At 60.8% G+C, this 115,343-nt stretch carries 90 protein-coding genes; 56 read left to right on the top strand and 34 right to left on the bottom strand.

Annotated elements, in window-relative coordinates:
- The first annotated feature begins 62 nt into the window (after positions 1 to 62).
- Together IE093_RS09035 and IE093_RS09030 are read left to right on the top strand one after the other, a co-directional pair.
- Positions 63 to 785 (top strand): ComF family protein, encoded by a 723-nt coding sequence (locus tag IE093_RS09035; RefSeq protein WP_189468341.1) that lies wholly within the window; start codon positions 63 to 65, stop codon positions 783 to 785.
- A gap of 46 nt (positions 786 to 831) precedes the next feature.
- Positions 832 to 1,818 (top strand): serine/threonine protein kinase, encoded by a 987-nt coding sequence (locus IE093_RS09030; protein WP_189468340.1) that lies wholly within the window; start codon positions 832 to 834, stop codon positions 1,816 to 1,818.
- A gap of 4 nt (positions 1,819 to 1,822) precedes the next feature.
- Here IE093_RS09030 and IE093_RS09025 read toward each other — a convergent pair whose 3' ends face one another.
- The gene (locus tag IE093_RS09025) at positions 1,823 to 2,392 is read right to left on the bottom strand and encodes a hypothetical protein (RefSeq protein ID WP_189468338.1); all 570 of its coding nucleotides are present in this window, start codon (positions 2,390 to 2,392) and stop codon (positions 1,823 to 1,825) included.
- A 291-nt stretch (positions 2,393 to 2,683) separates the two neighbouring features.
- Here IE093_RS09025 and folE point away from each other — a divergent pair, with 291 nt between their 5' ends.
- The 5 genes from folE to IE093_RS09000 all read left to right on the top strand — a co-directional run bounded on the left by folE (position 2,684) and on the right by IE093_RS09000 (position 7,455).
- Positions 2,684 to 3,238 carry a GTP cyclohydrolase I FolE gene (gene folE, locus IE093_RS09020; RefSeq protein WP_189468336.1) on the top strand — a complete coding sequence of 185 codons (555 nt, stop codon included), beginning with the start codon at positions 2,684 to 2,686 and terminating at the stop codon, positions 3,236 to 3,238.
- A 26-nt stretch (positions 3,239 to 3,264) separates the two neighbouring features.
- Positions 3,265 to 3,666, top strand: coding sequence for a dihydroneopterin triphosphate 2'-epimerase (gene folX / locus IE093_RS09015; protein ID WP_189468335.1), 402 nt, complete (start codon positions 3,265 to 3,267; stop codon positions 3,664 to 3,666).
- A 79-nt stretch (positions 3,667 to 3,745) separates the two neighbouring features.
- On the top strand, positions 3,746 to 3,916 hold the full coding sequence (locus IE093_RS09010) for a hypothetical protein (RefSeq protein ID WP_189468333.1): 171 nt from the start codon (positions 3,746 to 3,748) through the stop codon (positions 3,914 to 3,916).
- Between the two features lie 38 nt (positions 3,917 to 3,954).
- Complete coding sequence (locus IE093_RS09005) at positions 3,955 to 5,412, top strand: NAD-dependent succinate-semialdehyde dehydrogenase (RefSeq protein WP_189468331.1); 1,458 nt, start codon at positions 3,955 to 3,957, stop codon at positions 5,410 to 5,412.
- A 150-nt stretch (positions 5,413 to 5,562) separates the two neighbouring features.
- Entirely contained in the window at positions 5,563 to 7,455 is a 1,893-nt protein-coding gene (locus IE093_RS09000; protein ID WP_189468329.1) for an ABC transporter ATP-binding protein, read from the top strand.
- A 153-nt stretch (positions 7,456 to 7,608) separates the two neighbouring features.
- On the opposite strand, the gene purH is transcribed toward IE093_RS09000, so the two are convergent.
- From purH to dsbD, 7 genes are all read right to left on the bottom strand, one after another.
- Complete coding sequence (purH, locus tag IE093_RS08995; protein WP_189468327.1) at positions 7,609 to 9,201, bottom strand: bifunctional phosphoribosylaminoimidazolecarboxamide formyltransferase/IMP cyclohydrolase; 1,593 nt, start codon at positions 9,199 to 9,201, stop codon at positions 7,609 to 7,611.
- A 96-nt stretch (positions 9,202 to 9,297) separates the two neighbouring features.
- Complete coding sequence (gene fis / locus IE093_RS08990) at positions 9,298 to 9,633, bottom strand: DNA-binding transcriptional regulator Fis (protein WP_422730969.1); 336 nt, start codon at positions 9,631 to 9,633, stop codon at positions 9,298 to 9,300.
- Positions 9,630 to 10,682: a tRNA dihydrouridine synthase DusB gene (dusB, locus tag IE093_RS08985; RefSeq protein WP_189468325.1), complete on the bottom strand. Its 1,053-nt coding sequence runs from the start codon at positions 10,680 to 10,682 to the stop codon at positions 9,630 to 9,632. Before dusB ends, fis begins: the two co-directional genes overlap by 4 nt.
- 102 nt (positions 10,683 to 10,784) lie before the next feature.
- Positions 10,785 to 11,699: a 50S ribosomal protein L11 methyltransferase gene (gene prmA / locus IE093_RS08980; RefSeq protein ID WP_189468323.1), complete on the bottom strand. Its 915-nt coding sequence runs from the start codon at positions 11,697 to 11,699 to the stop codon at positions 10,785 to 10,787.
- 71 nt (positions 11,700 to 11,770) lie between these two features.
- Positions 11,771 to 13,111 (bottom strand): acetyl-CoA carboxylase biotin carboxylase subunit, encoded by a 1,341-nt coding sequence (gene accC, locus IE093_RS08975; RefSeq protein ID WP_189468452.1) that lies wholly within the window; start codon positions 13,109 to 13,111, stop codon positions 11,771 to 11,773.
- 48 nt (positions 13,112 to 13,159) lie between these two features.
- Positions 13,160 to 13,627, bottom strand: a complete 468-nt coding sequence (accB, locus tag IE093_RS08970) for an acetyl-CoA carboxylase biotin carboxyl carrier protein (RefSeq protein WP_189468321.1) — start codon at positions 13,625 to 13,627, stop codon at positions 13,160 to 13,162.
- Between the two features lie 208 nt (positions 13,628 to 13,835).
- On the bottom strand, positions 13,836 to 15,731 hold the full coding sequence (gene dsbD / locus IE093_RS08965; protein ID WP_268247393.1) for a protein-disulfide reductase DsbD: 1,896 nt from the start codon (positions 15,729 to 15,731) through the stop codon (positions 13,836 to 13,838).
- A 163-nt stretch (positions 15,732 to 15,894) separates the two neighbouring features.
- Between dsbD and IE093_RS08960 the strand changes: the two genes are divergently transcribed.
- Positions 15,895 to 17,196: a DUF2333 family protein gene (locus IE093_RS08960; RefSeq protein WP_189468317.1), complete on the top strand. Its 1,302-nt coding sequence runs from the start codon at positions 15,895 to 15,897 to the stop codon at positions 17,194 to 17,196.
- 71 nt (positions 17,197 to 17,267) lie between these two features.
- Here IE093_RS08960 and ppa read toward each other — a convergent pair whose 3' ends face one another.
- Positions 17,268 to 17,798, bottom strand: coding sequence for an inorganic diphosphatase (gene ppa, locus IE093_RS08955; RefSeq protein WP_189468315.1), 531 nt, complete (start codon positions 17,796 to 17,798; stop codon positions 17,268 to 17,270).
- Between the two features lie 262 nt (positions 17,799 to 18,060).
- Here ppa and IE093_RS08950 point away from each other — a divergent pair, with 262 nt between their 5' ends.
- Positions 18,061 to 19,707, top strand: a complete 1,647-nt coding sequence (locus IE093_RS08950) for a protein kinase domain-containing protein (protein WP_422730972.1) — start codon at positions 18,061 to 18,063, stop codon at positions 19,705 to 19,707.
- Between the two features lie 462 nt (positions 19,708 to 20,169).
- Here IE093_RS08950 and IE093_RS08945 read toward each other — a convergent pair whose 3' ends face one another.
- Positions 20,170 to 21,429, bottom strand: coding sequence for a 6-phosphofructokinase (locus IE093_RS08945; RefSeq protein ID WP_189468312.1), 1,260 nt, complete (start codon positions 21,427 to 21,429; stop codon positions 20,170 to 20,172).
- A gap of 240 nt (positions 21,430 to 21,669) precedes the next feature.
- Between IE093_RS08945 and mpl the strand changes: the two genes are divergently transcribed.
- Genes mpl through IE093_RS08930 form a run of 3 tightly spaced genes read left to right on the top strand, consistent with a single transcriptional unit; the run spans position 21,670 to position 24,294 of the window.
- Complete coding sequence (gene mpl / locus IE093_RS08940) at positions 21,670 to 23,055, top strand: UDP-N-acetylmuramate:L-alanyl-gamma-D-glutamyl-meso-diaminopimelate ligase (RefSeq protein ID WP_189468310.1); 1,386 nt, start codon at positions 21,670 to 21,672, stop codon at positions 23,053 to 23,055.
- Positions 23,042 to 23,674, top strand: a complete 633-nt coding sequence (locus tag IE093_RS08935; protein ID WP_189468308.1) for a flavin prenyltransferase UbiX — start codon at positions 23,042 to 23,044, stop codon at positions 23,672 to 23,674. Before mpl ends, IE093_RS08935 begins: the two co-directional genes overlap by 14 nt.
- Positions 23,671 to 24,294: a LysE family translocator gene (locus IE093_RS08930; protein WP_189468306.1), complete on the top strand. Its 624-nt coding sequence runs from the start codon at positions 23,671 to 23,673 to the stop codon at positions 24,292 to 24,294. Before IE093_RS08935 ends, IE093_RS08930 begins: the two co-directional genes overlap by 4 nt.
- A gap of 142 nt (positions 24,295 to 24,436) precedes the next feature.
- Here the strand turns inward: IE093_RS08930 and IE093_RS08925 are convergent, their stop codons facing one another.
- The 3 genes from IE093_RS08925 to IE093_RS08915 are packed head-to-tail and all read right to left on the bottom strand — an operon-like array spanning position 24,437 to position 27,646.
- A complete protein-coding gene (locus IE093_RS08925) occupies positions 24,437 to 25,843 on the bottom strand; it encodes a bifunctional DedA family/phosphatase PAP2 family protein (RefSeq protein ID WP_189468304.1) in 1,407 nt (468 codons plus the stop codon).
- On the bottom strand, positions 25,840 to 26,781 hold the full coding sequence (locus tag IE093_RS08920) for a GGDEF domain-containing protein (RefSeq protein WP_189468302.1): 942 nt from the start codon (positions 26,779 to 26,781) through the stop codon (positions 25,840 to 25,842). Before IE093_RS08920 ends, IE093_RS08925 begins: the two co-directional genes overlap by 4 nt.
- Positions 26,774 to 27,646: a hypothetical protein gene (locus IE093_RS08915; protein WP_189468300.1), complete on the bottom strand. Its 873-nt coding sequence runs from the start codon at positions 27,644 to 27,646 to the stop codon at positions 26,774 to 26,776. The genes IE093_RS08920 and IE093_RS08915 overlap by 8 nt, the downstream gene beginning before the upstream one ends.
- A gap of 80 nt (positions 27,647 to 27,726) precedes the next feature.
- Here IE093_RS08915 and IE093_RS08910 point away from each other — a divergent pair, with 80 nt between their 5' ends.
- The 11 genes from IE093_RS08910 to lipB all read left to right on the top strand — a co-directional run bounded on the left by IE093_RS08910 (position 27,727) and on the right by lipB (position 38,139).
- Positions 27,727 to 29,043, top strand: a complete 1,317-nt coding sequence (locus tag IE093_RS08910; RefSeq protein ID WP_189468298.1) for a glutamate-5-semialdehyde dehydrogenase — start codon at positions 27,727 to 27,729, stop codon at positions 29,041 to 29,043.
- Complete coding sequence (nadD, locus tag IE093_RS08905; protein WP_189468296.1) at positions 29,030 to 29,704, top strand: nicotinate-nucleotide adenylyltransferase; 675 nt, start codon at positions 29,030 to 29,032, stop codon at positions 29,702 to 29,704. Before IE093_RS08910 ends, nadD begins: the two co-directional genes overlap by 14 nt.
- Positions 29,705 to 29,804: 100 nt before the next feature.
- The gene (rsfS, locus tag IE093_RS08900; protein ID WP_189468294.1) at positions 29,805 to 30,170 is read left to right on the top strand and encodes a ribosome silencing factor; all 366 of its coding nucleotides are present in this window, start codon (positions 29,805 to 29,807) and stop codon (positions 30,168 to 30,170) included.
- Positions 30,167 to 30,634 (top strand): 23S rRNA (pseudouridine(1915)-N(3))-methyltransferase RlmH, encoded by a 468-nt coding sequence (gene rlmH, locus IE093_RS08895; protein ID WP_189468293.1) that lies wholly within the window; start codon positions 30,167 to 30,169, stop codon positions 30,632 to 30,634. Before rsfS ends, rlmH begins: the two co-directional genes overlap by 4 nt.
- Before the next feature lie 49 nt (positions 30,635 to 30,683).
- Complete coding sequence (mrdA, locus tag IE093_RS08890) at positions 30,684 to 32,570, top strand: penicillin-binding protein 2 (RefSeq protein WP_189468291.1); 1,887 nt, start codon at positions 30,684 to 30,686, stop codon at positions 32,568 to 32,570.
- Positions 32,571 to 32,572: 2 nt separating this feature from the next.
- Positions 32,573 to 33,733 carry a rod shape-determining protein RodA gene (gene rodA, locus IE093_RS08885; protein ID WP_189468289.1) on the top strand — a complete coding sequence of 387 codons (1,161 nt, stop codon included), beginning with the start codon at positions 32,573 to 32,575 and terminating at the stop codon, positions 33,731 to 33,733.
- Positions 33,734 to 33,769: 36 nt separating this feature from the next.
- Positions 33,770 to 34,801, top strand: a complete 1,032-nt coding sequence (mltB, locus tag IE093_RS08880; protein ID WP_189468288.1) for a lytic murein transglycosylase B — start codon at positions 33,770 to 33,772, stop codon at positions 34,799 to 34,801.
- Entirely contained in the window at positions 34,798 to 35,793 is a 996-nt protein-coding gene (locus IE093_RS08875; RefSeq protein WP_189468286.1) for a septal ring lytic transglycosylase RlpA family protein, read from the top strand. The genes mltB and IE093_RS08875 overlap by 4 nt, the downstream gene beginning before the upstream one ends.
- Before the next feature lie 64 nt (positions 35,794 to 35,857).
- Complete coding sequence (locus IE093_RS08870; RefSeq protein ID WP_189468283.1) at positions 35,858 to 37,051, top strand: D-alanyl-D-alanine carboxypeptidase family protein; 1,194 nt, start codon at positions 35,858 to 35,860, stop codon at positions 37,049 to 37,051.
- A gap of 119 nt (positions 37,052 to 37,170) precedes the next feature.
- The gene (locus IE093_RS08865) at positions 37,171 to 37,434 is read left to right on the top strand and encodes an HP0495 family protein (protein ID WP_189468281.1); all 264 of its coding nucleotides are present in this window, start codon (positions 37,171 to 37,173) and stop codon (positions 37,432 to 37,434) included.
- A complete protein-coding gene (gene lipB, locus IE093_RS08860; protein ID WP_189468279.1) occupies positions 37,435 to 38,139 on the top strand; it encodes a lipoyl(octanoyl) transferase LipB in 705 nt (234 codons plus the stop codon). It begins immediately after the preceding gene.
- Positions 38,140 to 38,151: 12 nt separating this feature from the next.
- On the opposite strand, the gene lipA is transcribed toward lipB, so the two are convergent.
- Together lipA and IE093_RS08850 are read right to left on the bottom strand one after the other, a co-directional pair.
- Positions 38,152 to 39,204: a lipoyl synthase gene (lipA, locus tag IE093_RS08855; protein ID WP_189468277.1), complete on the bottom strand. Its 1,053-nt coding sequence runs from the start codon at positions 39,202 to 39,204 to the stop codon at positions 38,152 to 38,154.
- Positions 39,205 to 39,291: 87 nt separating this feature from the next.
- Entirely contained in the window at positions 39,292 to 40,287 is a 996-nt protein-coding gene (locus IE093_RS08850; RefSeq protein WP_189468275.1) for a LysR family transcriptional regulator, read from the bottom strand.
- A gap of 79 nt (positions 40,288 to 40,366) precedes the next feature.
- Between IE093_RS08850 and IE093_RS08845 the strand changes: the two genes are divergently transcribed.
- The 3 genes from IE093_RS08845 to IE093_RS08835 all read left to right on the top strand — a co-directional run bounded on the left by IE093_RS08845 (position 40,367) and on the right by IE093_RS08835 (position 45,902).
- A complete protein-coding gene (locus IE093_RS08845; RefSeq protein WP_189468274.1) occupies positions 40,367 to 41,782 on the top strand; it encodes an acetyl-CoA carboxylase biotin carboxylase subunit in 1,416 nt (471 codons plus the stop codon).
- A gap of 13 nt (positions 41,783 to 41,795) precedes the next feature.
- On the top strand, positions 41,796 to 43,604 hold the full coding sequence (gene oadA / locus IE093_RS08840; RefSeq protein WP_189468272.1) for a sodium-extruding oxaloacetate decarboxylase subunit alpha: 1,809 nt from the start codon (positions 41,796 to 41,798) through the stop codon (positions 43,602 to 43,604).
- A 72-nt stretch (positions 43,605 to 43,676) separates the two neighbouring features.
- Positions 43,677 to 45,902, top strand: coding sequence for a DUF3141 domain-containing protein (locus IE093_RS08835; protein WP_189468270.1), 2,226 nt, complete (start codon positions 43,677 to 43,679; stop codon positions 45,900 to 45,902).
- 290 nt (positions 45,903 to 46,192) lie between these two features.
- Here the strand turns inward: IE093_RS08835 and IE093_RS08830 are convergent, their stop codons facing one another.
- Together IE093_RS08830 and pyk are read right to left on the bottom strand one after the other, a co-directional pair.
- Positions 46,193 to 46,669: a methylglyoxal synthase gene (locus tag IE093_RS08830; protein ID WP_189468269.1), complete on the bottom strand. Its 477-nt coding sequence runs from the start codon at positions 46,667 to 46,669 to the stop codon at positions 46,193 to 46,195.
- Positions 46,670 to 46,673: 4 nt separating this feature from the next.
- Positions 46,674 to 48,131: a pyruvate kinase gene (pyk, locus tag IE093_RS08825; RefSeq protein ID WP_189468267.1), complete on the bottom strand. Its 1,458-nt coding sequence runs from the start codon at positions 48,129 to 48,131 to the stop codon at positions 46,674 to 46,676.
- Between the two features lie 378 nt (positions 48,132 to 48,509).
- Here pyk and topA point away from each other — a divergent pair, with 378 nt between their 5' ends.
- The 7 genes from topA (at position 48,510) to IE093_RS08790 (ending at position 55,827) form a co-directional block, all read left to right on the top strand.
- Positions 48,510 to 51,158: a type I DNA topoisomerase gene (topA, locus tag IE093_RS08820; protein ID WP_189468265.1), complete on the top strand. Its 2,649-nt coding sequence runs from the start codon at positions 48,510 to 48,512 to the stop codon at positions 51,156 to 51,158.
- Entirely contained in the window at positions 51,155 to 51,619 is a 465-nt protein-coding gene (locus IE093_RS08815; protein ID WP_189468263.1) for a DUF6586 family protein, read from the top strand. Before topA ends, IE093_RS08815 begins: the two co-directional genes overlap by 4 nt.
- Before the next feature lie 112 nt (positions 51,620 to 51,731).
- Complete coding sequence (locus IE093_RS08810) at positions 51,732 to 51,968, top strand: hypothetical protein (protein ID WP_189468261.1); 237 nt, start codon at positions 51,732 to 51,734, stop codon at positions 51,966 to 51,968.
- 324 nt (positions 51,969 to 52,292) lie between these two features.
- Positions 52,293 to 53,981 carry a putative bifunctional diguanylate cyclase/phosphodiesterase gene (locus IE093_RS08805; protein ID WP_189468260.1) on the top strand — a complete coding sequence of 563 codons (1,689 nt, stop codon included), beginning with the start codon at positions 52,293 to 52,295 and terminating at the stop codon, positions 53,979 to 53,981.
- 38 nt (positions 53,982 to 54,019) lie between these two features.
- Complete coding sequence (locus IE093_RS08800) at positions 54,020 to 54,607, top strand: DUF4202 domain-containing protein (protein ID WP_189468258.1); 588 nt, start codon at positions 54,020 to 54,022, stop codon at positions 54,605 to 54,607.
- A 245-nt stretch (positions 54,608 to 54,852) separates the two neighbouring features.
- Complete coding sequence (locus IE093_RS08795; RefSeq protein ID WP_229803424.1) at positions 54,853 to 55,380, top strand: L,D-transpeptidase family protein; 528 nt, start codon at positions 54,853 to 54,855, stop codon at positions 55,378 to 55,380.
- Between the two features lie 183 nt (positions 55,381 to 55,563).
- Positions 55,564 to 55,827: an Lpp/OprI family alanine-zipper lipoprotein gene (locus IE093_RS08790; protein ID WP_189468254.1), complete on the top strand. Its 264-nt coding sequence runs from the start codon at positions 55,564 to 55,566 to the stop codon at positions 55,825 to 55,827.
- A 112-nt stretch (positions 55,828 to 55,939) separates the two neighbouring features.
- Here IE093_RS08790 and IE093_RS08785 read toward each other — a convergent pair whose 3' ends face one another.
- Both IE093_RS08785 and mfd read right to left on the bottom strand, forming a co-directional pair.
- A complete protein-coding gene (locus IE093_RS08785) occupies positions 55,940 to 57,007 on the bottom strand; it encodes a L,D-transpeptidase family protein (RefSeq protein ID WP_189468252.1) in 1,068 nt (355 codons plus the stop codon).
- A 16-nt stretch (positions 57,008 to 57,023) separates the two neighbouring features.
- Positions 57,024 to 60,485 (bottom strand): transcription-repair coupling factor, encoded by a 3,462-nt coding sequence (mfd, locus tag IE093_RS08780; protein ID WP_189468250.1) that lies wholly within the window; start codon positions 60,483 to 60,485, stop codon positions 57,024 to 57,026.
- 219 nt (positions 60,486 to 60,704) lie between these two features.
- On the opposite strand from mfd, the gene IE093_RS08775 reads away from it, so the two are divergent.
- The 9 genes from IE093_RS08775 (at position 60,705) to sthA (ending at position 70,826) form a co-directional block, all read left to right on the top strand.
- Positions 60,705 to 62,168, top strand: a complete 1,464-nt coding sequence (locus IE093_RS08775) for a glyceraldehyde-3-phosphate dehydrogenase (RefSeq protein WP_189468248.1) — start codon at positions 60,705 to 60,707, stop codon at positions 62,166 to 62,168.
- A gap of 380 nt (positions 62,169 to 62,548) precedes the next feature.
- The gene (locus IE093_RS08770; protein ID WP_189468246.1) at positions 62,549 to 63,898 is read left to right on the top strand and encodes a Na(+)-translocating NADH-quinone reductase subunit A; all 1,350 of its coding nucleotides are present in this window, start codon (positions 62,549 to 62,551) and stop codon (positions 63,896 to 63,898) included.
- A complete protein-coding gene (locus tag IE093_RS08765; RefSeq protein ID WP_189468243.1) occupies positions 63,898 to 65,124 on the top strand; it encodes an NADH:ubiquinone reductase (Na(+)-transporting) subunit B in 1,227 nt (408 codons plus the stop codon). The genes IE093_RS08770 and IE093_RS08765 overlap by 1 nt, the downstream gene beginning before the upstream one ends.
- The gene (locus IE093_RS08760) at positions 65,124 to 65,945 is read left to right on the top strand and encodes a Na(+)-translocating NADH-quinone reductase subunit C (RefSeq protein ID WP_189468241.1); all 822 of its coding nucleotides are present in this window, start codon (positions 65,124 to 65,126) and stop codon (positions 65,943 to 65,945) included. The genes IE093_RS08765 and IE093_RS08760 overlap by 1 nt, the downstream gene beginning before the upstream one ends.
- A 2-nt stretch (positions 65,946 to 65,947) precedes the next feature.
- Positions 65,948 to 66,616: an NADH:ubiquinone reductase (Na(+)-transporting) subunit D gene (locus tag IE093_RS08755; protein WP_189468239.1), complete on the top strand. Its 669-nt coding sequence runs from the start codon at positions 65,948 to 65,950 to the stop codon at positions 66,614 to 66,616.
- A 3-nt stretch (positions 66,617 to 66,619) separates the two neighbouring features.
- Positions 66,620 to 67,237, top strand: a complete 618-nt coding sequence (gene nqrE, locus IE093_RS08750; protein ID WP_189468238.1) for an NADH:ubiquinone reductase (Na(+)-transporting) subunit E — start codon at positions 66,620 to 66,622, stop codon at positions 67,235 to 67,237.
- A gap of 23 nt (positions 67,238 to 67,260) precedes the next feature.
- Complete coding sequence (gene nqrF / locus IE093_RS08745) at positions 67,261 to 68,493, top strand: NADH:ubiquinone reductase (Na(+)-transporting) subunit F (RefSeq protein WP_189468237.1); 1,233 nt, start codon at positions 67,261 to 67,263, stop codon at positions 68,491 to 68,493.
- Between the two features lie 201 nt (positions 68,494 to 68,694).
- Entirely contained in the window at positions 68,695 to 68,955 is a 261-nt protein-coding gene (gene nqrM / locus IE093_RS08740) for a (Na+)-NQR maturation NqrM (protein ID WP_189468235.1), read from the top strand.
- Between the two features lie 479 nt (positions 68,956 to 69,434).
- Complete coding sequence (gene sthA / locus IE093_RS08735) at positions 69,435 to 70,826, top strand: Si-specific NAD(P)(+) transhydrogenase (protein ID WP_189468232.1); 1,392 nt, start codon at positions 69,435 to 69,437, stop codon at positions 70,824 to 70,826.
- A 222-nt stretch (positions 70,827 to 71,048) separates the two neighbouring features.
- Here the strand turns inward: sthA and IE093_RS08730 are convergent, their stop codons facing one another.
- Genes IE093_RS08730 through pilB form a run of 6 tightly spaced genes read right to left on the bottom strand, consistent with a single transcriptional unit; the run spans position 71,049 to position 76,811 of the window.
- Positions 71,049 to 71,912: a DNA replication terminus site-binding protein gene (locus IE093_RS08730; RefSeq protein WP_189468450.1), complete on the bottom strand. Its 864-nt coding sequence runs from the start codon at positions 71,910 to 71,912 to the stop codon at positions 71,049 to 71,051.
- Positions 71,913 to 71,925: 13 nt separating this feature from the next.
- Positions 71,926 to 72,156 carry a DNA gyrase inhibitor YacG gene (gene yacG / locus IE093_RS08725; RefSeq protein ID WP_189468230.1) on the bottom strand — a complete coding sequence of 77 codons (231 nt, stop codon included), beginning with the start codon at positions 72,154 to 72,156 and terminating at the stop codon, positions 71,926 to 71,928.
- Between the two features lie 42 nt (positions 72,157 to 72,198).
- Positions 72,199 to 72,816, bottom strand: a complete 618-nt coding sequence (gene coaE / locus IE093_RS08720; protein ID WP_189468228.1) for a dephospho-CoA kinase — start codon at positions 72,814 to 72,816, stop codon at positions 72,199 to 72,201.
- A gap of 1 nt (position 72,817) precedes the next feature.
- Positions 72,818 to 73,672: a prepilin peptidase gene (locus IE093_RS08715; RefSeq protein ID WP_308427195.1), complete on the bottom strand. Its 855-nt coding sequence runs from the start codon at positions 73,670 to 73,672 to the stop codon at positions 72,818 to 72,820.
- Between the two features lie 46 nt (positions 73,673 to 73,718).
- Positions 73,719 to 74,954: a type II secretion system F family protein gene (locus tag IE093_RS08710; RefSeq protein WP_189468226.1), complete on the bottom strand. Its 1,236-nt coding sequence runs from the start codon at positions 74,952 to 74,954 to the stop codon at positions 73,719 to 73,721.
- A 42-nt stretch (positions 74,955 to 74,996) separates the two neighbouring features.
- Positions 74,997 to 76,811 carry a type IV-A pilus assembly ATPase PilB gene (gene pilB / locus IE093_RS08705; RefSeq protein WP_189468225.1) on the bottom strand — a complete coding sequence of 605 codons (1,815 nt, stop codon included), beginning with the start codon at positions 76,809 to 76,811 and terminating at the stop codon, positions 74,997 to 74,999.
- Between the two features lie 667 nt (positions 76,812 to 77,478).
- Here pilB and IE093_RS22885 point away from each other — a divergent pair.
- Positions 77,479 to 77,817 carry a type IV pilin protein gene (locus tag IE093_RS22885; RefSeq protein ID WP_422730968.1) on the top strand — a complete coding sequence of 113 codons (339 nt, stop codon included), beginning with the start codon at positions 77,479 to 77,481 and terminating at the stop codon, positions 77,815 to 77,817.
- On the opposite strand, the gene IE093_RS08695 is transcribed toward IE093_RS22885, so the two are convergent.
- From IE093_RS08695 to IE093_RS08680, 4 genes are all read right to left on the bottom strand, one after another.
- Complete coding sequence (locus IE093_RS08695; RefSeq protein WP_189468221.1) at positions 77,809 to 79,653, bottom strand: PilX N-terminal domain-containing pilus assembly protein; 1,845 nt, start codon at positions 79,651 to 79,653, stop codon at positions 77,809 to 77,811. The two genes, IE093_RS22885 and IE093_RS08695, sit on opposite strands and share 9 nt — an antisense overlap.
- 44 nt (positions 79,654 to 79,697) lie before the next feature.
- The gene (locus IE093_RS08690; RefSeq protein WP_189468219.1) at positions 79,698 to 80,846 is read right to left on the bottom strand and encodes a GGDEF domain-containing protein; all 1,149 of its coding nucleotides are present in this window, start codon (positions 80,844 to 80,846) and stop codon (positions 79,698 to 79,700) included.
- Between the two features lie 8 nt (positions 80,847 to 80,854).
- A complete protein-coding gene (locus IE093_RS08685; protein WP_189468218.1) occupies positions 80,855 to 81,331 on the bottom strand; it encodes a molybdopterin-dependent oxidoreductase in 477 nt (158 codons plus the stop codon).
- 88 nt (positions 81,332 to 81,419) lie between these two features.
- On the bottom strand, positions 81,420 to 81,698 hold the full coding sequence (locus tag IE093_RS08680; RefSeq protein ID WP_189468216.1) for a hypothetical protein: 279 nt from the start codon (positions 81,696 to 81,698) through the stop codon (positions 81,420 to 81,422).
- Between the two features lie 383 nt (positions 81,699 to 82,081).
- On the opposite strand from IE093_RS08680, the gene IE093_RS08675 reads away from it, so the two are divergent.
- From IE093_RS08675 to IE093_RS08645, 7 genes are all read left to right on the top strand, one after another.
- Positions 82,082 to 83,920: a TolC family outer membrane protein gene (locus IE093_RS08675; RefSeq protein ID WP_189468213.1), complete on the top strand. Its 1,839-nt coding sequence runs from the start codon at positions 82,082 to 82,084 to the stop codon at positions 83,918 to 83,920.
- A gap of 77 nt (positions 83,921 to 83,997) precedes the next feature.
- Complete coding sequence (locus tag IE093_RS08670) at positions 83,998 to 86,157, top strand: type I secretion system permease/ATPase (RefSeq protein WP_422730971.1); 2,160 nt, start codon at positions 83,998 to 84,000, stop codon at positions 86,155 to 86,157.
- Positions 86,157 to 87,587, top strand: coding sequence for an HlyD family type I secretion periplasmic adaptor subunit (locus IE093_RS08665; RefSeq protein WP_189468212.1), 1,431 nt, complete (start codon positions 86,157 to 86,159; stop codon positions 87,585 to 87,587). Before IE093_RS08670 ends, IE093_RS08665 begins: the two co-directional genes overlap by 1 nt.
- Positions 87,587 to 88,207 (top strand): response regulator transcription factor, encoded by a 621-nt coding sequence (locus IE093_RS08660; protein WP_189468210.1) that lies wholly within the window; start codon positions 87,587 to 87,589, stop codon positions 88,205 to 88,207. Before IE093_RS08665 ends, IE093_RS08660 begins: the two co-directional genes overlap by 1 nt.
- Positions 88,208 to 88,323: 116 nt before the next feature.
- Positions 88,324 to 93,360: a retention module-containing protein gene (locus tag IE093_RS08655; protein ID WP_189468208.1), complete on the top strand. Its 5,037-nt coding sequence runs from the start codon at positions 88,324 to 88,326 to the stop codon at positions 93,358 to 93,360.
- Positions 93,361 to 93,472: 112 nt separating this feature from the next.
- Complete coding sequence (locus tag IE093_RS08650) at positions 93,473 to 93,811, top strand: tryptophan synthase subunit beta like protein (RefSeq protein ID WP_189468206.1); 339 nt, start codon at positions 93,473 to 93,475, stop codon at positions 93,809 to 93,811.
- Between the two features lie 157 nt (positions 93,812 to 93,968).
- Positions 93,969 to 97,661, top strand: a complete 3,693-nt coding sequence (locus IE093_RS08645) for a retention module-containing protein (protein WP_189468204.1) — start codon at positions 93,969 to 93,971, stop codon at positions 97,659 to 97,661.
- Between the two features lie 52 nt (positions 97,662 to 97,713).
- Here IE093_RS08645 and IE093_RS08640 read toward each other — a convergent pair whose 3' ends face one another.
- The 5 genes from IE093_RS08640 to IE093_RS08620 form a co-directional block, all read right to left on the bottom strand.
- The gene (locus IE093_RS08640; RefSeq protein ID WP_189468202.1) at positions 97,714 to 99,627 is read right to left on the bottom strand and encodes an EAL domain-containing protein; all 1,914 of its coding nucleotides are present in this window, start codon (positions 99,625 to 99,627) and stop codon (positions 97,714 to 97,716) included.
- 46 nt (positions 99,628 to 99,673) lie between these two features.
- Entirely contained in the window at positions 99,674 to 100,381 is a 708-nt protein-coding gene (locus tag IE093_RS08635; protein WP_189468200.1) for a transglutaminase-like cysteine peptidase, read from the bottom strand.
- Positions 100,382 to 100,663: 282 nt separating this feature from the next.
- Positions 100,664 to 101,839, bottom strand: a complete 1,176-nt coding sequence (locus tag IE093_RS08630; protein WP_189468198.1) for a cation diffusion facilitator family transporter — start codon at positions 101,837 to 101,839, stop codon at positions 100,664 to 100,666.
- Positions 101,840 to 101,981: 142 nt separating this feature from the next.
- Positions 101,982 to 103,166 carry a 1-acyl-sn-glycerol-3-phosphate acyltransferase gene (locus IE093_RS08625; protein ID WP_189468196.1) on the bottom strand — a complete coding sequence of 395 codons (1,185 nt, stop codon included), beginning with the start codon at positions 103,164 to 103,166 and terminating at the stop codon, positions 101,982 to 101,984.
- A 24-nt stretch (positions 103,167 to 103,190) separates the two neighbouring features.
- Positions 103,191 to 104,117, bottom strand: coding sequence for a recombination-associated protein RdgC (locus tag IE093_RS08620; RefSeq protein ID WP_189468194.1), 927 nt, complete (start codon positions 104,115 to 104,117; stop codon positions 103,191 to 103,193).
- Positions 104,118 to 104,335: 218 nt separating this feature from the next.
- Between IE093_RS08620 and gyrA the strand changes: the two genes are divergently transcribed.
- From gyrA to rpsA, 6 genes are all read left to right on the top strand, one after another.
- Entirely contained in the window at positions 104,336 to 107,011 is a 2,676-nt protein-coding gene (gene gyrA / locus IE093_RS08615; protein ID WP_189468192.1) for a DNA gyrase subunit A, read from the top strand.
- Positions 107,012 to 107,324: 313 nt separating this feature from the next.
- Positions 107,325 to 108,407, top strand: a complete 1,083-nt coding sequence (serC, locus tag IE093_RS08610; RefSeq protein ID WP_189468190.1) for a 3-phosphoserine/phosphohydroxythreonine transaminase — start codon at positions 107,325 to 107,327, stop codon at positions 108,405 to 108,407.
- Between the two features lie 539 nt (positions 108,408 to 108,946).
- Positions 108,947 to 110,038 (top strand): prephenate dehydratase, encoded by a 1,092-nt coding sequence (pheA, locus tag IE093_RS08605; RefSeq protein WP_189468189.1) that lies wholly within the window; start codon positions 108,947 to 108,949, stop codon positions 110,036 to 110,038.
- Positions 110,039 to 110,040: 2 nt separating this feature from the next.
- Entirely contained in the window at positions 110,041 to 112,320 is a 2,280-nt protein-coding gene (locus IE093_RS08600; protein WP_189468187.1) for a bifunctional prephenate dehydrogenase/3-phosphoshikimate 1-carboxyvinyltransferase, read from the top strand.
- Positions 112,317 to 113,012, top strand: a complete 696-nt coding sequence (gene cmk, locus IE093_RS08595) for a (d)CMP kinase (protein ID WP_189468185.1) — start codon at positions 112,317 to 112,319, stop codon at positions 113,010 to 113,012. Before IE093_RS08600 ends, cmk begins: the two co-directional genes overlap by 4 nt.
- Positions 113,013 to 113,198: 186 nt before the next feature.
- The gene (rpsA, locus tag IE093_RS08590; protein WP_189468183.1) at positions 113,199 to 114,875 is read left to right on the top strand and encodes a 30S ribosomal protein S1; all 1,677 of its coding nucleotides are present in this window, start codon (positions 113,199 to 113,201) and stop codon (positions 114,873 to 114,875) included.
- The last annotated feature ends 468 nt before the right edge of the window (positions 114,876 to 115,343 follow it).

The following is a 115,343-nucleotide window of genomic DNA, read 5'->3' as shown; positions in this document are numbered from 1 at the left end:
TACATGGGAAGATTCGGTTAACAGGGATGATAGAGACCAAGGCGCTGCTGTCAACCAGGCTTATGGATAAGGTTAACGAGTGGTTGCGTCATGCCTTGCCCGGGCATTGCGCCTTCTGCATGGGAGCGACGCAGCCGGGGAAGCCATGGTGCGAGCCTTGTGTGGTGGCCTTGCCTTGGAACCTGCCGGCTTGCCCGCAATGTGCTGAGCCGATGACGGCAAGCGATGGAAAGAAGGAGTGTCTGTGCGGAGCCTGTCTGAGTCGTCCGCCGAGTTTCGTGCGCGCGCGGGTGCCGCTGCGTTATGAGGATGAGATTGCTCTGTTGGTGCAGCGTTTCAAGTTTTCCGCTTCGCCGCGAGCCGGCAACCTGTTGGTGGCCTTGTTGGAGCAGGCGCTGCACCGTGAGTTGGGGCGACCGGGTGCCTGCAATGTGGCCTGGCCTGACGGGCTGGTCAGTGTGCCGCTGCACCCTCGAAGAGCGCGGCAGCGCGGCTTCGATCAAGCCGATTGGCTTGCCAGCCGCTTGGGCAAGCGGTTGGGCGTGTCATGCCATCGGGCGAGCCGGCATCGTATGACCCCCTCCCAGCGTGGGCTGACATCCCGCGAGCGCCGGGCCAATCTGCGCCAGGCTTTTAGCGTGCCGACAGCGTTACCCGCACGGGTAGCCCTCGTCGACGATGTGATGACCACTGGAGCGACGCTGGAGGCGCTGGGACAGGCCTGTCTGGCGGCAGGCGCGCAGGAAATCGAGGTTTGGGCGGTTGCGCGAACGCCTAAGCCATGAATTCTGTTAGGATGCCTTCAGATGTCGTCTTCAGCAGGGTGCCACCATGACCGCGAGTCCCCATCCGTTCGAGCGCCTGGACCCCAAGCGCATCGTCGATGCCGTCGAGTCGCTTGGCATGTGGTTGCCAGGCGAACCCTTCGCGCTCAACAGTTACGAGAACCGTGTATTTCTGGTCAGCGACGACGAGCGCCGCCGTTGGGTGGTCAAATTTTATCGCCCCGGCCGTTGGAGCGATGCCCAGATCCTGGAGGAGCATGATTTCCTGGCCGAGCTCGAAGCAGAGGGTGTGCCGGTAGGGGCCCCGTGGCGGAATGACAAGGGCGAGAGTCTGCATCATGCCGAGGGTTTCCGCTTTGCGCTGTTCACCCAGGTCGCCGGTCAGGCACCGGAGTTGGAAAACCCCACCCATCTATTTGCCTTGGGAGATGTGATCGGTCAGCTGCATGCGGTAGGCAAGCGGCGCCCTTTCGTTCATCGCAGGGCACTGGACCTGGATGACATGGTACGCGAGAGTCGCGAGCAGGTGTTGTCCGGCCCATGGATGAGTCGACGGCAGCGCCGGGCTTACGAGCGCATCAGTGGAGAGCTGCATGCGGTACTCAAGGAACATGCCTGGTCGTCGACGCGGACGATTCGAGTACACGGCGACTGCCATCTGGGCAATATTCTCGGCCGCGATGAGCACTTCAGTCTGGTGGACTTCGACGACTGCGTGATGGCGCCGGCGGTGCAGGATCTGTGGATGCTGCTGACCGCCCAGAGCGACCAGGAGGCCCATATGCAACTGGCTGAAATCGTCGAGGGCTATGAGCAGCATACCGAGTTCGATCGCCGGGAATTGGCGTGGATCGAACCGCTGCGCAGTCTACGGCTGATCCGCCACAGTGCCTGGCTGGCGGCTCGCTGGGAAGATCCGGCCTTCCCCCGGGCCTTTCCCTGGGTAGCCGAAGAGAGCTACTGGGACGCGCATATCCGCACCCTGGAGCAGCAGCGCCAGGCAATGGATGAGCGGTCGATCTGGCTAGCCTAGGTCGTCAATCGGCATCCGGGTCGGGGCGTTCGCCGGGAATCGGATTGGCGACGCCTTCACCTTGAGCCTGACGACGTTGCTCATTGATGCGGGCAGCAGGGTTGTCCTTGGGCTCCAACGCCAATTCGCGCCCCAGGCGCAATTGGAAGACGTGGGAGGGCCGCAGCTCGGCACGTTCGCAACCGTCGTCGACCTTGTCGATGCAGGCATCGACGGCGTAGCTGCCATCACTTTCCATACCCGCTGCCGAAAGCTCGCCACTGAAGATTTCGCTATCGGCGCCCTGAGTGTCGATGCAGGTCAGGGTCTTGGCCGAAATTCGTACACGTTCACCCTCGAGTCGGGCATCGGCCGTGATCAGGCAATGTGAGGGAAGTTGGTAGCGAGCATGCTCACTGGTCACGGGTTGCAGCAGCAAATCGGAAAGTGTGGGGGTTTCTTGGGTCAGGAGTGCGTCGTCGATCACGCGGACCTCGAAAGCCGCATCCTCAGGCAGGCGCAGGGTGTCGCTCATGGCGGTCATGGGCAGTGTCAGGCCGACCAGCAGCAGACTTGTCAGGTATCGTTTGATCATGGTCTGAACCCTCGACAATGAAACGGATCCGCGGGGGCGCCGAGCCGTCTTATCAGCACCGCAGGAAAACAGGGCGAGGAGTCTAGCACAGTGGCGGCAGTGACGCAGCGAGGCAGGATGTCGCGGCCGCGCCGGCGATTTATTCAGCGCTTCCCTTTTGCTCCTGCGCTGTGGCGGAGGTTGGGATAGAATTGACATTTGATGCTGGATATTATTGTACATGCCAACTTTATTTGCATAGGATTTGCAAAAATATTGCGCGTGTTGCAACACTGACCAATAGGCCTAACGATGACCGAAGAACTCGCCCATCATTATTATCAAATCATCAGCGGCTTGGGTGAAGATCCCGAGCGAGAGGGGCTGCGTGATACGCCCAAGCGGGCAGCCAAGGCAATGCAGTTCCTGACGCGTGGCTATTCCCAGTCACTGGAAACGCTGGTCAATGGCGCGGTATTCGAGTCCGAAACCGATGAGATGATCCTAGTCAAGGATATCGAGCTCTACTCGATGTGCGAGCATCACTTGCTGCCTTTCATCGGTAAGTGCCATATCGCCTATCTGCCCAATGGCAAGGTGTTGGGACTGTCGAAATTCGCACGTATCGTCGACATGTATGCTCGGCGCATGCAGATCCAGGAAAACCTAACGCGCCAGATCGCCGAGGCGGTGCTTCAGGTCACCGAAGCGCGGGGGGTGGCGGTGGTCATCGAAGCTCAGCACATGTGCATGATGATGCGCGGAGTGGAGAAGCAGAACTCAAGCATGACCAGTTCGGTCATGCTTGGCGCCTTCCGCGACAACCAGCCGACACGCCAGGAATTCCTCACCCTGGTCCGCGGGTGACCGTTTGCCATTCGAGGGAAAGTTAAATGCCGTTGTATGCGCTTGATGATCAGCATTTCGATCATGACCTGGCCACTATTCGGATCAAGAACCTGCGTCTTCGCACCTTCATTGGCATCAAGGACGAGGAGATCCAGAATCGCCAGGATGTGGTGATCAACGCGGTGATTCGCTATCGGGCCGCGCGCGCCGTACAGTTCAACCATATCGACCAGGCACTCAACTATCGCACCATCACCAAGCACCTGATCGCGCATGTGGAAGACAACCGCTTCCTGCTGCTCGAGCGCATGACCCGAGAAGTACTGGATATCATCATGTCCTACGAGCAGGTGCTGACGGCGCAAGTGGAAATCGACAAGCCGTATGCCCTGCGTTTCGCCGACTCGGTATCCATCACCTTGTCGGACTCCCGTGACGCTCTGTGAGCGATTGGGGTTGGTGCCACGCCGGGAATCGGCTTAGCATGAAAGAGCGAAGCCGATAGACGGGTGGAATATATCCGCCATGCTCGCCGTCATCGGCTTGCGCCACATTCGTCGCGATCCCGAACGGCGTCGGGGACGCATGTTCTGCTGGTCGGCGATCGCGTTGGCCTTGATCCTGGCCGTACTGGCCGCATGGATCGGCCCCTCTATCGCGGTATCGGCGGTGACAACGCCGTCGTTGCCATCCTGAGCGGCGCCCGGCGCCGTTATCCCGGGAAGGAGATTACCATGGATTCCCTACAAGACAGTCCGCTGTTCCGCCCTTTTGCCTACATCGATGGTAGTTGGGTGGCTGCAGACAGCGGCGAGCAGATCGACGTCGTCAACCCAGCCGATGGGGAAGTCATTGGTCGAGTACCACGTCTGGGCCGCGTCGAGACCGAGCGCGCCATCATCGCTGCCGAAGTGGCTTTTCCCGCTTGGCGGGCCCTGACCGCACTGGAGCGGGCCGATATTCTGATGAAATGGCATGACCTGATGCACGAGCATCAGCAGGAACTGGCCACCATCATGACCCTGGAGCAGGGCAAACCGCTCAAGGAAGCCGCCGGTGAGATCGCCTATGCCGCAAGCTTCCTGCGCTGGTTCGCCGAGCAGGGGCGGCGGGTCTATGGCGAGACGGTACCTTCGGCCAAAAGCAACCAGCGCATCCTGGTGACCAAGCATCCGGTGGGGGTGGTGGGCGCCATCACGCCATGGAACTTTCCCGCTGCCATGATCACCCGCAAGGCGGGTGCGGCGCTGGCCGCCGGATGCCCGATCGTGGTCAAGCCGGCCAGCCAGACCCCATTCTCGGCCACTGCGTTGGCGCTGTTGGCCGAGCGTGCTGGTGTACCGCGCGGGGTGTTCAACGTCATCCCTGGACGCGCCAGCGAGATCGCCTCAGCGCTGACCGAATCTCCAGTGGTGCGCAAGATCACCTTCACCGGTTCCACTGAAGTCGGCCGGCAGCTCATGGCCAACGCGTCGCAGCATGTCCAGAAGATCTCGCTCGAGCTGGGTGGCAACGCCCCCTTCATCGTCTTCGAGGATGCTGACCTCGATGCCGCGGTGGACGGCGCCATGGCCGCCAAGTTCCGCAATGGTGGTCAGACCTGCGTATGCACCAACCGTTTCCTGGTGCAGTCTAGCGTGGTCAATGCCTTCTGCGAGAAACTTGCCGTGGCCATGAACAGCGAGCTGCATGTCGGCGATGGTACCAAAGAGGGAATCAATATCGGACCCTTGATCGACGACAAGGCGGTAGCGAAAGTCAGCGAACATGTCCACGACGCCGTGAATCATGGCGCTGAGTTGCTGCTGGGAGGCCATCCGCACCCGCTGGGCGGCAACTTCTTCACTCCGACCCTCGTCAGTGGTGCCACTGCCGAAATGAAGGTAGCCAAGGAAGAGACGTTCGGTCCCCTGGCCGCGGTGTTCCCGTTCGAGGACGAGGAAGACGCCGTGGCCATGGCCAACGATACCGAATTTGGCCTGGCTGCCTACTTCTACTCGCGCGACTTGGCACGTGTCTGGCGAGTGTCCGAAGCCTTGGAATACGGCATGGTGGGCATCAATACCGGGCTGATTTCCAACCCCGCCGCGCCATTCGGTGGCGTCAAGGCCTCGGGCTTGGGACGTGAAGGTGGCCACCAGGGCCTGGAGGAGTTCGTCGAGACCAAGTACCTGTGCATCGACCTCGGCTGAGCCGGTGTGGCTGACCTTCCTGAGTGCCGACAGCGGGCAGCCCAGCGGACGGGCTGCCCGCTGTCGTTACGCATGGGAGAAGTGCTTGACCTCAAGTTGAGTTGAGGTATTAGTCTCTGAGCGGTTTTTGCGAAGGGAGTCGATGACGTCATGTTCCGTTTCTTCGAAACGCTGGTGCACCCTTATCCGCCAGGAGAGCCCAAGACGCCTCCTCGCGGGCTATTGGCCTTTCTCCTTCACTATTCGAGGCCGGTATTGCCTCTGCTGGGGGTGATGTCGCTATTGACCGCTTTGGTATCGGTCGCCGAGGTCGTGTTCTTCAGCTACATGGGCGACCTGGTCGATTGGCTGTCCAATGCCGAACGCGAGAGTTTTTTCGCCGAGCATGGGGCAAGTCTGGTCGGCATGGCGTTGTTGGTGGTGATCGGTTTGCCACTGTTGGTACTGATGCAGTCATTGCTGACCCATCAGAGCATCTTCGGCAACTACCCCATGATCGGGCGTTGGCTGGCGCATCGCCATATCCTGCGCCAGAGCATGGCGTTCTTTCAGGACGAATACGCGGGGCGCGTGTCGCAGAAGGTCATGCAGACGGCACTGGCCATCCGCGAAACGGTGATGAAACTCACCGACCTGTTCGTCTACGTCATCGTCTATTTCGTCGGCGCGATGTTCCTGGTCGGCCGTGCCGATCCCTGGTTGATGCTGCCGCTGGTGGTGTGGCTGGTGGGGTATATCGGCATCATGGTGGCGTTCGTGCCGCGTTTGCGGCAGGTGTCGATGGCCCAAGCCGATGCCAGGGCGCAAATGACCGGGCGCATCGTCGACAGTTATACCAATATCCAGACCATCAAGCTGTTCGCCGACTCTCATCGCGAGCAGGCCTATGCGCGTGACGCCATGGATGCGTTCATGCAGACGGTGCACCGTCAGATGCGCCTGGTGACCCTGATGACGGTGACCTTGACGATACTCAATTCGCTGTTGCTTGTCTCGGTGGGAGGCATGGCGATCATGGCCTGGTACTTCTCGTTCATCTCACTTGGTGTTATCGCCGTGGCGATTGCACTGGTGATGCGCATTCGCTTCATGTCGAACTGGATTCTGTGGGAAGTGGCTGGGCTGTTCGAGAACATTGGTACGGTGCAGGATGGCATCAACACGATTGCCCAAGACCCCGCAGTCCTCGACCGTCCCGGTGCCAAGGAACTAGTCGTTCCCCATGGCGAGATCCGCTTGGAGCACCTGTATTTCCATTACGGCAAGGTTCGTGACGACGAAAGCCGTCCCCGGGTCATTGAAGACCTCTCACTGACCATCCAGCCGGGTGAGAAAGTCGGTATCGTGGGACGTTCCGGAGCAGGGAAGTCAACCCTGGCCAACCTGCTATTGCGCTTTTACGACCTGGAGCAGGGGCGCATTCTGATCGATGGGCAGGACATTGCCGAGGTCACCCAAGAGTCCTTGCGACGCCAAATCGGTATGGTATCTCAGGACACCTCGCTGCTTCACCGCTCGATCCGCGACAACATCCGCTACGGCAGCCCGCATGCCAGCGATGCGGAAGTATTGGAAGCGGCGCGTCGTGCGCATGCCGATGTATTCCTCGATACCTTGAGCGATCCGCAGGGGCGGCGGGGGTTGGATGCGCATGTCGGCGAGCGTGGAGTCAAGCTTTCCGGTGGTCAACGGCAACGTATCGCCATCGCTCGGGTATTGCTCAAGAATGCGCCCATCCTGGTTCTTGACGAGGCCACCTCGGCACTGGACTCCGAAGTCGAAGCGGCGATCCAGGAGCAGCTTTATGCGCTGATGGAAGGCAAGACGGTACTCGCCATCGCCCACCGGCTATCGACCATCGCCATGCTCGACCGGCTGGTGGTCATGGATCAGGGGCGCATCGTCGAGACCGGCACCCATGAGCAACTGCTGAAGCAGGACGGCCTCTACGCTGCGCTTTGGAAACGCCAGTCCGGCGGCTTCCTCGGCGAAGACATCGACAGCGTCGCCGGCACCACGACAACCGTCACCAACGAAGCGTAGCCCCTTCAATGACGCAAAAAGAAAACCCCACACGTGAATTTCGCGTGGGGTTTTCCTTGTCTGTCAGAAGATTACTCTGCTCTTCGAGCTTCGAGCTTCGAGCTTCGAGCTTCGAGCTTCGAGCTTCGAGCTTCGAGCTTCGAGCTTCGAGCTTTAGTGCCTGAAATGGCGCATGCCAGTGAATACCATCGCGATACCTGCCTCGTTGGCGGCGTCGATCACCTCCTGGTCGCGCATCGAACCGCCGGGCTGGATCACCGCGGTGATGCCGGCCGCGGCGGCGGCGTCGATGCCATCGCGGAACGGAAAGAAGGCGTCGCTGGCCATCACCGACCCGGGCACGGCAAGGCCTTCGTCGGCGGCCTTGATGCCGGCGATCTTGGCTGAATAGACACGGCTCATCTGTCCGGCGCCCACGCCGATCGTCTGACCATGCTTGGCGTAGACGATGGCATTGGACTTGACGTACTTGGCGACTTTCCAGGCAAACGCCAGGTCGCGCATTTCCTGCTCGCTGGGAACGCGCTCGCTGACCACGGTCAACTCATCGCGTCCGACCATGCCCAGGTCGCGATCCTGCACCAGCAGCCCACCAGTGACGCGCTTGAAGTCGTGGGCGTGCTCACGCTTGCCTGGCCACTTGTCGCCGACGTCGAGCAGGCGCACATTCTTCTTCTCGGCGACGATGGCTTGGGCCTTGTCGCTGACCCCTGGGGCGATGATGACCTCGACGAACTGGCGGTCGATGATGGCCCGCGCCGTATCGGCGTCGAGTGGCTCATTGAAGGCGATGATGCCACCGAAAGCGCTGGTGGGGTCGGTGGCGAAGGCTTTCTCGTAAGCATCGAGGAGAGTCTTGCCCACTGCCACGCCACAAGGATTGGCGTGCTTGACGATCACGCAGGCGGTCTCGGTGAAGGTCTTGACGCACTCGAAGGCGGCATCGGTGTCGGCAACGTTGTTGAACGACAGATCCTTGCCCTGCAATTGCCTGGCGGTGGCGACACTGGCTTCTTTGGCATCTTTCTCGACATAGAACGCAGCGCCCTGATGAGGGTTCTCGCCGTAGCGCATCGACTGCTTCTTGTGGAACTGCAGGTTGTAAGTGCGCGGGAATCCATCCTCGCCACCGGGAACCCGCTGGCCCAGGTAGTCGGCGATGGCGGCGTCATAACCGGCAGTGTGCTCGAATGCCTTGACCGCCAGGTCGAAGCGGGTCGCATCGCTGACCGCGCCGCCTTGCTCACCCATTTCGTCCAGCACTCGGGCGTAGTCGCCGGCATCCACCACGATGGTGGTGTGGGCGTGGTTTTTGGCACAGGCGCGGACCATGGTCGGCCCACCGATATCGATGTTCTCGATGGCATCTTCCAGGGTGCAGTCGGGGCGAGCGACAGTAGCGGCGAAGGGATAGAGGTTGACTACCACCATGTCGATGGGCGCGATGTCATGCTCGGCCATCACCGCATCGTCCTGACCACGGCGTCCGAGGATACCGCCATGGATCTTGGGGTGCAGAGTCTTGACCCGGCCATCCATGATTTCCGGAAAACCAGTATGCTCGCTGACTTCGCGCACGGCGATGTCATTGTCCTTGAGCAGACGATAGGTGCCACCGGTGGACAGCAACTCGACGCCATGCTCGGCGAGTCCTTGGGCGAACTCGACGATACCCGTCTTGTCGGAGACGCTGATCAAGGCTCGGCGTACCGGTTGTGGCGAAGGGGAGGTTGCTTGATTGGCCATTCGATTCGACTCTTGAAGCTAGAAAGAAGAGGTATGCGGTGGTGTCCTGCGCGTGGGCATGAAAAGAGGGAGCCGCACCTGGCTCCCCTGCATTGCTCATATCAGGGCGTACTGCTTGAGTTTCTTGCGTAATGTGCCGCGGTTGAGGCCGAGTATCTCGGCGGCACGGGTCTGGTTGCCGTTGACATAATCCATCACCGAGGAAAGCAAGGGGGCTTCGACCTCAGCCAATACCATGGCATAGAGGTCGGTCACGGTCTCGCCATCGAGATGGGCGAAATAACGGCGCATGGCCGCATCGACCGCTTCACGTAGCGGTTGCTCCTGGGCCGGTGCCGCGGGCGCCAGAGACATCGAAGGCGTGCCGGCGACTTCCAGGGAGTCCTGGTGGGCGGTCATGCCATGATTGGGAGTCGCTTGCCTGCTGGTCATGCTGCACTCATTCCATCGTTTGCCATGCGATAGCCGTCCTCGGCTGCCGCGTGACGAAACAGTTCGTCCACAAATTGAAGTTGATCCCGAGGCCGCTCCAGCGCATTGAAGATGGCCCGCTGCGACTTGGCTACCTGGGGAGGGAAAAATAAGCGATTGGCGAGGTACCAGCCCAAATGCTTGCGGGCGATACGCACCCCCATAAAGTCCCCATAGAAGTCGTGCAGAGCCTTGAGATGGCCGCACATCACGTGAGCCCTCTCTTTATTCGTGGGTGGCGACAGGCTTTCCGCGTGTTTCAGGTAATGGTCGATCTCGCGGAAGATCCAAGGGTTGCCCTGGGCGCCGCGGCCGATCATCACCGCATCCGCACCAGTATAGTCGAGGACGGCGGCGGCCTTGGAAGGAGAATCGATATCACCATTGGCGAAGACCGGAATGTTCACCGCCGCCTTGACCTTGGCAATGGTGTCGTATTCGGCGTGGCCACTGTAGCGTTGTTGTCGGTTCCGCCCATGCACGGCCAAGGCGGCGATACCGGCGCTTTCCGCCATGCGCGCCACGCGCACGGCATTATTGCTCTTCTCGCACCAGCCGGTGCGAATCTTCAACGTCACCGGGATGTCCACGGCATCGACCACGGCATCGAGAATCCTGCCGACCAGGGCTTCGTCGCGCAGCAGCGCCGAGCCGGCAGCCTTGTTGCAGACCTTCTTCGCCGGACAGCCCATGTTGATATCGATGATCTCGGCGCCCTGCTCGGCATTGAGCCGTGCCGCTTCGGCCAGCATGCGGGCATCGCCGCCGGCGATCTGCACCGAGCGGGGTCCCGGTTCGCCGCGATGATCGAGGCGCAACCGCGATTTGCGGGTATGCCACAGGCTGGGATCCGAGGTCACCATCTCCGAAACCACCAGCCCCGCACCCAGACGCCGACAGAGTTGTCGGAACGGGCGGTCGGTGACACCGGCCATGGGGGCCAGAATCACTTGGTTGGGCAGTCGATACGGCCCGATGGTGGGCGGTATCCTCTGGTGGTGAAGGGACATCGTCACTCGAGATTGATTACTGTCATTGGCCAAGGAGGGCCTATCATACTCACGGACTGGGCTCGGGTGAAGGCGGAAGAAGGTCGCAGGTCGATGCGACCTTCAACGCCGGAGCCGGTACCCGGTCAGACGCACCCAGCCTTCGCGTTCGACAGGCTCGTCCATGACAAGGCCCTGGTCACGGTAGGCTTCGAGCACTTCTTCGGCCTGGGCGGCAAGAATCCCGGATAGCGCAAGTCGTCCATCGGGCGCTACTTGGCCGGCGATGATGGGGGCTAGTTCGACCAACGGACCGGCGAGGATATTGGCGATCACCACCGGGAAAGGGCGCGCTTCGTGCTGTTCGGGATAACGCAGCGTCAGGCGCGATGCCTCGATGGCGTTGCGTTCGGCGTTGTCGCGGCTGGCTTGGAGTGCCTGGGGGTCGATATCGGTGCCCACAGCGTGCGTTGCACCCAGCTTCAAGGCGGCAATGGCCAGGATGCCCGAACCGCAGCCCACGTCCAGCACCTCGCGTCCCTCGAGCCCTCCGGTCACAGCCAACTCGTCGAGCAACTCCAGGCACAGCGCCGTGGTGGGATGCGTACCGGTACCGAAGGCCAACCCGGGGTCGAGCAACAGGTTGACGGCTCCGGGATCGGGAGCATCGTGCCAGCTCGGCACGATCCACAGCCGATTTCCCATCCGTAGGGGCTGGAAACCATCCATCCATTCACGTTCCCAGTCGCGGTCGGCGAGCAGTTCGAATTCGATCTCCGGGCAGGGTTCGCCGGGAACTTGCGCCGCCCATGCCTGGCGGACGCGCTCGAGCATGGCATCGATGCTTTCCAGATCATCGTAGAGACCGGTGAGCACGGTGTCATGCCATAGTGGTGTGGTGCCGCGCTCGGGTTCGAAGACCGGGTCGTCGTGGGCATCCTGCAGAGTGATGGCTGTAGCACCTTCGGCAAGCAGCAGCTCCTCCAAGGTGTCGGCCTGTTCGGGGGTGATATGAGCCTTGAGTTGTAGCCAGGGCATGGTATCGCCTCTTGGGTGGAAGCAGAGCGGGGTGGCCATGGCCACCCCGCGTTGGCGTGTCCGCCCGGGTCTCAATCCCCGAGCTTCTTCTCCAGGTAGTGGATATTCACGCCACCCTGCTGGAAATGACCATCGCGGACCAAATCCTTATGCAGGTCGATGTTGCTTTTGATGCCTTCCACCAGCAATTCGTCGAGCGCATTGCGCATCCGGGTCAGCGCTGCTTTGCGGTCTTCTCCCCATGTGATCAGCTTTCCGATCAGAGAGTCGTAGTAGGGAGGTACGGTATAGCCAGTGTACAGGTGCGAGTCCATACGCACGCCAAGCCCACCCGGCGGATGATAAAGAGTGACCTTTCCCGGCGAAGGCATGAAGGTACGCGAGTCTTCGGCGTTGATACGGCACTCGAAGGAATGGCCGGCGAGCATTACGTCCTCTTGCTTGATCGACAACGGCAGGCCAGAGGCGATCCGTAATTGCTCCTTGACGATATCCACGCCGGTGACCATCTCGGTAACCGGGTGCTCGACCTGGACGCGAGTGTTCATTTCGATGAAGAAGAACTGGCCGTTCTCGTAAAGGAACTCGAAGGTGCCGGCGCCCCGGTAGTTGATCGTCAGACAGGCATCGGTGCAGGCCTTGAGAACCCGGGTGCGGGCCTCCTGGTCGAGGTGGGGCGCAGGTGCCTCCTCGAGTACCTTCTGGTGGCGACGTTGTAGCGAGCAGTCGCGATCATAGAGGTGGATGGCATTGCCTTGGCCGTCGGCCAGCACCTGCACCTCGACGTGACGCGGCTGTTCGAGGAACTTTTCCATGTACACCGTGCTATCGCCGAAGGCGGAATTGGCTTCGTTCTTGGTGATGCTGATCGCTGCCAGCAGGTGGGCCTCGCTGTGGACCATGCGCATGCCGCGGCCACCGCCACCGGCAGCAGCCTTGATGATCACCGGATAGCCGATGCGACGGGCGATGCGCAATACTTCTGCTTCATCGTCCGGCAGTGGGCCATCGGAGCCGGGAACGGTGGGAACCCCAGCTTTCTTCATGGCTTCGATGGCGCTGACCTTGTCGCCCATGAGGCGGATGGTCTCGGCCCGTGGGCCGATGAACACGAAACCGGAGCGCTCGACCTGCTCGGCGAAGTTGGCATTCTCGGAGAGAAAGCCGTAGCCGGGGTGGATAGCACTGGCATCGGTAATCTCGGCGGCACTGATCAGTGCCGGAATATTCAGATACGACTGTGCGGAGGACGCCGGACCGATGCACACCGCTTCGTCGGCGAGACGTACATGCATCAGTTCCCGGTCGGCCTTGGAGTGTACCGCTACGGTCCGGATACCCAGTTCCTTGCAGGCGCGCAATATGCGCAGGGCAATCTCGCCGCGGTTGGCGATGAGCACCTTTTCCAACATTGTTGATCCGCCCATGTTGTCATGGAGAGTGGTCATGTAAGGCTCGCATCAAGCGATGATCAGCATCGGCTGGTCGAATTCGACTGGCTCCCCATCCTCGACGAGAACCGCTTCGATCACGCCGTCCGTGTCGGCTTCGATCTGGTTCATCATCTTCATGGCTTCGACGATACAGATGGGGTCGCCCTTCTTGACGTTCTGGCCAATTTCCACGAAGGGCTTGGCGCCTGGCGCCGGTGCGCGGTAGAAGGTGCCGACCATCGGCGAGGCCACGGCGTGGCCCTGAGGCTCCGCCGGAGCGCTGGGTTCCGGAGTTGCGGGGGTAGGTTGGGCGGAGGGAGGGGTCACCGGAGCTGGCGCCGGTGCGTAACTTTGGGGCACTGGTGCCGAGGGATAGCCCACGCCATTCGGGTGGCGACTGATGCGCACCGATTCTTCGCCTTCCTGGATTTCGATTTCGCTGATGTTGGATTCTTCCAGCAGCTCGATCAGCTTCTTGACCTTGCGGATATCCATGAGCCTGTCTCGATCGGATGAAATGAATAGAAAGTGATGCTGTTAACCTGCTCAAATTTTGTCCAGATCACGGCACGATCTTGCAAGATGCCGTCTCCAGCGAGCTAGATAGCCATTGTCGGCGGAGTTTGCCGAAAAACGTCAGGCTTGTCCAGTTCATGCTGGGGCAACAGAAGGTGGACGGTTTCGAATGCTCGATGGCCGAGCTTCAGGATACCGAGGGCTGCCTCTCGTCAGGGCGATCGGAGAGCCATTGCAAGAGCTGCTGGAGGTGTTCAGCGAAGCTGTCACGATCCACTTCGCCCTGGATGCGGGCGGTACGGATCTCTTCGCCTTCGGCAAAGAACAGCAAGCTGGGAGGGCCGAACAGGTTGAAGTGTTCGAGCAGCGTCTGGCTGTCGCCATTGGTGTCGGTGACATCGACTTGGATGCGGGCAAAGGCTGACAACAGTTCCGCCACCTGTGGGCTGGAATAGACCGTGCGCTCCATCTGTTTGCAGGAGATGCACCAGTCGGCGGTGACATCGACGAATACTGGCTGGCCTTGGTTGGCGGCTCGAATCAGCTCGGCATTCAAGTCGTCCAGACGGGTCACGATGGCTTGAGGAGCGGTACTGGCGACCGGCGAGTTCGGGCCTTCGGAGCTGGCCAGGGGGGCTAAGGGGCGCAGAGGGTCGTGCGCGCCGCGAGCGGCCCCGATGATCAACGCGATGCCCCACACCAGCAGCAGTACCCCGGCGCCCTGGCGCAAGCGTGGCCAACCTGGGGTGGTATTGACTTGTAGCGCACCCAGGGCCATGGCGGTACCGATGGCTAGCGCGGCCCACAGTAACAATGTCAGTGGTGGCGGCAACAGACGTTCGACCAGCCAGATCGCAACCCCCAGCAACAGAATCCCGAAGGCACTCTTGACGCCATTCATCCAGGTGCCGGTGCGCGGCATCAGCGTGGTACCGAAGGTACCGACCAGCAATAGCGGCACACCCATGCCCAATGCCAGGGTCAGCAGGGCAAGCCCCCCCATCAAGGCGTCGCCGGTGGTGGACAGGAATACCAGTGCCCCGGCCAGTGGGGCAGAGACGCAGGGTGATACCACCAGTACGGAAAGCGCTCCGGCCAGTGCCAGCCCGCCAGGGCCACTGCGTTGGGCTCGCGCCTGCCAGGCATTGATGCGCGTGGTCAGTACTGGCGACAGGCGCAGGTTGAAGATGCCGAACATGGCCAAGGCGAAAATCACGAACAGCAGGCTGAATACGATCAGTACCGGGGCTGATTGAAGGCGGGCCTGCAGGTTGAGGCCCGCACCGAACAGTCCCATCAGTATGCCAACCAGGGCATAGGTGGCGGCCATGCCGGCGACATAGCTTGCCGAGAGGCCGAAGGCACGAGGTCGGCTGGGGTTCTGGCCGACGATCAGCGACGACAGGATCGGGATCATCGGCAATACACAAGGCGTGAAAGTCAGCCCCAGACCGGCGAGGAAGAACAGGCCCAGCATCAGCATAGGGCTGGCATCGAGCAACAGGGCGCTGAAGCGTCCATCCTGGGTTTGCAGACTGGGAGCGGAACTGGCTGGGGTTGGCGGAGATTCCCGCGTGGCATCGCCACTTGCTCCAGTATCGAGTGTCCAGTCGGCGAAAACGGCGGGTGCCGAGCCTGGTAGGGCGTCGAGCGTAATGCGTTCCGGTGGATAGCATAGCCCAGCGTCGGCGCAACCCTGGAAAGTCACGGCGAAGGGGAGCGCGCCATCGGGGTTGCCCTCGAAGGGCACCTCGAACACTACTTGATCATAGAAAACGTATACATCGCCGAGAAATTCATCGCTCTTGAACTCTCCCGGCGGCAATATCGGCTCGCCGAGCTTGGTGCCGTCATCTAGGCTTTCGACATTGAAACGGTGACGGTAAAGGTAATAACCCTCGGCATTCTCGAAGCCGACGTACAGGGTGTCGTCGTCATGCCAGGCACTGGCCTGGAAGGCTTCGAGTACCGGCAGGAACTCATCCTTGTTGGAGCCGCTGGAGAACCACTGTGCCTGGGAAGTAGCCGGTACCAGCATCAGCAGACAGCACAGCAGAATGGATAACCGATGTTTCAACGCCAAGCCCTTTGCCCGATGGATGACTACACGCCGACCGGCGGCCGTTGTCCACATACGTCGACAATCCGGCGCCAATGTGCATGCTAGGATAACGCAGTTGCCGTCGGTTTTGTCGCGCTAGCGCGGACAAGCCTTTCAATGTTTCTTCTCGCTCAAGGATGTGACCATGTCAATCTTCGGCAAACGCAAGGCCGCTGATCCCAAGCGCGGCACGGAGGCGCTGGAGCGCCCTGAGTATGGCTGGATATGGAAGCCGTTGCTGGTGCTGGCCGTACTCTATCTGGTGGTGACGATGGCTCTGGGTATCTGGTGGAGCCGGCCGCCGGCCTCCTTTGACGTGGAGCGGGCATCGACCATGCAGCGTGGTGGAGGCGCGGAAGCAGCGGCCCAGGAGAAGACCTTGCCGGCCGCCCGAGGGGCGGTGACCACGGCGGCGTTGATGGCGTCGATCGGGACCTTGCTCGACAAGCCTGGCGGTTATCTGCGTAATGACTTGATGCCGCCAGGGCTGTGGCTCGACAACATGCCGAACTGGGAGTATGGGGTGTTGCGCCAGTCTCGCGATATGGCCGAGACCTTGCCCGAACTGGCCACCACCGAGCACGATGCCTTTGAGGAAATTCACCGGCGCCTGATGGCCAGTAGCCAGGATTGGCTATACCCTTCCGTCGAACATCGGCTCGAGCAATCACACGAGGTATTGGGCGATTACCTGAGGGGGCTCGCCGACGGGAGCGCGGCCGGCTTTGCCGCCAGTGGCGATGGCTTGTCTCGCTGGCTGGCACGTGTCGAGGGGCGTCTGGACTCGTTGACCCGCCGGCTCTCGGCCAGTGTGGGAGAGCGTGAGGCGCTGCGTGACCTGGTGGATATCGACGCCGATGAGCTTGCGGTACAGACCCCTTGGTATCAAGTCGATGATATCTTCTTCGAGGCCCGGGGTACCGGCTGGGCCCTGATCCATCTGCTCGAAGCCTTGGAGCGCGATTTTGGCGATGTGATCGAAGCAGCCGGGGCGAGCGATGGCTGGCAGCAGTTGATCGCCGAACTGAATATGACGCAACGCCGAATCTGGAGTCCGATGATCCTCAACGGTTCGGGGTTCGGGCTGTTCGCCAACCATTCGCTGGTAATGGCCAATTACACGGTGCGTGCTCGGGAGCTTGCCGCCGATCTGGCCTCCCGGCTCGAAGGGGTGGAACTCGAGGCGCCGGGTGAGCCGTCCGAGGCAGCAGCGCCAGAGACACTAGAGCCGGAGACGGAGAGCGCCGAGGAAACGTCGGCAGAAGAGCCGTCCTCCGGTGAGGAGGCAGCGCCGACGGAAGAGAGCGAGCCCGAGGGCGCCGCGCAGGAACAGGAGGGTGCTGCACAGGAGCAAGGCGAGACCGAGGAGGACGCGCAGGAGCAACAGGAGCCGTCGGCACCGGAGTCGCAGGATGGTGGCGAGGAGGAAGAGGAAGCCGAAAACTGAGGCGTGTTCGCCGCCGGAAACGATGACGGGCGCCCGAGGGGCGCCCGTCGCATCTTGGGGTCTCGTGGCGTTCAGGCTTTGTCGTAGGCGGAAACGGCCTTCTCGACAGCCTTGCGCGCGGCCTCGGCGCCTTCCCAGGATTCGACCTTGACCCATTTGCCTTTCTCGAGATCCTTGTAGTTCTCGAAGAAGTGGGCGATCTGCTGGCGCAACAGCTCGGGCAGGTCGGTGACTTCCTGAACGTCGTCGTACAGCACCGAGAGCTTATGGTGGGGCACGCAGACCAGCTTGGCGTCTTCACCGGCTTCGTCGGTCATGTTGAGGATGCCGACCGGACGGGCACGGATCACGCTGCCGGGCTGGACCGGATAGGGGGTGACCACCAGAGCGTCCAAGGGGTCGCCATCGTCGGCCAGGGTATTGGGAATGAAACCGTAGTTGGCCGGGTAGAACATCGGGGTGGCCATGAAGCGGTCGACCACAAGCGCGTCCATGTCCTTGTCGATCTCGTACTTGATCGGCGCATGGTTGGCAGGGATCTCGATCGCGACATAGACGTCGTTGGGAAGGTCCTTGCCGGCAGGGATGTTGTTGAAGCTCATCGTGCGGTCCTTGAAATGGAAATGGTGGCCGTGGAATCCGCCGAATTATACGAACAGGCCCGCTTGATTACCAATGCGACGAAAGCCATCGTCGGACGATTTCCCCTTTGGTTGACAAGTCGTTGTCGCATTAGGGGTGTATGATGGAGTGTCGCGCAAGACTGGTCGTGATTCGAGGAGAACCGCGTTGGTGGAGTCCGAGTTATCGCTGAGTGTTGGTCAGGCCTTCGTTGCCCCCGAGCGACGGCATCATCGCAGTTCGATGTCGGTACGCATTCCCGAAAGGCCGTTGCTGCAGGTCAAGGGTGCCAGTGCCCTGATCAGTGATTCCACTTCGCGTAACGCCATTGCCAAGCAGGCCGGCGACCTCAGTGTACGCGGCTTTCTCGCCGATTATTTCTCGACTCCCGATCACTGGGACGTCAAGACCTCGGCGACCCGGGTGCTGCGGGCGCTGAACGGATGGTGTCATAGTCAGAGTGGTTACGTGGATGGAGGAAGCTATATCTCGTCGCTGTCGGCGATGGTTTATCGCGGTCGCGAAGCGCACCTCTTCCACATGGGCGATACCCTGGTCTTCCGTCTGCGCGGTGCCGAGTTCGAGCAGCTCACCCGCGACCATGTCACCGACTTGGGTGGCTATCGCTATCCTTCCCGAGCGCTGGGCCTGGATGGCAGCATCGACATCGACTACATCAGCATGCCGCTCAAGCAAGGGGACATATTCTTGTTCACCACCCAGGCGGTACGCGGCACCTTGATGCCTTCCGACTATGTGCAGTTGATCCGCCAGGACGTCAGCGATCTCAATGCCGCCTGCGAACGTCTGGCCAATACGGCCCAGGCACGTGCGCAGGAACGAGGGTACGGTGGCGAGCAGTTCTGCTTCCAACTGGTGCGTATCGACCAGCTTCCCGAGGAAGAGACGGATCAGCCAAGCAAGCTATACGGCGACTTGCCGGTGCCGCCGGAGCTGTTGCCGGGCGATCGTCTGGACGGGCTGGAGATACGGGAAGTGTTGTCGCGCACCGCGCAGTCGCGGGTCTATCGGGTACGTGATACCTACAGTGAACGCGACATGGTGATGAAGGCGCCGAGCCCTGAGCTGTCCAACCGTAATGCCTATCTGGAACACTTCCTGTTGCAGCAGTGGGTGGTGGAGCGGGTCAACTCACCATTCGTGGCCAAGGTCATGGAGCCTTCGCGTCCGCGACGCCATCTCTATTACCTGATGGCATATGTGGAGGGCGAACGGCTATCCGACTGGGCTCGCCGCCACCCTCAAGCGAGTCTGGCGCAACGTCTCGATATCGCGCGCCAGCTTGGCAAGGCGGTTCAGGCGTTGCATCGGCGCGATCTGCTTCACCAACAGATTCATCCCGACAATGTGCTGATCGATTCCCATGGCCAGGTAGTGTTGGCCGATTTCAGCGCTTGCCGGCTGCGCGAGGGGGACGGCCACAAACGCTCTCGCGAATTGGCGCGACAACTGGGCTTGACCGAGCACAGTGCGCCCGAATATGCCTTGGACGACGATGTGGGGCGGCGCAGTGACCAATACGCCTTGGCATCCACCATCTATTGGCTGCTGACCGACCAATTGCCGTACGCCTTGCCGCCGCACCAACTGCGCAGCCACACCGACCTGGAAAAACTTGCCTATCGCAGTGCGCGGACCTTCAACCCCGAGATCAGCGCGGCACTCGACGACGCTCTTCGCCGCGCTCTGGATCCACAGCGGGCGCTGCGCTTCCGTCGCCTGTCGGAATTCCTGTATGCGCTACGAGACCCTCAAGGGCAGATACGCTCGCGCAGCAACCCCCGCCTGTTTCGCGAACCGGCCAATTTCTGGCAGGGCGTGGCGGGGGTGTTGCTGCTGCTGTTGGTGCTGTCGTGGTTGCTGAGATGATCGTTCTGAATGACTGCCCCAAGCCGGCCTGACGGCCGGATCGCGCAGAAAATCTGCGCTCCCACAAGGGGTGGATGCAGCGTGATTTGGTGGGAGCGCAGCTCCGCTGCGCGATGAAGCTGAAGATACCGGCCTGACGGCCGGATCGCGCAGAAAATCTGCGCTCCCACAAGGGGTGGATGCAGCGTGATTTGGTGGGAGCGCAGCTCCGCTGCGCGATGAAGCTGAAGATACCAGCCTGACGGCCGGATCGCGCAGAAAATCTGCGCTCCCACAAGGGGTGGATGCAGCGTGATTTGGTGGGAGCGCAGCTCCGCTGCGCGATGAAGCTGAAGATACCAGCCTGACGGCCGGATCGCGCAGAAAATCTGCGCTCCCACAAGGGGTGGATGCAGCGTGGTTTGGTGGGAGCGCAGCTTCGCTGCGCGATATGTTTGCCGCGCAACCATGACGGATGGGCCGTTACAGCTTGAACTCGGGCAGTTTGCGCTCGACCTTGGCCAGTTTGAGCTTGGCCACTTGCGGTAGGCCATCCTTGAATGGTGGGAACTCCTCGCCCTCGATCAGCGGTTGTAGGTAACGCCGACAAGCCGGCGTGATGCCGAAGCCGTCCTCGCGAATGAAGTCGCGCGGCATGAACTTCTCGCGGTTGGCGACTTCCGCTAGCGGGGCGGCATCGATGCGCCATTCGTAGGGAGAGTCGCTGATGCGCTTGATGGTCGGCATCATGGCGTTCTTGCCCTCCAACGCTAGCTCCACGGCTTTCTTGCCCACCGCATAGGATTGCTCCAGGTCGGTCTTGGAAGCCAAGTGCCGAGCTGCGCGTTGCAGATAGTCGGCGACTGCCCAGTGGTACTTGTAACCGAGGTCCTGCTTGACCATGCCTGCTAATGTCGGGGCCACGCCACCGAGCTGGCGGTGGCCGAAGACGTCGGTGTTGCCGGAGTCGGCAAGGAAGGTGCCATCGGGGTAGCGGGCGCCCTCGGACACCACGATCACGCAATAGCCATACTTCTTGACCGCCTCATCGATACGCGCCATCACCGCGGCACGGTCGAAGTCGACCTCCGGGAAGATCACCAGGTGCGGTGGCTCGCCTTCACCTTGCCCGGCCAGTGCCCCGGCAGCGGCGATCCAGCCAGCGTGCCGGCCCATGACCTCGAGCACGAACACCTTGGTCGAGGTGGCGCACATCGAAGCGATATCCAGCGAGGCCTCGAGGGTCGAGGTGGCGATATACTTGGCCACACTGCCGAAACCTGGCGAGTTGTCGGTAATCGGTAGGTCGTTGTCGATGGTCTTGGGCACATGAATGGCGGTCAGCGGGTAGCCCAACTTTTCGGAGAGTTGCGACACCTTGAGACAAGTGTCGGCACTATCGCCGCCGCCGTTGTAGAAGAAGTAGCGGATGTCGTGGGCCTTGAAGACTTCGATCAATCGCTCGTACTGGGTGCGGTGGGTCTCGATGTCCTTGAGCTTGTAGCGGCAGGAGCCGAAGGCACCGCCCGGCGTATGGCGTAGCGCTGCGATCGCGGCATCGGACTCCTGGGACACATCGATCAAGTCTTCGGTCAAGGCGCCGATAATGCCGTTGTGACCGGCATATACCTTGCCTATCCGGTCGGATTCTCGACGACACGCTTCGATCACGCCGCAGGCGCTGGCATTGATCACGGCGGTGACACCGCCAGACTGGGCATAGAAGGCATTGTGCTGGGCCATGGGGGCTGCTTTGCTCCTGGGGATCGTGAGAAGGGCGTATCCGAAAGCGGTCTTTCGCATAGGCCCTGTGGATTCGAGAAGATCGCGCGTCATGTTAGCCGAAAGTAGGCGTCGGCGCATCCGTGAGGTACTTAACAACGTCCCGTTGCCCGCTTTGCGGCCGGTCGTGTGGTGAGCCGGAAGGCGGCATGCTAGTCTCGCTGCCATCTTGGCAGGAAGCTGGTTTGGCAGGAGTCGTCGATGCACGTTCATATTCTTGGAATTTGTGGCACTTTCATGGGCAGCTTGGCGTTGCTGGCTCGTGAACTAGGCCATCGCGTCAGTGGCTCTGACGCCAACGTCTATCCGCCCATGAGCACCCAACTGCGGGAAGCCGGCATCGAACTGCTCGAAGAATATGCCGCAGTCAATCTCGAACTGCGCCCGGACTTGGTGGTGATCGGCAATGCGCTTTCCCGAGGCAACCCCGAGGTCGAGGCCGTGCTCGATGCGCGACAGCCGTATATTTCCGGACCGCAATGGTTGGCCGAGCACGTGTTGCCTGGTCGGCGGGTAATCGCCGTGGCTGGAACCCATGGCAAGACTACCACTGCCAGTCTGCTGGCGTGGCTGCTGGAGAGCGCGGGCTACGCGCCTGGGTTCCTGATCGGCGGTGTGCCGCGCAATTTCGGGGTGTCGGCCCGACTGGGTGGTGAGGGGGCGCCCTTCGTGGTGGAGGCTGACGAGTACGACACTGCCTTCTTCGACAAGCGTTCCAAGTTTGTCCACTACCGACCCGATATCGCCGTCCTTGGTAATCTGGAGTTCGATCACGCGGATATCTTCCCCGACCTGGCGGCGATCGAGCGTCAGTTCCATCACTTGGTCCGTACCGTGCCGGGGAGCGGTGAGCTACTGGTTGCCGATGGCGAGCCAGCACTTGACCGGGTGTTGGAGCAGGGCTGTTGGACGCCGGTGACCCGTTTCGGTAGAGCAGAGGATAGCGCTTGGCGGTTGGTGCTGGAACGTGCCGATGCCAGTCGGTTCCAGGTGATTCATGAGACACCCGAGGTCAGCGAAGACGCTATCGTCGACTGGCATCTCAATGGGGAGTACAACGCGCGTAATGCCTTGGCCGCTTTGGCGGCGGCCAAGGCCTGCGGTGTCGATCTGGCCCGTGGTTGCGCGGCGTTGTCGCGTTTCGAAACTCCGCGTCGCCGCCAAGAGGTTCGCGGCGAGGTGGCCGGCGTCCAGGTCGTCGACGACTTTGCCCACCACCCCACGGCAATCGCCGCAACGTTACGGGGGTTGCGCGCCGCAACGCCGAAAGGGCGGTTGCTGGCGGTGATCGAGCCACGTTCCAACACCATGCGTCTGGGAACCCTGCGTGGTCGCCTGGCCGAGAGTGTGGCCGAGGCCGACCTCGTATGGTGGTATCGGCCGCCCGAACTCGGTTGGTCGTTGGCCGGTGTCGTCGAGCATAGCCCGGTACCCAGTCAGGTAGTGGGAGACCTGGACGACCTGGTCGCCGCCGTGGTGCATGAAGCCCGGCCCTTGGACCGGATCGTGGTGATGTCCAATGGCGGGTTCGGCGGCATCCATGACAAGTTGCTGGCGGCATTGGAGGTGGCGCATGACGGAGGCTAGCAGGGCCGACTTCGCACCGCCTGTCACGGTTGCCCTGACCGGAGCATCGGGCGCCCAGTATGGGTTGCGGCTGATCGACTGCCTGGTGGCCGCCAACCACGAGGTGTGGGTGATGATTTCCAAGGCCGCGCATCTGGTGATCGATACCGAGACCGACTGCCGCTTGCCCGCCCAACCCCAGCGACTGACAGAAGCGCTCAGTGAACGCAGTGGGGCGCGAGCGGGGCAGATTCGTTGCTTCGCCCGCGCGGACTGGATGGCACCGGTAGCTTCTGGCTCGGGAGCTCCTTCATCGATGGTGATCTGTCCGTGCTCCACCGGTACCTTGTCAGCGGTGGCGACGGGGGCCAGCAACAACCTGATCGAACGTGCCGCCGACGTGGCGTTGAAGGAGCGACGTCAGTTGATCCTGGTGCCGCGTGAGGCGCCATTATCGGCGATTCACCTCGAGCACATGCTGGCGCTTACGCGCATGGGAGCGGTGATCCTGCCCGCCGCCCCGGGCTTTTATCATCGGCCAGCATCCGTTGACGACATGATCGATTTCATCGTGGCTCGCATTCTCAATCAGCTGGGTGTCGAGCACGCCTTGTTACCACGCTGGGGAGAGCGAGAGTGATCAAGCTGTCGTTGTTGTCGGTGTTCGTGCCGACGTTCTTTCTGGTCTCGTTGACGCCGGGCATGTGCATGACGCTGGCGATGGTGCTGGGGATGACCCAGGGAGTGAAACGCACGCTATGGATGATGGTCGGCGAATTGATCGGTGTCGGCCTGGTGGCCAGCGCGGCCGGTGCCGGCGTGGCAGCCTTGATGTTGCGTCAGCCGGAACTGTTCGCCATCTTCAAGTGGTTGGGGGGTGCCTATCTGGGCTATCTGGGCGTGATGATGTGGCGCTCCCGGGGGCGCATGGCCATCCCCCTGGAAGCCCGCGATACGCCTCAGGCCTCGCGGAAGCAATTGGCGATGCAAGGCTTTGTCACCGCCGTGGCCAATCCCAAGGGGTGGGCTTTCTTCGTCGCCCTGTTGCCGCCTTTCCTCGATACTTCCCTACCATTGGCGTCGCAATTGCTGGCGCTGGTTGGTGTCATTCTGCTGATCGAATTCCTGTGCTTGCTGTTGTATGCCGGTGGCGGACGCACAGCACGCCACTTGTTGGGCAAGAGCACCCATGTGCGACTACTCAACCGTATCGCCGGCTCGCTGATGGTTGGAGTTGGTGTTTGGTTGGCCCTCGGTTAGGGAAGCACCGAATAAATGCCTGTACGACTCAATCGCTGCGTTGCGCGGTGCGCGGAATCCTCACATATACCCCATATGCTCCGGTTCCTGTGCTCCGGGCGCCTTGCGCTTGATGCCGTTCGTCGATTTATTCAGCGCTTCCTCAGGCCGGAGACAGCCAAGCCAGGCGAGCGGCCAATAGCACCAGCGAGGCCGTGGCCAACCAACGCCAGGGTGCCGGGTTCAGCGGGCGGTGAGCGAAGCGGTGGTAGCTGATGCGCACCAAGGCACAGGTGACCAGCCCCAGCAAGACGCCACCGATCAGGTCGCTGGCCCAGTGAACCCCGAGCACCAGGCGTGATAGCGCCATGGGCACGCACAGGGCAATGGCTACCCAGTATGCCCAGAAACGCCAGCGGGCTGGTAGTTCCTGGGCGATGAAGGCTGCCGCCAGACCATACAGCACCACCGCGGTGGAGGCATGTGCGCTAGGGTAGGCCATGGAACCGGCCAGGTACTCAGGGGTATCCGGTCTTGTGCGGTCGGCCAACTGCTTGAATAAGGTATTGGCCACGGCGATGCCGCCCAGTGCCGCACTGAGGTGGGCGAACGCCGAGATGTGACGCGCCCACAGCAGCCACACTCCCCAGGGCAGGGCCAGGGCGACCACGCCATAGGCATCACCCGCTCTCGCCAGCATCTCGCCAAGGGTCAGCAGCGCGGGCCAGTCAAGACTCGTGAACAGCGTATGGATCTGGAGATCCATGGCCAGCGGGCCGTCGGCGTTCAGCACCAGCAGTGTCCATACACACAAAGTGGATAAACTTAGTACCATCAGAATCAAGGGCGCCAGTGGGAATTCGCCGCGTGGTCGTTGGGCGCGAAGCGATATCCATAGTCGCCGGCGCCAGCGCCGTCCCCGCGCCATGCGGGCTGTCGTACGATAGAGGCGTCCCTCCCGGGCAAGCTGATGGCGTAGCCAGGAAAAGCCTACCGCCAGGGCCAGAATGATAACCGCCAGAATCACCAGCCACTGATGCAGGCCTGGTGGCACCTTGAGAAGCTGCTGCCAGGTGCGGCCCAGCAGATAACCGGGTAGTACGTACGCTGGCGCCCAGAGCAGGGCCGATAACACGTTTGCCCAGCCGAAAGACCAGGGGGACATGTGCAGCATCCCGGCAATCATCGGCACGATAGGGCGAACCGGTCCGACGAAGCGCCCGAATATCACCGACAACGTGCCGTAGCGCTGGAAAAAGCGGGCACCTCGGGCGAGCCACTCGGGGTGACGGTCGAAGGGCCATAGACGCGGGATACGTTCACGCTGGGTATAGCCCAAGGCAAAGCTCAAGCCGTCACCGACCACCGCTCCCAGGAAGGCTGCCAGCAGCACGGGCATCGTGGCTAGCTCCTGATGGCCGGCCATCGAGGCGGCGGCAGTCATCAATACCACACCGGGGATCACCAGGCCCAGCAAGGCCAGGCATTCGACCAAGGCAATCACGGCGATGATCAATAGCAGCAACTGTGGGGATGGTGTGAGTTGGAATAGCCAGTCGGCCAGATTCAATGCGTTGACTCCATCAGTGCCTGTCCCTTGATCTGCAGGCGTTGTTCGAAAGTGGCCCGGGTTTCGTTGGGGTATGGAGAGCAGACTGCGATGCGTGAGGCAATGGCACCGGTCTCGGCCAATACCGTGGCATCCAGAGCGTAGAGCAAGCGGTGCCTGACCATCAGGGCGCCGGTTTCCCCGGTATCCGGCAGCAACAGCCAGAACAGCGATGGCCGGATGCGGCCAAGGCTATCATGCGCACGGCAAGTATGGTGGGCGACGCGACAGAACCGCTGCAATAGCTCGAGACGTAGGCGCGAGCCGAATTGCTCGTGCGCCATTTCAAGTTGCGGCAGATGGACCACCAGCACGCTTAGTCGGCGTTGCAGCAGCGTGGCGCGGGCAAACTCGCTGTCGAGATGCTCTTGAATGGCTGGTGCGTTGAGTGCCTGGCATTCAGAGTCCATGGGGTCTGTTGCCTCGAGCAGTGCTCGCTGGCGGCGCTGCTCCAGCGGTGCCAGTGCGCCCAGTACGATGACTGCCAGGTAGGTGAAGGCCATGTTCTGGGTCACTTGGTCGTCTGCCGGCAGTGCCAGCCACAGGGGAGCAAGTATCAGGTTGAGCAGCATGGCGGGGCCCAATGGCAGAAGCAGTAATGCCAACAGGGGAGGGAGCCCGATCCACAGCGCCGTACCTTGTGTGGTTTGGTCTAGCTCGACAGCTAGCAGTAGGTAGCTGCTGATCAGCACCAGGTAGGAGGAAAGTCGTTGGTAACGCTGGCTGGCCAGGCGCAGCAGGGCAGCGCTTAGCAGCAGCAGGGCCAGGACGGCTGGCAGCAGGATACGCAGGAAATCGCCCATCAAATAGTGCCAGGCGGCATATCCAAGCATCAGCAGAGCCCCCACGGCGTAGATCAGGGCAAATAAACGAGAGGGCCAGAGCTTTTCGTCATGCATGGGGTGTGACCTTCTCGATGATGACCAGGTCCCGATCCTGGCTGGCCAAGGCTTGGCACTCGGCTTCCAGTGTCAGTGGGTAGGCCAGCGATACCGCGCGGATACGGTGCGGGCCGTGCAGCGATGCCAGCAGGGACTCGCGGCGTTGATGGGCATGGGCGATGTCACGGCTGGTCAGCAAGGTGGCCAGGGTCTTGTTGTCGACCCGATAGCAGTGCTCGAAAGGTTCGAGTGCACGACACATGGTTTGTGCCAATGACCAGCAATGGTGATAGTGGGTGCGTAGCAATATCAGCTCGGTATGGGTGCCTTCGCGATCGCTGCGGGCGCTTTCACGGGGAAGGTCTTCGAGCAATTGAGACGCCGTCCACAGTCGCGTTCCAGGCATCAAGCGAGCTCGCTCGTTGACGCCTTGCCATAAAGGGCGGTAATTCAGTGAGCGTGCCAGGCCGAGCAGCATCAATGCCGTCAGGATCAGCGCGCTCGACATGCCCTGCTCGATACTCAGGTGTGCCTGCACTCGCCACCAACTCAGGGCAGCCAGCAGAACATTGAGCGATATCAGCCACCATGGCTGTGGCAGCATCAACAGGATCGCAAATGCCCATAGCCAGCAGGCGAATTGCCCTGGGGATAGCCACAGCAGGCTGGCCAGCAGAAGCGCCGGCACCAACTGCCAGGGAGTGCGGGTGGGCCAGCGTTGGTTGAGTTCGTGCAGGGTGGCCGACCCGACCAGCCATAACGTCCCCAGCCAGAGCAGTGCCCGTACCGTCTCCTGGGTGGCTTGTATCGCCAGCAGTGCCAGTACGCCGGCGCCGAGCAGTAGATGGAACCGGAACAGGTTGGTTTTGTACTTGCTATCCATGGTGACTTACTATAGTTCCTTCCATTCCTTGCCACGCTCGCCATCGAGCGTGGTTCCCCTGCGAGGAGACACTCTACGGCATGTCACGTCACGCATCCCCTGTCAACGATGATAACGTCAAAGACACCGCCGCGAGCAGCGATGATGTCGTCGCCTATATGACGTCGCTGGGGCAAGCGGCACGAGCCGCTGGCGCCGCCATGCGCCGCCATGATACCGCGGCCAAGAACGCGGCGCTGCTGGCCATGGCGCGTCACCTCGAAGTCTCCCGCACGAGCCTGCTCGATGCCAATGCCCGCGATTTGGCAAGAGGGCGCGAGACGGGGCTCGACGCGGCCCCGCTGGATCGCCTGGCCCTGGATGACGGTCGTATCGATGCCATGATAGAAGGGCTGCATCAGGTTGCGGCCCTACCCGATCCCGTCGGGGAAATCGATGGCCTGCGTTCACGGCCGAGTGGCATTCAGGTCGGTCAGATGCGTGTTCCGCTGGGGGTAATCGGCATCATCTACGAGTCTCGGCCCAATGTCACGGTAGAGGCTGCCAGCCTGTGTCTCAAGGCGGGCAATGCGTGCATCCTGCGTGGCGGTTCCGAAGCGCGAGAGAGTAATGCTGCCATCGCTGCATGTATCGATGCTGGCCTGCGGGAAGCCGGGTTGCCCACTTCGGCCGTGCAAGTGGTGGCGACCACCGACCGGGCCGCGGTGGGATGCTTGATCGCCATGCCCGAGTACGTCGACGTGATTATTCCGCGTGGTGGCAAATCACTGATCGAACGTATTTCTCGCGAGGCGCGAGTGCCGGTGATCAAACACTTGGATGGCGTCTGTCACGTCTACGTCGATGCCACGGCCGATCTCGACAAGGCCTATGCCATTGCCGTCAACGCCAAGACCCAGCGCTACGGCACCTGCAACACCATGGAAACCCTGTTGCTGGACGCGCCGGTCGCCGCTGAGCTGTTGCCCCGGCTGGCCGCCGCTTATGCTGAACATGGCGTGGAATTGCGCGGTTGCGAACGCACCCGGTCGATTGTGGAGGGGGTGGTTCCCGCCGGCGAGGAAGACTGGGCGGCGGAATACTTGGCCCCGGTGCTGGCTATTCGCGTGGTGGATGGCATCGAAGATGCCATGGCCCACATCGAGCGTTATGGCTCGCATCACACCGATGCCATCGTCACCGAGAACTACGGCCTGGCCCGGCGCTTCCTGGCCGAAGTCGATTCTAGTTCGGTGATGGTCAATGCTTCGACCCGATTTGCCGATGGCTTCGAATACGGACTGGGCGCGGAAATCGGCATTTCCACCGATAAGCTGCATGCGCGTGGGCCTGTGGGGCTCGAGGGCCTGACGACGCGCAAGTACGTGGTGCTTGGCGACGGGCATGTCCGTGGCTGATCAGGGGGCGAGCGAAAGCGCAGTGCTCCGCGTGGCCATGTTGGGGGGTACCTTCGATCCGGTGCATCTAGGGCATCTGCGCAGCGCGGTGGAGTTGCGTGAAGCCCTTGCCCTTGACCGGGTCCACCTGATTCCTGCCCACGTGCCGCCGCATCGCACGGCTCCCGGCGTCTCCGGCGAGCAGCGCCTGGCCATGCTCGAGGCCGGCATCGGCGATACGCCGGGCTTGGTGGCCGACGCCCGCGAGCTGCGCCGCGAAGGTCCATCCTATTCCGCCGACACCTTGGCTTCCCTACGCGAAGAATTGGGTGAGCAGGCGCGAATCGTCATGGCGGTAGGGCACGATGCCTTTCTCAAGCTGGCTTCCTGGCACCAGCCCGAACGGTTGTTCGCGCTGGCCCATGTGGTGGTGATCGAGCGCCCCGATCATCGCTCGGCGTTGCCCGCCGCCCTGGCCAATCTGGTTGGTGAGCGGGAAGTCGGCACCTCTCGAGAATTGTTCGCGACTCCTTGTGGTGGGCTGTTGCGCCTATCGTTGCCTAGCCGCATGGCCATTTCCGCCACCGACATTCGCCAGCGCCTCGCCACTGGGCGCAGCGTGCGCTATCTGCTGCCGGAAGCGGTCGAACGCCATATCCGGACTCACGGCCTTTATCGCTGAGGCATGCCCGTTTCGGTTGGCGAATTCACGTTTTGGCGCTGCCGAGCCGGGCACAAAGGAGTAGAATGAAAAAAGAAGCAATCCATTACGAAGAGGGGCTATGCACATCGACGCACTCAAGACCTTGGCGGTGGACGCCCTTGAAGAACTCAAGGGGCAGGACATCGTCACTCTGGATGTGACCAACCTGACCAGTGTGACCGACCTGATGCTGGTGGCCAGCGGTACCTCCTCTCGGCATGTCTCGGCGCTGGCCAATAATCTGATCGAAAAAGTCAAGGAACAGGGGATGCAACCTCTGGGCGTGGAGGGGCGTGCCGGTGCAGAGTGGGTGCTGGTCGACCTCGGAGACCTGGTGGTGCATGTCATGGTGCCGGAAACCCGCCGTCTCTACGACCTGGAGCGCCTGTGGTCCGACCTGCCCAGTGACACCGAGGAAGAGGTGCGAGGCGGGGGCCGAGCGTGAAGCTCAAACTGCTGGCGGTGGGGACACGGATGCCCGATTGGGTCGAGCGTGGCGTCGAGGAGTATCGCAAGCGCTTGCCGCGTGACTTTGCCCTCGAGATTCATGAAATTCCCCCCGGTGCACGGGGCAAGAATGCCGATGTGGCCAGGGCCGTGGCCTTGGAAGGGGAACGCATGCGCGAGCGCCTGCGGGGCAGTGAGCACCTTGTCGCCCTGGAAGTCGGTGGACAGCCCTGGAGCACCGAACGCCTTGCCACCGAAGCTGACCGCTGGCGCCTGGAAGGGCGTGACGTTGCCTTGCTGGTAGGTGGGCCCGACGGCTTGGAGCCAAGCTTGTCAGCAAGCGCCGATCAGCGCTGGTCATTGTCTCCGCTGACGTTGCCACATCCCCTGGTTCGAATTCTGCTCGCCGAGCAGCTCTATCGCGCCTGGACGCTTTTGGTGGGACATCCCTATCATCGCTAACCGATTCCACTAGCCCTATCGATATCGATGACCGACTCGAGCCTCGTCCATGCGTAATCCTCGCCCGGCGCTGAAGAACACGCAGCAGGAAGTGCGTACCTTCCGCATCCGCTCGCTGCTGGCCCTACTCGTGGTCATGCTGCTGACCAGCCTGTTGATGGGGCGCCTGGTGTATTTGCAGGTCTTCCAGCATGAGGTCTATATCACACGCTCGGAGAACAACCGGGTGCGGGTAGAGCCCTTGCCCCCGACCCGGGGGTTGATTTTCGACCGCAACGGTCGGTTGCTGGCCGAGAATCGTCCGACCTACAACCTGACCCTAGTGCGCGAGCGGGTCGATGACCTGGAGGCGACCCTGACGCTTCTGGTGGACCTGCTGGATCTGCCGGAAGAAGAGGTCGAAGCCTTCCACCAGCGCTCGCGCCAACGTCAGCGCCCCTTTCAACCGGCACTGTTGATGAGCGATCTGGAGGAGGAGCAGATCGCGCGCTTGGCGGTCAATCGCCATCGCCTGCCTGGAGTCGAGGTCGAGGCACAGTTGCTGCGCTATTATCCGGATCCCGACATCATGTCTCATGCCTTGGGGTTCGTGGGGCGTATCAACGCCGAGGAATTGAAGGAGCTGGATGTCGGCGATTATGCCGGCACCCATTTCATCGGCAAGACCGGAGTCGAACGCTTCTATGAGGAGGAGTTGCACGGCCAGGCGGGGTTGCGCAAGGTCGAAACCAACGCGCGCGGCCGTGTGCTGCGTGAATTGGGGCGTACCGATCCGGTACCGGGGCAGAACCTGACCCTGACCATCGACAAGGATCTGCAGGCTCTGGGTTATGAGTTGCTCGATGGGCGGCGTGGTTCCATCGTGGCCATTCAGCCGGCGACCGGGGAGATTCTCGCCATGGTGTCGACGCCTGGCTTCGACACCAACCGCTTCGTCACCGGCATCGACTCGGCGTCCTACCAGGCCTTGCAGGAGGACATCGACTTGCCGTTGTTCAATCGTGCCATTCGCGGTCAATACCCGCCGGGCTCGACGGTTAAGCCGTTTCTGGCCCTGGCGGGGTTGATCGAGGGCGTGATCACCCCAGGCAAGACTATCTACGACCCCGGTTATTTCCAGTTGCCCAACGACTCGCGCCGTTATCGCAACTGGTTGCGCTGGGGGCACGGCAAGGTCGATATGGAACGCTCGATCGCCGTCTCCAATAACACTTATTTTTACACTCTGGCCCATGATCTGGGGATCGACCGGCTATCGTCGCGTATGCACGACTTCGGTTTCGGCGAGCGCAATACTCACGATGTGTTTGGAGAAAGTGCCGCTCTGTTGCCGGATCGCGATTGGAAGCGTGCCCGCTTCAATCAACCCTGGTATCCAGGTGAGACACTGTCGGTCGGGATTGGTCAAGGCTACTGGATGGTTACCCCTTTGCAGCTTGCGACGGCGACCGCCGTGTTGGCCAACCGCGGTCACTGGGTCAAACCGAGAATCGCCAAGCGCATCGGCGACACCAGTGTGGAAACCAACTTGCCCGATACCAAGAACGATATCACTCTCGACAACGATGAGTGGTGGGACCGCGTCTTCTCCGGAATGGAAAAGGTCGTTTCGGGCAGCGAAGGCACGGCGCGACGCATTGGTGCGGATTTGAAGTACCGCATGGGGGGCAAGTCAGGCACCGCGCAAGTCTTCTCGCTGGGCCAGGATCAGAAATACAACGCCGAAGAGCTGGCCGAGCGGCTGCGCGATCATGCGTTGTTCATTGCCTTTGCCCCGCTTGAGGATCCCCAGATCGCCGTCTCGGTGATCGTTGAAAATGCTGGTGGTGGCAGTACCCATGCGGCACACCTGGCACGTGCCATGACCGACGCTTGGTTGCTCGAGCCCGAAGAGAACGATCGCAACGTGGAAGCGTTGTTGGAAGCCGAGGAGTAAACATGGCACTCGTCGTCTTGACCCGTGCGGTGAGAGGTCATCCAGTACGTCCCCCGGAAAGCGGCATGGTCCGGCGTCGTGGCCTGTGGACACGAATACACCTGGATCCCTGGCTATTGCTGATGTTGCTGACCCTGATGGCGGCTGGGCTGGCTGTCCTGTATAGCGCCAGTGGCCAGCGCCTGGATGTGGTGATCGCTCAGGCGACACGCTTCGGGATAGCCCTGGCGGCGCTGGTCGTGCTGGCACAATTCTCCCCCGCGACGTTGTATCGTTGGGCGCCGGTGGTGTATGGCGCGGCGCTGTTGATGTTGGTCGCCGTGGAAGTCATGGGTGACATGGGGATGGGAGCACAACGTTGGCTGGTGATTCCCGGCATCATTCGCTTCCAGCCCTCGGAACTAATGAAATTGGCGATGCCGATGATGCTGGCGGCTAGCCTGAGTCAGCGTGAGTTGCCCCCACGCTGGCGCGACCTGCTGGTATGTGCCGCAATCATGGCAGTGCCGGTATTGCTGATCGCCCGCCAGCCAGACCTTGGAACGTCGTTGCTGGTGCTCTGCGCGGCAGCTTTCGTGGTGCTGCTGGCAGGACTCTCCTGGCGCCTCATCGCCTTCCTTGGAGCGCTGGCGGCATCCGCATTGCCTTTGCTGTGGCTGAACATGCATGACTATCAGCGTCAGCGGGTGCTTACCTTTCTCAATCCCGAGAGCGACCCCTTGGGCTCGGGGTGGAACATCATTCAGTCGACCACAGCCATCGGCAGTGGCGGGGTGTTCGGAAAGGGCTGGCTTCAGGGAACGCAATCTCAACTGGAGTTTCTCCCGGAGCGACACACCGACTTCATCGTTGCCGTGCTGGGCGAGGAGTTCGGGTTGGTTGGCATATTGCTGTTTCTGACCTTGTATCTGTTGATCGTCTGCCGTGGCCTGTGGCTGGCCAATGCCGCTCAGGATACGTTCGGTCGGTTGCTGGCCGGAAGCATAGTCCTGACCTTCTTCATCTATGTGTTCGTCAATATCGGCATGGTCAGCGGTATTCTTCCGGTCGTTGGGGTGCCGCTGCCGTTGGTCAGTTATGGCGGCACCTCCAGCGTGACCTTGTTGGCTGGTTTCGGTATCCTCATGTCGATTCAAGCCCACCGCCGACTGTTACCACGATAGGCTCATGAGCGCGCTGACTCAGGGAGAACAAAGATCATGAAGGCTTCCCGACCTCATGGAAGAGCGGCGTGGTGGTTCGCCGCCGGGTTGTGGCTGTCCTTGTTGCCGTTGGCATCCCAGGCCGCCATGAACTTCGATCCCGGTCAACATGACGATGTGGCTGCCTTGATCGACGAGTTGGAAGCCAAGGGTATCGAGCGGAGCTGGCTGGTCGATGTCATGCAAGGAGCTGAATATCAGCAAGGGGTGCTCGACGCCATGGCCGGTGCCGCCGAACGTCGATTGCGCTGGGACGAGTATCGCGAGATCTTTCTGCAGCCCGAGCGAATCGAGCGCGGTGTCGACTTCATCGAAGCTCATCGCGAGGCGTTCGCGCGTGTCGAGGCCGAATATGGCGTGCCTCCGGAGGTGGTGGCCGCCATCATCGGAGTGGAAACCAGTTATGGTCGCCACACCGGTCGCCACAGGGTGATCGATTCCCTGTCGACGTTGGCGTTCCACCACCCCAGTCGAGGAAGGTTCTTTCGTGGCGAACTGCTTGCCTTTCTCGAGATCACCCGTGAACAAGAAGTCGATCCCGGTTCTCTGAAGGGTTCCTATGCCGGGGCCATGGGCTATCCACAGTTCATTCCCACCAGCTACCGTGCCTATGCCGTGGACTTCGATGGCGATAGCAAGCGCGACCTATGGGACAATCCGGTGGATGCGATCGGCAGCGTCGGTAACTATTTCGCTCGCCATGGCTGGCGAGCGGATGCCCCGATATACAGTGAGGCTCTGGGCCCTGACGAACTGCCCCGGGAAGTCGCGTTCAACCAGACGCAGCCGCCCTACGAAACCCTGGAAGCACTGGCCGAACATGGCATTCGGCCGGCGCGGGAAGGAGAGTTCGACGGCGACAGGCGCGTGATACCGTTGGCGCTCGACCATGCCGACAAGACCTACAGTTATCGCCTGGGGCACGACAATTTCTACGTGATTACCCGTTACAATCACAGCCATCTCTACGCCATGGCCGTGACCGAGCTGGCCGAAGCGATTCTTGCCAAATGGGAGGGTGGGGCATGAAGGCCTGGATAGGAGGACTGGCGGTCGCAGTGTTATTGGCAGGCTGTGCCAGCGGAGGAGGTGCGCGTCCCGAGTCTGCGGGAGAGTCGCGCTCCGCCTCGGCGGCTTCGTCGTCCTCTGGGCGCTACGCCATGGTCAAGGACGCCTATCCCGATTTGCCGCCGGATGTCTCGAACGTGCGCGATGCCGTGCCCCGGGTCGAACCTCGAGCAGCGAGCGGCAACCGAGAGCACTATGAGGTTTGGGGCAAGACCTATCGGGTTCTGCAGGATCCTTCCGGTTATAGCAATCAGGGGGTGGCTTCCTGGTATGGCGAAAAATTCCATGGCTACACCACCGCCAGCGGCGAAATCTATGACATGTACAAGATGACCGCCGCCCACAAGTCATTGCCGTTGCCGACCTATGCCCGTGTCACCAATGTCGATAATGGGCGTTCGGTGATCGTCAAGGTCAACGATCGAGGGCCCTTTCATGACGATCGCGAGATCGACTTGTCCTATGCCGCGGCGGCGCGCCTGGACATCCTGGGACGGGGCACGGGGAGGGTGCAAGTGGAAGCTATCGATCCGGTCGCGTGGCAGGCCGAGCAACGCGCGATGGTGTCCCGACAACCTGAACGCAGCGTGACCCCCACGCCGGCAGCGTCCGAGGCTCTACAAGTGGCGACCGAGGTGGCCGTGGCGTCCTCTCAAGCTCCTCCTCCAGCCGCGGCAACGGGCGCTGACGCCGCTCCGGAAGCCGCTGCTGGCAAGGTTTCGGGTGAGCTCATCTATCTGCAGGTAGCAGCACTTGGCTCCATGGCCAACGCTCAGGCGCTCAAGGCGCGTTTGCAGGATGAACTTTCCCAGCCCGTGCGTGTGGAAAGCGGTGCTAGCCTGCACCGGGTGCAGGTTGGTCCACTGACCGACAGCGGGCAGCTCGAACCGTTGCGCGACGAGTTGCGTCGTGCCGGTTATGCCCAAGCATTCGTGGTCAATGGGGGGCGCTGAATCCGCGCTATCCCTTGCATGCCATGCAGTAACCATTCGATTCCTTTATGCGAGAACCCGAGTCATGAGAGTTGTCTTCGTTTCCTTTGGCCGCCAATGCCTGCTTACTTTGCTGCTATTGTGCTTGGCCGTGGTCAGCATGCCGGCCATGTCCCAATCGGCACCCAGCCCACAGACCATGATTCCGGCGCCGCCGCAGCTCGCGGCCTCGTCCTGGATCCTGATGGATGCCGATAGCGGCAAGGTTCTGGTCGAGCACAACGCCGACGAACGCCTGCCTCCGGCCAGCCTGACCAAGTTGATGACCGCGTATCTGGTCGAGCGTGAGCTGAATCAGGGCAATATCACCATGAATGACATGGTCAATGTCAGTGAGAAAGCCTGGCGGACGGGCGGCTCCAAGATGTTCATCGAGGTCGGCAGCCAGGTGTCGATTCATGATCTGCTCTACGGCATCATCATTCAGTCCGGCAATGATGCCAGCGTGGCCGTGGCCGAGCACATAGCGGGCGGTGAGCAGCCCTTCGCCGATCTCATGAACCAGCATGCGGCGCGCCTGGGCATGCAGAACACCCATTTCGTCAATGCCACGGGGCTGCCCCATGCCGAGCATTACTCGTCGGCCCAGGATCTGGCCTTGCTGTCGCGGCATATCATCAACGACTACCCCGAGCACTATGAAATCTATGCCGAGCGTTACTTCACCTACAACGATATTCGCCAGCCCAACCGAAACCGGCTGCTGTGGCGCGATCCCAGTGTCGACGGCCTGAAAACCGGCCATACCGAAGAGGCCGGCTATTGTCTGGTGGCCTCGGCCAAACGCGATGACATGCGCTTGATCTCGGTGGTCATGGGCACCGCCTCTGACGAGGCCCGGGTGCAGGAAACCCAGAAGCTCATGAGCTACGGCTTCCGCTATTACGAGACCCTCAAGCTCTATGAGAAGGGCGCGGTGCTCAATACCCCGAGGATCTGGGGTGGGGAGAAGGACGAATTGCGGGTTGGTGTCAGCGAAGAGGTTCGCATGACGGTGCCACGGGGACGTAGCGACGAGCTGACCGCACGCCTGAATCTCCGTGAATCGATCAGCGCTCCGATTCAGGCGGGGGAACGCGTCGGCACCCTCGAGATTCGGTTGGGTGACGAATCATTGGATGAACTGCCGCTGGTGGCCTTGGAGAGTGTCGAGCAAGGTGGAATCTTCAAGCGGCTGCTCGACGCCATCCGCCAATTCATCAGTGGACTGTTCGACTGATCGTTCGCCGCTCATCGCTAGAGCGATGAGCGGCGGGCTCATCGGACATGGTTTTGCCGCTTGGTCGCAGACCATAGGGTAAGTAAAATGCTCGGAAATATCTTTCATCGAGTACTCTCATGACCGAAGCTCCCAAGGTCGAATTCCCTTGTGATTATTCCCTGAAGATCGTGGGCGATGCTGCGGAGGACTTTCGCGATGTCATCATCGATATCGTCGAAACGCATGCCCCCGGCATCGATCGCGACCGTGTCAGTGTCGTCGACAGCCGCAATGGCAAGTTCCAGTCCGTACGCGTGACCATCAGGGCTACCGGCCACGCGCAGCTTGAGGCATTGTTCGCCTCGCTCAAGGCCACCGGCCGCGTGCATATGGTGCTGTAAATGAGCGTGGCCTCGGCGCTGCCGATCAGGGTGTTTCAACTCGATCGCCAGCCTTATCGCCCGGTGTGGCAGGCGATGCGCTCGCTTACCGACACGCGGGATGCCGATACTCAGGACCAGCTCTGGGTGGTGGAGCATGATCCGGTCTTTACCCAAGGTCAGGCGGGCAAGCCGGAACATCTGTTGATGCCTGGCGATATCCCGGTGGTGCAGACTGACCGCGGTGGCCAGGTTACCTATCATGGCCCCGGCCAAGTGGTGCTTTACCCACTACTCGATGTACGGCGTAGCAAGCTTGGCGTCCGCGAATTGGTGACCGCACTGGAGCAGGCGGTGATCCGTGTGCTGGCCGACGATGGCATCGCGGCGCATGCACGTCCAGACGCACCAGGGGTCTACGTCGGCGAGGCCAAGATCGCCTCGCTGGGGCTGCGTATCCGACGCGGAGCCAGCTTTCATGGGGTAGCACTGAATGTGAATGGCGACCTGTCGCCTTTCCAGCGCATCAATCCCTGCGGCTATACCGGCATGCAGATGACTCGGCTTGCCGATCTGGTCGCCGTACCGCCATCCTTGGAAGCGGTGTCGCAACGCCTCGTCGAACGTCTGGCCGAGCTGCTGCATCGGGATATCGAGATGGCAGGGCAGGGTAAATTGCCGATGCCCTGCATCGAGCAGGGCATCAGCTTGAAGGAGCCGGCCTAATTAGGTGTTGGGCTAACCAACATTGATGGCGGGGATGATATCCGGATCAAGCTCCTGGCCTGGCACCTCGGCAGGCGCTGCCAAACCCAGGTTGTTCTTTTCGAATACCCGGTCCGCCCGGTAGCTGGAGCGTACCAGCGGTCCGGCGGCCACTTCCATGAAGCCCTTTTCCAGCCCTAGCTGGCGATAATGTTTGAATTCGTCGGGCGTGACCCAGCGTTCCACCGGCAGGTGGTTCTTGGTCGGCCGCAGGTACTGACCGAGAGTGACGATATCCACGCCAATGGCTCTCAAGTCATCGAAGGTTGCGAGAATTTCATCGTCGGTTTCCCCCAGCCCCAGCATCAGACTGGTCTTGGTGAGGATGTCCGGACGATGGTGCTTGGCATGCGCCAGCACATCCAGCGTCTTGCGATAGCCGGCTCGGGGGTCGCGCACCCGTGTGGTCAGCCGCTCCACGGTTTCGACGTTCTGGGCGAACACCTCGAGACCGGAGTCGACCACTTCCTCGACGGCGCTCTGACGGCCGTCGAAGTCGGGGGTCAGCGCTTCGACCACGACGTCCGGGGTGCGTGTCTTGATGGCACGAATGCAGGCCGCGTAGTGGGCTGCGCCGCCGTCGTCGAGGTCGTCACGGTCGACCGAGGTCAGGACGATGTAGCGCAGGCCCATCAACTCGACCGACTTGGCGGTATTCTCCGGCTCCTCGGTGTCTAGCCAACCCTTTGGGTTGCCAGTATCCACGGCGCAGAAACGACAGGCACGAGTGCATACCGAGCCCATCAGCATGATGGTGGCGGTGCCGTTGCTCCAGCACTCTCCCATGTTGGGGCAGTGCGATTCGGCGCAGACGGTGCTCAGGCGATGCTCGTTGACGTTGCGCTTGACCGCTTCGAAGCGTTCCCCGCCGGCAATCTGGATGCGCAGCCAAGGTGGCTTGCGCCCGGTGGCGGCACTCTCCTCGGCTTGCTTGCGCTGCTTCATACCGTCCTTGATCGCGGAGACGCCGTGCTCGTTGCGGTACTTCTCACCGCTGGATACGGACTGCGAGGGTTTGTTGCTCATATCGATTCGAGACTCTCTTCTCGGCGGCTTGGGCTGCCATACTCGGTGCGTCGTTGTCGTGCAATTTACCACATCGACACGGCGGCATCAGCCGTCGTGGGTGGCGGGTATGGGCAAGCAGACCACCCCATGGCCAGGCATCGGTTCCAGCGGTGAGCGGAAGTGGGCATTGAGTTCCGGCAACAGCTCGCGTACGAAGCGCAGGAACAGTTCGGTCACCGGCGAGGGGTGGCGATCCTTGGGATAGACGGTGCACCAGGAGCGCCGCAGCGGGAAGCCGGGCAGTGTCGGCGAAGCGAGCAGCCCCGAGGCCAGCTCCAGCTGCACCGCCAAGCGTGGCAGGACGGCGACGCCCAAGTGCGCCATCACCCCCTGCTTGATGGCTTCATTGGTGCCCAACTCGATGGTGTGCAGGAGCGACACCCGTTCGCGAGCGGCGAATTCCTCGAACGCGGTGCGCGTGCCCGAACCGGGTTCACGCATCAGCACGTAGTGACGTGCGAAATCTTCCAGTGTTGGCGATCTGGCGGTGAGCAGCGGGTGACCCGGCCACACCACCGGAATCATCTCGTTGTCGAGGATTGGCATGAAGGCAAGATTGGCATCCTCGGGTACCATACCCATGATCACCAGGTCGTCGCGGCGCTCGGCAAGACGCTCCAGAGCCTGGCTACGGTTACAGACGCGCAAGCGAATTTGCACTTCCGGGTAACGGGCGCGAAAGCGCGCGAGGATATGTGGCACCACGTATTGCGCAGTTGATACGGCGGCGAGGTTGAGTTCGCCGCGAATGGTGCCGGCCAGTTCGGAGAGCTCCATCTGCAGGCTCGAGACCTGGCCGAAGATCGACTGCACCGAGGCGGCCAAGGCATCGGCGGCGGGCAGCACATGCAGGGTCTTGCCGGCATACTTGAACAGCGGCTGTTCGAGAGCCTGCTCCAGTTGACGAATCTGGGCGCTGACCGCCGGCTGGGTCAAGCCGAGCTGTTCCGCCGCCCGCGAGTAGGATTGCTGGCGGTAAACGGCTTGGAAGACCTGAAGCTGGCGAAAGGTCAGACGATTGAGCAGACTAGGGCGCGACATCTGGGATTCCGCTAGGTATAAGTTCACCCTTATAGGTTGGCAAAAAACGATCGATTTGACTATTCCTGGAGGCCGGTACGTGTTCCATAAACTGCTGATCGCCAACCGCGGGGAGATCGCCGTGCGTATCGAGCGGGCCTGCGCCGAGATGGGGATCCGCTCAGTGGCGGTATATACCGATCCTGATCGTTTCGCTCTGCACGTCAAGCGTGCCGACGAAGCCTATTTCATCGGTGACGCTCCCTTGGCGGGTTATCTGGATGCGCGCCGCTTGGTCGATCTGGCGTGCGAGACGGGCTGCGATGCCATTCATCCCGGTTATGGTTTCCTCGCCGAAAGCGCCGATTTCGCGGCGTTGTGTGCCGAGGCAGGCATTGCCTTCATTGGCCCCGATGCCAAGGTGATCGCGCGCATGACCGACAAGGTCCGCTCCCGACGCCTGATGCAAGATGCCGGCATTCCCGTCACACCTGGCACGCTGACCGAGCTAAGCAGCCTCGACGAGGCTTTGGTTCAAGCCGAGGATATCGGATATCCGGTGATGCTGAAAGCCGTTGCTGGAGGTGGTGGTCGCGGTATCCGGCGCTGCGAGTCTGCCGAGCAACTGGGCAAGATCTGGGAGTGGGTGGTGGCCGAGGCTGGTAGCCACTTTGGTTCCGAGGCCGTGTTCCTCGAGAAGTGCATCGTCGATGCCCAGCATATCGAGGTGCAGGTACTGGCCGATCGTCACGGAGGGGTGATCCATCTGTTTGAACGCGACTGCTCAATCCAGCGACACAACCGCAAGTTGCTGGAGATCGCCCCCTGTCCGCGCTTGACCCCCGAACAACGGGCCTATGTCGGTATGCTGGCAATGCGTGCAGCGCAAGTAGTGGGCTACGAGAATGCCGGTACCGTGGAGTTTCTGGTGCGCGGCAACGAAATCTATTTCATGGAAATGAACACGCGGATTCAGGTCGAACACACGGTGACCGAGGCCGTCACCGGCGTCGACATCGTGTGTGAGCAGATTCGCATTGCCGCCGGCCACAAGCTCTCGTTCCGCCAGGAAGACATCCGCCACCACGGTTATGCATTGCAGTTTCGGATCAATGCCGAGGATCCACGCAACGACTTCCTGCCGTCCTTTGGTCGCATCACCCGCTATTATGCGCCGGGCGGTCCCGGGGTGCGCACCGACACAGCGATCTATACCGGCTATCAGATCCCGCCGTATTTCGGTGTACTGTGCTTGAAGTTGATCGTCTGGGGCATGACTTGGGAGGAAACCCTGAACCGTGGCATTCGGGCCCTCAATGACATGCGTCTGCAGGGTATCAAGACCAATGCCGCACTGTTCGAAGCGATCCTGCGTCATCCGGACTTCCGGAGTGGCAATTTCGACACCGGTTTCGTGGCTTCCCGCCCTGAGTTGTTGAACTACTCAGCGAAACGCAACCCCGAAGAGGTGGCATTGGCAATTGCTGCCGCCATCGCTGCCCATGCTGGACTCTAAGGAACGACACCGCATGCCTGATTCCACCGATTCTCGCGTGTTTCTTACCGATGTGGTGCTGCGTGATGGCCATCAGTCGCTGATCGCCACGCGCCTGCGCACCGAGGACATGCTACCGGTCTGCGAGTCGCTCGACGCCATTGGCTTTCACGCTCTGGAAGTCTGGGGCGGCGCGACCTTCGATGCCTGTGTGCGCTTTCTCAAGGAAGATCCTTGGGAGCGGCTTACGGCTCTCAAGAAAGCGTTACCGAAGACGCCATTGATGATGCTGTTGCGTGGCCAGAACCTGGTCGGTTACCGGCATTACGCCGATGACGTGGTTGAGCGTTTCGTCGCCAGGGCCGCCGAGAGAGGGATCGACATCTTCCGCGTCTTCGATGCTTTGAACGATCTGCGCAACCTGGAGACCGCCATCCGCGCCATCAAGGCCAATGGCAAGCATGCCCAGGGTGCCCTGTGCTATACCGTCAGCCCCGTCCATACCCTCGACATGTATGTGGCCGATGCCCGGCGATTGGTCGAAATGGGGGCTGACTCCATTGCCATCAAGGATATGGCGGGACTGCTGACACCCTATGCCACCTTCGATCTGGTGGCGGCTTTGGTCGATGCCGTGGACGTCCCGGTGCATTTGCACACGCATGCCACTTCCGGCTTGGCCGCCCAGTGTCATCTCAAGGCCGTGGAAGCGGGATGCCGCCACCTCGATACGTGCAATTCTGCCTTCGCTGGCGGCACCAGTCATCCAGCCAGCGAGGTCATGGTGGCGGCCTTCCAGGGCACTCCCTATGACACCGGCCTCGACCTCGAAGCGATCAAGGCCGTGGGCGATCGTCTGCGCGAGGTGCGCAAGAAGTATGCCGCTTTCGAGAGCGAATTCACCCATGAGAATGTGGCAGTGCAGTCGAGCCAAGTGCCTGGCGGAATGATGTCCAATCTCGCCAATCAGTTGAAGGAACAGAATGCGCTGACTCGGATTCGCGAGGTCTTCGACGAGATTCCCCGCGTGCGCGCCGAGCTGGGCTATCCGCCACTGGTGACGCCGACCTCGCAGATCGTGGGGACCCAGGCGGTGATGAATGTCCTCACTGGCGAGCGCTACAAGGTCATTACCAACGAGGTCAAGCGTTATTTATTGGGCGGCTACGGCCAGCCGCCGGCACCGGTCGACGATCGCGTCCGGCGCCTGGCCATCGGCGATCAGCCCGTAGCCGAAGGGCGTCCAGCGGACCAGTTGGCACCGGAGATGGAGCGTTTCACCCAGGAAATCGGCGAGCTTGCGGAGTGCGAAGAAGACGTCCTGACCTATGCCATGTTTCCCGACATCGGCCGTGACTTCCTGAGCGACAGGCGTGACGGCAACCTGGTGCCGGAGCCATTGCCCGATACTGGCGAAAGCGGTCGCCCGGTCACCGAAGCCACACCCACCGAATTCATCATCGACGTGCACGGTGAATCCTATGAAGTGCAAATCACCGGCGTGGGACGCGACAGTGGCGGTAAGCGACAAGTCTATCTGACCCTGGATGGCATGCCCGAGTCGGTGGTCGTCGAGCCGCGCGACAGCTATCTGGCGACGAAAGCGCCGGGGCGTGCTCGTGCGAGCTCGGCTGGGCATGTCACTACCGCCATGCCGGGCACCATCGTCGAAGTGCTGGTGGCGGTTGGCGATAGCGTCGAGGCCGGCCAACCGGTGCTGATCACCGAAGCCATGAAAATGGAAACCGAACTCCACGCACGCCTGCAGGGGCAGGTTGTCGCCATTCATGTCGAACGCGGAGACCGGGTGATGCCGGGGGAAGTGCTGGTCGAAATCGAGTAACGATTCGGCATGACAACTGTCAAGGTTTCGCGTTAGTCTGCAGTGCAGTAGCAACAGCTCAAGGGGGCTCCCATGTTGCCGGCCTATGCCAACCTTGCGACCTCGGCCTTGGCGTTGTTCGACCCACTGGGCTTCGGGCGCGACACGTTTGCCTACTGGCGCGATACCATCGAGCGCAGCGTGCTCTATCTCGATGTCATGCGTGAGCGTGGCAATCAGTACCTCGAGCACATGGAGCAGACCAAGCCCAATGTACTGGGCTTCGATGCCGAGGTGTTGATGGATGGCCGTGACCTGCCGCGTCCGGTCAATTACGAACTGATGCGTATCCTGCCGCCCGAAGGCGTCGAGATCGATCCTGACATGCGGCCCTTCGTGGTCGTCGACCCGCGTGCCGGCCATGGTCCCGGCATCGGGGGCTTCAAGCCCGACAGTGAGATCGGTGTGGCATTGCGCGCCGGTCACCCATGCTATTTCATCGGTTTCCTGCCGTTTCCCGTTCCTGGGCAGATGGTGGAAGACGTGGTCGATGCCGAGATCGCCTTCCTGCGCGAGGTGATTGCCCGTCATCCCGATACCACGGAAAGACCCATGGTAGTCGGCAACTGCCAGGCCGGCTGGCAGATCATGATGGCGGCCGCGCTGGAGCCCGAGTGTTTCGGGCCGATCCTGATCGCCGGGGCACCTCTCTCCTACTGGGCCGGCGAGCGTGGCAAGGCGCCCATGCGGTATACCGGTGGCATGACGGGTGGAAGCTGGGTGACGGCCTTCGTCGGCGATCTGGGCGCCGGGCTCTTCGATGGCGCCTGGTTGGTGCAGAACTTCGAAAAGCTCAATCCCGCCAACACACTGTGGACCAAGCAGTACCGATTGTTCGCCAACATCGACAGCGAAGCCCAGCGCTACCTACAGTTCGAACGCTGGTGGGGCGGTCACGTGGTGCTGGGGGCCGAGGAAATCCAGTACATCGTCGATAACCTGTTCATTGGCAACCGCCTGAGCACATCCCAGCTTTCGACGAGCGACGGCCGGCGTATCGACCTGCGCAACATCAGCTCGCCGATCGTGGTGTTCTGCTCGCAGGGTGACGATATCACGCCACCGCCCCAGGCACTGGGCTGGGTTCGCGACCTCTACGCCGATGTCGACGATATCCAGGCCAATGAACAGACCATTGTCTACTGTGTGCATGATTTCACCGGTCACTTGGGTATTTTCGTCTCGGGCAGTGTCTCGCGCAGGGAGCATGCCGAGTTCACCGCCAACATGGACTACATCGACGTACTGCCGCCAGGGCTCTACGAAACCACCGTGACCGAAACCGCGGCGCGTGAGGGTGAGGTCCATATCGACGGCGACTACCTGCTCGAGTTCGCAACGCGCGAGCTGAGCGATCTCGACGAGATCGTCCAGCCCAGCGATGAGGACGATCGGCGCTTCGCTACGGTGGCACGTGTGTCCGACATCAATCTGGGCATTTACCAGATGCTCGTGCGGCCATGGATGCAGGCGCTGATGACGCCATCGGCAGCACGCTGGATACGTCGCCTTCACCCGATCCGCATGGGCTACAAGCTGTTTTCCGATCGTAATCCGCTGATGGTGCCAGTCCCGGTACTGGCCGAATGGGTCAAGGCTGATCGACATGCCGAGACGGCGGACAATCCCTGGTGGGTACTGGAAGGGATCGTCTCGCATCAGATCGAGCAGTCGCTCGATTTCTATCGTGATGTTCGCGATCAGGCTATCGAGCGCATGTTCCTCGGTGTGTATGGCCAGCCTTGGTTGCAGACCATGGTCGGACTGGGAGCCGGCAACGAGCCGCTGCGTCGGCGGCCGGGCATCGAGCCTGAGCACCGTCGATTCGTCGAAAATCGCAAGAATGAACTGTGTGCCCGGGTTGCCAAGGGGGGGCATCATGAAGCCGTGATGCGTTCCCTGATCTATGTGCTGGGTGGTGCACCCGCCACCGATGAACGCAATTTCCAGCGCTTGAAGGCGACCCGTGCCGAGGTGGAGCCCTCCATCGATCTGGCGGCGTTCAAGGCGCTGGTTCGTGACCAGTTCTTCATCCTCAAGCTGGATCGTCAGGCGGCTTTGGACGCCTTGCCAGCCTTGCTCCACGGTCAGAGCGATGCCCAGATCGACGAGCATCTGGCACATATCGAGCACGTGCTGGATGCCAGCGGTCCACTGAGCGAACACTCCCAGGAGCGCCTGGCAGTGGTCAAGGCTGCCTTCGATCGGGCGCGTCCGTCGGCTAGTGCTCGAACCGAGGCACTGATGAGGCCCCGGTAGGAACAACGGGACGGGGCCATATAAGCGCCCGTGGACTCGATGGGAGAGTCACCCAAGCCGGCCTGGCGGCCGGATCGCGCAGCGGAGCTGCGCTCCCACGAGGGTGCGTAGCCTTATGGGGTGGTGGGAGCGCAATTCATTGCGCGATGGGAGTGTCACGAAGCCATGCAGGCGGCCTGGCGGCCGGATCGCGCAGCGGAGCTGCGCTCCCACCGCTTCCGGGGATGACTCGGGGCTATCGTGGGAGCGCAATTCATTGCGCGATGAAGGTGCCACTGAGCTTGCCTCGTCTAGGAGGTCCGCCCGGCGACCCAGTCGTTGGCATCGGGAATCCCGATGCTGACATCCTCTACAAGATAGGGCGAACTGATCAGAAAGTCGGCGCTGGCGGCGTTGCAGGCCACGGGAATGTTCCACAGCGCTGCCAGGCGCAACAACGCCTTGACGTCGGGGTCATGGGGCTGGGGAGCGAAGGGGTCCCAGAAGAAGATCAGCAAGTCGAGGCGCTGTTCGGTGATCAGCGCACCTATCTGTTGATCGCCCCCCAGCGGCCCGCTCATCAGGCCTTCCACCTCAAGTCCCAGCTCGTTGGAGACGCGCCTGGCGGTGGTGCCTGTCCCGATGAGTCGATGGCGGGCCAAAGTTTCGCGCCAGCGCTTGGCCCAGTCCAGCAGTTCGCCTTTCTTACCGTCATGGGCGATCAAGGCGATGCGCTTGCATGCCGGGAGCGTACGTGTCGTCTGCTGGCCGGGGCGTTGTTCGCTCATAGGCTTATCGCACCTCGAGGATCTTCAGCGTATTGGTGCCGCCGTGGGCGTTCATGTGATCGCCGCGGGTCAGGATCATCAGGTCGCCCGCCACCGTGATGCCGCGCTCCTTGAGGATCGCCACGGCCTTCTCGTCGAGTTCGTCGGCCGCCATGTCGCGGGTATCGAACAGCAGCGAGACCACGCCGCGGTACAGCGCCATGCGCCGCTGGGCGATGGGGCTGTGGGCCAGGCCGACGATCGGCAGCCCCGAGCGGATGCGCGAGGCGATCAGCGGCGTGTAGCCGGTGGCGGTCATGCAGGCGATCGCCGCCACGCCCTCGAGGTGGTTGGCGGCGTACATCGCCGACAGCGCCACCGTCTCGTCGATCTTCGAGAAGCCCTCGTGGATGCGGTGCCCCGATTCCTGGGCGATGCGCTCGCGCTCGGCGCCCAGGCACAGGCGGTGCATGGCCTCGACGGTCTCCACCGGGTAGTCGCCGGCGGCGGTCTCGGCGGAGAGCATCACCGCGTCGGTGCCGTCGAGCACGGCGTTGGCGACGTCGAACACCTCGGCGCGGGTCGGCAGCGGAGCGCCGATCATCGACTCCATCATCTGCGTCGCGGTGATCACCGCACGGTTGAGGGTGCGGGCGCGCTTGATCAGGCGCTTCTGCACGCCGATCAGCTGGGCGTCGCCGATCTCCACGCCAAGATCGCCGCGAGCCACCATCACCGCCTCGCTGGCCTCGATGATGGCGTCGAGGGTCGCCGCGTCGGCCACCGCCTCGGCGCGCTCGATCTTGGCCACCAGGCCGATCTCGGCGCCGGCCGCGCCGAGCAGCGCGCGAGCTTCCTGCATGTCGGCGGCCGAGCGCGGGAAGGACACGGCGAGATAGTCGACGCCGATGTCGACGGCGGTCTTGAGGTCGGCCTTGTCCTTGTCGGTGAGCGCCGCGGCGGAGAGCCCGCCGCCCTGCTTGTTGATGCCCTTGTTGTTGGACAGCTTGCCGCCGACCACCACGCGGGTGTGCACGGCGGCGCCGTCGATGCGTTCGACCTCGAGCACCAGGCGGCCGTCGTCGAGCAACAGGCGATCGCCGGTGGCGACATCGGCGGCGAGCTGCTTGTAGTCGCAGCCCACGCGTTCCGCGGTGCCGGCCTCGCCGTCGAGCGCCATGTCGAGGATGAAGGCCTGGCCCTCGGCCAGCGTCACCGCGCCGTCACGGAAGCGGGCGATGCGGATCTTGGGGCCCTGCAGGTCGCCCAGCGCCGCGACGCTCTTGCCCAGGCGCTCGGCGATCTCGCGTACCCGGGCCAGGCGGCGGCGGTGGTCGTCGGACGAGCCGTGGGAGAAGTTCAGGCGCACCACGTCGACCCCGGCGGCGATCATGGCCTCGAGCACCCCCTCGCGGTCGCTGGCCGGGCCCAGGGTGGCGACGATCTTGGTGCGGCGGACGGGGTCGTGAAGGGGATACGACATGGAAATCTCCTGTAGTGTTTCTATTAGGGTTATAGATGAAGGGCCGATATGACAAACCTGATGTCGTGTAGTGGGTTCGACATGATGTAGTGATTTTACTACATCATAGTACACCACGCCTTGGCTCGATGGAAAAGTCTAGTGACATGTCGCCATCAACGCTGTCATGGCACGCTCTGGTGGAAGATGCCGAGCCGGTTTCCAGCTTGCGTGAATAAAGGACTGAGGGCTAGGGTCACTAAGCGAGCGGAGCGAGATGACTGGCGCCAAGCTGGAGGCTGGGGTAGGGTAGGCGCATTTTTCGCCCGGCGGGAACGCTGGGAGTCGAACAGCTAGGCGCAGGTCGTGTGACCGGTGCCATGAGGAAAGTGGAGCACTATGGGCAAGTCACTGGTCATCGTCGAGTCACCGGCCAAGGCCAAGACGATCAACAAGTATCTCGGCAACGATTTCATTGTGAAGTCGAGCGTGGGTCATATCCGTGACCTGCCGACCAGCGGCTCGGGCAAGACGACTTCCGATCCCAAGGAGCGTGCCCGGCAAGCGGCGGCGACGCGCAAGATGTCAGCGGAAGAGAAAGCTTTCTATCGGCAGCAGAAAGCGTGGGACCAATTGATCCGACGCATGGGTATCGATCCCGAGCACGGCTGGAGTGCCCAGTACGAGATTCTGCCTGGCAAGGAGAAAGTCGTCGCCGAACTCAAGAAGTACGCTGCCAAGGCCGATGCCGTCTATCTGGCAACGGACTTGGACCGTGAAGGGGAAGCGATTGCCTGGCACCTCAAGGAAACCATTGGCGGCGAGGATGAGCGTTACAAGCGGGTGGTATTCAACGAGATCACCAAGAATGCCATCCAGGAGGCTTTCAAGGATCCCGGTGCGCTGAACATCGAGCGCGTCGAGGCTCAACAGGCGCGGCGCTTCCTCGACAGGGTCGTGGGCTTCATGCTGTCGCCGCTGCTATGGAACAAGATCGCCAGAGGGCTCTCCGCTGGTCGGGTGCAGTCGGTAGCGGTGCGCCTGATCGTCGAGCGCGAGCGAGAGATCCGTGCCTTCGTTCCCGAAGAGTTCTGGGAAGTGCATGCGAACCTGGTGCCTGGGGACGGGGCGGGTAAGGCGAAAGCCGAGCCGGTACGCTTCGAACTGGTGCGCCAGGATGGCAAGGCATTCCGACCTACTTCCGAGGCAGAGACTCTCGAGCGCATCGCGGCGCTCAGGCAGGCCAGCCTCAAGATCACCGCCAGGGAAGACAAGCCGACTCGCTCCAAGCCTGGTGCACCCTTCATTACCTCGACGCTGCAACAGGCTGCCAGCGGGCGCCTGGGATTCTCGGTGAAGAAGACCATGACCCTGGCTCAGCGGCTTTACGAGGCGGGTTACATCACCTATATGCGTACCGATTCCACCAACCTGTCACAGGATGCGGTGGCGTCGGCACGCAGTCATATCGAAAGTGAATACGGCAAGCGCTACCTGCCGGAAGCCCCTAACCGCTACACCAGCAAGGCGGGTGCACAGGAAGCTCACGAGGCGATTCGGCCCTCGGACGTGGAGCGCAAGGCAACTGATCTGTCAGGTATGGAGCGCGATGCAGAACGCCTCTATGAGTTGATCTGGCGTCAGTTCGTGGCCTGTCAGATGACACCGGCTGAATACCTCTCCACTACTCTGACCGTGGAAGCCGGGGACTACGAACTCAAGGCCAAGGGCCGGGTGCTCAAGTTCGACGGCTATACCCGGGTGATGAAGCCGGCCGGCAAGAAGGATGAGGACCAGTCGCTGCCCGACTTGGACGAAGGCACGCCGATGACACTCGAGGAACTCGAACCTCGACAGCACTTTACCAAGCCACCGGCACGCTTCACTGAAGCCAGCTTGGTCAAGGAACTGGAGAAGCGCGGTATTGGCCGCCCTTCGACCTATGCCTCGATCATCTCCACCATCCAGGATCGTGGCTACGTCAAGCTGGAGAACCGGCGTTTCTATGCCGAGAAGCTTGGCGATGTCGTTACCGAGCGCCTCAAGGAGTCGTTCAGCGATCTGATGGATTACGGTTTCACCGCGCGCATGGAGGACAGCCTCGACGAGATCGCCGAAGGCGAGCGCGATTGGAAAGCGTTGCTCGACAGCTTCTACGCCGAGTTCAAGAAGCAGCTGGAGCATGCCGAGAGCGAGAATGGCATGCGGCCCAATCAGCCGGTGGCGACCAATATCGACTGCCCGAGTTGCGGGCGCAAGATGCAGATACGCACGGCTTCCACTGGCGTTTTCCTGGGTTGCTCGGGTTACAACTTGCCACCCAAGGAGCGTTGCAAGACTACCATCGACTTGATTCCCGGTGAGGAGGCGGTAGCCGCCGACGCCGACGAGGAAGCCGAAGCCGTGGCCCTGCGCGCCAAGCATCGCTGTACCAAGTGCGGTACTGCCATGGACAGTTATCTCATCGATGAATCGCGCAAGCTGCATATCTGCGGCAACAGCCCTGACTGCGATGGCCATGAGGTCGAGAAGGGACGGTTCAAGATCAAGGGCTACGAGGGGCCGACGCTGGAGTGCGACAAGTGTGGCTCGGAGATGCAGTTGAAGTCCGGTCGTTTCGGCAAGTACTTCGGCTGTACCAACGATACCTGCAAGAACACACGCAAGCTGCTGAAGAGCGGCGAGGTAGCGCCGCCCAAGATGGATCCGATCCCCATGCCGGAGCTGGCCTGCCAGAAGGTCGATGATCACTATGTGCTGCGCGATGGTGCCAGTGGCTTGTTTCTGGCCGCAAGTCAGTTTCCCAAGAATCGCGAGACGCGCCCGCCCTTGGTTCGTGAGCTCAAGGCGCATGCCAGGGAATTGCCCGACAAGTATCGTTTCCTGCTCGAGGCCCCTAGCGAGGATCCGGATGGTCGTCCGGCGCAGATCCGCTTCTCGCGCAAGACCAAGTCGCAGTACGTGATGACCGACGAGGATGGCAAGGCCACTGGCTGGCGCGCTATCTTCGAAGATGGCAAGTGGCAGGTGGAGGATAAGCGCAAATGACGCCCCGAGGCCGCACCAACCAGTTGCTCTACCAGGCCGAGTTATTGCTCGATACGTCCGTTGTCGATGATGAGCACGCCATGTCGCGGCGAATGGCCCGTGAAGAGGGCGCTCTGGCACTTGTCGAGCTGGCGTTGAATTCGGCGCTGCGCGAGTTGACCGAGCACGCCATGCTGGAGCGTCATGACTGGCATGAGCTTCTGGGCGAAAACGATCGCCGCCTGGCTGAACTCGAGCGGTTGCGTGAGCTGGCCAGGCGCGACGACAGCTGGTTGGCGGTACTACTGCGGCGGTTGGAAGCCCTGCATGACGTGGACGGAGCCGCTCAGCGCGAGTCGGTGGGATCGCCGGCGCTGATCTCCACGGCCGAACGACTTTCGCTTGCCGATGAGCTCAAGTGGTGTGTCCGGGAGTTCAAGCATGAGCTGGCCAGCATGCGTGAAACCAGCTTCGAATGGTGACGCCTTGGCCGACGAGGTGATAGGCTAGTGGCAAATGACAGCGACCATGGCCGGTTACCGTGGTCGTTTTTTATTGCTGTACTCTTTGTTCCCGATTCAGGGGGAGTCCCCGATGTCCGATACCGCGATTCTGGAAATCGTCGAACTTGCAGATGGTGAGATCGTCTTGCGGCCCGCAGAAGGAGAGGGGGAGCCCTTGATGCGCATTCGCTTCTCCGACGAGGCTGCCGGCTTGTTGCGTCAGAGCCGCTTCGAAGTGGCGCAGGAGATGATCGATCATGCCATCACTCGCAGCAAGCTGTGGCAGGAAGAGAGCGAGGATCAGGGGTTTCCCGCCACCGTACATTGATGATGACGACAGTCACTCTACCTCGCCCGGGATGCTCGGGCGGGGTTTTTTGTGCCATGCCGACAGGTAAAGGTGTTCACCGCCGACGAGCGGTGGGCGGCCCCGTCACCGGGCGTTCATGGGTGCCCTTGAGTCAGTAGCAAGGTTACGTAGATTTACAAAAAGAAAAGTATGGAGAGTGGTGTTAACAAAAGAGCTGGTGTAGTGATTAGTAGTAACTGATCTGTAAGACACCGACTTGTTGGTGAGCCGGATGGGTCACTCGGCGAGAGACAGCATCTGAGCGATAGCCCGGCAGAATGACAAGGATAGCAGGGGAAGCGAATGGCGGTGCTCTTCACTAGCCCGATATCGGAGGATCGGCGATCTTTTGGATGGCGATCCTGGCCAGCCCCGCTCCGGCATGTCGCTTGCGGTGGCGCCTTACTGGCTCTGTTGGGGGCCGGCACCCTGGCGGTCTATCTGACCGGTGGCACAACCTATTCTTATCCCTATCTGATGCTGGTTCCAGTCCTGCTTGCTGCCGCCTGGTACGAGTTGCCCGGTGCCTTGGTCGTGGCTATGGCCGCGGGGTTGTTGATGGCAGCCATGCCGCTGGATGTAGCCGATGGCACATCTCAGGCCCCGTCCAACTGGCTGATTCGTCTCGGGCTTTATCTCGCGTTGGGGGCCATTGCCGGCTGGTTGTTTCATCTCTTGCGCAAGTCGAGCGAAACACGTGAAATCGTGGCGCGTACCGATCCACGTTCGGGGTTGCCCAATCCGATCGCTTTGAAGGAGGATCTGGCCGACTGGTTGGCCGCATCCCGGCGGCATGGCACGTCTGTAGGGCTGATTCTGGTGCGCATCACCGATATCACCGATGTGCTTGAAGCCATGGGGGCGGATGCTTCCGACGAACTGGTGTCGGCGATCAGTGAACGGCTATCTTGCGAGGTTCCGGAGGTGGAGGGTATTTACCACTTCAATACAGCGGAATTGATGCTGGTACTGAGCGATATCGCCCACGATGAGCTAGAGAGGATCGCACGACGCTTGGCCGAGGTGGGAGAAGATAACCTGGTGGTCCAGGATGTGCCCATGCGCGCGCAACTGGTGCTGGGTAGCAGTTTGCAACAGGCCAGGGACACGCAGCCCGACGACCTGATCCATGAAGCGCGCATCGCCATGTTTGCCGCGCTCGAGAAGCAGCGCTTCCATTGCCACTTTTCTCCTGCCTTCAAGCGGCGCACGGTACAGACGATCAAGATGATTTCGCAAGTACGGCGTGGCCTGGAACAAGGAGAGTTCGAGCTCCACTATCAGCCCAAGATCCGCCTGCTCGATGGTCGTGTCTGCGGGTGCGAAGGACTGATCCGTTGGCGCGATGGCGAGGGAGGGCTGATTTCTCCCGGGTTGTTCATGCCCAAGGTTGAAAACACCACCCTGATCGCACCGCTGACCCGCTTCGTCGCTAGTGAGGCCTGTCGATTCGTCGCTGACGATCCGGGAAGCGTCAGTATCAATTTCTCAGTGCGCAATCTATTCGATGAGGAGTTGCTGCACATGCTCCAGGACATGGTCGAGGAGCATCGCATAGCACCGCAGCGTCTGGAGATCGAGATTACCGAGAGTGCCCTGATGCAGGACCTTGGCGCTGCCAAACGAGCGATCGAGCGCATGCGCTGCCATGGGATCGGCGTGAGCATCGACGACTTCGGCACCGGGTTTGCCTCATTCAATTACCTGAGGCACTTACCGATCACCGGGCTCAAGATCGACCGAGCCTTCGTCAATGGCCTGGAACTCGATGAACGGGCGCGCAAGCTGATCGCTTGCATGATCGATGTGGGGCATGCGCTCGATCTAGTGGTTACGGCAGAAGGCGTGGAGAATGCGATGCAGCGCGATATCCTCCGCGAGTTGGGCTGTGACCAGGCACAAGGTTTTCTCTACGCCCCGGCACTGCCTTTGGACCGATACCATGAATGGCGCCGCGCCTATGCGGCTTGTCAGGGAAATTCTTTCGGTTAGGCTCAAAAGAAAGATCGACTCGAAGGGGGAGTAGAACGATGCCTGACGCATCACGGTTTCAGGCAGCCATCGAACGGCTCGATGGCTTGCACCGCGAGGATCCACGGCTAGTAGAAGTGGAAGGGCAGCGCATTCCCTACGAGCAGCTCTATGCCCGGCGCATGAGCGAATGGCTGGAGCGGGTGGCGCCACAGGCCAGCGAGGCGCTGCGTCTGGCGGTCCGTGCACAGCACCTGCAGCGTTGGCGTATCCCGCGCGACGACTATTCCCGTGACCGTGCCGGTTATCTGGCCTGGCGTCGTGACTTGGGACGTCGTCAGGCTGAGCAAGCGGCCGAAGTGCTGGCCGACGTCGGCTACGACGAGGCGACGTGCGAGCGTGTCGCTGCCTTGATCCGCAAGGAGAATTTGCGCCGCGATGCCGAGACCCAGGCACTGGAGGATGTCGCCTGTCTGGTCTTTCTGCAGTATTATTTCGCCGATTTTGCCAAGGAGCATGACGAGGCCAAGCTGCTACGCATCGTGCGCAAGACCTGGAACAAGATGTCGGCGCGAGGACATGAGCTGGCAGAGACCATTACGCTAGCTCCCGCGCACAAGGCGTTGGTGCAACGCGCACTGGCCTGATTAGGTCATCACCTTCCCGATTGGTGGCTTCCGGTGATGGCATCTCAAAACCAGCGGGGAAATATGCAAATAGTATGGCGGGGTGAAGGGCCTAATGTCAGGGTGTTGGATTTGGCGCATGTGGTCGTTGCGGAAAAACGTTGTATGTTGAGTCATGATAAGGTATGAAATCGCCGCAACCTACCGGAGACGTAGCACGCATGAGCCGCCTGAGAAATTTGTTGCTGGTCTGGGCATTGGCCGTCATGCCGGCGTTGGGAGCCCAGGCCAATCTACACCTGCACGGACCCGATGAACTATGGCTGTTGATAGATGACGAGAGTGCCACATTACACGTCTACCGGGGGGAACGGGAGGTCGAGCGTTTCTTTCCGATATCGCTTGGCCAGCGAGGCGCCGCCCCGCTCCGGGTCAGGGGAGACAAGCAAACTCCAACCGGTGAATTTCGTATCAACAGGTTCAATTTCAAAAGTCGTTTCCATATTTTCCTGGGGCTCAACTACCCCACCCCATGGCATGCACTCGATGCCTTGAATGCCGGTATCATGAGCCAGCAGGAATACGAGGATTACTTCGCCTATCTGCGACGATATGGGCGGCCACCGCAGGATACGGTGTTGGGAGGCGATATCGGGATTCATGGTATCGGCAAGGGAGATCCTTCGATCCATGAGCGCTTTCATTGGACCGAAGGTTGTATTGCCGTGACCAATGAACAGATCGAGCGATTGGCGGGTCTCGTTGAAGTTGGCACTCGCGTGGTGATCCGCTAGGCTCAGTTACAGAAAAATGCTGTTTTCTAGGTAGACAAGGCACCCATGTCTATAATAAAACAGCGTTTGACTTCATGGCTTTCCAGTCGAAGTCATGGCAAGAAGAACCTGCACCTGCAGGACGCCTGTTTGACACCAGGCACAACCCAAGCTGAACCAAGGAAGTCTCTCAAGGAGAACATCATGACTCTCAAGAACACTCTTAAGCTTTCTGCCGCTGCCGCCTCTCTGGCCATTCTGGCGGGCTGTGCCACCAACAGTGCCCTGGAAGAAGTGCGCATGACTGCCGAGTCTGCCCAGTCTGACGCTACTCAAGCCCTGAATACCGCCAACCAGGCGCAAAGCACTGCCAACCAGGCGCAGCGTGATGCTCAGGCGGCTCTGCAGATGGCTCGAGAGAACCGCGAGCAAATGAACCGCATGTTCGAGCGCTCCATGCAGAAGTAAGGGATCGCCATATGCTGCCGGTGTGCATCGAGGCTGGATGCCCATCGGCGATGCGATAGCAAAAGACCCCGCTGAAGCGGGGTCTTTTGTTACACGTTGGTGAAGATGAAATTCACGAAATTGTCTCGATCCGATGCGCTAGTTCCACGGTCGCCTCGGTGTCGAGTTCGCGGTAGATATCCACTGGCTCGGCTTCGGGAGTCGGCTCGCGTAGCACGGCTTGCAGTCGACCTGTGGGAGCCTCCACGGCTTGCCTTACGCGGGCATAGTCCACCGGCGGTTGCTCGTTTCCGAACGTCTTGGAGAGAACATCCAAGGCGCTGATCAGCGGTTCGACACTGCCTTCCTTGTCTCCCAGCAACGGGTAGGACTGCACGTAGAGTTCTTCGTTCTCCCAACCTGCCTTGAAGGGTTCGTTGATCAAGGTGACTTGGGTACCGCTGGGAACGCGCTCGAACAACGACTCGATATCCTCGGGCAACATGCGTATGCAACCACGACTGACTCGCATGCCCACACCCGCTGGGCGATTGGTGCCATGGATGAGGTAGCTGGGGATATTCAGCAGGATGGCGTGCCGGCCCAAGGGGTTGTCGGGACCCGGAGGCACGATTGTCGGAGCTGGTTCGCCACGTGCGGCGGCTTCCTTGCGCATCGATTCAGGCGGCGCCCAGGCGGGATCCTTGACCTTTACGGTGGTCTTGAACGTCCCCAGCGGCGTCTCGAAGCCTTCACGACCGACGCTGATAGGGTAGGTTTCGACGATAGGTCTCTCGCCCTCGGCGGTCGGCGGGTAGTAGTAAAGCCGTAGTTCAGAGAGATTGATCACAATGCCTTCGCGTGGGCCGGGGGGAAGGATGAAGCGCGTCGGCACGAGCACCTCCGCCCCTTCGCCGGGATACCACATTCCCAGGTCGGGGTTAGCGCGGCGCATTTCCTCGAATCCCAGTCCGTAACGGTGGCCGATGTCGATCAGGGTGTCTTCTTCCTTGGCGATGACTGTCTTCATCTCGCCGATCACATCACCGTTTTCGGGCAGGTAGTAATGACCTTTGGGGAGGTCATTCTGATTCGCCTGTACCAACGGTGACAGCAGTAGCGCCGCCATCAGCATCGTGAGCATGGCCATGGCATGCTTGGCACGAGCGGCATAGTGGGGGAAAAAAGAAGTCTTCGTCATTGATCCATCTCTTGGCCTAAGCGGCCTCGGTTTTCCTGTTGAGTCGCGTCAGTAGCCCTTCGACTGCCTCGAAGCGAGCTTCCGGGTTATCCATGTCGGCCTCGAAGCGCAGGGTGTCCGCGCCTTCCAGCCGATAATGGGCCGGGTCCTGCTGGATGAGGGTGACCAGTGTCATAGGGTCCACGGCGGTGCCGGAACCGAAAATCACCCGCCCCCGTTCGGGGCCGGCCTCCAGGCGCGCAATGCCCAAACGTTCGGCACGCTGGCGCAGGCGCGTCTGGCGTATCAGCGTCTTGACCGATGCCGGCAGCAGACCGAAGCGGTCGATCATTTCCACCTGCAGTTCCTTGAGCTCGGCTTCATCGGTTGTGCTGGCAATGCGTTTATACATGATCAGGCGTTGTTGCACATCAGGCAGGTAGTCATCGGGGATCAGTGCAGGCAGGTTGAGGCTGATTTCCACACCCTCGTCCAGAGGCGCTTCGATATTGGGTGTCTTGCCGGCCTTGATTGCCTTAACCGCGCGGTCAAGCATCTGCATATAGAGACTATAGCCGATGCTTTCCATCTGGCCGCTCTGCTCATCGCCGAGCAACTCGCCGGCACCTCGGATCTCCATGTCGTGACTGGCTAGCGTGAAGCCGGCCCCGAGATCCTCGGCCTGGCCGATGGCTTCCAGACGCTTCACGGCATCCTGGGTAATCGCCTGGGGAGGCGGTGTGAGCAGATAGGCGTAGGCCTGATGGTGACTGCGCCCCACGCGGCCACGCAACTGATGCAATTGGGCCAGACCGAATTTGTCGGCGCGCTCGATGACAATGGTGTTGGCGTTGGGAACGTCGATACCGGTTTCTATGATGGTCGAGCAGACCAGAACATTGAAACGCTTGTGATAGAAATCCGACATCACCCGCTCCAGACTGCGTTCGGGCAGCTGACCGTGGGCCACGCCAACGCGGGCTTCCGGTACCAGGTCACGTACCTTGGCGGCGGCGCTTTCGATGGTCTTGACCTCGTTATACAGGAAGTAGACCTGCCCGCCACGCAGGATCTCGCGCAGGATAGCCTCTTTGATCACCGGCTCGTTACGCTGCTGGACGAAGGTCTTGACCGAGAGGCGACGCGCCGGAGGCGTGGCAATGATCGACAGGTCGCGAATGCCGCTCATGGCCATGTTCAGGGTACGTGGAATCGGTGTGGCGGTCAGTGTCAGGATATCGACTTCGGCACGCAGGCTCTTGAGTCGTTCCTTCTGGGCCACGCCGAATCGGTGCTCCTCGTCGATGACCAGCAGCCCCATGTTGGGGAAGCGCATGTTCTTCGACAGCAGTTTGTGAGTTCCGATGACGATATCGGCCCGCCCGTCCTGGATACGCTTGAGGGCTTCGGCCTGCCCCTTGCCTCCGGTGAAACGCGATACCAGCTCGATCTGTACTGCCGTATCGGCGAAGCGGTCGCGGAAATTGTCATAGTGCTGTTGGGCGAGCAGGGTGGTGGGCACCAGTACCACGACCTGACATCCCGAATGCACTGCCAGGAAGGCGGCACGCATGGCAACCTCGGTCTTGCCGAACCCGACGTCGCCGCATACCACCCGATCCATGGGGCGGGGCGAGGTCATGTCGTGGATGACGGCGTGAATGGCCGCTTTCTGGTCGGGAGTCTCCTCGAAGGGGAAGCTACCGGCGAAGCGCGCATACTCCTCGACCGGCAAATCGCAGGCGAAACCTTCACGGGCTTCGCGGCGTGCATAGACGTCCAGCAACTCGGCGGCGGTATCGCGAATCTTCTCCGCGGCCCGCTTCTTGGCTTTGTCCCAATGGTCGGAGCCGAGCTTGTGCAATGGAGCGAGTTCGTCGCTGGCGCCGGCATAGCGCGAGATCAGGTGAAGGCTGTCCACCGGAACGTAGAGCCGTGCGCCATCGGCGTATTCCAGAGCCACGAACTCGGCTGCCTGGCCACCGGCTTCCAGGATCTCGAGCCCCAGGTAGCGACCCACGCCGTGAGTCTGGTGGACGACCGGTGAACCGGGGCGGAGTTCGGAAAGATGGCGGACGGCTAGCTCATTGTCGTCGGTCGCCTTCTCGCGTCGTCGGCTCTGGCGTACCACATCACCGAACAGCTCGGTTTCGGTGATGATGACAAGACTTTTCTCCGCTTCACCGGTTTCCAGCCATAGGCCGGCATCCAGTTCCCCCTCGGTAATGGCGAGCGGCGGGCCGTTGTCGATAAATGCTTGCCAACCTTCGAGATGCGGCAGCGTCAGGTGCAACGGAGCCAAGGTCTCTTCCAGGGCTTCGCGCCGGCCTCGAGATTCGGCGACGAACAGCACACAGCTATTCGTCTGCTGCTCGAGGAAGTGTCGTAGCGATGCCAGTGGTTGCTGAGCGCGGGCATTGATGGCTACCTGTGCCGGCGAGCGTGTCGTCGGCAGGTGGGCATGCAGATGCTCCTCTTCGTTGATCAGTTCGACCCTGGGGCGGCGCTTGATGGCGGCGAACACCTCGGATACAGGGATGAAGGCCTTATGCGGTGGGAGCAGCGGTCGCGTGGGATCGACGCCCAGATTGTCGTAGCGACTCTGAATGGCCGCCCAGTGGTGCTCGGCCGCTGCGTAGACGTCCGGCATCAGGGCCACGCGGGTGGCGTCGGCCAGGTGGTCGAACAAGGTCGCCGTTTCCTCGAAGAACAACGGTAGGTACTGCTCGAGCCCCGGTGAGGGAATACCCTTCAAGGCATCGTTGTAAAGTGGGCACTGGCGGGGATCGACGTCGAACAACGTCTCGAAACCCTCGCGGAAGCAGGCGATGGCGGAGCGTGACAGCGAATACTCGTGAGCCGGCAACAGTTCGATGGATTCGACTTTTTCGCGTGAACGCTGAGTGTCGGGGTCGAAATAGCGCAGGCTGTCGAGCTCGTCGTCGAACAGGTCAAGCCGCAGCGGCGCCTCGCTACCCATGGGGAAAAGATCGATCAGCGCGCCGCGCAGGGCGTATTCGCCGGGTTCGTAGACGGTTTCCACGGCACGGTAACCCGCCCGGGAAAGCGTCTCGCGAAAGCCTTCGCGGTCGAGGGTCATGCCGACCTTCAGCGTCAGCACCCGTCCGGCGATGTAGTCCACCGGTGCCAGGCGTTGCATCAGGGTATTGATCGGCACCAGCACGATGCCATCGTGGGCATCCTGCAGATCGCGTAGGGTTCGTAGTCGCGACGAGACGATGTCCTGATGCGGCGAGAAGCTGTCATAGGGCAGGGTTTCCCAGTCCGGGAACGGCATGACCGGCACTCGGGCAAAGAAACGCAGTTCGTTCTCCAGGCGTTGGGCCTGCGCGGTGTCGGCGGTGATCACCAGCAGGGGCGCATCGTCGGCCAAGCGTGACAACGCCAGGGCCGTGGCACTGCCTTGGGGCGCGCGCCAGTAGAGGGTGTCGCGCGTGCCGGAAGGGCGCGGCGGGTCGAGCGGTGAAAATTGAGGCATGTTGTCGGATCGTGTGGCAGACATTTAACGGCAGACGGCGATGATACCAGCCCTAAATTCATCTTGTAGTCAACCCCGTGATTCTGTAATTGCCTTACAGCGGGTGCGACTATCCAGCAATTGCGGCATTGCAATGACGGTCGGATAATAACAGCACATTATGCATGGATCGTCTCCTCGCATACCTGTGACCTGAACCGACCAAAAGAGGCTCCCCCCGTGACTCAGCAAACGCTTGAGACCGTCTTTGAGGAATGGCAAAGCAACGAAGCCCTTGCCGAAGAAATGATCCCGCTGCTGGGGACCCTGTATCGCAACTACAATATCGTTACGTCGCTGTTTGGTCGCTCGCTGATCAATCAATCGGTGATCCGTATCCTCAAGGATCACCGTTTCGTCAAGAAGGTCGAGGGGACCGAGCTTTCGGTGCGCGATACCTTCCCGCTCGTCAAGGCCATGGTCGACCTCAACCTGGGGCCAGCGCATATCGATGTCGGCAAGCTGGCGGTGGCCTTCAAGCATTCCGGCAGCAATGACGTCACGGCTTTTCTGAAGGCCGAACTCGCCGAAATCATCAACGGTCATGATACGAACGGCAACAACGGCGAACCCAAGGATGTGGTGCTTTACGGTTTCGGGCGGATTGGCCGTATCCTGGCGCGTATCCTGATCGAGAAGGCTGGCGGCGGCAATCTGCTGCGCCTGCGTGCCATCGTAGTACGCGGTCACGGCGACCTTGGCAAGGATCTGGAAAAGCGTGCCAGTCTGCTGCGTCGTGATAGCGTGCACGGCCCCTTCGCTGGCTCGATCACCGTCGACGAAGAGAACAGCGCCTTGATCGCCAACGGCAACTACATCAAGGTCATCTATGCCAATTCGCCCAGTGAGGTCGACTATACCGCCCATGGCATCGACAACGCCATCGTCGTCGACAACACCGGCCTATGGCGTGACGAGGAGGGTCTCGGTCAGCACCTGGCTTGCAAGGGCGTGTCCAAGGCCCTATTGACCGCGCCGGGCAAGGGCGATGTCAAGAACATCGTCTTCGGCATCAATCACGAGGATATCACCGGCGACGATCGCATCGTCTCGGCGGCGTCCTGTACCACCAATGCCATCGTGCCGGTTCTCAAGGCCGTCAACGAGCACTATGGCATCGAGCATGGTCACGTCGAGACAGTGCATGCCTACACCAATGACCAGAACCTGATCGACAACTACCACAAGGGCGATCGTCGTGGCCGTAGCGCGCCGTTGAACATGGTCTTGACCGAAACCGGTGCCGCCAAGGCGGTGGCGAAGGCGCTGCCCGAGCTTACCGGCAAGTTGACCGGCAATGCGATCCGTGTGCCGATCCCCAATGTCTCGATGGCGATTCTCAATCTTAACCTGCACAAGGATGTCGATGCCGAGGGCATCAACGATTACCTGCGGCGCATGGCGATCCACTCATCGATGCAGAAGCAGATCGACTATGTCGATTCGACAGAGGTGGTGTCCTCGGACTTCGTCGGTAACCGCCACGCGGGGATCGTCGATGCCAAGGCGACTATCGCCGATGGCAAGCATGTGGTGCTCTACGTCTGGTATGACAACGAGTTCGGTTATAGCTGCCAGGTGGTGCGCATCTTGCAGCATATGTCCAACGTCAGCTTCCTGGCCTTCCCCAAGGACCGTGACTAGAGTGCTAAGCGATAAGACTTAAGCCAAAAGGCAGCACGTCCGTAAGCAGGGAGTACGGTGCCGGTTCCCTGCTTACGGCGTGTCCTGCAAGGCGTTATCTCCTTCCAGCGCTGATTCAACGCATGCGCTCCATCTCCCTCCGCGACGCGGGGTTACGCGTCTGCGACCTAAGCTCATATGGCCTTTCGTTGCCTATGTCTTTATAATGCTCAGGATTTTTGGGAAGGTCCGGCATAGGTCGGGCTGTACTGCAAACTTCTGATAAGAAAAGCATTCGAATACCGTGGCGGCAGGCTGATACCGCTGGTATGTATCCTGCATGCCTGCACGTCTTTCGAAGACCTTTCCTAGCACATCAGATCCGATAACTGGGCGAGACTATGATCGAAGTCAAACGAGGCCTGGATCTCCCCATCACGGGGACGCCCGAGCAGCGTATCGAGGATGCGCGGCCGGTACGTCACGTGGCCATTCTTGGTACTGACTACGTCGGCATGAAGCCGACCATGGAAGTCCGGGAAGGGGACCATGTAAAGCTGGGCCAGTTACTGTTCACCGACAAGAAGATCGAGGGCGTGCGTTTCACTGCGCCGGCCGCTGGCGAGGTCGTGGCGATCAACCGCGGGGAAAAGCGTAAGCTGCTGTCGGTGGTGATCAAGATCGCGGATAATGAAGAAGCGGTCGAATTCACTGCCCATGGTCGCGACAAGCTGGAAAGCTTGGAGCGCCAGGCCGTGGTCGACCAACTCGTCGAATCCGGTTTGTGGACGGCACTGCGCACCCGGCCCTACTCGCGTACACCGGCACTGGACGGTACGCCGGAAAACATTTTCGTCACCGCGATCGACACCCATCCGCTGTGTGCCGACCCGGTTGGGATCATCAACGAACAGCCGGAAGCCTTCGAAGACGGCCTCAAGGTGCTCGCGCGCCTGACAGAGGGCAAGGTGTTCCTGTGCACCGCGCCGAACGCCAGTATCCCCGGCGGCGATGTCGACGGAGTCCAGGTCGAGACGTTCAGCGGCCCGCACCCGGCGGGTCTGGTCGGTACGCATATCCACTTCCTGTCGCCGGTGTCCCTGCATAAGCGCGTTTGGCATATCGGCTATCAGGACGTTATTGCCTTCGGCAAGTTGTTTGCCCAGGGCAAGCTGGATGTCAGTCGCGTGGTCGCCGTGGGTGGCCCGCGAGCCGAGAAGCCGCGCCTGTTGCGTACACGCCTCGGCGCCAGCATCGACGAACTCCTCGCCGGTGAAGTGGTCAACCCGGATGATACGCGAGTGATTTCCGGCTCCGTGTTCGCGGGACACACCGCGGAAGGCAGTCTCAAGTTCCTGGGGCGCTTCCACAATCAGTTCAGCCTCATCGAAGAGGGCAACAAGCGTGCCTTCATGGGATGGCTGTCGCTAGGTACCAATCGCCACTCGGTGATGGGTATCTATCTGTCGAAGATTTTCGGCCTGCGCGATTATGCGCCGGATACCTCGACCAATGGGTCGGAGCGCGCCATGGTGCCGGTGGGCGTCTACGAAGAAGTCATGCCGTTGGATATCCTGCCCACCCAGTTGCTGCGCTCGCTGATCGTCGGCGATATCGAGGTTGCCATGCAGCTTGGTTGTCTGGAGCTGGACGAAGAGGACCTGGCGCTGTGTACCTACGTTTGTCCCGGCAAGTATGAGTACGGCCCCATCCTGCGCGATAACCTGACCATGATCGAGAAAGAGGCCTGATGATGGGTATCCGACAGACACTCGACAATCTCGAACCGCACTTTCACAAGGGCGGTAAGTACGAGAAGTTCTATCCGCTGTACGAAGCGGTCGACACCATCTTCTATTCGCCGCCCAGCGTGACCAAGACCACCGCCCACGTGCGCGATGGCATCGACCTGAAGCGCATCATGATCACCGTGTGGGCGTGTACCTTCCCGGCGATGTTCTTCGGCATGTGGAATGCGGGTTGGCAGGCCAACATGGCCATCGCCGAAGGCTACGGCTCCATGGACGGCTGGCGCGAGGCGATCACCATGCTGCTTGCTGGCGGCCATAACGTCGACAGCGTGTGGGCCAACTTCGTGCTTGGCGCGACCTACTTTCTGCCCATCTACCTGGTGACCTTCGTGGTCGGTGGCTTCTGGGAAGTGCTGTTCGCCGTGAAGCGTGGCCACGAGGTCAACGAAGGTTTCTTCGTCACCTCGGTTCTCTATGCGTTGATTCTACCGGCGACCATCCCCTTGTGGCAGGTGGCGCTGGGCATCACCTTCGGCGTGGTGATCGGCAAGGAAATCTTCGGCGGCACCGGCAAGAATTTCCTCAACCCGGCGCTGACCGGCCGTGCTTTCCTGTACTTCGCCTATCCGGCGCAGATCTCCGGCGATGCGGTATGGGTCACCGCCGATGGCTACACCGGTGCCACTCCCTTGTCCGTGGCGTATCAGGACGGCATGGCTGAGCTCATGGGGCAGTGGAGCTGGTGGGATGCCTTCCTCGGTTACATTCCCGGCTCGATCGGTGAAACCTCGACCTTGGCGATCTTCATCGGCGCCGCGGTGTTGTTGTGGACCAAGATCGCTTCATGGCGAATCATGCTCGGGGTATTCCTCGGCATGGTGGCCACCAGCGCCTTGTTCAACCTGGCCGGTTCAGATACCAACCCGATGTTCGCCATGCCGTGGTATTGGCATCTGGTGATCGGTGGCTTCGCCTTCGGCATGGTGTTCATGGCCACCGACCCGGTATCGGCTTCCATGACCAATCCGGGGCGTCTGGTCTTCGGCATACTGATCGGTGTGATGACCGTGCTGATTCGTGTCGTCAACCCGGCATTCCCCGAGGGCATCATGTTGGCAATCCTGTTCGCCAACCTGTTCGCGCCGTTGATCGATCATTTCTTTGTCCAGGCCAACATCAAGCGTCGCTTGAAGCGGACCGGTGAATTGGCCGAGGAGAACGCCTGATGGCTGAGAGAAACAACGATACCATCAAGAAGATCCTGATAGTGGCGTTCGCGCTGTGCATCGTGGCTTCGGTGATCGTTTCCACCGCCGCTGTCGCCTTGCGTCCGCTACAGATAGCCAATCAGGAGGCCGATCGCAAGACCAATATCTTGCGAGTGGCCGACATTTACGAGCCGGGCGTCCCGATCGATGAGCAGTTCAGCGTGGTGACCCCACGTGTGGTGGATCTGCGCACCGGCGAATATACCGACGAGTTCGATCCGGAAACCTTCGACAGTTTCCAGGCCGCTCGTGACCCGGCGGCGTCCCGTACACTCTCCGGTGGACGCGACATTGCCGGCTTGAGCCGTCAGGAACTCTATAGCACGGTGTATCTGGTAGGCGATCCGGACAATCCCGACCAGATCGTGCTGCCGATCCGCGGCCAGGGGCTGTGGGGATTGATGCGCGGCTTCCTGGCTGTGAAAGGCGACGGAAACACCATTACGGGGATCACCTACTACGAGCATGCCGAAACCCCAGGGCTCGGCGGTGAGGTGGAAAACCCGCGCTGGCAGGCTCAATGGGAAGGCAAGAAGATCTTCGCCGAGAGGGACAGCGTCACCCCGGCCATCCGGTTGGTGAAGGGTGGAGCCAGCGGTGAGACGGAAGTCGATGCCCTCTCGGGTGCTACCCTGACCAGCCGAGGGGTAACCAATATGTTGCAGTTCTGGTTGAGCCCCGAGGGGTTCGGTGAATACCTGGCTCGCTTCCGTGACGATGTCACACCGGATGAAGCCGCCGAAACGACACCAGACTTCGACGACGTAGAAGGAGCCTGAACATGTCTGCAGTAACTCCCAAGGGCGTCCTGGTCACGCCGGTCTTCAAGAACAACCCGATCGCGCTGCAGGTGCTGGGGATCTGTTCGGCTCTGGCGGTGACCACCAGCATGAGTGTGTCGCTGGTCATGACGCTGGCGGTGATCGCGGTCACGGCATTCTCGAACCTGTTCGTGTCGTTGATCCGGCATCACATGCCGTCGTCGATTCGCATCATCGTGCAGATGACCATCATCGCCTCGCTGGTAATCGTGGTCGACCAGATCCTCAAGGCCTACGCCTACGAGATCTCCAAGCAATTGTCGGTGTTCGTTGGCCTGATCATCACTAACTGCATCGTGCTGGGCCGCGCCGAGGGCTTTGCCACCCAGAACCCTCCGCTGCTGTCCTTCCTTGACGGTATTGGCAACGGCTTGGGCTATGGCTTCATCCTGATGGTGGTGGCCTTCTTCCGCGAGTTGCTCGGCGCCGGCAGCGTATTTGGTTTTACCGTCCTGGCACCGGTGCAGGATGGCGGCTGGTACATGCCCAATGGCTTGCTGCTGCTGCCGCCGTCGGCGTTCTTCATCATCGGCCTGATCATCTGGACGCTGCGTTCGCTGAACCCTGAGCAGGTCGAGGAGAACCAGTTCCAGATGAAAGAGAACACTCAACCCAAGGAGGCCGTGTAAGTCATGGAACATTACCTGAGCCTGTTCGTTGCCTCGGTATTCGTCGAGAACATGGCCTTGGCGTTCTTCCTGGGCATGTGTACCTTCCTGGCGATTTCCAAGAAGATTTCCTCGGCCTTCGGTCTGGGCATCGCAGTTATCGCGGTGCTGGCGATCACCGTGCCGGTCAACAACCTCATCCTCACCTATCTGCTCGAAGAAGGGGCCTTGAGCTGGACCGGGCTGGCCGGCGCCGAGAATATCGATCTGTCGTTCCTGGGCTACCTGAGCTACATCGGCGTGATCGCCGCCATCGTGCAGATCATGGAGATGATCCTCGACAAGTTCGTCCCCGTGCTCTACAACGCGCTGGGTGTGTTCCTGCCGTTGATCACCGTGAACTGTGCGATTCTCGGTGCCGTGCTGTTCATGGCTGAGCGCAATTACCAGTTCGGTGAGTCGGTGGTCTATGGCGTGGGTGCCGGGGTCGGCTGGGCGCTGGCCATCACCGCCCTGGCCGGGATCCGTGAGAAGCTCAAGTACAGTGACGTTCCGGCGGGCCTGCAAGGCCTGGGCATCACCTTCATCACCGTGGGGCTGATGTCACTGGGCTTCATGTCCTTCTCCGGTATCCAGCTCTAGGAATGCAACGATAGGAACCCGACATGGTTGATACAACTGTCATCTTGCTCGGCGTCATCATGTTCACCTTCATCGTCATTGCGTTGACGTTGGTGATCCTGGCCGCGCGTAGCAAGCTCGTCAGCAGCGGGGACGTCACCATCGAGATCAATGGTGACCCCGAGAATACCCTGACCACTCAGGCCGGTGGCAAATTGTTGCAGACCCTGGCCGCGAACGGCATCTTCCTGTCCTCCGCCTGTGGCGGCGGGGGCTCCTGCGCCCAGTGCAAGTGCCGGGTGGAAGAGGGAGGGGGCGCCATCCTTCCCACCGAGGAATCGGCGTTCACCCTGCGAGAGAAGAAGGATGGCTGGCGGCTGTCGTGCCAGGTGCCTGTCAAGCAGGACATGAAGATCGAGGTGCCCGAGGAGGTCTTTGGCGTCAAGAAGTGGGAGTGCGAGGTCATTTCCAACCCCAACGTCGCCACCTTCATCAAGGAACTCAACCTGCGCCTGCCCGAGGGCGAGAACGTCGACTTCCGTGCGGGCGGCTACGTGCAGCTGGTGGCGCCGCCGTACAACATCAAGTTCTCCGACTTCGATGTCGAGGAAGAGTATCGCGGGGACTGGGAGAAGTTCGACTTGTTCAAGCTCTCTCACAAGAACGACGAGGAAGTCATTCGCGCCTACTCGATGGCGAACTACCCCGAGGAGAGGGGCATCCTCAAGTTCAACATCCGTATTGCCACGCCGCCTCCCGGCACCAATCACCCACCGGGTGTGATGTCGACCTATGTCTTCAACCTGAAGCCGGGCGACAAGGTCACGGTGATGGGTCCCTTTGGTGAGTTTTTCGCCAAGGATACCGATGCCGAGATGGTGTTCATCGGCGGTGGTGCCGGCATGGCGCCGATGCGCAGCCACATCTTTGACCAGCTCAAGCGGCTCAAGACCGAGCGCAAGATCTCGTTCTGGTACGGCGCGCGCTCCTGGCGCGAGACCTTCTACAACGAGGAGTACGACAAGCTGGCCGAGGAGCATCCCAACTTCGAGTGGCACCTGGCGCTGTCCGATCCGTTGCCCGAGGACAACTGGACCGGCCCGACCGGCTTCATCCACAACGTGCTCTACGATATGTACCTCAAGGACCATCCGGCTCCGGAGGACTGCGAGTATTACATGTGCGGGCCACCCATGATGAATGCCTCCGTGATCAAGATGTTGATCGATCTGGGGGTCGAGCCCGAGAACATCATGCTGGACGATTTCGGCGGCTGATGCCTACCCCGTTGTCATCAGGGCCGGCCCTTAGGGTCGGCCCTGATCGCTTCACATTGCACGGTTCCCCCCGCATGCCGGCTGTCACTGTATCGCCACTATCCGAGGTGGACTGGAAAGACTGACCAAATTCCAAGTGAAACAAAACATTGGCGTTCCCTTCCTGTCGAATAAAGATGAGGGAGCAATAGGGAGAACACTATGACGATCTGGCTGCTGGTACTGGGCTTCATGCTGCTGCTCGTGGCGGCCATGGCTATAGGCGTCATCATGGGCCGCAAGCCCATTGCCGGCTCCTGTGGTGGCCTCAATAACCTCGGGATGAAGGAAGGCTGCGAAATCTGCGGTGGCAAGGACAAAGTCTGCGAAGAAGAAAACCGCAAGCGCGGCAAGGTCAGCGCACGCCGCCGCAGCGACGAGAACCGCGTTGCCGATCTTGGTTACGACGCCACGCGGAGATGATAGTGGCTTTGGATCGCGCAGCGGAGGTGCGCTCCCACCGCTTCGGGGGATGACTCGGGGCTATCGTGGGAGCGCACGGTCCGGCGCTCCGGTTCATTGCGCGATGGAAGTAGCCACCCAAGCCGGCCTGGCGGCCGGATCGCGCAGCGGAGCTGCGCTCCCACCGCTTCGGGGGATGACTCGGGGCTATCGTGGGAGCGCACGGTCCGGCGCTCCGGTTCATTGCGCGATGGAAGTAGCCACCCAAGCCGGCCTGGCGGTCGGATCGCGCAGCGGAGCTGCGCTCCCACCGCTTCCGGGGATGATTCGGGGCTATTGTGGGAGCGCAATTTATTGCGCGATGAAGCTGCGCCCGATCTCAGGCACTAACCATGTTGGAGCGGCTGTAGCCGTGATTGGCGGGGATAAGCACGGCCAATCATCGCAGGTTGGGGAAGCGAAAGAATTCAAAGGGACAAGCGAGGGAGCATCAACGACTCATGGCAGTCCATAATTACGACGTGGTGGTGATTGGAACCGGCCCTGCGGGGGAGAGTGCGGCCATCAATGCCGCCAAGCATGGCAAACGCGTGGCCATCATCGAAAAACAGCAAGCCGTGGGAGGCAACTGTACTCACTGGGGTACCATTCCTTCCAAGGCGCTTCGCCACCAGGTCAAGCAGATCATGCAGTTCAACACCAACCGCATGTTCCGCGATATCGGCGAGCCACGCTGGTTCTCCTTCCCCAAGGTGCTCGAGCGTTCCCGTGTGACCATCGACCAGCAGGTCGAGATGCGCACCAAATTCTATGCCCGCAATCGTATCGACCTGTTCTTCGGCGTGGCACGCTTCAAGGACGAACATACCCTTGTCGTGCGTGACAACCATGAAGGTGTCGAAGAGCTTACTGCCCAAAAGATCGTCATTGCTACTGGTTCGCGACCCTATCGTCCCGCTGATGTCAATTTTCGCCATCCGCGCGTCTACTGTTCCGACACTGTCCTTGGCTTGTCTCACACTCCGCGGAGCCTGATCATCTTCGGTGCCGGGGTGATCGGTAGCGAATACGCATCGATTTTCTCCGGGCTGGGAGTCAAGGTCGATCTCATAGACACCCGTGACCGCCTGCTGTCATTCCTTGACGACGAGATCAGCGACGCACTGTCCTATCACCTGCGCCAGCATGGGGTGCTGATCCGTCACAATGAGGACTACGAGCGCATCGAGGGTGACGAGTCCGGGGTGGTGGTATATCTCAAGTCCGGAAAGCGGCTGCGTGCTGATGCCTTTCTGTGGGCCAACGGTCGCACCGGTAACACAGATAATCTGGGGCTGGAGAATATCGGTCTGGAAGCCAACGGTCGCGGCCAGTTGCAAGTCGATGAACACTATCGCACCGACATCCCGCATATCTATGCCGTGGGAGATGTGATCGGTTGGCCAAGCCTGGCCAGTGCCGCCTACGACCAGGGAAAGAACGCCAGCGACGACTTGCTCGACGAGGAATTCCGCTTCGTCGACGATGTGCCGACCGGCATCTACACCATCCCCGAGATCAGCTCGGTGGGCAAGAACGAACGCGAACTCACCGAGGCCAAGGTGCCCTACGAGGTCGCCCAGGCGTTCTTCAAGGACACTGCCCGCGCCCAGATCACCGGGGATACCGTGGGCATGCTGAAGATCCTCTTCCACCGCGACACCCTGGAGATCCTCGGTATCCACTGCTTTGGTGACCAGGCCTCGGAAATCGTCCACATCGGCCAGGCGATCATGCAGCAGAAGGGTGAAGCCAACACCCTCAAGTACTTCATCAATACCACCTTCAACTACCCGACCATGGCCGAGGCGTACCGGGTGGCGGCGCAGAACGGTCTCAACCGGCTGTTTTGATGGTTTTTCTGTCGGGGCGCCCGTGGGCACGATGAAGAGGCCACCCAAGCCGGCCTGCCGGCCGGATCGCGCAGCGGAGCTGCGCTCCCACCGCTTCAGGGTATGACTCCTCGTGGGAGCGCAATTCATTGCGCGATGGGGCTGTCACGAAGCCATGCAGTCGGCCGGATCGCCGCCACGGCGGCTCCTACACGAAAATGTGCCGCTGTCCTGATTCAGCCCTTAGCCCTTGTACCGATATACCCGCAAACTCGGCAGAAACACCTCATCCTCCAATCGCTCGTCGCTGCGGCGGGCGCGGGTGCGCTTGTCATTGGGAAATGGCGGTGGGGTATTGTGGTCGGGGAGGCGTCCGTCGTCGCTGGGAATGAACAGCGGTAGTGCCACATTCATCGCCCGACGAAGGCGGCCATCAGCGAGCGGTTCGCGAAAGAATAGATTGGCACGCATCAGCGGAGCCTGTTTCTGTACCTGGGCCAAGGGTTCGCCATCGGGTATGCCCGCTAGGCGCTGGAGCTGGATACGGATATGCGGCGCTTCGTGATCCAGTGTCAGCAGCTTCTTTTCGGCGTCGCGCACTGAGAGTTTCTTGATCGAGCGTCCACTGGAATACCAGGCCAGGCGAACGCGAGATAGTGAGGCATCTGCTACCGGCAGGGCACGCCAGCATTGCTTGAGGTGGAGTCTTGCCAACCCCTGTCCGCGGAGATGGGTATGCAGTGCCGGGTGTCGAAAGGGAAGCACGGCCTTGAGTTCGGGAATCAACGCTGCGGCTTCCTGGCGGATACGGGCCAGGATATCGGCGAAATGCGCTTTGGCAGCATTAACGCTAGCGACGTGCTCTAGAAGTGGCTCATCGGCGGCGACCAGCCCCACGTAGCTGCGGGTCGCGCGGCCGTCCTGGCCATCCTGATACCAGAAGTCCAATAGCGCCGCACGCAGCCAGTCGGCGTCGGGGGTTGGGCTGTGCAACGCCCAAGCTGCTCCCGGGGACTCGCGATAGCGCGCTTCCAAGGCCTCGACACGTTCGATGATGTCGTCGAAAGCCGCTTCCAGCTCCGCCAACAGACGGTAGGCCGGCTTCATGACATTGGTCGCTTCACTCTTGTTGTCCACGTTCGGCACGCAGGATCATCTCATCGATGTCGGTCTCGTCCATGGCGGGTTCGCCTGCGATGCGGTGCGATTCGTCGGCCCAAGCGCCCAGGTCCAGCAGCTTGCAGCGTTTGGAACAGAAGGGGCGATAGAGATTCTCCTCGACCCACAGCACCTTGGTATGGCATTGCGGACAGGCGACTTCCAAGGGACGGGACGGCTGTTCTTGATTCATGGCTCTTCGACAGGTTGAAAGCGTACCGACAAGGATGCCCAATTACGCTTCCCCACACAACGCCCGATACTGACGATCCAGTTCGGCGACTTGTCGTTGCAGGGCGTCGAGGTCGCCGCTGTTGTCGAGGACATCGTCGGCGCGTGCCAGGCGCTCGCTGCGCGGCATCTGGGCTGCAATGATGGCACGGGCCTGCACCTCACCGACGTCGTCACGGCTGGCGGTACGGGAAATCTGCAGGGTTTCCGGGACATCGATCACTAGCGCCCGGTCCACCAGTTCATGCTGTCCGGACTCGAATAGCAAGGGGGAAACCAGCAGGTGGTAAGGGGCCGTATCGGCCCGCATTCGTTGCAGATGCTCCAGCAGGCGCTGGCGTATGCGAGGGTGTGTCACCAATTCCAGCCAGCGTCGTTCGACGCTATCGCGAAAGACGATGTCGCGCAGGGCACGGCGATCAAGCCGACCTTCCTCGGTGAGCACCCTGTCGCCATAGCGTGAGGCAATCTCGGCCAGTGCCGGCTCGCCAGGCTCGACGACTTCGCGTGCCACGTCATCGGCATCGATCCAAGAAATGCCATGCGTGGCGAAGGTTCGAGCCACCGTCGACTTGCCTGAACCGATGCCACCTGTCACACCGATGGTAAGCCGTTTCGTCATGTCAGAGCATTCCTTGATACCAAGCCATCAGTGGTGTTCCAGCGAGCAGGGCGATCCAGCCGGCCAGGGCCAGAAAAGGGCCGAAAGGCATCGGGGCACCGCGCAGGCGCGGGATGGCAAGTTGTGCGACGATCCCGACCAGAGCCCCGACACCGGCCGACAGCAACAACAGCAGCGGCAAGTGCTGCCAGCCCAGCCACGCCCCGAGCGCGGCCATCAGCTTGAAGTCGCCGTAGCCCATGCCTTCCTTGCCGGTGACCAGCTTGAACAGCCAGTAGAAACTCCACAGCACCACGTAGCCCGCCATGGCGCCAATTACTGCACTCTGCAGCATCAACGGCTGGAACAGCAACTGATACAGCAGCCCGCCCCAGAGTAGCGGCAGGGTGATCGCATCGGGAAGCAACTGGGTGCGAAAGTCGATGACAGCCAGGGCCAGCAACGCCAGGCACGCGGCAATGAGAAACAGCGAGGCGACACTCACGCCATGAATGGCCACCACCGACAGGGTAAGGGCACCACCGGCCAGCTCGATCAGCGGGTACTGGGGGCTGATGCGGGTGCCGCAATGGGCGCAGCGGCCGCGGCGCTTGGCATAGCTCAGCAGGGGGATGTTGTCGTGCCAGGCGATTGCCGCCTGACATCGGGGGCATTGCGAGCGTGGGGAAAGCAGGTTGAAGCGTGGCCGCTCCTCGGCCTCCAGCTCCAGTGCCTCGCGTGCCTCGGCCCGCCAGCCCTGCATCAGCATCACCGGCAGGCGCGTGATCACCACATTCAGAAAGCTGCCCAGGCAAAGCCCCAGCAGGGCCACCAGCGGCCACAGTAGGGCGGGTGGAAGTTCGCTAACGTTTATCAACAGCAGTCCTTGTCTTTCAACCCTGTATGGTCGGGTACATGCAGGGCTATAGGGCCGTGCCCAACTCGAAGATTGGCAAATACATCGACACTACCAGGCCGCCGACCAGTACGCCCAGCACCACGATGATAAAGGGTTCCAGCAGTGAGGTCAGGGCGTCGACCTTATTGTCGACCTCCTCCTCGTAGTAATCGGCCACGCGATTGAGCATGGCGTCCAGTGCCCCGGACTCCTCACCGATGCCGACCATCTGTACCGCCAGGGGCGGGAAGCGTTCGGTCAGGCGCATGGCGAAGTGCAACTGCTGACCGGCGGTAACATCCTCGCGAACCTGGCGGATGGCATGTTCGTAGACCTTGTTGCCGGCGGCGCCCGCTGCGGTGTCCAGTGACTCCACTAACGGCACGCCGGCGCCGAAAGTCGTGGCTAGGGTCCGCGAGTAGCGTGCCACTGCCGATTTGTCGAGGATATCGCCGATCACCGGGACTTTCAGCGACAGAGCGTGCATGCGATAGGCGAAGGTCTCGGAGTACCTGATGCCCTGTCGAGTGATGAGTGCCGTGATTACCAGCAGCCCGATGCCCCATAGCCAGTATCGCTGGGCGAATTCGGAGATGGTGATGGTTATCTGTGTCATGATCGGCAACTCGGCACCAAAGCCGTGAAACAGGTCCTCGAACTGTGGTACCACCTTGATCAGCAGCAATGCCGTGACGCTAATACCGATCGCGATTACCGCGGCGGGGTAATAAAGCGCCTTCTTGACTCGCCCCTTGAGCGATTCAATCTTTTCCTTGTGGCTCGCCACCCTTTCCAGCATACGATCCAACGAGCCCGATTGCTCACCGGCCTCGACCATGTTGGTAAACAAGCGGTCGAAGTGCTGAGGGTGCTTGCGCAGAGCACCGGCGAAACTCGAACCAGCGGCCACCTCGTTCATCAGCTCCTGTACCAAGGCGCTCATGGCAGGCTTCTTGAGACTTTCGGCCACTACCGAAAAGGCCTGCAAGACCGGCACCCCAGCACGAATCATGGTTGCCATCTGTCGGGCGAACAGCATGATGTCGCGGGGCGTGATCTTGCCCATGCCGCCGGTCAGTCCGCTCCGGCGCCGAATCGTCTTGACTACGATATTCTGGTCCGACAATTCGCGCTCAACCTCGGCCTTGTGGCCCGCGACAATCTCGCCGCTGACACGGCGGCCATTGGGTCCCTTGCCTGACCAGCGCCAGCGGTACAGCTTGATCCGCTGAGGCGTCCTGATCTGTTGATGTGCGGTCATGGTCGTTCCCTGCGTCTTTATGACGTCGTCTTATGTCTTTGGTCAATCCTTGGTGACACGGTTGATCTCCTCAAGACTGGTCACCCCCTGCATAACCTTCAGCAATCCACTTCGGCGCAGGTTTGGATGCCCTTCCTGGCGTGCCAGGGCGGCCAGTTCCAGGGCATTGCCCTGGCGCATGATCAACTGACTCATGGCATCGCTGATCGGTACCACGTCGTAGATGCCCACACGCCCTTTGTAGCCGAGGGTGCATTGGCGGCATCCCACCGGTTGGTAAATCGTCGCCTGGTCGATTTCCGCCTCGCTAAAGCCTTCCTCGAGCAGCGTCTCGCGGGGAATGTCAGCACGTTGGCGGCAGTGAGTACACAACTTGCGCGCCAGACGCTGGGCAATGATCAACGACACCGAACTGGCGATATTGAACGGTGCCACGCCCATGTTCTGCAGGCGCGTCAGGGTTTCCGCCGCCGAGTTGGTATGCACGGTGGATAGCACCAAATGGCCGGTCTGCGAGGCCTTGATGGCAATTTCGGCAGTCTCCAGGTCGCGGATCTCACCCACCATCACCACATCCGGATCCTGACGCAGGAAAGCGCGCAGGGCACTGGCGAAATCGAGGCCGATTCTGGGATGTACATTGACCTGGTTGACGCCAGGTATCTTGAGTTCCACCGGATCCTCGGCAGTAGAGATATTGCGTTCCGTGGTGTTGAGAATATTGATCCCGGTGTACAGCGTGACCGTTTTGCCACTGCCAGTGGGGCCGGTGACCAGGATCATGCCCTGCGGCTGGTCCAGCCCTCTCTCGTACATGCGCCGTTGTTCCGCGGTGAAGCCCAGGGCGTCGATACCCATGCGAGCGGAGGCTGGATCAAGAATGCGCAGCACGACTTTCTCGCCATACACGGTTGGTAGCGAGTTGACGCGGAAGTCGATGGAACGGCGCTTCGACAGCCGAAGCTTGATGGCGCCGTCCTGAGGCAGACGGCGTTCCGAGATGTCCAGCCGTGCCATGACCTTCAATCGTGCGGCGATACGAGCCCGCATACCGAATGGCGGGCGCGCTGCTTCCAGCAGGATACCGTCGATACGAAAGCGGACGCGAAAACTGGTTTCGTAGGGCTCGAAATGGATATCCGAGGCGCCACGTCGGATGGCATCGAGCAGGATCTTGTTGACGAAGCGCACTACCGGGGCATCATCACTGCCGGCGGTGATGGCGGTGTCGTTCTCGGGGTCGTATTCGTCGAACTCCAGTTCATCGAGAGCATCGGTGGCGTTTTCCAGACCATCGAGTATGGTGGCGTTGTCGAAGTGGGCGAGATAGTTCTCCAGTGCCGGGCCGAGTTGATCGACTGGGGCCAATACCCCATCCACGGAGAGCCCGGTAGCGAACTGCAGCTCGTCGAGCAAGGCTAGGGTCGACGGGTAGGGCACGGCTACTGTGAGATGATGCTCGTTGCGGTACAGCGGCATCACCGAAAGTTTGCGTAATACCTTTTCCGGGAACTCACTGGCGGGCGGTAAGCCTTCGAACCTGAGCGCGTCCAGGTCGATGATCGGTAAACCGTACTCCCAGGCGGCGGCAAATGCCGCCCGACGCGCGGTGACCAGCCCGTTCTCCACCACGTGCTGCATCAGTGAAACATCTTCTTCTCGCGCCTCTTGTTCGGCGCGGCTTGCCGCGAGCTCGGTAAGCACCCCTTCGGCCACCAATCGTCGCGACAGACCATACAGTCCGGTTCGGTTGGCGGCCACGGCCAGCGACGAGCCAACACCCTTGCCACGCGTTGAGTCGCAGGATGGTGCCTCAGCCTCGCGGGAGCCCACCGGTTGTGGCGTGGCATCTTGCATGACGGCTGTTCCCTGATAATCGGCCTTGCTCGACTCTGATTCTCGTTTCCAGTGCAGCAGGCTTCGTTATTGACTGTATTCTAGTCGTATTGCGTTGCAGTAAGTAGTCCGCCAATACCTGATGGATGTCAGGTTTTCAACGTCTTTTTTTGCTTTTGGTCGTTACTCAAGGGTGATGGAGGTGACTCGGCGCTTGGTAGCACTGTCATGATGTTAAATAATGTGTGCTTTTGTCACATAAAGTCACTGAGCGGGGTAAAAGAGTATCGAAAGTATGACCATGACAAGCCTTGGTGATGAAAGAATTCACCCTGCTGGTGGAGGAAATTCATACGACTCAGGACGGCTCGGCTAGGCGTAAAGTACAAGCCTTGGTAATCTAGCTGTAAGTGGATAGTGACAGGCAGCTTGGTAATGTAACTTCGACACCGCTTCATCCATGATCGGTCGAAATGGCGAAATGTAGAAAAGCACTAGGGAAGCGCTGAATAAATCGACGAGCGGCTTCAAGCACAAGGCGCCCGGAGCGCAGCAACCGGAGCATATGGGGTATATGTGAGGCTTGCGAGCACCGCGTAACGCAGTGATTGAGCTGCGCAGGCATTTATTTAGTGTTTCCCTAGAGTGTGGCAGGCGCAAGACAAGGGATCACCGAAGAGAACGGCTCATGAGAAGGACGAAAGGCATGCAGGGAGCAAGGAAGAGCAATCAGGGCGGTTTCACCCTGATCGAGTTGCTGATCGTGGTGGCGATTATCGGCATTCTCTCGATGATTGCGATTCCGCAGTATTCTAATTATCAGGATCGCGCCTCGGAAGGAGCATGTCGTCAAGAGCTGGCATCGATAAGATCCATTGTGGTTGCAGACGAATTAACGACTGATGCAGAGGTCCAAGGAACTATCGATTCTTGGAAAGCTTGCAATGATACTTCAGTGGGTATCGATGCAAATGGTGATCTTGCTGCCACTTCCAAGCGTGGTGCGGCGGTGACGGTTTCACTGTAGTATCTGCTCCAATACCAGCATGAGTTGCGGTTTTCCTGGTTCGTTCTTGCTTCCGAAACTGGCTAGGTTGCCGAAGTTTTCATCATAATGAAACCCTCCTGCACTGGAGATTTCTACTTGGCGTGCATTGATGACACCGTACATTCCGTCGCTGCCGTGAATGTCGACCATTGAGTAGGGGGCGATCACCTGACCATAAAAGGCGGAAGCCCCGCCGATTCTGACGCCGCCTTGTCCCTTTACCGGGCTCTCGGCATCGTGATGGTTGGATACGAGCGACAAGATCGGCACGGTATTTCCTTCCTCATTCCTCTTGCTGGGTTTTTCGTCTCTTACTGTAATGCTGCTGGTCAGGTTGAATTGGCCGCTGGTCACGATCTGCAGGGTGCTGCCCTCGCTGATGATGAAACTGCCGTCACCGCCGATATCGGTCTTGCCATCGATCACCATGATCATATCCACCGGCTGAGCAGAAGAACCGACGATGAAACGAGCGTTGCCTCCCAAGGAAAAGCTGTCGAATCTGACGACGTGCACTTCCCGTCCATCGATATCCTTGGCTTCGACCGTGATATCGGGACCACCATTGGGGTCATGTAGGCCGTTGGCGGAAAGCACGATATCCCGGCCACTGCCGTTGAGCGAAAAGGCGCCAGAAGATGCAACGCTGGAGAAGACGCCGACTCTCTCGTCAACGTGCAGCGTGTTGCACTCCGCTGCAGTCGGCGCCGAGGGTAAAGGAGCGACCCCAGCTCCTCCGGAGACTTCTTGGCGACTACCGATGACGAAATCGTCCGGATTGGAGTTATTGGGGAAAGCGATCTCGCTGGCAACGGCATCACCCTCGATTTGGGAACCCCAATTGAGTTCGATGCGGCCATTGGATCGTACGTTTCCGTGGGCGGTACCATTGACGATGATATCGCCGCCTACCCGAATGTTGCCGAATACTCGGCCATTCTTCCGTTGCTCCTCGTACCACCAGTTACCGCCACGAATGTCGACATTACCATCGGCCATGATGTCGCCGATGATCGGTGAAGATCCCGTGGCAATCAGGTCGCCGGGAACCTGCACGTTACCAAAGATCGGCGCACTGCCCGATAATGTCACCGGCATCCCTTGCACTTGGCTTGTGATCCGTATCTCGCTGCCATGGCTATTGCCGTTGGCGCTGTAGACTCCTTCGTATGAATCGTAGCTGTCGATGATGCCACTACCGGATAGCGTGAATCCTTCGCACGTCATGACGCCATCGAACGGATGAGAGGTTGACTCGGGGATGGTGAATAGCGCTTTCACCATGCGAATGGCTTGGCGGCCCTCTTGGCCATAATGACCTTTGCTGATCAACCAGAAGGTAGGTGTCTTGGGGGCAATGGCATTGCCGACCTGGGCGGGATGAAAGGCAGACACCTCCCATGTGTATGTCCCTGGAGAACCGTTCAATGAGCCGGCTGACCATGACGCATTGGCGGTATCAAATGTGCTATTGGCTTCTCCGGGAATAGCCGTAACTCCCTGGATCCTGTCATTGATCGTGCTGGTGGCTTCGGATGCGGCGTCGATCAACGCTCCCAACGCGTCTTTTCCAGTTTTTCCGAGGAATGTGAAGTTGAAAACCTCTGGCTGCTGGATGGCTTGGTAGAAAGAGGCTACTCCAGCCTCTGCTTCATTCAGTGCCAGGATGGACTCTCGATAGTTGCCCGCCATGCGCTCATGGGACTGGGAGGACTGAAAGGCAGAGATCGCCAGCAACATGGTGACGATCAGCAGGCCGAGGACGACAGTCAGTGCCGCGCCTTTTTCTCTTTGCTTCTTGACGGGGTGGGGCATCGTGGACCATGTGGGATGTGTCGTTTGGTTGTTTGGTATTGAATTTATATTGCTTGCAGTTGTCTTTTGTACGTTATCGTCTTGTTCCTACCTTTCACTTTGGCCTCATAAAGTGCGTGGTCTGCCTGACTGTACAGTGTATTGAAGGAGGCATCACTATCGCCATGGGTAGTGGCGATGCCAATGCTAACGGTAAGGGCCGGTTGGCCATCGATGGCTTCCAGCGGCAGGGTTGCGATGGTACTTCTTATGCGCTCGCAGAGTTCCATGGCGCCGTTGCGTTCAGTGTTAGGCATCAGCAGGCAGAACTCTTCGCCGCCGATACGCGCGACTGTATCGGTTTGGCGGATCATTTCTTGCAAGGTGTCAGCGAATTGCTTGAGCACGCGGTCACCATTGGGGTGGCCATGTTCATCGTTGATGCGTTTGAAGTGGTCGAAGTCGATTAGTGCAAGGCTAACCGGCTGATGGCTGCGACGGGCCAGGGCGAGTGCCCGCCCGGCGGTATCGAGCAGCGCGCGTCGATTGTTCAGGCCGGTAACTTCATCTGTCGCACTGAGCCGCTCCAGGGCGCGTTTCTGGCCGAAGATCTTGTCCATGGCCAGCAACAGTCCCGCGATGAATAGCAGCAATAGGGCGCCTAGCAGAATAAGGGTCCAGTTGAGCCAGCCCATCAACTGGCGTTGTTGTGCCGCTGCAGCATGCACCAGTTCATGTAGCTCGCTATAGGCGTAAGCGAGACTGTCGTCGAATTCGAGTGCCAGCCATTTCAGTTCCTCGATGCTCTCTTCATCTTCGAGCGACCCGGAGGCCAATGCTTCCAGGCGTGGTAACAGTGCATCGAGATTGTCGAATTCCCGGTGCACATGACGGTAGTCGACCGGGGCGAGTTGGACGTTGCGTATGGCATGACGAGTGCTTTCGAGTCGCGAGGCGATGACCGAAAGTGCCCGTTGAAGCTGCTGCTGATGTAGCGGCTCTGGGTTTTCCTCAAGGCTTTCGATGGCCAGACGGAGCTGCACACCGTCCTGCTGGACACGCACGATATCGCTGGCGAAGGCGAGATAGTCCGCACCGACATGCCTGTGGGCATTGATGGTGAATAGGGTGATGAGGGTAATCATGACCAGCAACACGAGTACGAAGGCGGCAATCAACGTGACTCGCATGCGGGAAAGATGGCGATCTGCCATGGGGCGGTTTAGCGAGCGCGGATTTCAGTGATCGACCAGATCCATTTGGTCATCGGTTCGGTGCCGGCCAATACTGGCTGCTCGTCGGCTGGCACGATCAGCATCAGTGGTCCTTTCTGGCGCAGGGCGATGGGGTCACCCTCGAGCCGGGTCACCAGCAGATAGGCTTTCTCATCGCGCTCTTCGGGCGTCAGGAAAGTCGTGTAATGGTCGGCGGCGATGAAGCGCAATTGATCCGCCCCGTCGAGCCCTTGGGCGGCAAGAAAGTCGTTGAGCCAGACACCGGAAAACTCACCTTCCAGTCCCTCGGGATGCTGGAACTGGATTCGCTGTAGCGGATGCCGCTCGATATCCGACAGCGTCAGATCTCGGTGCTCACCGTCCTGGTTCAGGGTCAGGATCGTCTCGTCTTCACTCGCCAGGGCACTACCCCCGACCAGTAAGAGAGCAAGGGGCAATGACAGCAAGGTGCGAATCGCGACCATGGAAGAGTTCCTTGCAAGGGGCTCATACGATTAATAACGGCTGATGCCTGGAAAGCTTGAGGCTGGAGTGGCCGAGAGGGCGGCCGCTTCAGTAAAGCGCCTGTTCCTCGTCGATTACCTCCTTGAGTACCTCCAGGTAGAGCTTGTCGGCTTCGGAGTGCTCGGCTGGGTCCTCGGAGATGTGCACGCTGGTGGTATCGGAAATCTCGCTGGCTATCTTGGCCATGGCATCCTTCTCGCCGCTGCTCAGGTGCTTTCTGGCAATCTCCAGCGACTGCTCGAGAATTTTTGGATCTTGCAGCAGCTTCTTGATGAAGCCGCGCAATTCATTGATGACACGGGTTTTTTGGATCTCGGAAGCGGACATGGGTGGCTCCTGCTGTGGTTTCGGGCCCGCAAGGGCATGTGCGCGACGATAGCACAGCTGGAAGCGGCTGTGAGAGTGGTGCGAGGCCATGCGTCGGCGGGTAATGGCAAATGTCTTACACCGTGTAGGAAATATCTTACAAGAACTATCAGCAATCGCTTATAAGAATTGACGTTAACGGGATTGGACAAAGTCAACATACCAGTTACTATTACTTACAAAAGGGAACGTAGTAAGACGAAAGAGTGTCCGGCATGCCTTTCCCGGCTGTAGGGATACCTCTGGCATATCGGCTTACCACGATCAAAAAAAGAATATCGCAGGGCATGATGACGCCGTCTTTGGGTGCATCGTGCCGATCGTACGCAAGGGAGAAGTTCACCATGCAATCGTATTATGTCATTCGTCATGCCAAGCGCCAGCGGACGGGGCTTGGTGGGGCCGCGTTGCTGCTGTCTGGCCTGGTGCTGACGCCCATGGCCCAGGCACTGGCTCAGGATGCGGGCGCCAACGAACTGCAGCGAGTCGTACAGCGTGCCGTGGCGAACAACCCGGAAGTCCAGGCTGCCTGGCATGGTTTCAAAGCCGCTGACGACGAAGTCGACGTGGCGCGCGGAGGTTACCTGCCAAGCATCGATCTCAGCGCCGGGGTGGGAATCGAGGATCGACAGGGCGATGGCCGAGGCAGTTTCGATACCGATTTCGCCGAGTTGTCTCTGACCCAGATGATCTACGACGGCTTCGCTACGCGCAGCGAAGTCGAGCGCCTCGACCGTGCAAAACTGGTGCGCTACTACGAATTACTGGGCGCGAGCGAAGAGGTGGCGCTGGAAGTCACGCGTGCCTATCAAGACGTGCGTCGCTTCCGCGACCTGGTCGAACTGGCCAGGGAGAACTACGCCGAGCACCTGCGCGTCTTTCAGCAGATCGAGGAGCGTGTCAGCACGGGAGCAGGTCGCCGCGTCGATCTGGAGCAGATCAGTGGCCGCTTGGCGTTGGCGGAATCCAACCTGCTGACCGAGGCGTCGAATCTGCACGATGTCAGCGCCCGATACCAGCGGCTGGTCGGTGAACTGCCGGCGGAGAACCTGCCGCCAGCACCGCCACTGGACGACCGGCTGCCAACATCGGTGGCCGAGGCCGTCGACATGGCTTATCGGGGTAATCCCAACTTCCATGCTGCCATCGAGAATATCGAGTCGGCACGTGCTGAACGGGCGGGGACTCGTTCAGGCTTCCACCCCCGGCTGGAGTTCCGGGCACGCACCGGCACCAATAATCAGAGCGATATCACCGGGCGCAACGATCGGCATGTCGCTGAACTCGTTGCCAGCATCAATCTCTACCGTGGCGGTAGCGATCTGGCCTCATTCCGCCGCGCGAGCGACCTCCTCGATCAGGCCATGGACCTGCGAGACAAAGAGTGCGTGGATCTGCGTCAGACAACGCAGATCGCTTATAACGACACTCAGCGCCTGCGTGAGCAGATGCGCTACCTGAACGATCACCGCCAGTCCATCGACCGCGTGCGCGGTGCCTATCAGCAGCAGTTCGACATCGGCCAACGCACCTTGCTCGACGTGCTCGATAGCGAGAACGAATATTTCGAGGCTAGTCGTGCCTTCGTCAATGCGCAGTATGATGTGACCATCGCCGAGGCGCGCACCCTAGCGGCCATGGGCAGGTTGATGCCGGTACTAGGTGTGGCCCGCGAGGACATGCCAAGTCTTGCGGAGCTGGGTAGCGACGGTGTCGAGATCGATCCGCAAGCCATTTGCCCGACACAGGCTCCTGCCAGCTTCACCTTGGAGGACCTGGTATCCGATTTGCGCAGCTCTTCAGTCTTGAGCCCTGCTCCTGCCCGTGCTCCGGATGTTACGCTATCTGCCGATGCCCTGTTCGCTACCGGTAGCGCCTGGCTGAACCCGCAGGCGCGGCGCACGCTGGACTCTCTGGCGGCCGATATCCGTGGGCGTGATGACCTGCGCCGGGTGTTCATCGCCGGGCATGCCGACATCACCGGCACCGATGCCATCAACGATCCGCTGTCTGAACAGCGTGCCGCGAACGTGGCTGACTATCTGGCGTCCCAAGGCGTGCGTCGCGACTTGCTCGAGTCACGCGGCTATGGATCGCGCAATCCGGTGGCCAGCAACGCTACCGTTGAAGGGCGCAGCCAAAACCGTCGTGTCGAAGTCACGCTGGAACGGATTAACGAATGACCTGCCGCGGCCGATAGACATAATGACAGGCCACTACCGGCAAGAAGGAAACAGTCGTGACTACCGACGCCAGCTATCTGCACGAGAGACACCTGCGCGATCAGGTGCATGAAGCTGAAAGCGATGAGTTGTTGGAATGCCTGCTGGTCGTCGCTCATGCCCATGATCATGCCGCCAGTGGTGACGCCCTGGTCGCGGGCCTGCCGCTCGAAGAAGGGCGGCTGACGCCGGGGGTGTTCGCGCGTGCCGCGGCGCGCGCCGGACTGACGGCACGACATGTACACAGCCGCCTGGTGCAATTGAATCCAGCGCTGTTCCCGGTGGTGTTGCTGTTGGAACCAGCACGCGCTTGCGTGCTGGTGTCAATGGACGTCAAGGCTCGCCAAGCCCAAGTGATCTTTCCCGAATTGGGTGAAGCGGTGGTCGAGATCGGTTTGGATGAGCTGCAAGGGCGCTTTCGTGGCCAGGCCATCTACGTGCGTCCCAAGTTCCGCTTCGACACCCGAGGGCCGGAGGTCAAGAAGCAGACGGCACGCCATTGGTTCTGGGGCGTGATTCGCGAGAATCGCCGCTTGTATCGCGACGTGCTGGTCGGTTCGGTGATGATCAACCTGTTTGCCGTGGCCATGCCGCTGTTTGTGATGAACGTCTACGATCGAGTAGTGCCCAATCAGGCGACCGAGACCCTGTGGGTACTGGCGGTCGGCATATTCATGGTGCTGTGCCTGGACCTGGTACTGCGCTTGATGCGCAACGCCTTCGTCGACCTTGCGGCCAGCCGGGCCGATGTCAAACTGTCTTCGTCGATCATGGCGCGGGTGTTGGGCATGCGGCTGGAGGCTCGGCCAGCATCCACTGGGTCGTTCGCCTCGACCTTGCAGTCGTTCGAGTCGGTGCGTGCCTTCATCGGTTCGGCGACCGTGGTCGCGCTGGCCGACCTGCCTTTCATGTTGCTGTTCGTTGCCATCATCGCACTGATAGGCTTGCCGCTGGCGGTCCCCCTCGTGGTGGGTATCATCTTCGTGCTGCTCTACGCCCTGGCGGCACAAAGCAAGCTGCACGAGCTTTCGGAGACCACTTGGCGTGTCGGGGCACAACGCAATGCCAGCCTGGTAGAGTCGTTGTCGAACCTGGAAACGGTCAAGGCGCTGCGCGCCGAAGGGCGACTGCAGGGCATGTGGGAAAAGGCCACTGCTTTCCTGTCGCGAACCTCGGCTCAATTGCGCTTGGTCAGTTCCTCGGTGACCAGTGTGGCGCTGTGGGCCCAGCATACTGTCGCGGTCGCGGTGATCGTCGTCGGTGTCTACCTGATCATCGAGGGCGACCTTAGCCAGGGCGGGCTGATTGCCGCCTATCTGCTCTCTTCGCGGGCCATGGCGCCGGTCAGCCAGGCAGCCGCCTTGCTGGCGCAGTATCACCAGTCCTCGACAGCGTTGGAATCGCTCAATGGCGTGATGGACAAGCCGGTGGAGCGCCCCGAAGGCAAGCAGTGGGTCAGTCGCCCGGTGATTCGTGGCGAGATCGAGTTCAACAAGCTGACGCTGTGCTATCCGGACGAAGAACGCGATGCCTTGCGCGACATCTCGCTGAAGATCAAGGCAGGCGAAAAGGTGGCGCTTCTGGGGCGGGTTGGATCGGGTAAATCGACGCTCAACAAGCTGATGCTGGGGCTCTACCAACCGACCAGTGGGGCAGTGATGGTCGATGGTGTCGACATCCGTCAGTTCGACCCGGTCGAGCTGCGACGGCACATCGGTTACGTGCCCCAGGACGTCAGCCTGTTCTTCGGCTCGCTGCGCGACAACGTGGTGGCCGGTGGCGGCAGTGAAGGCGTCGAGGATGAGGCCTTGCTGCGCGCCATGGAGATTGGCGGGCTGCATGATCTTGCCAATACCCATCCGCGCGGCGTCGATTTGCCGGTCGGCGAGCGTGGCGAAATGCTTTCCGGTGGTCAACGTCAAGGGGTGGCCATTGCCCGTGCCGTGGTCCATGACCCGCAGATCCTGCTGCTCGACGAACCCACTAGCGCCATGGATCACACCAGTGAAGAAGTTTTCAAGAAACGCCTGGCCGAATTTGCCCAGGCCAAGACCTTGGTGATCGTGACCCACCGCACCTCGCTGCTCTCGCTGGTCGATCGCATCGTGGTGATCGATGCCGGCAAGGTGGTTGCCGATGGGCCCAAGGACAAGGTGGTCGCCGCGCTCCGCAGCGGGCAGATCGGGAGGGCCGGTTGATGAACCAGCGGGCCAGGATCAAGACCGCCGAACAGCAGGGCTTCGAGGCCATCGGCCGAGTCTCGCGCAAGGGCGGCAAGCCATTCCGACCCTTGATCGATCGGCTGTTTGCGCGGCGGGTCTCCGCGGCGCATCTGGACCGCGACTGGGCCAGCGATGCCGATTGGGCGAGGATGCAACAGGACCCGCTTCGTGCCCGTGGCCTTCTTTATGCACTGTTGCTGGCTGTCATCGCCATGGGGGTATGGTCGTATTTCGCCAAGATCGACGAGGTGACCAAGGGCATGGGGCGGGTCATTCCTTCCTCGCAGACCAAGATCATCCAGTCCTACGATGGCGGGGTAGTCGAGAACATCGAGATCGAAGAAGGGCAGCTCGTTTCACCCGGACAGATACTGATGCGTATCGACCCGACGCGTTATGCCTCCTCCTACCGAGAAGGCGTGGCGCGCTCCCTGGCGCTCAAGGCCAAGGCGGAAAGGCTGAGTGCGTTGACGACCGATCAACCCTTCATACCGTCGCGCGAGGTGATCGACGAATCCCCGCGTTTGGCCGCTCATGAGCGCGAACTCTACGAGACCAGCAAGCAAGAACTCGAGGAGCAGCGGACGATCGCTCGCGAACAACTCATCCAGCGCCGCGAGGAGCTGCGCGAGGCCGAAGCGCGCCGGGATTCCGCTAGCCGCACCCTGAACCTGGCCTCACGTGAACTCGGTTTGACCCGGCCGCTGCTGAAATCCGGTGCGGTATCCGAGGTCGAGGTATTGCGCTTGGAGCGTGACGTCTCCAGTGCCAGGGGCGAACTGAATCAGGCCGCGGCTCAGGTGTCGCGCCTACAGGCTGCGGTGGAAGAGGCCCAGAGCAAGATTCGTGAGGTTGCGCTGGAAATGCAGAACCGATGGCGTAACGAGCTCTCCGAAACGCTGGGTCAACTGGCGGCTCTCGAAGAAAGCAATGTCGGTCTGCAGGACAAGGTCAGTATGGCCGAGATCCGTTCTCCAGTCGCCGGCACCGTGCAGCGCTTACACGTCAATACGTTGGGCGGCGTCGTCCAACCCGGTCAGGAGGTGGTGGAAATCGTGCCCAGCGACGACAAGTTGCTGGTCGAGGCGCGCATCGCTCCGCAGGACATTGCCTTCTTGCGACCCGGTCAGCCGGCCACCGTCAAGCTCACGGCGTATGACTATTCCATCTACGGAGGGTTGGCGGCGGAACTCAATCATATTAGCGCCGACACCATCACCGACGAAGAAGGCAATACCTTTTATCTGGTTCGTGTACGTACGCAGGCAGGAGAGGTCGGCAGCGATCTGGCCGTCATTCCGGGGATGACCGCACAAGTCGATATCATGACGGGCAAGCGCACCGTGATGCAGTTCCTGCTCAAGCCAGTGATGCGAGCCTGGAACGATTCGCTGGGAGAGCGTTGATGACACATTTCTTTGTCAGTCAAGGACATGACAATATTCCGCGCTGGCGTGAGGCCTTCGACAATATGCGTCTATGCAGCGCGCAACAGGCCCGTGCCCAGGCAGGTCATGGCGATCATGTGTGGGTGATGAGCAACCTCGATGGCTGGACGACCCTGACTTCGACACTTAGTGCGCGAGGCGCGACGCTGGTGGTGCTCTCTTATTCTCCGAGCTCGCAGGAAGCTTTCCAGGCACTCAATGCCGGGGCACGTGGTTATGCGCATGCGCTATCCCCCGTGGCATTGTTGCAGCAGATCGTCGTCGTCACCGGAAATCAGGGCATCTGGTTGTGGCCAGAGTTGCTATCCCAAGTGGTAGGCTCGACCTTCAAGGCCCTGAGTGGTGAGAATGCCCTGCGCGAGGACGCGTTGGCGGTACTTACCCAACGCGAAAAAGCCGTGGCGCTGGCCGTGGCTTCAGGCAAGAGCAACAAGGAAGTGGCTCGCGAATTGGATATCACCGATCGGACGGTCAAGGCGCACTTGGGTGCCGTGTTCCGCAAACTCAAGGTGCGCGACCGCATGCAACTGATCCTGTTGCTCACGCAGACCGAGTCGTCGCTGATGGATGCCGAGTAGCCTTTTATTACTATGCCATCGGTACAATATTCATGAATTGATTCATTATTTAGTCTGACTTCCTTACGACATAATCATGCCGCCGCTGTCGGCACGGATCGCAGGGAGTCAGTCACATGAGCATCGCAACCGTTCTTTCCATCACCGGCCAGGCTTGGGCGCGCGACAGCGAAGGCAATTTGCGCGAATTGAGCCCAGGAGATGTCTTGCAGGAAGGCGAGACGCTGGTGACTTCCGGCAACGGTAGCGTCCAACTCGACTTCGGCGATGGCCTGGAACCGGCACTCATCGGTTCTGGCCAGCAAGTGGCGATGACGCCTGAGGTGGATGCGCAAGCCCCCGTCGACGTGGCCGATTCCAGTGTCCTCGATGAAGATATCGAAGCCCTGCTTGCCGCAATTGACGAAGGTGACGGCGACCTGCTCGAACTGCTCGATGCCACCGCAGCCGGTGCAGGTGGTGGCGGTGGTGAAAGCGGCGGCCACGATTTCGTGCGCCTGGCGCGGATCACCGAATCAGTGGATCCCTTGGCGTTCGAGTTCGGCACTGCACAAACGGCTGAATCCACTGATACCGAGGGAGATTCGTTGGCGGCGGCTGCAACGGATGCAGCTGCAACCGATGAAGAACAGGGTGCTGAACAACCTCCGCTTTCCGGTGAAGTTACCGTTATCCTCGACGACGTCAACACTCAGAACGTAAGCAATGTGCCGGTTTTCGGCACCACGACGAATATCTCTCTGGGAAGTAGCATCACCATTGTGGTAACCGACCAGAATGGGAATAGTGTCACCACGACAACGACGGCCAACGATGATGGCAGTTATCAAACTGAGATAGGTCTTGGCCAGCTTATTGACGGTCCTCTGACCGTCGAGGCGAGTACGACAGACCAAACCGGTTCGACTGTTACCGCTAACGATACTGCAGGCAAAGATACGGTTTCCGAGGCCACCATCAGCATCGACACCATCGCCGGTGACGACGTGGTCAACGGTGACGAAGCGACCCAGACGATCACCATCACCGGCAGTGTGGGCGGTGATGCCGGCGAGGGTGACAGCGTCACCCTGACCGTGGGCGATCAGGAATTCACCGGCACGGTCGACGCCGACGGCCACTACGCCATCGACGTGCCCGGCGAGCTGCTGGCCGAGAATGGCCAGGTCGAGGCCAGCGTCGACGGCAGCGACGAGGCCGGCAACACGTTCGAGGCTACCAACAGCCGCGACTACAGCGTCGATACCGGCGCCGAGGCCACCATCAGTATCGACACCATCGCCGGCGACGACGTGGTCAACGGCGACGAGGCGAGCCAGACCCTCACCGTCACTGGCAGCATCACGGGCGATGCCGGCGCGGGTGACAGCGTCACCCTGACCGTGGGTGACCAGGAATTCACCGGCACGGTCGACGCCGATGGCAACTACGCCATCGACGTGCCCGGCAGCGTGCTGGCCGAGAACGGCCAGATCGAGGCCAGCGTTGGCGGCAGCGACGAGGCCGGCAACACGTTCGAGGCTACCAACAGCCGCGACTACAGCGTCGATACCGGCGCCGAGGCCACCATCAGTATCGACACCATCGCCGGCGACGACGTGGTCAACGGCGACGAGGCGAGCCAGACCCTCACCGTCACTGGCAGCATCACGGGCGATGCCGGCGCGGGTGACAGCGTCACCCTGACCGTGGGTGACCAGGAATTCACCGGCACGGTCGACGCCGATGGCAACTACGCCATCGACGTGCCCGGCAGCGTGCTGGCCGAGAACGGCCAGATCGAGGCCAGCGTTGGCGGCAGCGACGAGGCCGGCAACACGTTCGAGGCTACCAACAGCCGCGACTACAGCGTCGATACCGGCGCCGAGGCCACCATCAGTATCGACACCATCGCCGGTGACGACGTGGTCAACGCGGCGGAGGCCGGGGACGACATCACCGTCACTGGCAGCGTCACGGGCGATGCCGGGGAGGGCGACACCGTCGCCCTGACCGTGGGTGACGAGACCTTCACCGGTACGGTCGACGCCGACGGCCACTACGCCATCGACGTGCCCGGCAGCGTGCTGGCCGAGAATGGCCAGGTCGAGGCCAGCGTCGACGGCAGCGACGAGGCCGGCAACCCCTACCGCGCCGAGAGCGTGCGCGAGTACGCCGTCGATACCGAGACCGACGCCAGCATCAGCATCGACACCATCGCCGGTGACGATGTGGTCAACGCTGAGGAAGCCGGGCAACCGGTCACCATCACCGGCAGTGTGGGCGGTGATGCCGGCGAAGGTGACAGCGTCACCCTGACCGTCGGCGATCAGGAATTCACCGGCACGGTCGACGCCGACGGCCACTACGCCATCGACGTCCCGGGCAGCGTGCTGGCCGACAATGGCCAGGTCGACGCCAGCATCAGTGGCGAGGATGAAGCTGGCAACCCCTTTAGCGCTGATACGACTCGTTCCTATAATGTCGCTGGTCCAGAAATTACCGGGCTGAACCTTGGCGAAGCGGATGTCGTCGTCGATGAGCAGCATCTTTTGAATGGCTCGAATCCCAACTCCGCTGAATTGGTGAAAACTGGCACTTTTGGTGTCAGCGCGGTGTCAGGGATTGCGTCTATCACCGTAGCTGGCGAAGAGATTTTGGTCGATGCTCTGTTGGCCTTGGATAGTGGTGCTGCCGCAATCGAAGTGTCTACCGCGGAAGGCAACGTAGTACGTATTACTGAATACCAAGGCGATGCCCATGGCGGAACTGTCGGTTACGAGTTTGAATTGGCGGGAACCCTGACACATTCCGATGGTAATGGCCGAAACTCCTCCGATGAGGAAGGAGTGTCCATTTCCGTCAAGGACCAGCTAGGCCAGGATGCCAGTAGCGAAATCGAAGTTGAGGTGCTCGACGACGTTCCCGACTTCGGGGCACCTGCCGATGCCACGATCAGTGTCATTGATGGGGAGTTCGAAGGTAACCTCGATCTGACAGTCGGTGCTGACTCCAAAGGAGCCCAGATCGCCAATGTGTCTCTGCAATCGGATGAGAATGATTGGGTTCAGGTTACCTACGACGACGCTGGTACTCAGAACACCGCGTATCTGACTTCCGGTGGCGTGAATCTCCAATATGTTTTCGACACGGAGTCCCAGCAGCTCATTGCCTACAAGGTGACGGAAGGCCCCAAAAATCCCGTTTTCAGGATCGATGTGAATACCGAGTCATATTCCATTGAAGTGCTGCAGCCTCTCGACCCCGTTGCTGTCGACTTTACGGCGGATCTTTCTGGCAGCCAGGGTGGTGGTGTCAACAACGATTTTCATATTGATGGCTCCAACCTGGATATACGTTTCACTTCGACTGGTGGCTCTGTCAACTGGTCGACCAACGGTATTGGGGTGGATAATAACTTGATTGAAAGTGGGAAAGCCCTGATCGCCAATTTCAATCAAACACTGACCGAACTCAGCTTTGAAATGGGGAAGGACGGTGCGCCAAGTTGGGAGGCCTTCAATGAAGGCGTTTCCGTTGGTTCGGGGACTGGAACGCATCTCAATGTCGGCACAGGCTTTGACGAGGTGCACTTTTACGGTGCTGATGGAGGCGACCAATATAATGTCAGTGGTTTCAGTGGCGCTCTCCTCGATGCCGATCAAGCTTATACGCTTCCTGTGGAGATCGAGGCCGTCGATGGAGACGGAGACTCCACCAGTGCCGGCTTCCAGGTCGACTTCGAGCTAGAAGATACGGTAGATACGGCTCCCAAAACTCCGAACATTTCACTGACGGTCACCCCGGAAGAATCTTCTGGTGGTGACAGCGCCGAGATCATCAAGGTCAATGGCGGCAGTGGGGTGGCCGGTGGCTTCGACGTCCAGGACGGCCAAATTGTCAAGGTCGGTGACGGTGTACGCGTATGGCTGACGAAAGGAGATACGGCGCCTGAAATTGCCAATCCCGGCTCTGAAAACGCCGGTGTCATTGCCCATTACGAACGAGGCAATCATGGTGTGGATGGCGAATATTCCGACATCTTTGTGGTGCATTCGCAAAGTGGCTGGTTCTACAGTCAGTCCGATTGGGATCATGAGGAGCTACGCGGGCTGGACTCCGTACACGGCAATCGCACGAATGAGAACGCTCCGGATGCCCATGGGGATTACATCTTCGTTGTCCAGGAGGAAGGCTATGAATATCAGGCCGGCTGGAGCACGAACAATAACGCCGATACCCATGTCAACACGCTCGATGGGGTATGGGTGGGCTACACGAACGAAAGCGGATCCGGCTCGCTTATCGGGCAAGTGAGCAACAATATCGAAGGCGTGATCTACGGAGATGGAAGCTTCGATGGTCCCGACGTCAACGCGCCGAATGTCGAAGAAGTCGTAGAAGGAGATAGCGGCGGTCAGGCGTTCCTGGTTGACATATCGGCGGCGCTTGCTGATGCCAATGGCAGCGAAGAGCTCTCCGACGTTACGCTCAGCGGCATCCCCGACGGCGTGACACTCGAAGGGCAGGGTGTTACTGGGCCAGACAGTAATGGTAACTGGCAAATCAGTAACCCTGATGGTGGCAATATCGACGGCCTCCAGATCGCCATGACGGTTCCCGCCGATACAAGCGCCTTCGACATTGAAGCCAGCGTATCCACCATCAGCCAGGAAGGAGCTTCATCCGCCACGGCTGTCGAGCAGTACGGCATCGTTGTTGGTTCATCGGCCGAGGATACGCTAGTGGGGAATGGCACCGGCGATCTTCTGTATGGCGGTGCCGGAACCGACACGCTCATCGGCGGAGCTGGTGACGACGACATGTACGGCGGCTTGGGGGCTGATACCTTCGCCTGGAACCTGGGAGACCAGGGTGCGGCGGGCAACGCCGCCGTCGACGAGGTGATGGACTTCAATGCCGACGAAGGCGATAACCTGGAGCTCTCCGACCTGCTGCAGGAGCATGATAGCGACAGCGACATCAGCGACTATCTGCATGCCAGTGACGATGGCGAGGGTGGTACGCTGATCCACGTCAGCACCAATGGCGGATTCGCCGCTGGCTACGATGCTGCCGCTGAAGACCAGACCATCCAGCTGAAGGGCGTGCAATACGATGCCGATCTCATCCAGGATATGATCGGCAGTGGCCAACTGACCATCGACCAGTAAGCCTCAAGCCGACGGTCGAGGCCCCACCCGGCGATGCCGGGTGGGGCCTTTTCACTTACACTGTCGCCAGAGATGCATGTTGGCAGCGAACAAGCCGGGTAGGAGGTTTTTGATGTACATCAAACGCGATGAGCAGGGCCGGATAGAGCTGGTCAGCAAGACCATGACGCCTGATTGCAGGGAGTCGTTGGCAGCGGATTCGCCGGAGTTGCTTGCTTTCCTTGGACGAGATCAGGATCGACAACTGCAGGAACTGCGCAACTCTGACCTGGAGTTCGTGCGCGTGCTGGAGGACGTGATCGAGCTGCTGATGGACAAGGGCATCATCAGCTTTACCGATCTGCCGGATGCTGCCCGCGAGAAGCTGATGGTTCGCCAGTCGCTGCGCAGGCGGGTCAACAGCGTCGATCTGCTGGGAGAAAGCGATGAAGAGGATGATGGGGTGATTTGATTACCAATCCCCACGCAAACTAACCCATCGCCGATGGAAGCCTGGCAGTAACATTCTGTTACCCTGTCCATCGGTACTATAATTTTTCCTGTGCCTCTCTACTAGCCTGACCCTCATACCATACCAAAAACGGCGTTAACGGCAGGGGCACAGGCACATGAGTATCGCAACCGTTCTTTCCATTACCGGTCAGGCTTGGGTGCGCGATGACTATGGGAATCTGCGCGAGTTGAGCCCGGGGGATGTCTTGCAGGAAGGCGAGACGTTAGTGACTTCCGACACTGGAAGTGTCCAACTCGATTTCGGCGATGGTCTGGAACCAGCGCTTATCGGTCCCGGTCAGCAAGTGGCGATGACGCCCGAATTGGATGCTGAAACTCCCGTCGACGTGGCCGAGTCCAGTGTCCTCGATGAAGATCTCGAAGCTCTGCTCGTCGCGATCGACGAGGATGATGGCGACCTGCTCGAGCTGCTCGATGCCACCGCAGCCGGTGCCGGCGGGGGCGGAGCCGAAGGCGGCGGTCACGACTTTGTTCGCCTGGCGCGGATCACCGAGTCGGTGGACCCCTTGGCATTCGAGTTTGGTTCCGCCCAGACGGCCGAGTTCATCGATGCCGAGGGAGACGGATTGGCTGCGGCTGTGACCGATGAGCAAGAAACCACGCCAGAACCGACTCCAAATCCAACTCCAACTCCAAGCCCGACTCCAACCCCAACCCCAACTCCGGAGCCGGTCGAAACCACCATTACCCTGAACAGCGATGCGGATACCGTTGTCGAGGGGCAGCCAATCACCCTAACTGCAACCACCAGTACGGCACCTACCGGCTCACCGCTGGTGATCACACTCACCAATGGCATGCAAATCGTCATTCCTGTAGGGCAAACGTCTGCGAGCATCCAGATCGATAGTCGTGAAGATGATGCCTATCGCCAGGGGAATGAAACCGAAAGCTTCGGAATCGGTTCTGTAAGTGGGGGTGGCTTCGATCAGGTCACCCTTGGTGAAGATGTTGATGCCACGGTGGTCGACGACAGCGACACTACCACCATCACGCTGACGGCGCCGGAGCAGGTCACCGAGGGCGAGGCGATCACTGTCACCGCCACAGTCGACAACGCCCCTGAGACCGACCTGATAATCGAACTCTCCAACGGCGAGACGATCACCATCGCCGCCGGCGTCACCAGCGGAAACGTGACCTTCGAGTCACCGGACGTGCCTGACGGCGGTGGGACGCTTGAATTGAGCATCGCCGATACTACCGGCGGCAATTACGAGAATCTCGATGAGAATTCCACCGTGGAAGTGAAGCTCACCGGTGATTCCATCCCCGTGTTCACGCTAGAGCCGGGAGCAAGCGAAGTCGACGAAGCCGGTCTGCCTGGCGGCAGCGATGCTGGCAGCGATTCCCACACTTCCAGCGGCAGTTTCACCATCGATACCGGCAACGACACGTTAACCAGCCTGACCATCAACGGCCAGAACGTCACCGGTGGTGGTACGGTGCAGGGCGTCTACGGCACCTTGGTCGTCACGCTGAACGAGGATGGCAGCTACGGCTGGAGCTATACCTTGGATGGCGCCACAGAAGGTGACGAGGTGCAGGAGAGCTTCGAACTGGTGGCAACTGACAGTGACGGCAGTACCAGTGATGGAAGTCTCACGATTGATATCGTCGACGATATTCCCAGTGTCAGCATTTCGGGTGCCGCCGAAGCCACCGAAGGGAGTGAAAGCGTCATCGGCAGTTGGAGTGTGACGGAAGGCGCCGATGGTGCCACTACAGTGGTCGAGTACGACGGTGTGACCTACCAACTAGGTGACACCATTACCACCGCAAGCGGTGAATTGACGGTCGCTACCGATGGTACATGGACCTTCGTGCCTGGGGTGGATACCGATAACGACGATATCACCTTCACTTTGGTGACCACCGATGGTGACGGCGATGAAGCGCGTGATAGCCATACCATCGCGGTCAGCGACGGCAGTGGTCCGACGCCAGGCGACGAAGCCGGTGCCGGGGGTAGCCTGAGCCTGCTGCTGGACGACGTCGACACCCTTGATGACGCCACCGACAGCGATAGCGGCCAGCTCAGCTTCACCGCCGGTAGTGATGCCATTACCGGGTTTGCTTTTGGCAACCCCAGCAACATCACTGTCACGGGGCTGGACGGCGAGTTAAGTTGGGCGATCGATAGCGATGGCAATCTGATCGGCAGCCTTGACGGCACCGATGTACTCAAGCTGAGCCTGAACGGCAGTGCCATCGCCGCCCAGACCAGCGGCACGGTCGCGGTCAGCGCTGAACTGCTGAGCAACCTGCCGCATGGCGTGAATGTCGACAGCCTGGGCATCAGCGGCATCGAGGTAGTGGCTAGCGACGACGACGGCGACAGCGCTACTGGCACTCTGACCATCGATGTCTCCGATGATGGGCCGCAGGTGGCTCCTGTCCGCACTGCCTTGATGGCAAACGAGCAGGGCTTGTCCCTTACCGATGAGATTCCGTTTACATTCGGGGCTGACCAACAAGGTGCCAAGGTCGCTCTGTCGGGTAACAACGATGGCACCTACTGGCTCAACCCGGAAACCGGACAGCGCCTGAGTTCGGAAGGGAATGATCTCCTTTACCGGGAACACGCGGATGGCTCACTGGACGCTTATTACCTCGACGATGCCAACAACGAAGTTGTCGTGTTCACCGTTGCCTACAATGCGGACGGCTCCTACACATTGACACAGTTGGGGCATTTGGATGGCTCCCAGTCCTCGTTGTTGGTGGGGTTCTCCAGTGGTTTCGGGGGAGGCAACAGTGGTGAACCAGCCTATTTTTCGAGTTCCGCCACGATAGGTGAGAGTGGTTCCATTATTGTCATGGCCCAGGCCCTGGGCGACGACACGGTCAACTACAACAACAATGCCTTGGGGGTTTCAGAAGGCTCTACGGTCGACGATCCCAGCGAAACCCTGGCACTGACCTTCTACGATGGCGAAGGCTGGTCGACATCGGGAAATGGCTCCAATGCAACCGTGAATGAGCCCACGGGAGGCGCGCAGCCGTTGGCGGTTTTCAGCATCACGTTCAGTTTCTGGGGGCTCGATACCGGAGAAATGCCAACCTTCTGGAAGGACAGTGGCCAACAGGAAGCGTTCGAGGCCAACGATAACGGTGATGGCACCTGGACCGTAACGTCCGACGAAGCGTTCGATACCGTTTACGTCAGTGCTTTGGATAACACAGGCAATGGCTTCGGCGTGGCTTCGGCTGAAATCGTCACCATCATCGAAGGTACGGACCAGACCTTGGAGCTCTCTGCGACCATTACCGATGGCGATGGAGATCAGGCAACGACCAGTTGGAACTTCACCCTGGACGCGGATGGTGATGTCCTGCGAGGCACCGAAGGCAATGACTTCATTCAGGGTAATGGCAGCGACGATGCTCTCGACGGAAGCGGCGGTGACGATATCCTGATAGGCGGACCGGCCAACGATACCCTCATGGGCGGCTTGGGGGCCGATACCTTCGTCTGGAATTTGGGTGACCAGGGTGAAGAGGGTAACGCCGCCATCGATGAGGTGATGGACTTCAGCAGCGATGAGGGCGACAAACTGGACCTCTCCGACCTACTGCAGGAGCGCGATAGCGACATCAGCAACTACTTGCATGCCAGTGACGATGGAGAGGGTGGTACGCTGATCCACGTCAGCACCAGCGGTGGATTCGCCGATGGCTATGATGCCGGTGCTGAGGACCAAACCATTCACCTGAAAGGCGTTCAATACGATGCCGAACTTATTCAGGACATGCTCAACAACGGCCAACTGACCATCGATCAGTAAGCCGCTCCCTGGCGGGCTCATGGCCCCACTTGGCGATGCCGGGTGGGGCTTTTTACTCGTCTTCTTGCGCCGCCTGCCGGATACCGGGGCCAGTGACGCCATCCAGGCCGATATCCACCAGCGCGGCATGTTCTTTTTCGTTACTCACTCCTTCGGCGAAGGCGAGAATGCCGATCGAGTGGCACAAGGTCACCATACCGCGCAGGATGGTCTGCTGTTCGCTGTTGTGCTGGATGCCTTCGACCAGTGAGGCGTCGATCTTGATATAGGCCAGACCCACGTCGTGCAGATCGGCGATACGGGTGAACTCCGGCCCCACGTGCTCGAGCCCCATGCGACAGCCGAAGGTGTGCAGTTCGCGGCACAAGCCGCGGAAGCCTTCCAGATAGTGGACGGCGACCGATTCTGGCAGCTCCAGCCACAACTTGGCCGCTGCTTTTGGATGAGCGGCGAGTCGAGGCTTCACGCCGGCGAGGAAACTTCCGTCGCTGGCCGCTTGGGGCGACAGGTTGATGCCTAAAGGCTCGCCGTGCCTTTCGATATCGGTCAGTGCCGCCTCGACCACGGCCAGGTCATAGTTCACGTTGAGTCTCAGCCGCGATACCCACGGCATGAACATGCCGGCGGGCTGCCAGTCTCCTTGGAGATGGAGGCGCGAAGGGCTTTCGAAGTGGACGACGTGGGATTGTGAATCGAGGACCGGGTAGCGGGCCAGGCGAACGCCTTCGGCCAGTGCCTGCTCCAATGCACTCCGCCACGCCTCCTGGCTGGTATAGAGAGGCTGCCGGGTACTGCCTTGGGCAATCACCAGGGCGCGGTCACCGTCGAGCTCGGCCTTGGCCAGGGCGCCATCGAGGGTGCTGAGCAGTTCACCGCGTTCGTCGCCTGCGGCATATTCCAGCATTGACATGGGCAGGCCGATCGATACGTGGTGACTATCGGCGATGGGATGCAGGCAGCGCCTGAGTTCCTGCGATACGGCGCGAAGATTATCCTCTCCGGGCAGCAGCAGCGCGAAGTCACTGCCATTGAGACGCCCGACCTGGCCGTTTCTCGCGGTGGCGATATGCTTCAGGACATGGGTGATCTCCTTGAGCCACTGATCGGTTTCCTGCCGTCCCAAGGTGTCGTTGAGAGTTGCCAGCCGTGCCACGCGCAGCATTACCAGCGTACCGCCTCCGGAGTGGTCGTCGGCATCCAGTGCTGTCTGCAGCAGTTTCATGAAGTGGTTGCGGTTGGCAACGCCAGTGACTTCATCGTGCTGAAGCTTGCGTCTAAGCCGTTCTAGCTTCTCGCTCTCCTGGGTGAGCATTTCGCGTACCTTACTGGAGAGCATGTTCATGGCGACCACGACATCCCGCAGTTCACGAGTGTAGGGTTCTTTCGACGTGGTGAAGCGCCGGTTGCCGATATCCCGTGCCTGTGTGACCACGGCGTGAAGGGGGCGGCGGATGCTCTTGACGATCCACCAGGCGAGCAGGGCACTGACCAGGGCGGCGAGGCCGAACCAGGCGATCAGGTATTGCGTACTTTGCCATAGAGAGCGGTAGGCGAAGCTGTGCTGGCTTTGCAGCTCTATGGTGCCATACTGGCGCCAGCCGTCCTGAACCACGGCTTGGCCAGCGGGTACCGAGAAGCGGGTCAGGTCGACGAACCAACCCGGTACATCCTCTATGTGTTCACCGTTCTCGCGGCGGAGAATCAGCTCGCCTTCGGGATCACGGAGCTCGATGGCGCGATAATGGCCAGTATCGAACTGAGCGGCAAGCAGGAGTTCGATGGTTACCGGATCCTTGTTCATTTGGCTCATGGAGAGAGCCAGTGCGTTGGCGTTGTCGGCGTTCTTGATGCGCACTTCTTGCTCGGTGTAGTGCCGTATGGCACTGACACCGATGACCAGGCTGCCGCCAAAAGCCAGCAGCAACAGCATGGCGATGGTCAGCCAGAGTTGCTTGATCAGTGACATAGTGGCTCTCCCTGCACGGAAGTCGTTGCGATCTGTGCGTTGTTATTCATAGAAATCCTTGCTCCTGCATTCTCCCCAGTACACTACGCCAACGCGACAATCGTTGCGTGGGATCGGCTCGCGATTGCGTCGAGCCACCAGCCCACAGCCCATCGCTGTTGAAGCTGAACACGGGGTCGAGATCGGTGCGCTGGCTGGCGGGAGTGATCGAGGGCACCAGGTTGTCGAGAATCAGCGGCTCGACACTGGGGTGGCGGTAGTAGCCCAGCACCATGTGCGCTTGCGAGGTATTGCTGCGGCCGATACGGGCGCGGACATAGATCATCCTCAAGCGCTCGACGGGCACGCCGAGTTGCGTCAAGGTGATGTACTTGGCGATCGAGTAATCCTCGCAATCGCCTTCGCCTCGTCCCAAGGTTTCCAACGGTGTCGCCCAGTAGTCCTCACGTCCCCAGATGTCGATATCGTCGAGCCAGCGGACACGACGATTGAAGAAGCGATTGACTTCACGAAGCTGCTCGTCGATGGGACTGCCGGCCAGTTGCTCGAGGAGGGCGAACCACTCTTCCAGCGTTGTGAGGCCTCGGCTCCCATACATGGTCTGCATGGATTGGCGCAAACGCGAAGGATCGAGGTTGGCAGTCAATGGCGTGGGCACAAGCCCGATCCCTGCCCCCAACAGCAATGCTCCAACCCCGGCCATGAAACGCCGGCGCCCGGGGCGAAAGGGGGAACAAGGTTGGGATCGAGACATCAGGCACTGGCATCCTGGCGTTGCCGCAGAAACAACTTCACTTTACACAACGGTTACGTTGATTCCTATTTCAGTATCTTCTAAGTGAGCCGGTTGGTAACACCCACTATGGTCGAGCGCAGTCAGTCTTCCTTCAAGGAATAAGGGAGCGCTGATTTATGTCGCGAGCGAAGAAAGGCTGGCCGTCGCCGGAACGGAACTGCCGGAGTGTAGCCTGCTACATGAGGACAGTGAGTACCGCCGGCGGCCAGGATTTCGAGCGCAGCAATAAATCAGTGTTTCCTAAGCCTTGCCGGGGCCCTGCCAAACTCTCAACCGCCCCACCCATGACAGGCTATCGGCATGTTCACGCAGGGCTTGAGCCGCTTCGGCGAGTGTCTGCCCCTCGGGAAGCTCGCGCACGTAGACCGAGATATCGATCCGGTTGCCGAGATAGTGCAGATCCAAGGCCTCGCGAGACTGCCAGGCTGGTAGGTGCGACCATACCTCATCGAGCTTGCCTTCGACATCTTCGCGCAGCGGCATTCCGGGCAGTAGGCTGGGGTCGATCTTGCCTTCGTCGTTTTCCGGGTCGACGTGGAAGGTCACGTCGGTCAGGTTGGGGAAGCTGTCGCGCAGCCGGCGGCTGACCTCGTTGCCGATCTCATGGGCTTCCGACACCGTGACCCGCGGTGGTACCACGACATGCAGGTCGAGCAGCACGTGCCCGCCCACCGTGCGAGTGCGCAGGTCGTGCACGTTATACACGTCGGGTACTTCCTCGGCGACGTCGCGCATGCGTTGCTGCTCGTCCTTGGGGAGAGCGGTATCGACCAACTCTTGACTGGATTCCCATAGCAGCCCAGCGCCGACCTTGCCGACCATCAGCGCGACCAGTACGGCGGCGACAGCGTCCAGCCAGCCAGTGCCGAATTGCGCGCCGGTCAGGCCGATCAGCACGACGACCGTGGACAGGGCGTCTGAACGGGAATGCCAGGCATTGGCCTCCAACAACTTGGAGCTCACGCGCTTGGCCACGCGCATGGTGTAGCGGAAGATCCATTCCTTGGCGAGCAATGCCGCTGCCGCCAGGCCGATGGCCCAATAGCCGGGAGCGTTGATCGGTGTGAAGGTGTATAGCCGGGTCAGGCTGGCCCAGGCGATCCCCCCGGCGATGAAGATCAGAATGCTGCCCAGCCACAAGGTGGCAAGCGTTTCGATGCGCCCATGACCATAGGGGTGGTTGGTATCCGGTGCCTGGCGTCCGAAGTGGGTGGCGGCGAGGACAAAACCGTCGGTCACCAGATCCGAGAAGGAATGCACCCCGTCGGCAACCAGTGCCGCCGAGCCGACCACCGCACCAACGATGACCTTGGCCAACCCCAATACGCCATCCAGTGCCGCGCCGATCAGTGTGACGCGGTAGGCATCCCGGGTCTTGGCGCTCTCATCGAAATCGGCCTGGTGGGGGTGCGCCATGGGAGCAAGCTCCTGTTGAGATCGCTGCTTCGCAGCGGGAAGAAGGAAGGTTGAAGTAGGAAGAATAAAGAAAGAAGACCAGTGCTTCCTTACATCTTCCACCTTCTATCTTCCTTCTTACATCTTCCATCTTATCTCTAATTTAAAGCCTCCCCGCCCGGTTGAGCACGGGGTTGGCATATTGTGCCAGCCACCAGTCGCGCAAGTGGGTGGGAACCTCGGCCAGGCGGGCATTGAAGCGTTCGCGGTCGGCGTCGGTTACCTCGTCGAGCTCCAGCAGGTCGGGAGCCAGGCCACTGGCCTCCAGTGCAAGCTGATGGCTGGGGAACAGGCGATAGCCACCCAGCACCTGACGGTCGATTTCCTCGGCAGCGGCATCGGGGGTATCGAAGTCGCCGGGCAGCGGCTTGCCGAAAGTCAGCTTGATGCGTCCCTTGTCGCCGGTGATGCCGGCGACGATGGAGCGGATATCCTCGAACTCGACCTTCTGGTAGCGCCCTTCGGTATGCATGGCATAGAGCTCACGGGCTTTCTGCAGATCGCAAGGATCGTACTCGTAACTGATCGACACCGGCACCATGCGCAGTTCGCGAATGGCTTCGCCGAAATCAGCGTTCTTGTCGGCCTGGCGGTGCGCCATGGTCAGCATCTTGATGATAGCCGGGTCGGCACGATCGATGCCGTCCTTGGCGCGTCCTTCGCGTTGGGCCAGCCATACCGAGTGGTTGTCCACGGTGATCGAATGGCGAATATAGCTTGATAGCGCTTGATACGCCGCCAGCATGGCACGCTTGCCGCGGGCCGAACGCGGTACGATGAAGCTCTTGTTGAGCCGCATCAGGTCGGACACATAGGGCTTCTGCAGCAAGTTGTCGCCGATCGCGATACGCACGGTGTCGCGACCGGCCTGGTACAGGGCGTAATTGACGAAGGCCGGGTCGAGAGCGATGTCGCGGTGGTTGCCGATGAATAGGTAGGCGGTGCCGGGGTCCAGCTTGTCGAGCCCTTCCACCTCGAAGGCGTCGGTGGTGGTGCGAATCATGCGCTGCATGTACCCGGCAATGCGCATCTGGAACGCGCGCACCGAGTCCACGCCGCGCATCTCCCGGCGCAGGGCGAAGCTGGCGATACTGCGAGCCAGCTTGGGAACGAAGCGCGCTAGACGCGGCAGCTTGTACTGAGTCAGAGCGTCGAGCAACTCAGCGTTATCGGCCAGGCGTGCCAGTACCTCGGCCACCTCGTCGTCATGATAGGGACGGATATCGGCGAACGGGTCCGACGCTTGCGAATTGGCGTTTTTCGGTACGCTTGTCGAGTCTAGAGTCACGATAGAAAAGTCACGATATCGGTATCAGGGGGTCGGGGTGGCTGCTTGTGCCTCACCACCCAGCCACTCGATCAATTGTTCGATCACGGCCGACAAAGTTTGTGTCATCAGCGCGAAATCGGTTTCCAGACGCAACACGGCATCGTCGCCATCATCGGTCTGCGAGGCTTCATCCAGCAATGCATCGGCGAAGCGCAACGACTTCAGCGCCAAGTCGTCATGCAGCACCAACGATAGCTGACCCTCCAGCTCCATGGCGAGCTTGGTCGCCTGGCGACCGCCGGCCAGCACGGTCTGGATCTCATCGCTGTCGAGATCGACCTGGCGCGCGCGCAGTACACCATCGTCACCTTGGGCCTTGAGTTCCACCTGGTCGCCCAGCATCAGCATCGGGGGGCGGGTCGCCGTGTCGTTCAGCCACGTCGTCATGGCACGAATCGGTGTGGTTCGGGTGGCCAACGGCGTGACCTTGAGACTGCCTAGCGTCTGTCTCAGCAGATCGAGGATCTCCTCCGCTCGCTTGCGGCTCGAAGCATTCACGCCGATCAGGGCGCGGCGCGTATCCCACCATAGCTCGATGCGCTGGCTGCGTACGAACGCGCGTGGCAGGAATTCCTCGTAGACCTGCTCCTTGAGAGCCTGCTTTTCCTTACGTGGCAGGGGGCGCCCCTCGGCTACCTCGCGATCGGCGGCACGCGTTTCGACTTCCTCGCGTACCACGCCAGCCGGCAGTAAGCGCTCCTGGCGTAGCGCCGTCAGCAGGCGCTGGCCCTGGACCTCATGCACATGCCGATTGCCATGACGGCCCGCTGGAGCGCACCAACCCAGGCGACGAGCCTCGCTGCCGCCCAGCGGGCGATGAGCCTGGTCGCCAAGCGCCTCCTCCAACGCCTCGAGGGCGATATCGGGGGTCTCATGCAGGCGGTATAGATGCAAGTTTTTGAACCACATGGAAAAGAGGTGTCCTCGTCAAAAGGATGCACATTATGGCCAAAGGGAAAGGCTGGTGCCAGCGCTGCAAGGCAGGTGAGCGTCGAATCCCGGGGTGTCTCCTCCACGCCGCTGCCTTTGTGGCGCTCGCGGTGGTATAATCCCCGCCTATTGTAAGCCGCTATTCGACAAGCTTCTCGCAGCGCCAACTTGTCGCAGTACAAAGGATTTGACGACCCATGGGTGACATCGCCAGAGAGATTCTGCCAGTCAACATCGAGGACGAACTCAAGCAGTCGTACCTCGATTACGCGATGAGCGTGATCATCGGCCGGGCGTTGCCCGACGTGCGCGATGGCCTGAAGCCAGTGCATCGGCGCGTGCTCTTCGCCATGCACGAGCTCGGCAACGACTGGAACAAGCCCTACAAGAAGTCCGCCCGTGTGGTTGGTGACGTCATCGGTAAGTACCACCCGCATGGTGACAGCGCCGTCTACGACACCATCGTGCGCATGGCTCAGGACTTCTCGATGCGCCATGTGCTGGTCGATGGCCAAGGTAACTTCGGTTCCATCGATGGCGATAACGCCGCCGCCATGCGTTACACAGAGGTACGCATGGCCAAGCTCTCGCACGAGCTGCTGGCCGACCTCGACAAGGATACCGTCGATTGGGTCGACAACTACGACGGGACCGAGCGCATCCCCGACGTGTTGCCGACCAAGGTGCCCAACCTGTTGATCAACGGTTCCTCGGGCATTGCGGTAGGCATGGCGACCAACATTCCGCCGCACAACATGCGCGAAGTGGTCAATGCCTGTCTGGCGTTGATCGATGACTACACGCTTTCCGTCGACGACTTGATGGAATACATCCCTGGCCCTGATTTCCCCACCGGCGGCATCATCAACGGCAAGGCGGGCATCCTCGAGGCCTACCGTACCGGCCGCGGGCGTATCTACGTGCGGGCCCGCCATACCATCGAACACGACGACAAGACCGGTCGCGACCATATCATCGTCAACGAACTGCCTTACCAGGTGAACAAGGCCCGGCTGATCGAGAAGATCGCCGAACTGGTCAAGGACAAGAAGATCGACGGCATCGCCGAGCTGCGTGACGAGTCCGACAAGGACGGCCTGCGCGTAGTGATCGAGGTCAAGCGCGGCGAATCCGGCGAGGTGGTGGTCAACAACCTGTTTGCCCAGACACAGTTGCAGAACGTCTTCGGCATCAACATGGTGGCGCTCGACGACGGTCAACCGAAGACGCTGAACCTCAAGGAAATGCTCGAGGCGTTCATTCGCCATCGTCGTGAAGTGGTCACCCGGCGCACCCTCTACGAGTTGAAGAAGGCGCGCGAGCGCGGCCATCTCCTCGAAGGCCTGGCGGTGGCGATCTCCAACATCGATGAGGTCATCGAGCTGATCAAGGCCTCACCTTCCGCCGCCGAAGCCAAGGAAAAATTGCTCGCCAGAACCTGGCAGCCGGGGCAGGTCACCGGCATGCTCGAGCGTGCCGGCGCCACCTCGTGCAAACCCGAGGAGCTTGAGGAAGGCTACGGCCTCGACCAGGCCGGACGCGAATACCGACTGTCGCCGGCTCAGGCCCAGGCCATCCTCGAACTGCGCCTGCATCGCCTGACCGGTCTCGAGACCGAAAAACTGCTCGACGAGTATCTGGGCATCCTCGAGAAGATCGCCGAACTGACCGCGATCCTGGCCTCTGCCGACCGCCTGCTGGAGGTGATCCGCGAAGAGCTCGAGGCGATTCGCGACCAATTCGGCGACGAGCGCCGTACCGAGATCCAGATCAGTCACCTGGACCTGCGCATCGAGGACCTGATCGCCGAAGAGGACATGGTAGTAACCATTTCCCGCAGCGGTTACGCCAAGACCCAACCGCTCTCCGACTACCAGGCCCAACGGCGTGGCGGGCGCGGCAAGTCGGCCACCGCGATGAAGGACGAGGACGTCATCGAACACCTGCTGGTGGCCTCGACCCATGACACGGTGCTGCTGTTCTCCAATAAGGGCAAGGTCTACTGGCTCAAGGTCTATGAGATGCCCAACGCCAGCCGCGGCTCGCGTGGCAAGCCGCTGGTCAACCTGCTGCCGTTGGACGCAGGCGAGTCGATCAATGCCATCCTGCCGGTGCACGAATATCGCGAGGACAGTTACATCTTCTTCGCCACCGCCAAGGGCACTGTCAAGCGCACCACTCTTGACCAGTTCTCGCGGCCACGCAGCGTGGGCTTGATCGCCATCGACCTGGAAGAGGGCGACCGCCTGGTAGGGGCGTCCGTGACTTCCGGCAAAGACCACGTCATGCTGCTGTCGTCCAACGGCAAGGCAATTCGCTTCGAAGAATCCAATGTGCGCGCCATGGGGCGTACCGCGCGTGGTGTGCGTGGCATGAAACTGCTCGGCGATGCCGAAGTGATCAGCCTGATCATTCCGCAGTCGCAGCAGATCGATGCCGAAGCGGATGCCGAGGACGCCGCCGATGCCGAAAACGGCAACGGCAATAGTAATGGTAATGGCATGGGTGGTAATGGCGGGCAGATCTACATCCTCACCGCCTCGGAAAACGGCTACGGCAAGCGCAGTCGGCTCGAGGAGTTCCCGCTGCGTGGGCGTGGCGGCCAAGGCGTGATCGCCATGCAGACCAGTGAGCGCAACGGCGCCATGGTTGCCGCGATGCAGGTCTACGGCAACGACGAGATGATGCTGATCACTGACAAGGGCACCCTGGTGCGTACCCGCGTCGAAGAAGTCTCGGTCAGCTCGCGCAATACCCAGGGCGTGATGCTGATTCGCCTTGGCGAAGGCGAAAACCTGGTCAAGACAGTGCGTATTGACGAGCCAGATGACAGCGAGCCGGAAGAAGAGCCGGAAACCAACGAAGAAGTGTGAACCCCTACCGGGGCAACTAGGCCTCTGGGGTTGTGGGAGCTCAGCCGGCCTGGCGGCCGGATCGCGCAGAGAATCTGCGCTCCCACAAGGGCAGCGGCTGGTGATATTGCTGTGGTGGGAGTTCAGCCGGCCTGGCGGCCGGATCGCGCAGAGAATCTGCGTTCCCACAAGGGCTGCGGCTGGTGATATTGCTGTGGTGGGAGCGCAGCTCCGCTGCGCGATGAAGAAGGGGCCACCATGCTCGAATTTAAGCACGAATGCCCCTGTTGGAGCGGCTGCAGCCGCGATGGAACGAATCGGGAACACAACGCTGATGACACGTCACTATAACTTCTGCGCTGGCCCGGCGGCCCTGCCGACCAAGGTACTGGAACGCGCCCGGGAAGAAATGCTCGACTATCATGGGCGCGGCCTGTCCGTGATGGAGATGAGTCACCGTAGCCCGGAATACACCGCCATCGCCGAACAGGCAGAGCGAGACCTGCGCGAGCTGCTGGCGGTTCCGGATAACTACCGGGTGCTGTTCCTGCAGGGCGGTGCCTCCTTGCAGTTCGCCATGCTGCCCTACAACCTGCTGGGGGCCGGCGGTACGCCGAATTTTCTGTATACCGGGATCTGGAGCAAGAAAGCGGTCGCCGAGTCTCGCCATTTGTTCGGGGCGCATATCGCCGCGTCCAGCGAGGCCAACGGGTTGACCGAAGCGCCTCGGCAGGAGGAGATCCAACTCTCCAGCGATGCGGCTTACCTGCACTACACCGCCAACGAAACCATTGGCGGGCTCGAATTCGACTACATCCCCGAAGCGGCCGTGCCCGTGACCTGCGACATGTCATCGTCCATTCTCTCTGGGCCGTTGGATGTCTCCCGCTTCGGGGTGATCTATGCCGGCGCACAGAAGAACATCGGCCCGGCCGGCTTGGTGTTAGTCATCGTGCGCGACGACCTGCTCGACCAGGCCCGGCCGGATATCCCGACCATGTTCAACTACAAGCTCATGGCCGAGCAGGGCTCGATGGTCAACACCCCGGCGACCTATTCCTGGTATCTGGCCGGTCTGGTGTTCGACTGGCTGAAGAACGATATCGGCGGCCTTGAAGCCATGCGCGCCATCAACGAGCGTAAGGCGACCAAGCTATATGCCGCCATCGACGCCAGCGGTTTGTATTCCAACCCCATCGCGCCGCGCAACCGTTCACGCATGAATGTACCTTTCGTGCTCGCCGACGAGCGCCTGAACCAACCCTTCCTCGAGGAAGCCGACGCTGCTGGCCTGCTCAACCTCAAGGGCCACCGCAGTGTCGGCGGCATGCGCGCCAGCTTGTACAACGCCGTGCCCGAGGAAGGTGTCGACGCGCTGATCTCCTTCATGGCCGATTTCGAGAAACGAAGGGGATAAAATTGCATGGTGGCACAATGCTTTCTTGTAGGAGCGCCCGCGGGCGCGATGGCGAGGCCACCCAAGCCGGCCTGACGGCCGGATCGCCGCCACGGCGGCTCCTACAGGAAAATGGGGCGCCGCCAATGTGTAGGAGCGCCCGCGGGCGCGATGGCGAGGCCGCCCAAGCCGGCCTGACGGCCGGATCGCCGCCACGGCGGCTCCTACAGGAAAATGGGGCGCCGCCAATGTGTAGGAGCGCCCGCGGGCGCGATGGCGAGGCCACCCAAGCCGGCCTGACGGCCGGATCGCCGCCACGGCGGCTCCTACAGGAAAATGGGGCGCCGCCAATGTGTAGGAGCGCCCGTGGGCGCGATGGCAAGGCCGCCCAAGCCGGCCTGACGGCCGGATCGCCGCCACGGCGGCTCCTACAGGAAAATGGGGCGCCGCCAATGTGTAGGAGCGCCCGTGGGCGCGATGGCAAGGCCACCCAAGCGGGAAACAGGTATGGAGCCAATGCCGATACATCAAGAATCCGGGGTTGATTCGAGGAACCATCAATGACTGACATCCCCAGCAATCTCGACGAACTGCGCGAGCGCATCGACCGCTTGGACGCGGACATCCTGCGCCTGATCAGTGAGCGTGCCGAATGTGCCCAGCAGGTGGCGGAGATCAAGACGCAGGTCGATCCGGATGCCGTCTTCTACCGTCCCGAGCGCGAGGCCCAAGTGCTCAGGCGCATCATGGCGCTCAACAAGGGGCCTCTCGACAGCGAGGAGATGGCACGACTGTTTCGCGAGATCATGTCGGCCTGCCTGGCGCTGGAACGGCCGATCAAGGTGGCCTACCTCGGGCCCGAGGGCACCTTCACCCAGCAGGCCGCGCTCAAGCATTTCGGCGACAGCGCCGTCAGCCTACCGATGGCCGCCATCGACGAAGTGTTCCGCGAAGTGGAGGCCGGTGCCGCCAACTACGGCGTGGTGCCGGTGGAAAACTCTACTGAAGGGGTAGTCAATCACACCCTGGATTCATTCATGGACTCCTCCATGTGCATCTGCGGCGAAGTCGTGTTGCGCATTCATCATCACCTGCTGATCTCCAGCACCACGCGCAAGGAAAAGGTCTCGCGAATCTACTCGCACCCCCAGTCCTTCGCCCAGTGCCGCAAGTGGCTCGACTCCCACTACCCGCATGCCGAGCGGGTACCGGTTGCCTCCAACGCCGAGGCTGCCAAGCTGGTCAAGACTGAATGGCACAGCGCCGCCATCGCCGGCGACATGGCGGCCAAGCTGTATGACCTTGAGAAGATCGCCGAGAAGATCGAGGATCGCCCGGACAACTCGACTCGCTTCCTGATCATCGGCAACCAGCAAGTGCCGATGTCCGGCGAGGACAAGACCTCCATCGTGGTAGCGATGCGTAACCAGCCGGGTGCGCTGCACGACCTGCTCGAACCGTTCCACCGCCACCAGATCGATCTCACGCGCCTGGAAACGCGCCCATCGCGTACTGGAGTGTGGAACTACGTGTTCTTCATCGACTTCAAAGGCCATTGTGAAGACCCGGTGGTCGAAGCGGTACTCGAGGAAGTTCGGCTGCGCTCTGCGGAGCTCAAGGTTCTGGGATCCTATCCCGTGGGTGTGCTCTGATCATGCAACAGGCGGTTGTCGACGAATCCCGCATCCTGATCGTTGGCCTTGGCCTGATTGGCGGCTCGCTGGCGGCGGCGCTCAAGCGTTCCGGCTTCAAGGGCGAGATCGTGGCCTGCGACCGCGATCTCGACGAGATCGCCCGCGGCATCGCGATGGGTGTCATCGACAGCGGAGATACCCAGCTTTCCTCCCTGGTCAGCGGCAGTACCATGATCGTGCTCGCGGTACCAGTGCTGGCCATGGACAGCGTGATGCACGAGTTGGCCGCCCGTATCGACGATGCTGGCGTTCGTGTCGTGATCACCGATGTCGGCAGCACCAAGGCAGCGATACGCGACAGCGCCCGCAGAGCCTTCGGGCGGCTGCCGGCCAATGTCGTTCTCGGCCACCCCATCGCCGGCTCCGAGAAGAGCGGGGTGGCGGCCGCCAATCCGGATCTCTATCGCCAGCACAAGGTGATTCTCACGCCCCAGGCTGATACCGACCCCCTGGCGTTGGCCCGGGTTCGTGCCCTGTGGCTAGCTTGTGGTGCCGAGGTGCTGGAAATGGACGTCGAGCGCCATGACCAGGTGCTGGCGCGTACCAGTCACTTGCCACATCTGCTGGCCTTCTCTCTGGTGGATACCTTGGCACGCCAGGACGAACGCCTGGAGATCTTCCGTTACGCCGCCGGTGGCTTTCGCGATTTCACACGTATCGCCGGCAGCGACCCGGTGATGTGGCGTGACATCTTTCTTGCCAACCGCGATGCCGTACTCACTGCACTGAACGACTTCGAGGCCGGCGTGGCTCGATTGCGCCAGGCGGTGGAAACCGGCGACGGCGATAGCATGCTGGCCACTTTCGACCGCGCCAGCCATGCACGCCACTATTTCGATACGCTCTTGAACCAGACCAGTTATCAGGCGGGTTATCAGAACATGGAACACAACAACCTTCGTTACCGGGTTGCCCCCGGTGGTAGCGTCTCCGGTCAGATCCGGGTTCCTGGCGACAAGTCGGTCTCGCATCGTTCGATCATGCTCGGTGCGCTGGCCGAAGGCATCACCGAGGTCAAGGGATTTCTCGAGGGCGAGGATAGTCTGGCCACACTGCAAGCCTTCCGCGAAATGGGCGTGGCCATCGAAGGGCCGCACCAAGGGCGGGTGACCATCCATGGCGTCGGCATGCACGGTTTGAAGAAACCGGCTGGTCCCCTTTACGTGGGCAACGCCGGTACCGCCATGCGTCTATTCGCCGGGTTGCTGGCCGGCCAGGCCTTCGATACCGAGTTGACTGGCGATGCCTCGCTGACCAAGCGCCCCATGGGTCGGGTGGCCGATCCGTTGCGTCAGATGGGAGCAGTGATCGACACCGCCGAAGGCGGCCGCCCACCACTCAGGATCAAGGGTGGTCAGACGCTAAAGGGCATCACTTACGACATGCCGATGGCCAGCGCCCAAGTGAAATCCTGCCTGCTGCTCGCGGGCATGTACGCCGAGGGCGAGACCCGGGTGCGCGAGCCAGCACCGACCCGCGACCATACCGAACGCATGCTCAACGGCTTCGGCTACCCGGTAGAGCGTCAGGGCGACACCGCTTGGCTGCAAGGCGGCGGCAAGCTTATTGCTGGGCCGATCGATGTGCCCTCGGACATCTCCTCGTCAGCCTTCTTCCTGGTTGCGGCGGCCATCACCCCGGGGTCGGATCTGACCCTGGAACATGTCGGCATCAACCCCACACGAATCGGGGTAATCAATATCTTGCAGGCGATGGGCGCTGATCTCACACTATCCAATGAACATGAAGTGGGGGGCGAACCTGTCGCCGACATTCGTGTGCGCTATGCTCCGTTAACAGGGATCGAGATTCCTCGGGATCAGGTGCCACTGGCCATCGACGAATTCCCGGCGCTGTTCGTCGCCGCCGCCAATGCCCGTGGCGTGACCCGCTTGCGCGGTGCCGAGGAGTTGCGCGTCAAGGAGTCGGACCGCCTCCAGGCCATGGCCGACGGCCTGGCGGTATTGGGCGTCGAGAATCGTCTTTACGATGATGGCATCGACATCGTGGGCTGTCTTGACGACCAGAAGGACGGCGAAAGCCCCAGCTATGGTGGCGGGCGAATCGACAGCCTGGGTGATCACCGCATCGCCATGGCGTTTACCGTAGCTGGACTGCGGGCGCGCGACGAGATCGTCATCGACGACTGCGCCAATGTGGCGACGTCCTTTCCGGGCTTCATCGAACTGGCGCGTAGTGTCGGCCTGGGAGTCGACGAGGATCGGAGGGATGACGCATGACAGAGCAAGCAGCGGCGCCGGTGCTGGCCATCGATGGCCCCGGCGGTGCCGGCAAGGGCACCATCAGCCGCCTGGTCGCCGAGCGCCTGGGCTGGCATCTGCTGGATTCCGGCGCCCTATACCGGCTGACGGCGCTGGCGGCGGCTCGCCACAACATCAAGCTCGACAACGAAGATGCCCTGGAGCCGCTGGCGGCCAACCTCGATGTGGTCTTCGTTCCTGGTGACGAGGGGAGTCGGGTGTTTCTCGAAAGCGAGGACGTCAGCGACGTCATCCGCACCGAGCAAGCCGGCGATCGTGCTTCCGTGGTGGCGGCCTTGCCGCGGGTGCGCCGGGCGCTGTTACGGCGCCAGCGCGATTTTCAAAAACCGCCGGGGTTGGTTGCCGACGGTCGTGACATGGGGACTATCGTGTTTCCCGATGCCGAACTCAAGATATTCCTCACCGCAAGCGCCGAGGAACGCGCCAAGCGACGTTACCTCCAGTTGCGAGAAGCCGGCGAAGATGCTAGTCTGTCGAGTCTTTTAAAGGAAATACAGGCGCGCGATGCGCGCGATATGCAGCGCAGTGTGGCCCCTCTCGTACCGGCGGAAGACGCCATCGAGTTGGACACCACGCACCTGACGATACCGGAAGTGGTGGATCGGGTGACGACCTTCCTCGCCGAGCGAGGTTTGGTCTCCGACGCCTGACAATCCCTTGCGGAGCCCCCGGCCAGACGTCATGACGTGGCCAGGCGAGACGTTCCTTGGAAGCCGAGAGCCTGACCAGGTCGAACCAGCGCCAACGTCCCCGGGGATTAGTGGAGTAGGCCCGCACTCGCTGGTGGTGCGGAGAAGGCGGCGAGCCGCTATCAACGTTGATCACGTAGGAACATCATGAGCGAAAGCTTTGCTGAGTTGTTTGAACAGTCTCTCCAGGACATCAATATGGAACCGGGCGCCATCGTCATGGCGACCGTCGTCGACATCGAGGGTGACTGGATCATCGTCAATGCCGGCCTGAAGTCCGAGGGCCAGATTCCCGCTGCCCAATTCCGCGACGACAATGGCGAACTGACTATTGCCGTGGGTGACGAAGTCAAGGTCGCCCTGGAAGCCGTCGAGGACGGTTTCGGTGAGACACGTCTGTCTCGCGAAAAGGCCAAGCGTGCCGAAGCCTGGAAAGAGCTGGAAGCTGCTTTTGAGAAGGAAGAGATCGTCAAGGGCGTGATCAACGGCAAGGTCAAGGGCGGCTTCACCGTCGACGTGGCCTCCATCCGTGCCTTCCTCCCCGGTTCCCTGGTGGACGTGCGCCCGGTGCGCGATACCGCACACCTCGAAAACAAGGAACTGGACTTCAAGGTCATCAAGCTCGATCCCAAGCGCAACAATGTGGTCGTTTCACGTCGCGCCGTGCTCGAGGCCGAGAACAGCGCCGAGCGTGAAGCCCTGCTGGCCACCCTGCAGGAAGGGCAGCAGATCAAGGGTATCGTCAAGAACCTCACCGACTACGGTGCCTTCGTGGACCTGGGTGGCGTCGACGGCCTGCTGCACATCACCGACATGGCCTGGAAGCGTATCAAGCATCCGTCCGAGATCGTGGCCGTGGGCGACGAGATCAATGTCAAGGTGCTCAAGTTCGACCGTGAGCGCAACCGTGTTTCCCTGGGTCTCAAGCAACTGGGTGAAGATCCCTGGGTCAACATCAAGGATCGCTATCCGGAAGGCACCAAGGTCATCGCCCACGTCACCAACCTCACCGACTACGGTTGTTTCGCCGAGCTGGAAGAGGGGGTCGAGGGTCTGGTCCACGTCTCCGAAATGGACTGGACCAACAAGAACATCCACCCGTCCAAGGTCGTGCAGGTCGGCGACGAAGTGGAAGTCATGGTGCTGGACATCGACGAGGAGCGTCGTCGTATCTCCCTGGGTATCAAGCAGTGCACCACCAACCCGTGGGAAGACTTCAGCGCGCGCTACAACAAGGGCGACCGCGTTTCCGGCAGCATCAAGTCGATCACCGACTTCGGTATCTTCATCGGCCTGGAAGGCGGTATCGACGGCCTGGTGCACCTGTCCGACATCTCCTGGACCGATACTGGCGAAGAAGCCGTTCGCCAGTACAAGAAGGGTGACGAAGTCGAAGCCGTCATTCTTTCCATCGACCCGGAGCGTGAGCGTATCTCGCTGGGCATCAAGCAGCTCGATACCGACCCGGTAGCCGAGTTCCTGGCCGTCAACGACAAGGGCTCGATAGTGACCGGCCGTGTCGTCGACATCGACGCCAAGGAAGCCCATGTCGAGCTGGCGACCGATGTCGTCGCCGTGCTCAAAGCCTCCGAAATCAGCGCCGACCGTGTCGAAGACGCCCGCAATGTGCTCAACATTGGCGACAGCGTCGAGGCCCGCATCATCGGGGTGGATCGCAAGAACCGCGCTATCAGCCTGTCGATCAAGGCCAAGGATCAGGACGACACTCGCCAGAGCATGAAGAAACTGCGCGAGCAGGAAGTCGATTCCGGTGGCCCGACCACCATCGGCGACCTGATCAAGCAGCAGATGGGTCAGGACTGATCGTCGCCTGACGCGACAAGGTCCCGGAACCAGAAACGCCGCTCCCAAGGGAGCGGCGTTTTTTGTTGCAAAAGCGGCCGTGGTCGCGATGAAGCAGGTGTCACGAAGCTCGAACTGAGGCACGAATGCTCCTGTAGGAGCCGCCGTGGCGGCGATCCGGCCGTCAGGCCGGCTTGGGTGGCCTTGCCATCGCGCCCACGGGCGCGCCTACACATTGGCAGTGCCCATTTTCCTGTAGGAGCCGCCGTGGCAGCGATCCGGCCGTCAGGCCGGCTTGGGTGGGTCCTCCATCGCGCCCACGGGCGCGCCTACACATTGGCGGTGCCCCGTTTTCCGGTAGGAGCCGCCGTGGCGGCGATCCGGCCGTCAGGCCGGCTTGGGTGGCCTTGCCATCGCGCCCACGGGCGCGCCTACACATTGGGCAGTGCCCCGTTTCCGGTAAAAGCCGCCGTGGCGGCGATCCGGCCG

The organism is Litchfieldella qijiaojingensis, assembly GCF_014651875.1.
Classification (GTDB): Bacteria; Pseudomonadota; Gammaproteobacteria; order Pseudomonadales; family Halomonadaceae; genus Litchfieldella; species Litchfieldella qijiaojingensis.
This window is presented reverse-complemented; position numbering and strand designations above follow the sequence as displayed.

Excerpts from the sequence above, each read along its gene's own strand:
- lipA (WP_189468277.1), bottom strand. The coding sequence starts at position 39,204 with ATGAGCAACAAACCCTCGCAGTCCGTATCCAGCGGTGAGAAGTACCGC.
- IE093_RS08950 (WP_422730972.1), top strand. The coding sequence starts at position 18,061 with ATGTCGGTACGCATTCCCGAAAGGCCGTTGCTGCAGGTCAAGGGTGCC.
- nqrE (WP_189468238.1), top strand. The coding sequence starts at position 66,620 with ATGGAACATTACCTGAGCCTGTTCGTTGCCTCGGTATTCGTCGAGAAC.
- IE093_RS08935 (WP_189468308.1), top strand. The coding sequence starts at position 23,042 with ATGACGGAGGCTAGCAGGGCCGACTTCGCACCGCCTGTCACGGTTGCC.
- IE093_RS08755 (WP_189468239.1), top strand. The coding sequence starts at position 65,948 with ATGTCTGCAGTAACTCCCAAGGGCGTCCTGGTCACGCCGGTCTTCAAG.
- IE093_RS08665 (WP_189468212.1), top strand. The coding sequence starts at position 86,157 with ATGAACCAGCGGGCCAGGATCAAGACCGCCGAACAGCAGGGCTTCGAG.
- accB (WP_189468321.1), bottom strand. The coding sequence starts at position 13,627 with ATGGATATCCGCAAGGTCAAGAAGCTGATCGAGCTGCTGGAAGAATCC.
- IE093_RS08660 (WP_189468210.1), top strand. The coding sequence starts at position 87,587 with ATGACACATTTCTTTGTCAGTCAAGGACATGACAATATTCCGCGCTGG.
- rodA (WP_189468289.1), top strand. The coding sequence starts at position 32,573 with ATGGCACTCGTCGTCTTGACCCGTGCGGTGAGAGGTCATCCAGTACGT.
- serC (WP_189468190.1), top strand. The coding sequence starts at position 107,325 with ATGACACGTCACTATAACTTCTGCGCTGGCCCGGCGGCCCTGCCGACC.
- IE093_RS09000 (WP_189468329.1), top strand. The coding sequence starts at position 5,563 with ATGTTCCGTTTCTTCGAAACGCTGGTGCACCCTTATCCGCCAGGAGAG.
- purH (WP_189468327.1), bottom strand. The coding sequence starts at position 9,201 with ATGGCCAATCAAGCAACCTCCCCTTCGCCACAACCGGTACGCCGAGCC.
- topA (WP_189468265.1), top strand. The coding sequence starts at position 48,510 with ATGGGCAAGTCACTGGTCATCGTCGAGTCACCGGCCAAGGCCAAGACG.
- IE093_RS08785 (WP_189468252.1), bottom strand. The coding sequence starts at position 57,007 with ATGACGAAGACTTCTTTTTTCCCCCACTATGCCGCTCGTGCCAAGCAT.
- accC (WP_189468452.1), bottom strand. The coding sequence starts at position 13,111 with ATGTTGGAAAAGGTGCTCATCGCCAACCGCGGCGAGATTGCCCTGCGC.
- folX (WP_189468335.1), top strand. The coding sequence starts at position 3,265 with ATGCCGTTGTATGCGCTTGATGATCAGCATTTCGATCATGACCTGGCC.
- nqrM (WP_189468235.1), top strand. The coding sequence starts at position 68,695 with ATGACGATCTGGCTGCTGGTACTGGGCTTCATGCTGCTGCTCGTGGCG.
- IE093_RS08600 (WP_189468187.1), top strand. The coding sequence starts at position 110,041 with ATGCAACAGGCGGTTGTCGACGAATCCCGCATCCTGATCGTTGGCCTT.
- IE093_RS08685 (WP_189468218.1), bottom strand. The coding sequence starts at position 81,331 with ATGGTCGCGATTCGCACCTTGCTGTCATTGCCCCTTGCTCTCTTACTG.
- ppa (WP_189468315.1), bottom strand. The coding sequence starts at position 17,798 with ATGAGCTTCAACAACATCCCTGCCGGCAAGGACCTTCCCAACGACGTC.
- IE093_RS08650 (WP_189468206.1), top strand. The coding sequence starts at position 93,473 with ATGTACATCAAACGCGATGAGCAGGGCCGGATAGAGCTGGTCAGCAAG.
- mpl (WP_189468310.1), top strand. The coding sequence starts at position 21,670 with ATGCACGTTCATATTCTTGGAATTTGTGGCACTTTCATGGGCAGCTTG.
- IE093_RS08630 (WP_189468198.1), bottom strand. The coding sequence starts at position 101,839 with ATGGCGCACCCCCACCAGGCCGATTTCGATGAGAGCGCCAAGACCCGG.
- IE093_RS08960 (WP_189468317.1), top strand. The coding sequence starts at position 15,895 with ATGTCAATCTTCGGCAAACGCAAGGCCGCTGATCCCAAGCGCGGCACG.
- IE093_RS08795 (WP_229803424.1), top strand. The coding sequence starts at position 54,853 with ATGCCGGCGTTGGGAGCCCAGGCCAATCTACACCTGCACGGACCCGAT.
- cmk (WP_189468185.1), top strand. The coding sequence starts at position 112,317 with ATGACAGAGCAAGCAGCGGCGCCGGTGCTGGCCATCGATGGCCCCGGC.
- IE093_RS08850 (WP_189468275.1), bottom strand. The coding sequence starts at position 40,287 with ATGTCGCGCCCTAGTCTGCTCAATCGTCTGACCTTTCGCCAGCTTCAG.
- IE093_RS08765 (WP_189468243.1), top strand. The coding sequence starts at position 63,898 with ATGATGGGTATCCGACAGACACTCGACAATCTCGAACCGCACTTTCAC.
- IE093_RS08870 (WP_189468283.1), top strand. The coding sequence starts at position 35,858 with ATGAGAGTTGTCTTCGTTTCCTTTGGCCGCCAATGCCTGCTTACTTTG.
- IE093_RS08910 (WP_189468298.1), top strand. The coding sequence starts at position 27,727 with ATGTCACGTCACGCATCCCCTGTCAACGATGATAACGTCAAAGACACC.
- IE093_RS08875 (WP_189468286.1), top strand. The coding sequence starts at position 34,798 with ATGAAGGCCTGGATAGGAGGACTGGCGGTCGCAGTGTTATTGGCAGGC.
- IE093_RS08815 (WP_189468263.1), top strand. The coding sequence starts at position 51,155 with ATGACGCCCCGAGGCCGCACCAACCAGTTGCTCTACCAGGCCGAGTTA.
- IE093_RS08830 (WP_189468269.1), bottom strand. The coding sequence starts at position 46,669 with ATGAGCGAACAACGCCCCGGCCAGCAGACGACACGTACGCTCCCGGCA.
- nadD (WP_189468296.1), top strand. The coding sequence starts at position 29,030 with ATGTCCGTGGCTGATCAGGGGGCGAGCGAAAGCGCAGTGCTCCGCGTG.
- IE093_RS08690 (WP_189468219.1), bottom strand. The coding sequence starts at position 80,846 with ATGGCAGATCGCCATCTTTCCCGCATGCGAGTCACGTTGATTGCCGCC.
- IE093_RS08680 (WP_189468216.1), bottom strand. The coding sequence starts at position 81,698 with ATGTCCGCTTCCGAGATCCAAAAAACCCGTGTCATCAATGAATTGCGC.
- IE093_RS08730 (WP_189468450.1), bottom strand. The coding sequence starts at position 71,912 with ATGAAGCCGGCCTACCGTCTGTTGGCGGAGCTGGAAGCGGCTTTCGAC.
- IE093_RS08760 (WP_189468241.1), top strand. The coding sequence starts at position 65,124 with ATGGCTGAGAGAAACAACGATACCATCAAGAAGATCCTGATAGTGGCG.
- IE093_RS08790 (WP_189468254.1), top strand. The coding sequence starts at position 55,564 with ATGACTCTCAAGAACACTCTTAAGCTTTCTGCCGCTGCCGCCTCTCTG.
- pilB (WP_189468225.1), bottom strand. The coding sequence starts at position 76,811 with ATGCAAGATGCCACGCCACAACCGGTGGGCTCCCGCGAGGCTGAGGCA.
- nqrF (WP_189468237.1), top strand. The coding sequence starts at position 67,261 with ATGGTTGATACAACTGTCATCTTGCTCGGCGTCATCATGTTCACCTTC.
- fis (WP_422730969.1), bottom strand. The coding sequence starts at position 9,633 with ATGACCAGCAGGCAAGCGACTCCCAATCATGGCATGACCGCCCACCAG.
- IE093_RS08770 (WP_189468246.1), top strand. The coding sequence starts at position 62,549 with ATGATCGAAGTCAAACGAGGCCTGGATCTCCCCATCACGGGGACGCCC.
- IE093_RS08865 (WP_189468281.1), top strand. The coding sequence starts at position 37,171 with ATGACCGAAGCTCCCAAGGTCGAATTCCCTTGTGATTATTCCCTGAAG.
- folE (WP_189468336.1), top strand. The coding sequence starts at position 2,684 with ATGACCGAAGAACTCGCCCATCATTATTATCAAATCATCAGCGGCTTG.
- pyk (WP_189468267.1), bottom strand. The coding sequence starts at position 48,131 with ATGTCGTATCCCCTTCACGACCCCGTCCGCCGCACCAAGATCGTCGCC.
- IE093_RS09010 (WP_189468333.1), top strand. The coding sequence starts at position 3,746 with ATGCTCGCCGTCATCGGCTTGCGCCACATTCGTCGCGATCCCGAACGG.
- IE093_RS09005 (WP_189468331.1), top strand. The coding sequence starts at position 3,955 with ATGGATTCCCTACAAGACAGTCCGCTGTTCCGCCCTTTTGCCTACATC.
- rpsA (WP_189468183.1), top strand. The coding sequence starts at position 113,199 with ATGAGCGAAAGCTTTGCTGAGTTGTTTGAACAGTCTCTCCAGGACATC.
- IE093_RS08640 (WP_189468202.1), bottom strand. The coding sequence starts at position 99,627 with ATGTCACTGATCAAGCAACTCTGGCTGACCATCGCCATGCTGTTGCTG.
- pheA (WP_189468189.1), top strand. The coding sequence starts at position 108,947 with ATGACTGACATCCCCAGCAATCTCGACGAACTGCGCGAGCGCATCGAC.
- IE093_RS22885 (WP_422730968.1), top strand. The coding sequence starts at position 77,479 with ATGAGAAGGACGAAAGGCATGCAGGGAGCAAGGAAGAGCAATCAGGGC.
- IE093_RS08620 (WP_189468194.1), bottom strand. The coding sequence starts at position 104,117 with ATGTGGTTCAAAAACTTGCATCTATACCGCCTGCATGAGACCCCCGAT.
- yacG (WP_189468230.1), bottom strand. The coding sequence starts at position 72,156 with ATGAATCAAGAACAGCCGTCCCGTCCCTTGGAAGTCGCCTGTCCGCAA.
- gyrA (WP_189468192.1), top strand. The coding sequence starts at position 104,336 with ATGGGTGACATCGCCAGAGAGATTCTGCCAGTCAACATCGAGGACGAA.
- IE093_RS09025 (WP_189468338.1), bottom strand. The coding sequence starts at position 2,392 with ATGATCAAACGATACCTGACAAGTCTGCTGCTGGTCGGCCTGACACTG.
- rsfS (WP_189468294.1), top strand. The coding sequence starts at position 29,805 with ATGCACATCGACGCACTCAAGACCTTGGCGGTGGACGCCCTTGAAGAA.
- IE093_RS08695 (WP_189468221.1), bottom strand. The coding sequence starts at position 79,653 with ATGCCCCACCCCGTCAAGAAGCAAAGAGAAAAAGGCGCGGCACTGACT.
- dusB (WP_189468325.1), bottom strand. The coding sequence starts at position 10,682 with ATGTCCCTTCACCACCAGAGGATACCGCCCACCATCGGGCCGTATCGA.
- IE093_RS08655 (WP_189468208.1), top strand. The coding sequence starts at position 88,324 with ATGAGCATCGCAACCGTTCTTTCCATCACCGGCCAGGCTTGGGCGCGC.
- IE093_RS08915 (WP_189468300.1), bottom strand. The coding sequence starts at position 27,646 with ATGGATAGCAAGTACAAAACCAACCTGTTCCGGTTCCATCTACTGCTC.
- oadA (WP_189468272.1), top strand. The coding sequence starts at position 41,796 with ATGCCTGATTCCACCGATTCTCGCGTGTTTCTTACCGATGTGGTGCTG.
- coaE (WP_189468228.1), bottom strand. The coding sequence starts at position 72,816 with ATGACGAAACGGCTTACCATCGGTGTGACAGGTGGCATCGGTTCAGGC.
- prmA (WP_189468323.1), bottom strand. The coding sequence starts at position 11,699 with ATGCCCTGGCTACAACTCAAGGCTCATATCACCCCCGAACAGGCCGAC.
- IE093_RS09035 (WP_189468341.1), top strand. The coding sequence starts at position 63 with ATGGATAAGGTTAACGAGTGGTTGCGTCATGCCTTGCCCGGGCATTGC.
- IE093_RS08945 (WP_189468312.1), bottom strand. The coding sequence starts at position 21,429 with ATGGCCCAGCACAATGCCTTCTATGCCCAGTCTGGCGGTGTCACCGCC.
- IE093_RS08920 (WP_189468302.1), bottom strand. The coding sequence starts at position 26,781 with ATGCATGACGAAAAGCTCTGGCCCTCTCGTTTATTTGCCCTGATCTAC.
- mrdA (WP_189468291.1), top strand. The coding sequence starts at position 30,684 with ATGCGTAATCCTCGCCCGGCGCTGAAGAACACGCAGCAGGAAGTGCGT.
- IE093_RS08800 (WP_189468258.1), top strand. The coding sequence starts at position 54,020 with ATGCCTGACGCATCACGGTTTCAGGCAGCCATCGAACGGCTCGATGGC.
- mltB (WP_189468288.1), top strand. The coding sequence starts at position 33,770 with ATGAAGGCTTCCCGACCTCATGGAAGAGCGGCGTGGTGGTTCGCCGCC.
- IE093_RS08835 (WP_189468270.1), top strand. The coding sequence starts at position 43,677 with ATGTTGCCGGCCTATGCCAACCTTGCGACCTCGGCCTTGGCGTTGTTC.
- IE093_RS08635 (WP_189468200.1), bottom strand. The coding sequence starts at position 100,381 with ATGTCTCGATCCCAACCTTGTTCCCCCTTTCGCCCCGGGCGCCGGCGT.
- lipB (WP_189468279.1), top strand. The coding sequence starts at position 37,435 with ATGAGCGTGGCCTCGGCGCTGCCGATCAGGGTGTTTCAACTCGATCGC.
- IE093_RS08645 (WP_189468204.1), top strand. The coding sequence starts at position 93,969 with ATGAGTATCGCAACCGTTCTTTCCATTACCGGTCAGGCTTGGGTGCGC.
- IE093_RS09030 (WP_189468340.1), top strand. The coding sequence starts at position 832 with ATGACCGCGAGTCCCCATCCGTTCGAGCGCCTGGACCCCAAGCGCATC.
- IE093_RS08810 (WP_189468261.1), top strand. The coding sequence starts at position 51,732 with ATGTCCGATACCGCGATTCTGGAAATCGTCGAACTTGCAGATGGTGAG.
- sthA (WP_189468232.1), top strand. The coding sequence starts at position 69,435 with ATGGCAGTCCATAATTACGACGTGGTGGTGATTGGAACCGGCCCTGCG.
- IE093_RS08675 (WP_189468213.1), top strand. The coding sequence starts at position 82,082 with ATGCAATCGTATTATGTCATTCGTCATGCCAAGCGCCAGCGGACGGGG.
- IE093_RS08805 (WP_189468260.1), top strand. The coding sequence starts at position 52,293 with ATGGCGGTGCTCTTCACTAGCCCGATATCGGAGGATCGGCGATCTTTT.
- mfd (WP_189468250.1), bottom strand. The coding sequence starts at position 60,485 with ATGCCTCAATTTTCACCGCTCGACCCGCCGCGCCCTTCCGGCACGCGC.
- IE093_RS08710 (WP_189468226.1), bottom strand. The coding sequence starts at position 74,954 with ATGACCGCACATCAACAGATCAGGACGCCTCAGCGGATCAAGCTGTAC.